A 114831-nucleotide genomic window follows, 5' to 3' on the forward strand; every position below is an offset into this window, starting at 1 on the left:
GCTGCAAGCACTGGTCGCCAAGAACGCACAACGTGGCCCCGGGATGGCCGTGGATGCCCTGAATCGCTACGTTAAGGGCGCAGGGAGTTTGGCTCCATCCTCTCCGGCCACCACCGACCGTAAACCGGTCCGCCCACCAGACACGTGACGCCCGCCCGCCGACCTTTCCGCGCGTCGCGCCGCTGCTCCATCGGGAGTAGCGGATGGGCCCTGCCTTGCGCGCTGCTCGCGGTTGGCAGCACGGCCAATCGGCTCAACGCGCAAGTCCGTGGGGATGCCCCCATGGCCCCCGCTGCCACCATCGGGCCCGTGACGGATGCCGCCACCTTCTCGGTGCTGGGCATTGCCTCACTCCCCAATGGCAGTGGCAACACCTTGGCGCGCTCGAACGACGTGTGGCTCGGCGCCACGCAGCCAGTGGGAAGCCTGGGACGTTTTCGCTTTGCCGCGTTGGGCAGCGGCAATGTGCAGTTCAAGGAAGGCGTCGCCGGCGGTGGGCAGGCGCAAGGGTTGCTCACTATGCGCGCACGGGCGCGTTTTGGGGAGCAGCGCGTCTGGAGTGCCGTGAGCTATGGCCGGTCATCCATCAACGGACAGATCGCGGGATCCGGGTTCGGCAATCCCATGCTCACCGGCTTCATTGCCCCCAGCATGCCCGCTGAACCATCTGTCGGCGACACGACCATCACGCGCCGGGTGGATGTGGGCCAGTTGGGTCGCGCCGAGGCGGGCATGGTCACGACGTACGCCGGTGTAGAGTTCGCGTTTGGCATGTCGTTTGAGCGGGCGACCCGCGTTACGACGCAGACACTCACGGTGGATGTGCCGCGTGTGGCGGTCAATGTCCCCAATAGCGCGGGACAACTCTCTGGCAGCAGCAGCACGCTGCGTACGATGCAACGACGCGATCTGGCCACCGGCATTGCGTCGGCGGGCTTCAACACCGGCCAGACGCAGTGGCTGCTGTCTGTTACCGCGCCGGTCGCCTCCTGGATCAACAGCGATGCGTTGGCGCCGCGGCCGCAAACGATTCCCACAGTCGCGACACTCGCCGTGGTCCAACCCGTCACGGGCTGGCTGTCGCTGGTTGGTGCGGCCGCCACGAATGCGGCCACCGTCGGTGGTGGATCGATGTTGAGCGATCAGCTGCGCGATCGTGCGCGGTCGGCCTTTTCTCCGGTGGTGGCGCTGGGTGTTCGTATTTCGCGATTGCCCTGGCGCGACAACGATGGCACCCCCGCCGGAATTCTGGCCTTCGAGACGCGCACATTGGGTGCAGTGGACCGTGTGTCCATTGAGCAGGGCAATGACGAGTCCGGCGATGCCTACGCGTCACGCGATACGCTGCGAGTGGTGCTCCTCATCGATGCGCCCAAGGCGGAGTCGGTGGAACTGATGGGCGACGCAACGCAGTGGAGCATCACGCAAATGCGTCGGTTGCCCAACGGACGCTGGCGCGCCGAACTGAAGCTGTCACCAGGCATGCACCGCGTCACCGTGCGCGCCGACGGCGGGCAATGGATTGCCCCCCCGGGGCTCCCCATCGGCAACGATGAATATGGGAGCCCAGTCGGCATGATCATCGTGCGCCGATAGTGTCAGATGGCAGACTTCTGACCACCGAGGCGTGAATCAGAGGTGCGAGTATTGAGAGTTGAGAAGTGCGATGGATATCGAAGGTGAGAGTGTCGAGATAACCACGACAATCAGAGGTGCGAGTAGTTGCCTCCGCGCGGATGTGCCCCGCACTGGCGTGGAATAACGGCGGGGACGACCGCTGTTCCAGCGGCGTCCGTGTCCGGCACTCCCCGCGCGGACGAAGTGCTCGGACCTCGCATCGTCGTGGTTATCTCGACACTCTCACCCTCGATATCCATCGCACAGCTCGACTCGCAACGCTCGCACCTCTGACTCCCAACTCGGCGATCTCAGATCTCAGATCTCCCCGCGCTCAGCGCGGCGGCCGGACTTTGATGCGTTGCGTGGTGGAATCGGTAATTCCCGCGCCGCTCACGAGCAGGGTGAGCTGGTACTCGCCCGCGGGCACATTGGGGAAATTGAGCGTCAGACTGCGCCCTGGTCCGCCATCGGGACGGCCGTTGTCGTTGTAGCGAATGGACACCGGTGTCAGCGCCTTGGAGAGGCCGATGGATGAGCCAAACTTCTGCATGAAGCTGGCGCCGAGTCTGGTGGCGCGCAGCGACACCTGCAGCGGGGCACCCGGGCTCGCGGCACGGTACATCTCCCAGTAGATGCCGATCTGCGTGCCGCCCTCAATCTCGAGCGAGCCGTACGCCTGTGGCGCGTTGCGCTCGAGGCTCGGCGTGGGCGACGGATCACCACGCTGCAACAGCAGGTAGTCGGAGAGCCGTGCGTCGGCCGCGAGGGGCTGCACGGTGCTGCGCACCCGCGCGGCGCGCTTTCCCGTGGGGGCCAGCACTTCAACACTGGCAACCATAGGTGCACGCATGGGGGCAAGCAGTGCGCCGTTGGCCCCGGCACTGTCCTTGGTGACCTGCACCGGTGCCGTACCATCCAACCGATCGAGAACGAGGCCAGCCGTGTACGGCGCACGCCCCATCTCCAGTTCGCGCATCAATCGATAGCCACCTGCCAGCAGCGTGGTGTCTCCGCGACGGAAGCGGGCGAATTGGTTGGGGAGTGCCCCAAAGCCGGCGGCATAGCGTGTGCTATACCGCATGCGCGCCTTCTTGCGACGCGGCTCCCAGTCGGTAGCCAGTGCCCCCACCGGCGTTTCAATGGCTTCGATGAGCGGCATGAAGTCATAGCTGGGGGTAGGCTCGTGACCAATGACCTGTGGCGGGCGAGGATCGGCCACCCCGCCATTTTGCACCGACCAGGCCGTGGGCCATCCGTAGCGCACCTGCGACTCGAGCAGGTCATCACCCCACTGCAGGTCGTAGGGAATACGTCCCAACGAGTGCACCCGTGACATGGTCCGCCGCGCGAACAGTTCGTTCTTCAGGTCGTTGCCCGGGAGCATCCACAGCGGCTGCGCCAGGCGAAAGATGCGCTCGTTGCGCGCCACACGATCGGCGCAGGACAACGCCTTGTAGCCCGCGTGCATGAGCGGATCGAGCCACATGGTGAGATCGGTCCAGGCACACCGCTGCGCCTCGGGCATGGTGGCCAAGGCCCGTTCAAAGGCCTGTGCACTGGCGACATGCTGATTGACGTTGTGCAGCGCCATGCCGCGCAGCGCATGACACCACCATTCCGTGCCCGCACAGTTCCGCGCAGCACTGAGGGCGATATCGGGAAACCCGCCTTCGATGGCGTAGCGTACCCGCATGCCATTGACCCAGTCGTCTTTGGGGTCGGCGGCCTGCGCCTTCTGCAGCAGTTCGAGCAACTGTTCGCGTTCGAGCTTGGCGTCTGCCCGTTCGGCCGGCGGCGGGACATCGCCGTTGTTGTTCCAATAGCAGATACGCCCCAGCGGCACTTCGCAGGTGGCATCGGCGCCACCGTTGTAGAAGCGCAGCCCCAGTCGATGGTTGCGCTCAAACGCATCCTGTTGGCCGCGGGCGGCGGAGCCCAGCGCACTCAGGCTGCTGACGGCGCCACGCAAAGGATCGCGCGATGGCGCGACCGCGGTACTGTCAACGGCGTTACCCCCGGTGACCGCCTGCGCGTACGCCGGGGACGTGAAGCCCGCGGCACCCGCCAGAAAGGCGAGAACCAGAGCACGTTTGCGAAAACCCATTACACGCTGATCCACGGAAATCCTTGTGTTGAAAGTGCCGCTGCAACCTACCGCCGCGGGCGCTTCGTGGCATCAGCGTTTTGCTACCCGCTAGAAGCGCAGCTTCACACCCGCCGTCAGCGCCCAGTTGTGCGCCAGATTCCCCTCGGCCCGGAAGCCTATTGCGTCTTCCGAATTGAAGCGGCTGATCCAGTCCTTGGCCTGCACCCGGAGCGCCAACCCTTCGGAGAATCCGATATCCACCCCTACCCCGGCAGAGTACGCAACGTTCGAGGCCCGGGTCTCAAAGACGCTGGCCTTGATGTCGTTGGTCATCCCGCCAATCCCCCCCTGCACGAACGGGGCAATACCAGTTGAACGTCCGACCAGGCCGCCAAGTTCGAGCCCAACGTCGTACATCCACGTTTTGGCCGACCCCACGTTGACACCACCCAGCAACGGCAACCCTATGCGCAGATCGCCGGACGCATAGGCGAGGTTCCCCACCAGCGCGATCCCCTTGGTGAGCGGAATGGCCCCTTGGGCGCCAACCATGGGCGCATTGGTCGTGGCAATACTGGTTCCCACGGGACCGTCGTACCAGTTGCCGGTAATGAGGTAGCCCGCGTACGGGGTGAGGTGGGCACCAACCCCGGTACTCTGCGCTTTGGCAGCCAGGGGGAGCGCCGTAATCAGGGAAGCCACGAGGGCGGTACGAACAAACGAGGACGTCATGAGCACTCCATTGAGGTGACGCCTGGAAGGAGTGCATGACGGGGACCATTTCGACACAATGTCGCAAACCATTCACATGCAGATGTTTCCATCATTAGGATAAAGTCCGATGTCCTGTATTGAGGACACCGGACTGACCTATTGGCACGACGACGTGACTCAGGCGCTTCCTTGTTTCTTGCGCACGCGAATGTTGAGCATTTCCACCACCACGGAAAACGCCATGGCGGCGTAGGTGTAGCCCTTCGGGATGTGCTGTCCCATGCCTTCGGCCACGAGATTGGTACCGATGAGCACGAGAAACGACAGCGCCAGCATCTTGATGGTGGGGTGACGATCCACAAAATCGCTGATCGACGACGCCGAGCCCAGCATGACGAGGAGCGCCACCACATTGGCCAGAATCATGATGGAGACGTCGTCCGCCATTCCAACGGCCGTGATGACGGAGTCCAGCGAAAACACGATATCGAGCACGGCGATCTGCGCCACGGTGGTCCAGAGTGACCGGCCGGCTTTGGCGGCCTGCTCCATTTCTTCGTCGGGACCTTCGAGCTTGTGATGAATCTCCATGGTGGCTTTGCCAATGAGAAACAGGCCGCCAATGAGGAGAATGAGATCACGCCCGGAGATGTCGTGCGAAAGCACCGCGAACAGCGGGCGCGTCAGCTGCATGACCCAGGTGATGGACAGCAGTAACAGGACGCGACTGATGAACGCGCCGGCGAGCCCAAAAGAGCGGGCCTTGGCCTGCTCCTCCGGCTTGAGCTTCCCCGACAAAATGGAAATGAAGATGATGTTGTCGATGCCGAGAACAATCTCGAGCACGGACAAGGTGAGCAGGGAAATCCACGCCTGCGGGTTGTTCAGCCAGTCAAACATCGCGTAAGGTCATCAGGAAGCCGTCCGGAAAGAAGGCGTGCGGGACGTAAGCCGTGCCGGTGGTTAGTTTTTGCCGGATATGACCGGTGAACCGAACACCTCCCCGGCCGGGTTTCCGGCCACGAGCAAGCCAGCCGTCGTGTTGTTGTCTGGCGGTCTGGATTCCACGACCGTGTTGGCGGTGGCCAAGCGGGATGGATACACACCGTTTGCCATGACCTTCCGGTATGGTCAGCGCCATTCGGTGGAAATCGATGCCGCCCGGCGTGTCGCCCAGGCAATGGGAGTGGCCAAGCACGTCGTGGTCGATATCGATTTGCGCCAATGGGGCGGCTCGGCGCTCACCGCCGACGTGGACGTGCCGAAAGACCGCGATGTGGACCACGCGGTGGACGAGATTCCGGTCACCTATGTCCCGGCGCGCAACACGATCTTCATGTCGTTTGCACTGGCGTGGGCGGAAGTGCTGGGGGCGGACGCCATTTTCATTGGGGTGAACGCCCTGGACTATTCGGGCTATCCCGATTGCCGTCCGGAATACGTGGCGGCCTTTGAGACGATGGCGAATCTGGCGACGGCCGCCGGGGTGCAAGGCACCCACCGGCTGCGTATTCACGCCCCACTCCAGCACCTCACGAAGGCGCAGATTGTCGCGCTGGGTCACGACCTGGGAGTGGACTACAGCATTACCACCAGCTGTTATGATCCGGCGCCAGACGGCACCGCCTGCGGGCACTGTGATGCCTGCCAGTTGCGGTTACGCGGCTTTGCCGAAGCCGGTGCGCGTGACCCCATTGCCTACGCGGACTGAGCTTGTGTCCTATACGGTGAAGGAGTGCTTCTACACCTTGCAGGGCGAAGGGGTGAACGCCGGACGCGCCGCGGTGTTCTGCCGCTTTTCCGGTTGCAACCTCTGGACCGGACGCGAGGTGGACCGCGCGTCGGCGGTGTGTACCTTCTGCGATACCGACTTTGTAGGCGTGGGCCCCGATGGTGGCAAATTTGCGACGGCCGAGGCGCTGGCGGCCTTTGTGAAAAGCCGCTGGCCGGCCGACGCGCCGGCCTCCGTGCGACCCTTTGTGGTGTGCACCGGCGGGGAGCCGTTGTTGCAACTCGACGAGGCGGCCATTGCCGCGCTGCACGCCGAGGGATTTGAGGTGGCCGTTGAGACCAATGGGACCCAGCCAGCCCCGGCCGGTTTGGACTGGATTTGTGTCAGCCCCAAGGCCAACGCCCCGGTGGTGCTTGCCGCCGGCGACGAGCTCAAGCTGGTGTATCCGCAGCCTCTGGCCATGCCGGAGCGGTTTGCCGGGCTGAATTTCGCCCATTTCCTGCTGCAGCCCATGGATGGTCCGGATCAGGCCGCCAATACCGCGGCGGCGCTAGCCTACTGCTTGGCACACCCCCAATGGCGGCTCTCCGTGCAGACCCACAAGACGCTGGGGATCCGGTAGGTGGGGGAAACTCACCACTCCAAACTCCAACCCGGAACCCGGACCCGGAACTGATCAGTTTCGGGTTCCGGGTTTGAGTTATGGGTTTTGGGCCAACGGATTCCCTTACTACTGAAACACCTACCGCAACATTCGTTTCCGCCGGTGTGACGGTTCACTCTGGTGCCGCGTCGCCCTCGTGAATACTTTCCCGAGTCTGCCTGCTCGGCCACTGCTCACCTTGCTCCCTGCCCCCGTGATCCGTCGCTCCCGCACCCTGCTTCCGGTCCTCGCCGCTGCGCTTGTCGCAGTGTCGTCGTCCGTGCAGGCGCAGGAGTCAGCGCGCGGCGTCACGCTGGAGTCGCGCAAGCCGTTTGCGGCGTTCAGTGCATCAGCCGAGCGTTTGCGCGACAGCATTGTCTCGAAGGCGCGCGGCAGTGTCGGCACGCGCTACAAGCTGGGTGGCACCAAGCCCGGTGTCGGCCTCGATTGCAGCGGCCTGGTGCGATACGCCATGAGCATGCTGGATGTGGTGCTGCCGCGTACGGCACAGGGGCAGTCCAAGGTAGGCACCGAAGTGCCAAAGGACGTCGCAGCGCTCAAGCCCGGCGATGTGCTGACCTTCGGACGCGGCAAGCGCATCTCGCACGTTGGCATCTATGTCGGCGACGGCAAGATGGTGCACGCCAGTACCTCGCGGCGGCAGGTTATCGAAACGTCGCTCACCAAGCGCAACCCGCTCATTCGTCAGTGGAAGGGTGTGCGGCGCTTCGTGGACACCAACTCCACGCAGCTGCGTGACAGTCTGCTGGCCTTCGCGGATTCGTTGTCCAAGTAAAGCCAATCGTCGGGAAGCATCGCGGCTCGTGTCTCTAGTGACACGGGCTTTTTTGTTGGTCGGCTGTTTTGGAAGGACTGATCGCAAAACCGGCAACACGACGTCAGGAAGTTGCCAACCTGCCGCACAGGCTGCAGCGTAGTCGCACCCCTGTTACTCGGAGCTCCGATATATGCCGACAGTTTTTTGCACCTGGCAACGCGCGCTGCTCGTTGCTGCGCTCGTGTCGCCCGCGGCCGCGCCCACGCTGACAGCGCAAGGCAGCACCCCGCCCAAGGATCGACTCACCATCGCGGACTACTTCAACTGGGAAGACGTCAGCAACCCTTCGCTGTCCCCCGATGGGCGGCAGGTGCTGTACACGCGCACGTGGATTGATCAACTCAACGATCGCCGCGAAAGTGCGGTGTGGCTGATGAATGCCGACGGGACGAAGAACCGCTTCCTCGTCAAAGGCTCGGACGCGCGCTGGAGTCCTGATGGCACGCGCATTTCGTTTGTCGCCCCCGGGGAGCCCGGTGGCGCACAGATCTGGGTGCGCTACATGGATGCCGAAGGGGCCACCACGCAGATCACGCGCTTGAGCGAGTCACCCAGTGACGTGGAATGGAGCCCCGACGGCAAGACCATTGCCTTTGGCATGCTGGTGCGGCAGAACGAAGACTGGCGCATTGCCATGCCTACACCACCGCGTGGCGCCAAGTGGACGGAACCGCCGCGCGTGGTGCAGAAGGTCCGCTATCGCGCCGATCGTCAGGGCTTCCTCGAGAACGGATTGCGACAGCTGTTCACCGTGCCCGCCGACGGAGGCACCCCGCGGCAGATCACCAGCGGTGACTGGCCCGCCAACGGGAATGCGTGGACCCCGGATGGCGCGTCGCTGCTCTTCACCTCCAACCGGGTGGCCGACGCCGAATACAGCTGGCGTCAGAGCGACATCTATGCCGTGAACGTGGCCAGCGGGGCCATCACGCAGCTCACCAAGCGCAATGGCCCCGACAACGGCCCCGTGCCCAGCCCTGACGGCCGCTACATCGCCTACACGGGCTACGACAGCACGGATGCCACGTGGAAGGACGCCGCGATGTACGTCATGGACGCCAATGGCGCCAACCCGCGAGCGCTCACGGAAAAGCTGGATCGCACCCCGAGTGGCATGATGTGGGCGCCCGACGGCAGTGGTGTGTACTTCAACGTGGAACAGGAAGGCGCGCGCAATCTGTACTTCGTGTCGCTCAAGGGCGACGTGAAACCCGTGACCAAGGGCGCGCAGGTGCTGACGGTCACCGACCTGGGGAAGTCGTTCCTGGCCGTTGGGACCATGAGCAACGCCAGCAAGCCCACCGATATCGTGGCATTCGATGTGCGCACCCCAACCGTCAAGCAGCTCACCGATGTGAATGGTGATGTGCTGGCCGGCAAGCGGCTCGCGACCACGGAGGAGGTGTGGTTCACGTCTGTTGACGGCTTCCGCATTCAAGGGTGGATCGTCAAACCCGCCGACTTTGATCCGAGCAAGAAGTATCCGCTCATGCTGGAGATTCACGGCGGCCCGCACAGCATGTACAACGTAGGGTTCAGCTTTGCGCGGCAGGATCATGCCGCGAACGGCTTCGTGCTGTTGTACACCAATCCGCGCGGCTCCACCGGCTACGGCAGCGCGTTCGGCAATGCCATCAAGAACGCCTATCCGGGCAAGGACTACGACGACCTCATGGCCGGTGTGGATACGGTCATCAACCGCGGCTTTGTTGACAAGAATCGGCTGTATGTCTTTGGCTGCTCCGGTGGCGGTGTGCTCACCAGCTGGATTGTGGGTCACACCAATCGCTTTGCGGCGGCCAGCGCCAATTGCCCCGTCACCAACTGGTTGAGCTTCGTCGGCACCACCGACGGTCCGGGGTGGTACAACAACTTTGCGAAGTATCCGTGGGATGATCCGACCGAACACCTCAAGCGGTCCCCGCTCATGTACGTGGGCAATGTGAATACCCCCACGATGCTCATGACCGGCGTGAACGACCTTCGGACCCCCATGGGGCAGACCGAGGAGTATTACGAAGCGCTCAAAATCCGGAAGGTGCCCACCGCCATGGTGCGCTTCAACAACGAGTGGCACGGCACCAGCTCCACTCCCTCCAACTTCCTGCGCACGCAGTTGTATCTTCGCAGCTGGTTTGAACGCTACAAGCAGCCCCCCACCACCAAGATCACGCAGGAATGAAAGCCACCATGTGGGTGAACGTGTGCGTCCCCACGAGCGGGTGTCCACGTGAGTGATATGCTGTTCCGGGGGCGCGGCGCCAACATCGGCATCCGCGCCCCCGCGTGGCTCGTACGTGGCAGTGGCGCCATACTGGGGCTCTGCCTCATGCAGTTGCTCGCCGCGTTGGGGATCTTTTCCGCCCTCGGCGTTTCCGTGACGCTGGCGCGCCTCGTATGCGTTGTGATTGGCGCGTTGCTGGCCCCCTCGGCCGTTGGGGCATGGCTCTGGGGGATGACGGCCCTCACCGCCGGCCTGCTGCTCGTGGTGTCCTACACCCCGACGGCAGCGCCACTTCTGGCGGGCTTTGTCCGCCGCGATGGCAACCGTTCGCCCGCGCCCGACGCGGTCGTGGTGTTCTCCGGGGCCGTGACCGCCGAGGGGCGGGTAATGGGGCCGGCGCTGGACCGCCTGCTGACCGGGATGGCGGAAGCCAAGCGCCGCCGTATTCCCCAACTCGCGCTGTCCACCGTGGCCGACGAGGACGATCCCACGGTCGCGACATCAGAGCGAGATCAGCGTGAACTGGCGCTCACGTTCGCACCGGAACTGCAGCTGCGTTTTGTGCACGACGTGCATAGCACCCGCGATGAGGCCCTGGCCTTTGCGGCCGTGGCACGGACCCATGGCTGGCAGCGTGTGCTGGTCGTCACGTCGCCCTCACACAGCCGACGGGCCTGTCGTGCGGTTGAGCGGGCCGGTCTCGCCGTGCAGTGCCTCCCAGCGGTCTCACGCAGCTATGCCCTCAGCAAGCTGGACCATCCCGAAAGCCGGCGACTGGCCTTTGGCGACGTGATCTACGAAACAGCCGCGACGCTGCTCTACGAGCTACGGGACTGGATGTAGAGCCCGCCACGGGGCCACACCGTGACTGGTGATTTACCGCACAGACGGTTGCGCGGTTTGTGACGTGGCGCACTTTCAAGTGATGGCCGCGTCCGGTACGTTCTCTCGGACTCACGCTGTTTTCCTCAACCCGTCTTCCATGCATCGCTTTCATACTCGCCGGCGTATCACCGCCGCTGCCGTATTCGTTGCCGCGCTGACCACCGGAGCTTGCACCGATACTGCCACCCGGGCACGCGCCGATTCACTGGCGGCAGCTTTGGCTTCGGCGAGCGCTGAGCGCGATTCACTGCAGGGCCTCATGCAGGGCACGTCCTCCGAAAAGGACCGGGCACTCGCACAGGTCGTGGAAGCCTCCAAGTTTGCGGATGCCGTCGACGCCGAATTGCGTCAGGTCCGAGGCCTCACCTCCAAGGTGGGCGTGAACAAGAGCGACGAATCGGGGAAGACCGAAGCGGCCGCGGCGCAAAAGGACATCCTCGACCGTCTCAAGCAGATGCGTCAGCGCCTGAATGCGCGCCAGTCTCAGGTGCGGGCGCTGCTGGATACCCTGCGCGCGCAGCGTGCCGATTCCACCGCCTCCGCCACGTTGCTGGCCGATCTCAATGCGCGGCTGGAGCAGCGTGACAAGGAAATCGCCGTCTTCCAGGAAGAGATCCGTTCGCTGCGCACGCAGAACGAGCAGCTCACGGCCGACAAGGCCGTTCTCAGCGATACGGTGAAGGCCATGGATGTGCGTGAAAACCGCGTGTACTACGTGGTGGGATCGCGTCGCCAGCTGATCAACGATGGCGTGGCCATTGAAGAAGGGGGCTCGCGCGGTCTGCTCATCGTGAAGCTCGGCAAGACCCTCGTGCCGGCGCGTACGCTTGACGAAAACCGATTCACGCGCGCCGATCGTCGTGAAGTGCTCACCATTCCGTTGCCGCGTAACGATCGGGCGTACAAGATCGTGTCGCGCCACGATGTGGGGCTCCTTGAAGTGGCCAAGAAGGAGAAGGACGGATCGTTCCGTGGCGAAAGCATTCGGATTACCGACCCGGCGAAGTTCTGGGCCCCGTCCCGCTATCTGATCATCACCGAGAAGTAATAGCGGGACTGGTGCGGCCGCCTGACGGCCAGCGCCACCAACAGAGCAACAGCAACGCGGCGCTTACGGCACTCCAGTAAGCGCCGCGTTGCAGTAGTATCCCCCAGAACACGCCGTCGCCCGCTGCCGTGGCCAAAGGCCCCGCGTCGGCAAAGCGGACCCACCAGGGTGTAGCGCCGCGGGTATTGATGACCACCGCCATGACCCAGCCGGTGATGAGCAGGAGATGGGCCGCCACTTTGTGATCGAGCAGCACGTGCACCGTCAGTGACAGCACGGTCAGCTGTGCAAAGGGCAACCAGAGCACAAACACGCTCCAGGCGCCCCACGCCATCAGCTGTGGCGCGTGCAGAGAGCCTGTGCGAAGGACAGCAACAAGCAGGGCGCCAAGTGCGACGGGCAGCACGATCTGCAATTGCCCGGTGAGCAGCCCCTGAACCCGTCCAACCACCAGATCACGGCGCGAAATCGGCAACGCGTCTACCAACTGGTCCACACGCACGTCACGTTCGCGCCACACCAGTTCACCGGCGTACACGGTGGCCAGCAGAATGAGAAACAGGCGTGCGTGCTCGCTCACCAGCATAAGCGCCGCAACGGTTGGCTCACCGATGTGCAACGGACGTAGCAGCGCATTTGCCAGGGCATTGAGTACCGCCAGTGAGGACACGATACGCCATCCGCCATCACGTTGCATCCATTGCGCCGTAAACCGACGCAGCGACATCAGGACAGAGGTATCTCGAAACGGCGTATCCGCCCGGTGCTGCTCACCGACCACCATGACCTGCTCCACTCGTGGCGCGAACAAGCGGGCAGTGGCGCCGTACAGCAGCAGCCCCACCGCCCCGAGTGCTATGCCAAGCCACGTCAGCCGGTTATACAGCAGCAAACCGGTGAAGGGGACCTGATTATTCGCGCGCTGTTCGACGGTCCACGCGGCCGTCGCGGCAAGGACCGGCGCGTTGCCAAACGGATCGAGCAGAGCGCCGGCCGTAGCGGTGGACGGATTGGCGACCAGCGCCAGGGCCACCTGCCACACCCCCACCAGCAGTAGCGCCGTCGCCAATACGCCAAGAACCCGCTGGGTGAGAGCGCCGGCGACCGCCAGCACGGCCGTGACCACGAACATCGTAGGCACGGTGATGAACAGGTATGCTCGCAGGCTCTCCAGCACCGCCTGTGCCACGGAACCACCCGCCAGTGCAGTGCCAAGGACGAGGCCAACGGGCATCGCGGCGTAGACCGTCGACATGATGCTGAGGGCTGCCAGCACCCTGCCAACAAACCAGATTCTGGGTGAGAGGCCGGTGGTGGCAATCATGGAGCGCGTCCGTTGGGCTTCGTCGCGCAGCATGGCGGTGGTGGCAATCATGGTGGTGATCACCTGCCCGAAGGCCGTGAGCCCGCCAAAGGCCAGCATGAGCGCCCAACTGGCGGTCCTCGGCACACTGCCCCTATTCGACACCAGTTCCACCGCATTCGACGACGCGTAGCCAAGCGCCAGCAAGCCAAACACCAGCGCGTACAGCGTGGTGAGCGGATCACGCAGCTGGGCATGTACTTCCATTCGGACCACGGCAAACAAACGCGCCCGCTGCACAGCAGCGGGCGCGGAGCTCGCGCGAGGACGCCCGGATTCAGACGTGGGGCAGTTCCCGGTCGCCAACGTCACCGCCTTCCTGATGCCACTGCAGTTCTTCCGGGGTGAGCGGACGAATGGTCAGATCCACTGCGAGCCATGTGGTTTTGGCGAACGGATAGCACCCGATGCACCCGGCCAGCATGAGGAAGCCCGTCACATAAGTGATCAAATCCCAGGGGGGATCGGGCCACGTGAGAAAAACGAAACCGCAGACGCAGAAGAACAGAATGAGTTCCACCGCGATCAGGTTGAACAGATAGGCGCCCACGAAGTAGTCAGCCTCGCCCCGTTCAAGCCGCAACCCGCAGCTGGGACAGTTGTGCTTCAGCTGAAAGAACGACGCAAAGATTTTGCGGCCACCACAGTGCGGGCAACGCAGGCGGAGCGCCCGCGTCATCAGCTGCATGATAGTGGCCCGCGGCAAATCGATGGCCCGCGTGCCCAGAAGAATAGCAGTGGTCATCGTTGCGGCAACGCGGCCAGAAACTCGGCGAGATAGTTGCCCCACACCCGCGGCAGGGAATGCGTACCGTGCCCACGGGTATCCGCCGTAATGGGCAGCAGGATGAAGCGCGTCTTTGGCATCTGCTTCGCATACCGCTCGGCCAACCCGAGTTCGGGCGGATTCACCTGATCATCAGCGGAGTTGATGAACAGCGCCGGCGCCGTGATTTCCTTGACCCGCGCCGAGGGATCGTAGTCGCGCGAGGCATCGAATTGGTACAGAAAGTCATTGGCGTCAGTGGTGCGCATGCGAGCGTCGAGATAGGCACGGATCACCGAGTCCGCACGGTCCCTTGTCGGCGCCTGCGTTTGCTGCACCAGCGGCGCACTCGACATGATGTACAGCATCATCTGCGCGGCCCGTAGCCCCGGGGGCTGCGTGGTGTACTCGCCACCGTTCCACACGGGATCGGCGCGGATGGCGTCCATCGCCATGGTCCGGATCATCCGATTGCGGCCGGCAATCTGGCTGGGTACGCAGGCGAATGGCGCGAGTCCGTCCATGAAGGTCGGGTACGTGTACCCCCAGACCCAGCCGTGCATGCACCCCATGGAGGTGCCCATGATCAGGCGCAGGTGATTCACCCCCAGATGCTCGGTAAGCAGGCGATGCTGCGCGGCCACCATGTCGGTATAGCCGTATTTGGGGAACCGGGCGTGCAGCCCATTGCTGGGCTTGCTTGAACCGCCATGCCCCACGCCGTCCGGGAGGATGATGTAGTACTTGGCGCTATCGAGCAGCTGGCCGGGACCGAATAATTCGCCCGCATATCCCGGCGACAGAAACCCTCGGCCGCTTCCCCCGGTGCCGTGCAGAATCATGACCGCATTGCGGACGACACCGCCGGCATCGCGTCGAGGGGTACCGAGCGTCGTGTAATGCAGGGTGAGCTCGGGCAGGGTTTCCCCCGAACTGAACGCAAAGTTTCGAACGACGAAATCGCCCTGCATGCCGACCTGCGCCCACGGATTCTGCGCAGGCAAGGTTGTGGCGAGCACAGCCATACCAGTGACGGCTGTGCAAAGGCGACGGATCAGGCGGGTGGTTTCCATAGCTGAAAGATACCGAAGTTCCCGGCGCGACAGAGGGCTCAGCCCCGTCGGCCCGCAAATCATGATATCTTCTCCATGTGATGGGTGCTTGCCTTCTCTCCCCCCCTCAGTAGCTTCGCTTCCTGTGAGTGCGACCAAGGTCTGCCCCCAGTGCGGGGACGAATACGACGACGCGATTGCGTTCTGTTCAAAAGACGGAACGCCTCTCGTGGCACAGTCTGAAGGAAACCTGATCGGCAAGATGTTTGGAGGCCGCTACAAGGTCATCCAGCAGCTTGGCGAGGGGGGCATGGGTCAGGTGTATCTGGCCGAGCACGTCCGCATGAAGCGCAAAAGCGCCATCAAGATCATGCGACCGGCGCTCGTGCACGAGCCGGAGGCCCTGCAGCGCTTTACGCGCGAGGCGGAGAACGCCTCCAAGATCTCGCACCCCAACGTGGCGAGCATCTTCGATTTTGGTGAGACCGACGAAGGGCTCGTCTATCTCGCCATGGAGTTCATCGAAGGGGAATCGCTCTCGGCGCTGCTGAAGCGTGAGATTGCGATGCACCCGGTGGTGGCGGCCGATATCATCGCGCAGGCGTCCGATGCATTGGCTGCAGCGCACGAGCTTGGCATCCTGCATCGCGATATCAAGCCGGACAATATCATGGTATCCAAGCGTCCCGACGGCACCTTCGTCGTGAAGCTGGTGGACTTTGGTATTGCCCGCACCATGGAGCGCGGCTCGCAGCAGGTCACGCGTACTGGCTTTGCGGTGGGCACCCCCGAGTACATGTCGCCTGAGCAGCTGTCGGGCGATGTGCTGGATGCACGCTCTGACCAGTACTCCCTGGCCTTGGTGGCGTTCATTGCACTCACGGGCCACGACGCCTTCCCGAATTCGTCGTCCAAGGAATCGCTCATCGCGCGCCTCACCAGCCGCCCGCGGCGGTTGGACGAAGTGCGCGACGACCTGGATTGGCCCAACAGCATTCAGAGCGTCTTCGATCAGTCACTCGCCCCCGATCCCAGCGATCGTTTTCCAAGCGTCGCGGAGTTTGGTGTGGCGTTGGCCAATGCGGTGGAAGAGATGACACCCACGCAGACGGCGGAGATGTATCGTCACGCGCTGGGGCAGCGCATGCTCAGTGTGGCCGCACGTACGCCGGGAGAAAACTCCAGCGTCCGTACGCCAGCCAAGGCGCAGGCGACGCAAAAAGCCAAGGCCCAGAAAGCGGAGGCCAAGCGCCGCCGTGATCCGGTTGCGGTACGTCGGCGTCAGTCCATTTTTCCGTACATTGTGATGGCTGCTGGCCTCACATATGGTGTGTACTTTTACGGCTCAAAGCAGCCGGCGGGGACCACCGCCAACGATGCCGCCGTGCAAATTGCGGCCATGGCGTCATCTGCCAAGGCGATCGTGAGCAACTTCACCGGCAAGAAGGCCGACAGCACCGTCACGGCCAAGCCGGAGCCTACCACGGCACCCGTTACCAAGCGTGTGCGCAAGAAAGCCGCAGCCGATACCACCGCCACTGCGGCCGTGAGTGCCGATTCAGCGGCCAAACCCATTGCAGGCGATAGCGGGGCGGCGTCCACGACACCACCACCGCCAGATAGCAGCAGTCTCCGCTGAGGCGGCGCTATCAGCGCAGAAAGGGCCCCGACTCCGATGAGTCGAGGCCCTTTCTGCGTCGTGTTGATGCTACCGGCCGGCGTCGAGATCGTTCCAGTTGAGAATGGCGTTGAAGCCCAGAAAGTACGTGCCCTGCGTCTGCCAGCGCCAGAACGGACGAATGGCGAACATCACGACGTGTCCTTTACCCAACGGCGCGTCAATCAGCTGCGCGCGATTCTGTAGCGCTTCCCCACCGGCGAGCGTGCCGGAGAGCAGCATGTCGGCCGCGTTCGCGGGGAACTGCATGATCACGCGCGGTCGCGTGCCGTCGATGCTCGCGGCCCCTCCGAATGCTCCGGCGCCACCAGTGCCGCCACGACCGGCTGGTGCTCCACCAGCTGCCGCGGGCCGGCCAGCGGCCACCGGCATGGGGGTGCCGGTGCTATCCGACATGTTCCAGCTCCAGGTGGAGAGGCGGAGCGGATTGGCGTTGGGTGTGGTGTTCTGCATCATCGCGGCGGCACCGCTGCCGCTGCCTACGCCGGCGAAGACACCCGCCGAACCACCCACGTTCATGACGGGGTCCTGATTGAAATACACCGGCAACTGAGCGTCGAATCCGTACGCGATGGGACTCTTCCGGTCGGCCACCACGCCGCGCAAAATCGTGCCGCGCGCGAAGAGCTGGCTGGGTGACTCGATGGTCACGCCGTTGGTGAGGTTGTACGCCGGGAAGATCGTGGACGTACTGCCTTCCACAATGAGCGTGCCACCGGCCTGCACGAACTTGTACAGCTCCGTGAGCCCTTCAATGCCCAACCCACCACGAATGTCCTCGGCCGAATCATTCGCGCCGAGGTTGGGCGTCTTGGGCGACTTCTTGTAGGGGAGCGGTGTGTCGCCGTTCTTGATGATACCGGCAATGTGCGACTGCGCACTGCCACCCACGTGCGGATAGATGATCACATCGTACTTGGCGCGCAGGTTCCCCTTTCGCAGTTCGATGTCGCCGAAATAGTTGTATGGCACGCCGTAGGTATCCAATGCCGCGCGCACCCACCCTTCATCCTGCGTGCGCTGCCAGGCGTGGGCGTATCCAATGCGCGGCAGGTCGAGCTCGTGCATCTTGACCGTGGGCACAGTGGCAACAGCCTGCGCCGTGATGCCCAACTCCTTAAGCGACGCCTCGATCTTTGCGCGATCGCCAGCGGGAATGATGAACGCGCCGGCGCGGAACGTGCGCCCCGCCGCCTCGAACGACGCTTCAGCCGCGTGCATCTTGGTGGTGGCAAAGGCCGTGCGGAACTTCATGAGGTTGTTGTCGGTGGTGTGATCCACCAGCAAGACCGCTCCGGTGCCATCAATACCACCAGCGGCGCGCACCTTGTCGATCACCGGGTTCATGGCCACGGTGAGGATGCTCTGTTCCATGACCGGCAGCACCGCCACGTTGCGCATGAACTGGAAAGTCCAGCCGGTGTCGTCGTACGGGCGCGGGTTCTGCGGCGTGTAGTTCTGAATGCTGAAGTACATGTCGGCCAACGTGCGGAACGGCTGATCGCCGCGCACCACCCAGTCGCCAGGCTGCACACTTACATTGCCCGCCTTGTACGCCGCCGCGGCCACATGAATTTCGAGCCCCTGCTTGCGCAGTTCGTTCACGGCGTCGGCCGCATCGGCCTTGCGACGCTGCGCTGCAGGAATGACCCACGCGTACGGGCCGGCGCCGGTCTTGCCCTTCTCCATGGCGCGCTTGTTCTTGATCCAGTAGTTCTCGAGGTAGTTGGCCTTGTTGTCCGCAAAGTGCTTGAGCGAAATGAGCACCGCCGACTGCTGGATGTTCGTATTGTTGCGCGGGCCCCACTTGATGTACGACAGCGGCGGATTTGGACGGAACCACTCGCGGCTGGTGGTCGTGGCCGGCGGACGCACTTCGTAGTTGTCCGGGCCGTAGCTCTGCACTTCGTAGAAGCGGCCAATGGCGTTCTTGGTGTGCGCCACGAAGAACATGTAGTTGGGCGTCCAGCCGTCGTAGAAGCCGTACGTCCACACGCCCGGCACGCCGCGCTTGGTCATTTCGCGCACGTCTTCCTGCGCGAAGGTCCACCACTCGGTCACCGTGATGGGGTCGATAGCATCGTTGTACGGGCCGGTACCGGTGCTGCTGTACAGGTACGTTACCGACTCATGCAGGTCGTGCATCACCTGCGGCTTCCAGGCCAGGTAGAAGTCGTTCACGTTTTTGGTGAGCGACAGGAACTGCCCCATGCCGTCGCGGTTGTTGTCGTGTGCGACGTACTTGCCCCAGTACATGAGGGGGAGCCGCGCCGCACCGGCGGGAAGCGTCTTGTTGTAGTAGTACGTATCCACATGCTTCTCACGGCCATCCACTTCAATGACGGGCGTGATGAAGGTGATGATGTTGTTGCGAATCGCCTGGATATACGGGCTCTCCTGCACAATGAGCCGGTAGGCCAGCTCCTGAAGCATTTCGGGGCCGCCGGTTTCGGGCGAATGGATGCCACTCGTGAGCCAGTACATGGGCTTGGTGGTCCCAATGAGGCGCTTCGCTTCGGCCTCGGTGGTTTTGCGCGGGTCGGTCAGCGCGGCAATGTCACCCTTGTACTTGTCGAGATTGGCAATGGTCGCGCTGTCAGCAATGGCGAGCACCACCATGTCGCGCCCTTCTTCGGTCTTGCCAATGGTCCAGTACTTGGCCCGCGGCGAAGCCTTGGCCAGCGCCTCAAAGTAGCGGTGGATGTCCTTGGCATAGGTGAGCTCGCCCGGCGTACCCACAATGCGCCCGTGGAACTTGAGCGGCGTGGGCACGGTGGCCGAGGCCGGCAGATGGTCCACCAGCTCGGTCGTGATGCGCGGGTCCTGCAGGTGTTCCTTGATTTTCGCCGTATACTCGGCGTCGATCGCCTGCTGCGCCTGGGCGGCAGCCGGCAGCGCGAGCATGGCGACAGCCAGGGCCGATTTGCGCCAGTAATGCATGTGAGCTCCGGGGGGTTCGGGGTATTGCTCATGCTACGCGCGGGACCCGCCGTTCGCTCGGCTCGCAGGGGCTCGACGGCGGGTATCCGTTCACTCCACAGTGGGATTGAACAGCTCGTCGGAGGGCACGGAGGAACGGAGTCACGGAGAACAGTCATATGGAACGGATCTCCTCCGTGCCCTCCGTCCCTCCGTGAACTCCCGCAAGCTGTTCAACGGTCCGGCCCAAGCACCATATTCACCGCATGCGCCTCACTACTATCGCCGTCATCCTCGGCCTGGCCATCGCGCCGGCCCTCCCCGCCCAGAGCAGCAACGCGGGCAACTTCTCCACTATGCCGCCCGCGCCGTGGCCGCCGGTGGCGACTTTCTCCATCCTCGGCTACGACCCGGCGACGGGCGAAGTGGGGGGCGCGGTGCAGAGCCGCGTGTTCTCGGTAGGCAACGGCGTGCTGTGGGCCGAGGCCGGGGTGGGTGCGGCGGCCACGCAGGCCATTGTGGATGTGTCGTACGGGCCGCAGGCCATTGCGCTGCTGCGCGGCGGCATGAAGCCGGCCGATGTGATCAAGAAAGTCTGGGAGAGCGACCCCGACCCGCGCCCCACCGATTGGACCAAGTTCGGCCGGCAGTTCGCCGTGATCGACATGCAGGGTAATGTGGCCGCGTATACGGGCCCCAAGGCCAGCGAGTGGGCGGGTGACAAGCAGGGCAAGTACTGCACGGCCCAGGGCAATATTCTCGCTGGGCCCGACGTGGTGAGCGGCATGGTGAAGGCGTTCGAGGAAACGCCCGGGCATCTGTCGCTACGCCTGCTCGCCGCGCTGGAAGCGGGGCAACTGGCCGGCGGTGACAAGCGTGGCATGCAGAGCGCCGCCATGCTCATCGTGAAAAAGGACGGCGGCGTGTGGCTGCACAACGACGTGGTGCTGCGTCTGCAGGTGGACGACAATCCCGAGCCCATCAAAGAACTCCGCCGCCTGGTGGAGAAGGCCGCCTCACAGCGCCGCCCCCGTCGATAATGCGTCCCGTCTGCTCCCTGCTCCCTGCCTCCTGCCTCCTGCTGCCTGCTTTTGCGCTGCTCCTGAGTAGCACGGCCGTCGCACAGTCCTCGACGCCACCAAAGGCGCCCCAGTCAGAGTACGTCGTTCTCGTTCTCACCGACGGCCTCCGCTGGCAGGAGGTCTTTCGCGGCGCCGACAACGCGCTGTTGCAGCGCAAGTACGTGAACGATACCACCGCGCTGCGTCGCGACTTCTGGCGCGACACCCCGGAAGCGCGTCGGGAAACGCTGCTCCCGTTCCTCTGGGGCACCGTGGCGAAACAGGGGCAGATTTTTGGCGACAGCGCTGCCCAGAGCGCGGCCCGGGTGATGAACCGCTTTCGCTTTTCGTATCCGGGGTACAGCGAAACGTTTACGGGATTCTTCGACCCCCAAATCAACAGCAACGGGTTCAAGCCCAATCCCAACACCACCGTCTTTGAGTGGCTCAACAAAGACCCGGCGTATCGCGGACAGGTGGCCGCCTATGCCACATGGAACGCGTTCCGTCGCATCATCAACACGGAGCGCAGCGGCGTTCCCGTGTATGACGGCTGGGATCGTGGTGCGGCACCATTTATGGACGACAAGAGCACGCTGTTGCAGGAGCTGTACCGCACCACCACGCAACTCTGGCCCGATGTGGCCTTCGACGCCCTGATGCATCAGTCGGTGATCGTGCAGATGAACACCGCCATGCCCAAGGTGCTGTTCCTTGGCTACGGCGAAACCGACGAATACGCCCACAGCGGGCGCTACGATCTGTATCTGCGCAGTGCGCAGCAGGTCGATCGCTATCTGTCGCAGCTCTGGTCGCGCTTCCAGACAGACCCACGTACCCGAAACAAGGTCACGTTGCTGATCAGCACCGATCACGGTCGCGGCTGGGGCGCCGAGTGGACCGATCACGGCGAAGAGGTGAACGGCGCCGAGTATATCTGGAGCGCGGTGATTGGCCCGGATATCCCCGCGCTGGGGGTGCGGCGGAATACACCCACGCAGCAAGCGCAGATGGCCGCGACTATTGCGGCGGTGCTGGGCAAGGACTGGCGAGCCGCCGCGCCGCGGGCGGCGGTGGCGTTGCCCATCTTCCGGGAACGCTGACGCGCGTACGGGAACTGATCGCACGAGGGCATCCAAGACATCAAAGGCATCCGAGAGATTTCTGTTCTCGGATGCCTTTGATGTCTTGGATGCCTTCGTGTAATCAGTTCAGCGATCTCGCGCTACATCAAGTCCCTTACGGGACCTTGATCCCCGCCGCCGCGAGCGCCGACGTGAGCGCCGGCAACGACGTAGCCTTCACGGTGGCCACCGCCGCCGACTGGGTGACGAGTTCCTTGCGGAGCTGTGCCAGCAGTGCCCGCTGCGTGGAGGAGACCGGGAAGCTCGAGCCCAGTACGCTGTTCAGGCCACCCGCGCGGCCGGAGAACGTCATGTCCGGTGCGCCCGAGGCGCCACGGTTTTCGTCTTCCATGTCACCCTGCGGGGGGGTGGGCGCGGCGCCACCGGCACCACGGGCCGCAAACTGCGCGGCGCGCGCGGCCGGCGTGGCCCCAATCTCCGTCGTGAAGGTCGAGAGCACCTTGTCCACGCTGGCCATCTGCGCCTTGAGTGCGGGCGTGAGCTTGGCGCTGTCGGCGGTGGCCGCCTTTTTCACGTCGGCGAACGTGCGCATGGTGCTGTCGGCGGCGCTCTGTGCGTCGGTCACGCTCTTCTGAAAGCGCACCACTTCCAGGCGGAACGCGTCAAGCGACTGCAGTTCCCCCTGCGACATCGTCTGCTCCGGGTCAGGGAGCAGCGTGAATTTGCGCGCCACAACCGTGGCTGCACCCGTGGCGGGCGTAATCGTGAGGTGCGCCGTGTAGCTACCCGGCACCGCCGGATACGACCGCGCCCCGCCCCCACCAAAACCACCGAAGCCACCGCCGCCGCCCTGTCCGCGGCCACCGGTCGGGGCCGCCGTGGCCACGCCCGTGAGCGGTGCGCCCACGCGCATATCCCACACGGGGCGATACATGCCCGCTTTGGCGTTGGCTGGCAACTCACGCACCACACGCCCACCTGCGTCGATGATCTCAAGCTTGGCCTTTGCGTCCGCCGGCGCGTTGTTCACGAGATACGCGAGCCGGACGCCATGCTCCGGGTTCTGCCCCGTAAAGCCCGTGGAACCCATGCCACTGTTGCGGCTGCCGTCGAGCTGGAACGCCAGCTCGTTGCGCGCCGGGAAGAGATACGCCACGCTGGCCCGCTTGGCCGCCGCGAGATGCTCCAGCGCCGACAGGTCGTCGAGGATATACACGCCACGTCCGTGCGTGCCCACGACCAGGTCGTTCCACCGTTCCTGAATGGCCAGATCCCACACCGGCACGCCGGGCATGCCGCCCTTGAGCGCCGTCCAGGTGGTCCCGCCATCAATGGTGAAGAACACGCCAAACTCGGTGCCCACGAACAACAGGTTCGGTTCACGGTGATGTTCGCGGATCACCTGCACCGGACCCAGCGCCGGCAGGTTGCCGGTGATGCTCGTCCACGTGGCGCCAAAGTCCGTGCTCTTGTAGACGTACGGCTTCATGTCGTTGCTGCGGTGGCCGTCAAACGTGGCGTACACCGTGCCGTCGGCGTGCGTGGACAGCTGCACGCCGCTCACGTACGTGGTGTCGGGCACGCCGGCAAAGGTCATGACGCGCGTCCACGTCTGGCCGTCGTTGCGCGTCACGGCTACGACGCCGTCGTCAGTCCCCACCGCCAACACCCCGGCGCGGCGCGGCGATTCGCTCACCGCACTGATGTTGCCAAATGCCGCGGTGCCTTCGTGCAACCCCAGCGCATCGCGCGGCGGCACACTGCCGCGCATGGGGAGCTGGTTGCGATTCAGGTTGCGCGTGAGATCGGGGCTGATGGTCTTCCAGGAGTCGCCTCGGTCACGGCTCTTGAAGAGATGATTGGCCGCGAAATACACCGTGCCACCCACATGGCGCGACGGCACGATGGGCGCACTCCAGTTGTAGCGGTGACGCTCGCCATTCGTGGCGGGCGGCTTGATGCCCTTGGTCTGTCCCGTCTTGGCGTTGTACCGCTGAATGCCGCCGTTCTGCGACTCCGCGTACACCACATTCGGGTCGAACTTGTCGGTCACGTTGAAGAAGCCGTCGCCGCCCGCCATGCGCACCCAGTCGGCGTTGGTCGGGCCGAAGCTGTTGCGTGTGCGATTGGGCCCTCCCCACGTCTGGTTGTCCTGCAGACCGCCGTACACATGGTAGAACGGCCACTGGTCGTCCACCGAAATGGCGTAGAACTGCGCGCCCACGATGTTCTCGTTGTTGTACCACGTGCGACCACGATCGTACGTGATGTCGAGCCCACCGTCATTCCCCATCACGTGGTGATCGGGATCTTCCGGGTTGATCCAGAGGGCGTGGTGATCGCTGTGCACGCCGCCACCGCCGGCGTAGCCGCGCCACGTCTTGCCGCCATCATACGACTCCGTGCTGCCCACATTGAGGCGCACCACATGTTCGGCATCGGAGGGGTCGCAGCGCACCTGGGAGTAGTACCACGCCGTGCCATTGCTGCGATCGGTCTGCCGCCACGTGGCGCCGGCATCGTCGCTGCGATAGAAGCCGTTGGCGGTGCCCTTGGCGCTCACGCTGGCGTACAGCGTGTTGGGGCGCGAGCGGCAGATGGCCAGACCAATGCGCCCCGCGTCGCCCGTGGGGAGGCCACTGGTCAGACGCGTCCACGTTTTGCCGGCGTCGGCGGTCTTCCAGATGCCGCTCTCCGGGCCGCTGGGCAAAAAGCCGTACGCCCGACGTTCACGCTGATACGACGCGGCGTACAGAATGTCCGGGTTGTTCGGATCCATCACGATGTCGGTGAAGCCGGTGTGCTCCGACAGGGCCTTGGTGTTCGTCCACGTCTTGCCACCATCGACCGTCTTGAACACGCCACGCTCACCGCCCGGCGCCCACAGCGGCCCCATGGCCGCCACGTACACGACATCCGGGTCACGAGGATCGATCACCATGCGCCCGATGTGCTGCGTCTTGGGGAGCATGGGCTTGGACCACGTCTTGCCGCCATCGGTGCTCTTGAACACGCCCACGCCCCACGAGGAGCTGCGCATGTTGTTGGATTCACCGGAGCCGGCCCACACCACATCGCCGTTGGACGGCGCCACCGCCACGGCCCCCATGGAGCCCACGCCGATGGCGTCGGACACGGGCGCCCAGGTGAGGCCGGCGTTGGTCGTTTTCCAGATGCCACCCGTGGCGACGGCTACGTACATGGTGGTGCCCAGGCGGCCCCCACGCACCGAGCGCGGGGCTTCCACCACCGCGATGTCGGTAATGCGGCCGCTCATCGAGGCGGGGCCGATATTGCGATAGGTCAGCGCGCCAACGAGCTGCGAATCGGGGAGCGCCCCCTGGGCGGCGAGCAGCGTCGGCAACAGCAGGCCGGCAGCCAGCGGAGCGAGCGCCCGGCGGTAGCCGGCGCGCAATACGAGTGGGGACATGGCGGGACGAGGCAGGGAGTGCCGGGACCACCGCGGTCCCGAGCCAATGGAAGTTTACGCTGCGGTTGGGGTTGCCGTTGCCGTCAGCGTGCTTTTGGGTGGGGCGAGGCCTCGATCAATCGTGGCCGTGATCAGCCATGGCCTCGCCGCGGGCCAGCATCAGGTGGTGCATCTGGTGATGGTCGCCGCTGGCCATGAGCCCAATGAACCCCAGCCCGCGGATGCGCGCCGCCCCTGCGTCGCGGTCTCCGTCGCGGGCCGTCACCACCAACGTGACGCCGTCGGGGCGCTCCGTGCGGACGATGCGCGGCCCGCCCATCATCGCCACCATGGCCACGTGCGCACCGGTCATGCGCTTGATAGCGGCAATGGTTTCGCCGGTCCCACGCACGACAAAGGTGGCACCGCCGGCCACCGGCGTGGCGGCAACGGTGCTGCGTAGCGTGACCAGATCCATGTCCCGCAGATGCTGCCGCAGTCGCTCGAGGTTCACCTTGGACCAATCGGTACTCGGATCGGCCTCGAGGAGTTTGACGATCTCGGCAATGGTGGCAAACGCTGCCTGCCCGCCCTCAGTAGGCATGGTGGTGTGGGCCCCGCCCTGCGTATGCGCCAACGCCTGCGCCGCCACGGCACGCAGAGGCACCGCACCCAGCAATCCGAGCAAGCAGGCAGACGTAGCACAGCGAAGCAGCCGAAGGGTGAGCATGGGTCGAGTCTGAAGGGTGTTGGTGAGATAGGGCTGGCGCCTTGCAGTGGCGCGTTCACATGACCACGACGGCCTCTCGACATCTCGGGGCGCGCCCCTAGCTTGTCGGTTGGCTCCGTACTTCTCGAGAAATAACGGGTCCCGGACCTCCTTCCATCCCCCCACCGCTCATGACGTCCCTTCGTTCGCTGTGCTCCACGGGTGTGCTGCTCGCCTCCATGGCCGGCCCGCTGCTCGCCCAGAATGAAGCGCCCCCCGGCCGCCGGCAGGTGGTGCCCATGGATTCGGCCCGTGCGGCGGCGCTGTACGTGAGCAACCGGCCGGAAGACCATCCCGTCGCCGACTACGAGCGCGCCATGCGCGGCAAGGCAGCCACCGACAGCATCTTCACCGCGCGCGCAAAAGGCGTGCTCAAATTTTCAAAGGTGAAGTACAAGAGTCAGGCCGGTGGGCTGGAAATTCCCGCCTACCTGTTCGAGCCGCTCAATCCCAAGGGCCCGCGCCAGCATGCGGCCATGGTGTGGGTGCATGGCGGCGTGCACGGCAACATGGACCAGAATTACTGGCCCTTCATTCGCGAAGCGGTGCAGCGTGGCTACGTCATCATTACGCCCGACTATCGCGGCAGCACCGGCTACGGTGCCGCCCATCATAACGCCATCGATTACGGTGGCATGGAAGTGGACGACGTGGAGTCGGCGGCCGACGTGCTCAAGGCCCTGCCCTATGTGAATCCGGACCGCCTGGGAGTCATGGGCTGGAGCCACGGGGGGTACATCACCACGTTGTTGCTCACCCGGGAGGCACAGGGGACACCGTTCAAGTCGGGCGCCGCCATCGTGCCGGTCACCAACCTGTTGTTCCGCCTGTCGTTCAAGGGGCCGTCGTACCAGCGCTCATTCTCCACGCAGGCGGCCGTCCGCGGGCTGCCGTTCGAAAAGCGTGATGAGTACGTACGGCGCTCGCCCTATTACTGGGTAGACAGCCTCAAATCTCCCCTCCTGGTCCACGTGGCCACCAACGACGAAGATGTGAACTTCGAAGAAGCGCGGCCGCTGGTCGATGCCCTGATTGCCCGGCAACCCAAGCTCGCCGAAACGAAGATCTACGTGAACCCGACGCCGGGGCCCACCAGCGTGGGACACACCTTCAGCCGACGCGTGAACCGCCAGACGCTCGAGCGGGATGAATCGCCCGAGCAGATCGACAGCTGGAACCGGGTGTGGGCGTTTTTTGAGCGGACGCTGGGGAAATAGGCGGAGTACCCACGCCGCTTCAAGTTCCCGAACCCGGGATCCGAGACTCCAATCTCGGGTCCCGGGTTTGCTTTTGGGGCACGACGTACAACTACCCTTGTATTTCACGATATACGTAATTAGTAATATATGCATATGCGAACCATCTACTATACCCTGGTCGCCGCCGCCGCACTCGCCCTCCCCGGGCTTGCGACGGCGCAGTCGCCCCTCCGCCTCGCTGATGCGCTGGCGGAGGCCGACCGCCGCGCCTTTGGCAATCGCCAGGCTGCGGCCAATGCCTCGAGTGACCGCGCCCGCGCGGCACTCCCTCTCAAGGGCATCCTTCCCTCGGCACGTGTTGAGGGTGGGTTTGTCCGGACCACTGACCCCATTGGCGCCTTCGGCACCACGCTGCGCCAACGGGCCGTAACCCCCGCCGCCTTCGATCCGGCCCGGCTCAATGATCCGGCGCCGGTGAACAACGTCACCGGCGGACTCGTGCTGGAAGTGCCGGTCTTCAACGCCGACGCACTGACCGGGTGGCGAGCCGCCCGGTCGGCCGCGAACGCCAGCGCCGCCATGGCCGACTGGACGACCATGACCACCCGCGCCATGGTGGTGAAGGCCTACTACGGCGCCGTACTGGCCCAGGAAAAGGTCGCTATGCTCACGCAGGCCCAGCGCGCCGCCACCGCGGCCGTGAAGCAGGTGGAGAGCATGGTGCGGCAGGGACTGGTCACCAAGGCCGATCAGCTGCAGGCCAGCGTCCGCGCTGGTGATGTGGCAGCGCAGCTCCTGTCGGCCAGCAACGACGCCACAACCGCCCGCCAGCAGTTTGCCATGCTGCTCGGGCGGAGCGAATCCGGACCGTTGGTGCTCCCCGCCGGTCTCCCGACCGACAGCGTGGTGCGGGCCTTTGCGGAGCAGGACACCGCGGCGGCGCACACCCCGGCCGCGGAAGGACAGAGCGCTGGACACCTGCGTGACGACGTGCGCGCGGCACAGCTTGGCGCACAAGCCGCCAGTGCCGACCGCAAACGGGCCGCCGCCACCATGCTTCCGCGCCTCAACGGCTTTGCGCGGTACGACTACAACTCTCCCACCACCCTCTACGCCGGCAAGCCGAACTGGACCGTTGGCGTGATGGGCTCCTGGTCGCTCTTTGGTGGCGGCAGCGAGCTGGCCGACGTGGCGGGGGCGGATGCCCGCGCCCGTGGAGCGCGCGCCGGCGAAGAAGCCGCCCGCGCCAACGCCCGGGTGGAAGCTGATGCCGCCGCCCGCCTGGTCACCTTGGCGCTGCGCCGATTGGAACTGGCGGCGCAGGCCTCGGCCCAGAGTACCGAAGCACACCGACTCGTAGCAAAGCGCTACGCCGGGGGGTTGGCCACGGTCGCCGAGCTGCTTGGCGCCGAAACGGCGGCCACGGGAGCCTCACTGGCGCATGCCGCCGCGCGCTTCGACGTGATTGACGCACTGGCGCAATACCGCAAGGCCATCGGCGCCGATCCCGGTGCCCTCGCCCGCTTCGATACACAGCCCACGACTTCATCCACGGACGCCGCTTCGGCTGGCGCCAACAACGAGGAACCGACTCGATGACGACGATCTCTTCGCGCCGCGCGTCGGCGCTCCTGCTGGCCGGCCTGGCCACCTCTTCACTGGTGCTCGGCGCCTGCGGCTCCAGCACCCCCGACCACGAAAAGACGGCGGCCAAGCCCGCCTTGGTGAGCGGTACCACCCTCACGCTGGCCGATACCACCATTGCCACGACCTACGAAGCCAGTGGTGTGGCCGAGCCGCTGCAACAGGCGATGGTGAGCACGAAGCTCATGGGAACCGTTACGGCGGTTACGGTGCAGGAAGGCGATGCCGTACGCACTGGACAGGTGCTCGTCCAGATCGACGCCCGCGATCTGACCGCCAAGGCGAACCAGGTTGCCGCGTCCATTGCCGATGCTGAGGCGATGCAGCGCGAAGCCACCGCGCACGCCGCGCGTTTTGCGGCGCTGTACAATGACAGTGCGGCAACGAAGGCACAGTACGATGCAGCACAAACCGGACTGGCCCGCGCCAACGCGGGATTGCAGGCGGCCCGGGCCGGCGCCTCGGAGCTTGATGCCGTGCGCAGCTACGCCTCGGTGCGTGCTCCGTTCGCCGGCATAGTGACCATGCGGCACGCGGATCCCGGCACCTTCGCGGCGCCCGGCGCCCCGCTGGTGACGGTGCAGGATGTGTCCAGTCTCCGGCTGACGGTCACCGCGCCCGCGAATGTCATCCGGGCGCTGACCCGCGGACAGCAGATTGCCGCCACCGTGGATGGGCGGAGCGTGCAGGCCAAAGTGGAGGGTATTGTCCCCGCTGGCGCCGGCAATCTGTACACGGTGAACGCCATCATTGCCAATCGCGATGGCGCCATGCGCGCCGGCAGTGCGGTGACGCTCTCCATGCCGCAAGGCACCACCACCGGCATTGTCGTGCCGCTGGCCGCGCTCGTGCGCGACGGAGATCTGGTGGGAGTGATCGTCCGCGCCAACGGCGCCGATGATCGGCGCTGGATTCGCCTGGGCACCATGACGGCAACGCATGCGGAAGTCACCGCTGGGCTCACGACTGGAGAAGTCATTGTAATTCCTGACGCGGCAACGGTGCCGGCGTCGAAGGCGGGCGTATGACCAGCATCCAGTCCTGGGGTATCTCGGGGCGCGTCGCCAAGGCCTTTCTCAACAGCAAGCTCACGCCGTTGATCACGGTGGCCTCGCTCGCCGTGGGGTTGCTGGGGATCATCGCAACGCCGCGCGAAGAAGAGCCGCAGATCTCCGTGCCGATGATCGATGTGATCTCGGCCATGCCTGGCGCATCGCCAGCCGAAGCGGAAAATCTGCTGGGGCGGCCGGTGGAGCAGCGTATGCTCGAGATTCCCGGCGTGGACCACGTGTACACGATGTCGGGCGACGGCTATGCCATGGTGACCGTGCGCTTCAAGGTGGGTGAGGATCAGGAGCGCAGCGTCACCAAGGTGCAGGCCAAACTGGCGGGGGCGATGGACAAGGCTCCCAGCGGTGCCCTGCCTCCCATCGTGAAGTCGCACAGCATCGACGATGTGCCGGTGCTGACGCTCACGCTGCACGGTGCCGGTACGGATGCCAATGCGCTGCGTCAGATTGCCGTGCATCTGGAGGACGAGATTCGCACGGTGCCGGAGGTCGCGGAAACGTTCGTGACTGGCGGAGCGCCAAAGCAGGTAAAAGTGGTGCTCGATGCCGCGCGTCTGGCGGCGAGCGGCGTAACCCCAGGTGAAGTGGCCATGGCGCTGAAGCAGGCCAACGCCCGCCTCGACGCCGGTGAGCTCACCCTGCGGGACAGTGTGGTGCAGATCGCCGTGGGCGCTCCGCTGCTGAACGCGCGCGAGGTGGGAAGTGTGGTCGTGTCCAACCGCCGAGGGACCCCGGTATATCTGCGCGCCGTGGCCGACGTGAAGGACGATTTCGGTGATGTGAACAGCTACGTGTCGCACCGCAGCGGCAGCGGCGCCTCCGAAGCGGCGGTCACCATTGCGGTGGCCAAGCGCAAGGGTGCCAACGCCACGAACGTGACGCACGCGGTGCTGGAGCGGGTGAACCAGGCCAAGGGGCGCCTGCTGCCGGCCAGTGTGGCGTTGGATGTCACTCGCGATTATGGCGAGACAGCAGGCGAGAAGGCGCAGGAACTCATTCTGCACCTCATCATTGCCACGCTTAGCGTCACCGCACTCATCTGGTTGTTTTTGGGGTGGCGGGAAGCGCTGGTGGTGCTCGTGGCCGTCCCGGTCACGCTCGCGCTCACGCTCTTCGTGTACTACGCGCTGGGCTATACGCTCAACCGCATCACGCTGTTCGCGCTCATCTTCTCCATTGGCATTCTGGTGGACGATGCCATTGTGGTGGTGGAGAACATCTACCGTCACCTGGCCATGGGGAACCGGCCGGCCGACATCGCGGCCATTGACGCGGTGGACGAGGTGGGGAATCCCACGATTCTGGCCACGTTTACCGTGATTGCGGCCATCGTGCCCATGGCGTTCGTCAGTGGCATGATGGGTCCCTACATGCGCCCCATTCCCGTGGGCGCGTCGGTGGCCATGCTGGCGTCGCTGGCGGTGGCGTTCATCGTTACACCGTACCTGGCCTACCGCCTGCTCAAGGGGCATGTGGTGGCGGGACACGGGTCCATTCAGCATCCGCCGGAGGAAGGTTCACGGACGGACAAGCTGTACCATCGCATCATGTCACCACTCATTGAGCGCAAGAAGACGCGCTACGTGTTCTATGGCGTGGTGGTGGCGCTGCTGTTGGGCAGTGTGGGGCTCGTCGGGCTCAAGGCCGTGCAAGTGAAGATGCTCCCCTTCGACAACAAGAGTGAGTTCCAGGTGGTGCTCGACTTGCCGGAGGGCACGTCGCTGGAAACATCCAACCGGGCGGCGTCGGAGATTGCGGCCTACCTGGGCACGGTCGAAGAAGTGGTGAGCACGCAGGTGTATGCGGGCACCGCGGCGCCGTTCAACTTCAACGGTCTCGTGCGGCACTATTTCATGCGCAGCGGCGCCAACGTGGCCGATGTGCAGGTGAACCTCAAGCCGAAGAGCGAGCGCGATCGGCAGAGCCATGCGATTGCCGTGGCGGTACGCCCTTCGGTGGATTCCATCGCCAAGCGGTATGGTGCCTCGGCCAAGGTGGCGGAAATTCCGCCGGGGCCGCCGGTGCTCTCCACGCTCGTGGCTGAAGTGTATGCCGCCGACGACGCGTCGCGTCTGGAGGCTGCCAAGGCGGTCAAGGCGGTGTTTGAGCAGACGCCCGGTGTGGTGGATGTGGACTGGACCGTTGAAGCCCCGCAGCAGAAGCGCACGTTCCGGGTGGACCGGGTGCGTGCGGCCGAAGTGGGGGCGAGCGTGGAGCAGATCACGCAGACGCTCTACCTTGCGCTTTCCGGTGCGCCGGCCGGCTTGACCAGCTCACCCACCGCCAAGGAGGCGGTGGCGATCGTGCCGCGCTTGCCGCTGTCGCAGCGCTCGTCGGTGGAGGCGTTGCTGGGCTTACCCATTGCCACCATGCAGGGCCCGCAGCCGCTGGGCCGTTTCGTGACGGTGATTGATGGGGTTCGGGAAGGCTCACGGGTCCGCAAGGATCTCCGCCCGGCCATTTATGTGACCGGAGACGTGGCCCGCGAGATTGAGAGTCCGGTGTACGCGATTCTCGATATGAACCGGCAGATCGAGGCCATTCGGGTGAATGGGGCGAGTGTCGGGATTTACAACGCCGTACAGCCCGAATCGCTGGACGAAACCGCCATCAAGTGGGACGGGGAGTGGCAGGTGACCATTGAGGTCTTCCGCGACCTCGGCCTGGCCTTCGCCATTGTGCTGCTGCTCATCTATGTGTTGGTGGTGGGGTGGTTCCAGAGCTTCACCATTCCGCTGGTGATCATGGCCCCCATTCCGCTTACGCTCATTGGCATTCTGCCGGGGCACGCCATTGGCGGCGCGTTCTTTACCGCCACGAGCATGATTGGCATGATCGCGCTGGCTGGCATCATCGTGCGCAACTCCATTCTGCTGGTGGACTTCATCCAGTTGGAGGAAGCACGCGGGCGCAATCTGGTGGATGCGGTGCTCGAAGCGGGCGCCGTGCGGTTCCGCCCCATTGCCCTCACCGCCGCGGCCGTTGTGGTGGGCGGGCTGGTCATGGTGCTCGATCCCATCTTCCAGGGACTTGCGGTGGCGCTCATGAGCGGCGCTGTGGTAGCTACGCTCCTCACAATGGTTGTGGTCCCCCTGCTCTACTGGGAGCTGCGAAAGAATGCGCCGCCCCTCGCCGATTCCCCCCTCCATACGGAGATCATCGACTGATGTGCAACGATAACGTCATTCGCCGCTTTGCCGGCGTCTTCATTCTGCTGTCCGTGGCGCTTGGCTTCCTGGTGTCGCCCAACTTCTTCTACTTCACGGCATTTGTGGGTTTCAACCTGCTGCAGTCGAGCTTCACGAACTTCTGCCCGCTGGAGAAAATTCTGGGCCGGTTCGGGCTCTTCGGCTGCCGTGCATCGGGAGCCTCAGCGCGATAAGCTTCAGCATACCTTTGGGGAGTCGACCATGAGCACAACGAATAGCCCCGCACGGCAGGCCATCATGCCGTGCGGGGCCTGCGGAAAACTGAATCGCATCAACATGGATCGCGTGGATGTGGCGGCCCACTGTGGTACCTGCAAGGCCACGCTCGCGATCGATGCGCCCATCGTGCTCACCGACGCCAACTTTGACACGGTGGTGGGCAAGAGCACCGTGCCGGTCATGGTCGACTTTTATGCCGACTGGTGTGGGCCGTGCAAGATGATGGCGCCGGTCTTTGCCGACTTTGCCCGGCGTCAGAAGGGGCGGGTGCTGGTCGCCAAAGTGAATACCGACGAAAACCCGGGCGTCTCCATGCGCTTCGGCATTCGCAGTATCCCTACGCTGACCGTGATGGCGGGCGGGAAAGAGGTGGCGCGGCAGGTGGGGGCGGTGCCCATGGCCGCACTGGAAAACATGGTGGCGGGCGTCAGGATCTCCTGACGCCCGGCGGGCTTACCGGCCGCCTAACACTTTCCGTCGCTCAGTGAGCTCGGTCTCCAGTCGGCCACACACCAATTCACAGAGTTTCAGCACGTCCTTGTCGGCCAACTCGTAGCGCACGTACACGCCATCGCGCTCCCGCGAGACCAGGCCGTTCGCGAACAGCTGCGCGAGGTGACGCGAGACGTTCGCCTGACCCATCCCGGTGGCTTCCACGAGGTCATTCACCGTGCGCGGCCCTGTGCGCAGCTCTTGCAACAGACTCAGACGCGCGCGGTCACTCAGCGCTTTGAAGCGCTCAGCGACCATCTCGAGCAGCTCCGGTCCCATCCGTTTTGGTGCCACAGCCTCGCTCCTGGACCTGAGAGAAAATGCAGACATACACAACAATGAATATATAGAAACACAGAAGAGCGCGCTACCCGTCGGGTGCGCGCTCTTTGCTGTCCGGTTCAGACTTCAGGCCAACGTCGCCGTGAGCGTAATCTCGGCATTGAGCACCTTGGACACTGGGCATCCGGCTTTCGCCGCTGCCGCCAGCTCCTGGAACTGCTCGGGAGAAATGCCCGGCACCTTGGCGTCCAACGTGAGGTGCACCTTGGTGATGGCAAAGCCCCCGTCCTTCTGTTCCAGCGTCAACGCCGCCGATGTGGCCAGTGATTCCGCGGTAAAGCCGTTCCGGGTGAGCTGACCAGAGAGGGCCATGGAGAAACAGCCGGCATGCGCGGCGGCAATGAGCTCTTCCGGGTTCGTGCCGTTGGTCCCCGACTCGTCTTCAAACCGCAACTTGAACGAATACGGCGTGTTGTTCAGGACGCCGCTGGGCGTGGAGACCGTACCGCTACCTTCCTTGATAGTGCCGTTCCAGACGGCTGAACCGTGACGAATCATGAAGCCCTCGAAGTGGTGACCAGTCGGAGGTCGGCGCCTCCTGGCGCCAGACGCTCCTCCAGACTGCCAGCGCGCACCGCCAATTGCAAGCGTGGCCAGCCGATCGCGGTCTGTCCCCTGCCCAATGTTGCATTGCCATGCGCCTTGCCTTGCCGTGGCGCGGTTGAGGCGGACATTTGCGGGAGGTATTCACGCCTCACCACGTGCCGTCCATGCGACTTCCTGCCCGTTTGCTCCCTCGCCTCTCCGCTCGCGGTCTTCTTGCCCTGCTGGGTACGGTTGCCCCCGTCGCATCGGTCGGTGCCCAGTCTGCCCCCTCCGCCGCGCCGGTGGTGCTGCGCGCCGCGCGACTCCTTGATGGCGCGGGGGGCGTTTTGCTGAACCAGGATGTGGTAGTGGATAACGGCCGTATTGTAGCCATCCGCCCCGCTCGTGGGCCGCTGCCGGCGGGCAGCGTAGACCTTGGCGCTCGCACGTTGCTCCCGGGGTTCATCGATACCCATGTGCATATGGGGTGGTACATCACCGGTCACGACCGCATGCACACCGACGGCGACGGTGATACGCCTGCGGTGAGTGCCATGGCACACGCCGGCAACGCCTGGGCCACACTGCACGCCGGTTTCACTACCGTGCAAAGCATTGGCGAGGCCGACAACGCCACGCTGCGCGACGCCATCCAGCGCGGATGGATTCCAGGGCCGCGCATTCTCACCTCTCTCGGATCACTGAACGAACGCACGCGCGGCGGGTCCCCTGATTCATTGCGGGCCGTTGTGCGGCGCTTCAAGCAACAGGGGGCCGACGTGATCAAGATCTTCGCGTCCAAGAGTATTCGCGACGGTGGCGAAGCAACAATGACGCCGGAGCAGCTGCAAGCCGCGTGTGGCGAGTCCACCGCACAAGGACTCCGCTCGGTAGTGCATGCCCACTCGGCCGATGCAGCGCAGCGCGCGGCGCGGGCCGGGTGTACCCAGGTAGAGCATGGCGTGTTTGCCGACGACGCTACCCGTTCCGCGTTCGTGCAACACGGCACCTTTTTTGACCCGCAGTGTGGCCTGGTCTTTCGCAATTATCTCGACCATAAACCGTGGTTTGAAGGGATTGGCAACTACAATGCGGCCGGTTTTGCGTCCATGGAGCAGGCACTCCCGCTCGCCGAGGCAGGGATTGGGCTGGCGTCGCGCACGAAGGGGCTCAAGTTGGTGTTCGGCACTGATGCGGTGGCGGGCGCACATGGCCGGAACGCCGAAGAACTGGTGTGCCGGGTGCGCCGAGGCGGGCAGAACGCAATGGATGCCATTGTGAGCGCCACGAGCCGCGCGGCGGAATCGCTGCGCCTGGAGCGGGAGATTGGCCGTGTGGCCGTTGGGCTGTCGGCCGATCTCATTGCCACCGATGGCGATCCGTCGCAGGAAATTGAGGCATCACAACGGGTCTCGTTTGTCATGCGCACGGGGACGATTTACCGCAACGATGGCGCCCGCTTCACTGCCGGACGTCGCAACAGAGGAGTGCGTTAATGGCAACGAGCGAACCGCGGGGCACGGCGCGCCGCGACTTTCTGAAGGCCGCTGGGGTGCTGGCGGTGGGCACTGCCACGGTGGGCTCGGCGGCAGCGTGTGATGTGAAAGAACCCACGCAGACCGCCGCGGACGATCAGGGCCTCGAGCGAGTACGGGGGTTTGACCGCACGATGTTGGATGCCGTGGCCGCAGCCGTGTTGCCGGAGTCGTTGGGGGCGCCGGCCATTCGCGCCGTCACCGATCGTTTTGTGGCCTGGGCCGACGGCTATGACCCGGTGGCGGAGGAGATGCACGGCTACGGATACGCGGATATCCGCTACCTCCCGGCCGATCCGGCTCCGGCGTGGCGGGCACAATTGCAGGCGCTGGATGTGTTGGCGCAGAAAACCACACGCCAATCGTTTGCGCGCCTTCCGTTGGACGCACAGCGTGCGGTCCTCTCGGCCACATTGAGAACGGAGCGTGGGGATCGTCTGCCGTCGCCTCTGGGCGCTCGTCATGTGGCATTGGCGGTACTCGCGTTCTGGGGCAGTTCCCCCGAGGCTTGGAACCTGGCCCTTGGTGCACAGGTGAGCCCCGCTACCTGTCGCACGCTGGGGGATGCCGTGAAGCGTCCGCTGCCCTTGGCGGGAGAGCGCGCGTGATCATTCAAAATTCCGAGACCACGGTGCACGAAGCGGACATCTGCATCGTTGGCAGTGGCATTACCGCCGCCATGATGGCGGCGCATCTCGCGGAGCACACCACACAATCCGTACTGGTGGTGGAAGCGGGGAAACCCACCACGGCGTTCCGCGACCGCACCCGCGCCCGCGAGCGCTTTCTGGCGTACGGCGAGAGCCCATGGAAGGCCGATCACCTCGACGATCAGAACGCCTTTGGAACAACGTGGGGCTTTTCGCCGAGTATGCACGTAGGCGGGCTGGCCATGCATTGGGGTGGCGTGTCTCCGCGCTATTCACCCGAAGATTTCCAGCTTCGCTCGCTGTATGGGGTAGGGAGCGACTGGCCCTTCAGCTACACCGACCTCGATCCGTTCTATCAGGAAGCCGAGGAACGCATGGGTGTGGCTGGTGAGCAGGGGCCGCCAGCGCTTGATCCTCGCGGCAAACCGTATCCGTTACCACCGCTGCCAATCAACTACAACCTGGCGCAGTTGCAGCAGTGGGCCGGCAAGGCGGATATCGCCACCTGGAGTACCCCCAGCGCCAAGAATTCTGTGGAGCGCGATGGGCGGGCGCAGTGTCAGCGGTGCGACACCTGCTATCCGGTATGCCCAACCGGCGCGAAATATTCGCCGGATTTCACGTGGGACGCGCTGATGGCCGCCAAGAAGATTACGCTGCTCACACAAACGCTCATTCGCCGACTGGAAGCCGACGCGAAGACTGGGCGGATCACCGCCGCGACGGGTAACCGCACCGACGCAACCGGGGCGCCGGTGACGGTGCGGGCCAAAACGTTTGTACTGGCGGCGGGTTTTGTGTGGTCTCCGCATCTGCTGCTGCTGTCGCGCAGTGAGGCGTTTCCCAATGGCTTGGCCAACCGGAGTGGGCTGGTGGGCAAGTACCTGGCCGGGCATCGCAATGTGAACGCGTATCTACAGTTGCCCATGGAACTGCTGCCGGGGATCAACGCGCAGCATTCGTTGGTCAGCAAGCAGTTCATGCGCCCGGGCAAGCAGTCACGCTATCTGCGTCACGACCTGCGGATCTGGGAGTCAAGTGTCGGGCGCGAGCCGCGACTGCGCGACGACAACGAGACGCTGCTGTTTGGTGATGCCCTGCTGAAGGACTGGCAGCAGCGCGCCAAGGGGGCCACGGCGCGGGTGCGCGGCTACTACGACGTGTTGCCGGACAAGGAAAGCAAGTTGTGGCTCGATAACACGCACACGAACCGCTTTGGCGATCCCATGCCCACCATGGCCTTCAAGGACGCGCCGGAGAGCGCGGCGTTGCGTGAGTTTCAGGAAGAGTCGCTGCGTGACCTGTTCCGGCGCATGGCGAAAGCCGGCGGCGGGGAAATCCTGCGCATGGAGAACAGCGCTAACGATTTGGGGCAGGAGCATCCCACCGGTGGCTGCCGCATGGGCACGGACCCGATGGACAGCGTAGTCAACGGCGATGGGCGGGCGCACGACCACGAGAATCTCTGGGTGGCCGGTGCCCCGGCGCAGCCGACCGCGAGCTGCTGCAATGGCACGCTCACGTTTGTGGCCGTGGGGCTCAAGACGGCGGCGGCGATTGCGAAGGGCTGATTCGGTGTGCTTGCGGCGGGGGAAATCAACCGCTGGGCATGACAACAGCATGAATTACAGCATGACAAACTGCGGAGGTGGGGAACGCGGGTCTGAGAGTGCTCTCCCACACAGCCCCCCACGCTTTTGTCACGCTGTTGTCATGCAGGAGGTCATGCTGTTGTCATGCCCAGCGGTTGTCATGCCCAGCGGTTGCCCTTCCCGGCCGTTACGCTCCCCGCACCGCCGCCATGATGCGGTCGCCAAGCGCGGTATTCGCCGGTCGAGCCACGACGGCACTGCGCAGGGCCCCCAGCGTGAGCGCAATGTGTCCCCCAAACCGTGAGCAGTTGTCGCAGCTCCCCACATGGGCCTGCAGCTGCGCCACACGGTTATCGCTCAGCGCACCGTCCAAAAAGTCAGACAGGTCCGCCAATACCTCGCGGCAGGGCACCCCGGCCACCACAGTATCGAGTGAAGGATCAGTCATGCGACGCCTCCGAATGCGTAGGCAATCCGGTCAGGGCACGCACGGTGGCGGCCAGGTGAATTCGGGCTCGGTGCAATCGGCTTTTCATTGCAGCGACCGAGATGTGCAGGACTTCCGCCGTTTCGTCTCCGGAGAAGCCATCCAGCTCCCGCAACGTCAGCACTTCCCGTTCGTCGGCGGGGAGGCGCTGCAAGGCGAGCGTCAGCAGTTCACCGTCCCAGGGCGGGTCATCCCCGCCGCTGGCCGGTAGGGCACCCCACCCAGCCTGCTCGGCCAACTGCTCCACCGACAGCAGATCGTCCGGCTCATCCACACGACGGCGCACCAAGTGGTGCACGCTGTGCCGAGCGATGGTGAACAGCCAGGCGCGTGCCGACGCGGCGCCACGGTACCCGCCGGCCCCCCGCCACGCCGCGATGAAGGTCTCCTGGACCGCATCATCAACGTCGCGGGAGCCGGTGTAGGTCTGCAGATACCGGGAGACCGATGGCTGGTACTGCCGCATGAAGGCCTCGAACGCCGCGGCATCGCCGGCAGCTGACGCCGCCAGCAACCCCCCGTCATCCATCACGACCGCTGTGGCACTTTGCAGGTGGTGAAGCCGAACAGGGTGTACAACGGGCAGCTGCTCAGGGTGGCGGTAAGCAACGGGATGAAGCCGAGATAACCCCACGCCGTCTTGGGGCCGGTAAAGGCCAGGGCCAGGAGTCCGATGCCGAGGGCAAAGCGGAAAATGCGATCGACCGTACCGACGTTCTTGGCAAAGAGAGCAGACATGGGGAGGCTCCGATAAGGGTGGTCGCCCGGACCGCGATGACGATCGGGCTCACATGGGAGAGACATAAAATGCAGCAAAGGATTCAGCGGCGTCGGATGCAATCTGGGTCTGGTGCCAGCGTGCACCACCGGGGCATGTTGCAGGGGTCGTTTCCCTCCAGCCCATTCCTGCCGATGCGTCGCTCCGCCTTTCTGATTGCCATCGCCACCGTCGCGCCTGTTGGAGCGCTTGCTGCCCAGCAGCGGGTGCTGACCGCCGCCGATTACGCGCGCGCCGAAAAGTTCCTCGGCTTCAACACGCAGCCTCTGGTCTCCAATACAGGCGTCCAGCCTACGTGGCTTCCTGACGGCCGGTTTACCTACCGGGTGCGCCAGCCCGATGGCGCTCAACCCACGTTTGTGGTGAGCGCCAAAGGCGTAAAGACCAACTGCACCGCGACGGGCGCGTCCTGCCCGGCGGCCGAGGCCCCACGCCCGGCGCCGCGCAACCGCACACGGGCACCCGAAGTGCTGTCTCCCGACGGCAGCAAGGCGGCGTTCATCCGCGAATGGAACCTCTGGGTGCGCGATGTGGCCAGCAATCAGGAAACGCAGGTCACCGCCGACGGCGTGAAGGATTTCGGGTACGCCACCGACAACGCCGGCTGGGTGCACAGTGATCGGGCCGTGCTGCTCTGGTCGCCTGACTCGCGGAAGATCGCCACATTCCAGCAGGATCAGCGCAACGTGGGCGACATGTATCTCGTGCGGACCAAGGTGGGGCACCCCGAGTTGCTGGCGTGGAAGTATCCGCTGCCTGGTGACAGCGTGGTATCCATGATCCACCGCGTGGTGGTGGATCTGTCGGGCACCGCGCCGCGCGTGGTGCGCTTCAAGATGCCCGCCGACCAGCATCGCAGTTCGGTATGCGACCACATTGCCTGCGGCGGCAAGCTGGCTGATGTCGAGTGGTTCCCAGACGGGAGCCAGGTGGCATTTCTCTCCAACTCGCGCGACCACAAGGTAGCCACGCTGCGGGTGGCTGATGCCGCCACGGGCGACGTGCGTGATGTGCTGCGCGAAGAAGTGAAGACGCAGTTCGAAAGCGGCGACGGCGATCAGAACTGGCGGGTGTTGCCTGCCAGCAATGAAGTCATCTGGTTTTCTGAGCGCGACGATTGGGGACAACTCTACCTGTACGATCTCTCCACTGGTGCGCTCAAGAATCAGATCACGACCGGCGAAGGGACAGTGCTGTCAGTGGAGCGAATTGACGCCAAGACTCGCATGGTGTGGTTTGTGGCCGCCGGCAAGGAAGCGGGGCGCGATCCATACTTCCGTCATCTCTACCGCGTTGGACTCAACGGCAAGGGGCTTACACTGCTTACGCCTGAAGACGGAGATCACAACACCTCGCTCTCCCCCGATGGCGCGCGCTTCGTGGACAGCTGGTCGCGCCCCGACCTGCCCCAGACGGCCGTGCTGCGCGACGCGCGCACCGGAGCACTCGTAACGACCCTCGAGAAGGGCGATATCTCCAAACTGGTCGCGACGGGCTGGAAGCCGCCCACGCGCATTACGGTGAAAGACCGCGACGGCAAATGGGACCTGTACGGCCTCATGTGGACGCCCACGCAATTGGATTCCACCAGGAAGTACCCGATTATCAACTACATCTACCCGGGTCCGCAGGGTGGTTCGGTGGGCAGTCGCCAGTTCACGCCGTCCACGCGCGACAATCAGGCGCTGGCTGAGCTGGGGTTCATCGTGGTGGCGATTGACGGCACGGGCAATCCCACGCGTTCCAAGTCATTTCATGATGCGTACTACGCGCGCATGGGGGACAACACCCTTCCCGACCAGATTGCCGGCATGAAGCAGTTGGCCGCGCGCCATGCCTTTATCGATCTCGATCGGGTTGGGATCTGGGGGCACTCGGGGGGCGGGTTCGCCACCGCCGGGGCAATGTTCCGCTATCCGGACTTCTTCAAGGTGGGTATCTCCGAGTCGGGCAACCACGACAACCGGAACTATGAAGATGACTGGGGCGAGCGTTATCATGGTCTGCTCGTAAAGACCGGCGCCACGGACAGCTACGACGCCGAAGCCAATCAGGTCTTCGCCAAGAACCTCAAGGGCAAGCTGTTGCTGGCGCATGGCACCCTCGATGACAATGTGCCGCCAGACAACACCTATCTGGTGGTGGATGCGCTCATCAAGGCGGGCAAGGATTTTGACCTGCTCATGATCCCCAATGCCGCGCATGGGTATGGACCAGCGTCCAATTACATGATGCGTCGTCGGTGGGATTATTTCGTACAGCATCTTCTCGGAGCGACGCCGCCACGAGAGTACCAGATCGGCCCGAAGTAGTCCGGCTATTCCCTGAACACGTTTTTGTGTCTGCCACGTTCGTACTGCCCCTGCTGGAACAGGCGTTGTCGCGCCTCAACGATGTTGTGCTCATCACCGAAGCCGAGCCCACAGAGCGACCGGGCCCGCGCATCGTGTTTGTGAATGCCGCCTTCGAGCGCATGACCGGCTACACGGCCCAGGAGGTGATCGGGTTAACCCCGCGCATCCTCCAGGGGCCACGCACGGACCCGCAAGTGCTGCGGCAGTTGCGGGAGGCGCTGCATGCCTGGCAGTCGCTGCGGGTATCGCTGACGAACTATCACAAGAACGGCACGCCCTTCGATGTGGAGTTCGAAGTCATTCCCATTCCTGATGCAGAGGGCTGGTTCACGCATTGGGTATCCATACAGCGCGACATTACACACCGCCGTCTCGCCGAGCAGGTCATCCGGAACGCAAGTACGCTGGATGAGCTGGGCGCGGGGATCTGCTACGAACTGTGCGAGTATACTGCGGCACATGTGGTGCTCTGGCGGATGCGCCCGCGTGGCCAGCGGCACTGGCACGTGTTGCAGGCTGGGGTGGAGCGTCTCGTGGACGCCCAGCTCCTTGAGGCCGACGAAACCTGTCGAGTGGTGCCCCTCCCCACCTCGGGGGAGCTCGAGGTTCAGCTCGTGCTGTGGCATCGCACCACACCGTTTGGTGAGGCGCAGTGTGCATTGGCCGAGGCGGTGGCCGAACGTGCGGCCCCGGCCGCGGACAGACTGTACGCGGTTCTCAGACAACAGCGCCTTGCCAATGCGTTGCGCCAGTCGGAGAAGCTGGAAGCGATTGGGCGCCTCTCCGGTGGGATTGCGCACGATTTCAACAATCTGCTTACCGTGGTGCTGGGCAACGTCGAGTATCTGCAATCGATCGTTCCCGCGTCGGATGAAGTCACCGGCATCTGCAATGACATCACCCAGGCGTCCATGCGCGCACGCACGCTGGTGCAGCGACTGCTCGACTTTGGTCGGCAGCGAGTGCCGTCCGTGCAACCGTTTGCCGTGGATTCCGTCATTGCCTCGGCGACGGCGCTCCTGGAGCGCACCCTGGCGTCGCCGATACACTTGACGACGGCAGTGGAGGCACCGGCGCCGATCGTGCTCGGCGACCCGGCCTTACTCGAACAGGTGCTGGTGAACCTGGTCTTGAATGCCCGCGATGCCATGGTCAGCATGGTGCGCCCGGAACCCGGAGAAATTCGCGTGGTGGCGGTCCGGGAGGTCATCACGCAAATCGGGCAGGATGGATACATGGCCGCGCTGCCCCCAGGGCGCTATGTGGCGATCGACGTGATGGATGAAGGGCCGGGGATGACCGATGAGGTCCGGGAGCGCGCGTTCGACCCCTTCTTTACCACCAAGCCGATTGGGGCGCTTGGGGTAGGCGCCGGCCTGGGGCTATCATCGGCCTTTGGTGCCGTGGCCATGATGGGCGGCACCATCCGCCTTGAGAACATCGAGCCACACGGGCTTCGGGTGCGGGTGCTGGTCCCCAGCGCGTAGCATCGACCGCGAGTGGGTGCCGCAACGTTTGCGGCATACCACCCCGTGGGCAATCCGGTACATTTCGCGTATGGAACGACTCTTTCTGACGATCGGCGCCCTTTCCGCGGCCATCAGTGTGGCCGCCGGCGCATTTGGTGCCCACGCCCTGCGTGAGCGGGTTGAACCACGCCTCCTGGAAGTGTTCGAGACTGGTGCTCGCTACCAGATGTACCACGCACTGGCGCTCCTCGCCGTGGCGTGGGTGGCAGGTCGCTGGCCCGGGACGCTGAGCACCGCCAGTGGCTGGCTCTTTGTGGCCGGCACGTTGCTGTTTTCCGGGTCGCTGTATGCCATGACCCTCACCGGCGTGCGCGCCTTGGGTGCCATCACGCCGATAGGAGGCGTGTGTTTCATAGCCGGATGGGTGTGCCTCGCGCTCGCCATCCGCGCGCAGTGAACGCCCCCACGGCGACCCAACTCATCGCCATTGCCGCTGTCTCCGCCATCAGTGGCGCCGTGAACTCCATCGCCGGCGGGGGAACGCTGCTCACCTTTCCTGCGCTGCTGGGGCTGGGCGTGACGCCGGTGGCGGCAAACGCCACGAGCACGGTGGCGCTGTGGCCAGGCTCATTCGCCAGCATGATGGGATATCGGCGGGAACTCGAAGGCGCCGAGCGCTGGGCCGTGAAGCTGGCGATTCCCAGCTTGCTGGGCGGGCTCACCGGTGCCGGGCTGCTCATGGCAACCAGCGATGAACAGTTCCGCGCCATTGTGCCGTGGCTGGTGTTTGGCGCCACCTTGTTGTTCGCGTTTCAGGCGCGGTTCATGAAGTGGCTCCGGCACTATGTTACCGAAGTCCCGCATGGACCGGCACCCATTGAGCCCACGCGCGGCATGATCATCGCGCAGTACTTCGTGGCCATTTACGGCGGCTACTTCGGGGCCGGCGCCGGTATTGTCATGCTCGCGACGTTCGGACTCATGGGGATGACCAACATCCATCGCATGAATGGCCTCAAGAACTTCAATGGCATCTGCTTCAACGGGATAGCCGCCATCACCTTTGCCCTCAAGGGACTGGTGAACTGGCCGATTGCTCTGGTCATGGCAATCGGGTCAAGCGTGGGCGGCTACATGATGTCCGGGCTGGCGCAGAAGGTTCCGCAGGCGTGGGTGCGGGGAGCCGTGTCGCTCATTGGCATTGGCAGCGCGGTCTGGCTCTTTCTTTCGCGGTAGCCCGCCACGGCTCACGCCGCGCCATCGTCATGCCGCGCGCGCGGCTTTGCGACGCGACTTGGTGTGGTATTGCACCGCATCTGCCTCCTTGAGCAGCTCTTCGAGCGAGGTGTGCCCGCCAGTGAAGTACGCCGCACCAAAGCTCGCGGCCAGCGCCCACGCCGTGGCAGCATCATTGGAACGGGCAGCGTTCACCTCGTGAAGCGCCGTCTCCAGCCGCGCGAGAATGCGTTCGACCTCGCTGGCCCCAACGCCGCTCACAAACACGGTGAACTCGTCGCCCCCGAGGCGCGCCGTGAGGTCGGCACTGCGAAACACCTGCGACATCACGGCGGCCATTTCGCGCAGCGCCTCGTCACCAGCGGCGTGCCCGAAGGTGTCGTTGATGCTCTTGAAGCGATCCAGATCACCATAGAGCAATGCGCACCGCTCACCGCTCGCCCGTGCTGCCGCCAGACGATGCCTGGCCGACTCCATGAAGCCTCGACGGTTCAACAGCCCGGTCAACTCATCGCGCTCGGTGAGGAAACGCAATTGCTGTTCGGCTGCCCGCTGGGCCGTGACATCGGTAAACGTGGTCACGCCGCCTGGGCGGTCGTCGAAGTCGTCTGCGTACATGGGGCGCGCATTCATGGACAGATCGCGCACCCCGCCGTCTGTGCGGTGAACGCGCAGCAGCTCTCCGTCCACCCGTTCTCCCTGCCGAGCACGGGCCACGGGCAGGCTATCCGGGGCGATGTCCTCGTCGGTTTCGCCTGACAGGCGCCACCCTTCGTGACGCGGAGTGTGCCCCAACAACTCATCGTCGGTCAACCCGAGGATACGGAGTGCACTCTCATTCCACGCCACCACCCGCCCCTCGCGATCCTCCACCAGAACGCCTTCGGCGAGGGAGTCAATAACCGCACGGTGCAACGATTCACGCGCCGCCAGCGAATCACGGAGCTGCCGCTCGCGCGTCACATCACGCCCCACGGCGACAAACACTTCCGGATACTGGTAGTGGTCCCGCTGCACCACGATGGTCAGATGCAGTGGCATCGGGACATCGTCGGCATTGCGCCAATCCACTTCCTGTTGCCACACCCCGCTATCGAGCACTGCAGGGATTCCCTCACCGCGAACCAGCGCCGCGCTTTCCGGTGTGAGGTAGCGCAGTATCCCAAAACCACGACACGTCTGTACCCGAGGGGCGCGGGCGAGCGCAGCCGCATTGGCGTACGTCACCTCGCCATCCAGGGCGATCATGACCACCGGATCAGGGAGGGCGTCGATGACCGTGGCAAATCGTTTCAGGAGGTCCACGTCCAGGGACTTCTCCGCCAGTTCTCCCTGCACATCCTGTAACCGCCGAGAGAGCTGGGCCTGCACCGTAAACCCGGTCTCCCGGGCTCGGCGGACCTCGTCACGGTGCTCCCGCAAGTCCTTCTCGAGCGCTGCGCATTGAAGATCGCGCGCCTCGACAGCCTCCTTGAGGGCGATGGTCGAGCGATGTTTCGCTCGAAAGGCCCACCAGGCGAGACCTACGCCAACGGCGGCGGCGATGTAAGGAACGAAAGGGGGCATAAATGGAGAGGTAGGAAACCTGCCCGTGGAAGTGTCGGCGCCTCCCTTTCGTCCCTGAACTCCGACGCGGTCGCTACTTGACCGAGATCTGCTTGATCATGCCGTGCGCAAGGTGCGGTTTCCCATCTTTGGCATCCGGGTCAAAGCAGATGAAGGCATACTCACCGGCGGGAATGTCCACCGTGAGATACACCGTATCTCCCGGCAGAATATCGGTAATGCCGCCCATGGGCATACCCGGCGGCGGGCCGACCGGCTTCTCCGCAAACATGGCCATATCCATGGGTTTTTTGCCGGGCAGCAACTTCGCAAAGAAGAACTCGTGCGGCTGCGGGCCGGCGTTGGTCACCGCGATGATGTGCTTTCCGGGCGTGAGCGGCTTGGAGAAGGCAAAGTCGTAGTCGCTGAGGGTGAGCGTGATATCGGCCTTGGGCGCCGGCGCCGTGTTCTTGGACGGCGTCACCTTCAGGTCCTTGATCATGCCCTTCATGATGTGCGGTGCCCCATCCGGGCTGGGGATGACACAGAACGCCACGTAATCACCGGCCGCGAGTACGCTGGTGAATTCCGTCACGCCGGCGGAGGCATTGGGGCCGCCCACCGGCCGCATCCACTTTGGCGGCGGGCCGCCAGCCTTGAGCCAGCCAAGAACATCTTTGCCACTCTTCCCGGACTCAACCTTCACCAGATACACATGGTGCAACTCTTTGCCCTTGTTGCTCAAGCGCATGGTGGTGAGGCCGGCCGGGATGGTGGTCGGCATATCGAACGCGTAGTCGGTGGTAACGATATTCACGACGTTGGCACCGGCAATGCGCGACGCCGCCGCCGCCGATGTGCCCGTGTGACGCGTTGTGCTGTTCGCGACCGCGCGCTGCGCATGGGCGGCCGTCGCGCTGCACAACAAGAGAACGGCCGCCGCCATCGCGCGGGAATGCGCGCCGGTTGTGTTGGAGATTGACAGCCCGCGCAGGCAAATCGATGACATACAGTCCCCGTGGAGTGAACGTAGTGATGAGGAAGGCGAACGGTGCCGCGCGAAACGGCGGCGTACTGTTGCTGGGCGCATCCCTGCCACGAGGTCTACGCAGACGTCAAGCTGCAGGATTCAGCGGGCGTTTCCCAATGAAGGATCGTTCAGACAGCGGAAGCGTACACAGCCTTACCCTGCGTACGCGTTCACCATCACGGGGGTGGGTTCGTCCAGCGACGTGGTGATCAGAAAGAGCCGGGACGCACGCAAGGGCGCGATACGCCGAAGCTGCCGATAGCCGATCGTCGTACCGGAGGCAACGACAGGCCCGTCCGCACGATCCTCGTGCAGCTGCCACGCCGTAATGTGCTGCCCCTGCTCGATGCGCTCGCCGAGCTCAAGCACCGTGATGGGGGTACGCGACGATACACGCAGCGCGTGCACCCGACGGTGTGCGTCGAGTGCCGTTCCGGTGCCCTCCGCGCTGAGGAGGCGTTGCGTACGCAAGGCCTTGAGCGCAGCCGCCATGCCGTGCAGGCGTTCCACGTCCGTGGTGTGAAATAGCCCCTCACGTGTTGGCGGCACGTTCAGCAGCAACTTGGAATTGCGCCCCACGCTGGTGAAATACAACGAGACCAGATTCTCCACCGACCGAACCTGCGCATCTTCGGCCGCATGATAAAACCAGCCGGGCCTGATGGAGACGTCCGTCTCGCCGGGACGCCACACGTCACCGTCGGCGTGTCCTTGCTGTAGCGCCGCGATGACATCATCGCCGCTGGCGCCGATATACGGGACCGCCGATGACCGAATCGTACTCCAGCACGTTTCCCCGGCCACTCCACGCTCGTTGCCAATCCAGCGCACGTCTGGCCCCGCATCGGAAAAGATCACGGCCCGGGGTTGGCGCTCCCGCACCAGCCCCCAGATGCGTGGCCAGTCATACGTCTGACGCTTGCCATTGGGGCCCTCGCCGTTGGCACCGTCAAACCACACCTCCTGCAACTCTCCATAATTGGTGAGCAATTCGGTGAGTTGTGCGATGTAGACGTCGTTATACCGTGGCGTATCGCCATAGGTGGGGTGATTCTGATCCCACGGGGAACAGTAAAGCCCCGGCTTGAGGCCTTCGGCGCGACAGGCGTCCACGAACTCGCGCACCACATCGCCTTTCCCGTTCTTCCATGGGCTCGACACGACCGAGTGGGTCGTCGTGGCCGTTGGCCACAAACAAAACCCGTCGTGGTGCTTGGCCGTGAGGATCATGGCCTTGGCACCGGCGGCCCGGGCCGCGCGGGCCCATTGCCGGGCATCAAGCCGAGTCGGGTTGAACAGCGCCGGGGATTCCGTACCGTCTCCCCATTCCCGATCAGTGAAAGTATTGACGCCGAAATGGACAAACATCGCCACTTCGTCTCGCTGCCACACCAACTGCTCGGCCGTCGGGCGCGGACGGAGGGCCACGGGGGTCGCCTGCAGCGCCGAGGGGATCACCAGGCTCCCCACCGCGCCGGCGCCAACCACCGTGAGAAAGTCGCGGCGGCTGCAGTGGAAACCCGCGGCGTGTGAGGAGCCGGGCGCACCCGGCTGCAGACGAACGGTAGGAAACAGCGGTGAGATCATGTCCCTAATCTGTCGCACGAATGCATGGGCGCTACCTCACCAAACAACCTGCCGGACGGGACGTGTGGTGGCCTACGCCGCCAGACTGGGCAGTTGCACGATGTACTGGGTGCCAACATTCCCGCGTCGCTCTACGTCCACACGGCCACCAGCATCGCCAATGGCGTGGTGTACCAGCGCCAGGCCGAGATCCATCACCTCGGCTTCCCCCGACGAGCGTGTCGTTGCGAACGGATCCTGTTCACGCGAAAGGACCACCCTTCCCACCTCGATAATCGTCCGGGTACGACGACCGTCACCTCGGGTCACGTCTCCCAGACCGTCATACGCGCACAGGGTGACGGTTCCGCCAACGGGCATGCTGTCGCGCACCAACAGCGCCAGATGAATCAGCACTTGCTCAAGTCGCGCGGACTGCACGAGGGGGCGTCCACTCGACGTATTCAAGACGTCCAGGGAGACCTGCGCCCCCAGCAACGTGGGAAGCGTCTCATCGAGGTGGGTCAGGACTTCGTGGACGTTGGCTGGCGTTGATGACGTGCCCTAGCTGGCTTCGAGTGAGCCGAGTAAGCGAAGCCGTTGCGACGTGCGCGTGCTGACCGTGCGCATGTGGGTGAGCACCTGCCGGCCGTGGATGTCGGTGATTTGCGGCGCGAGCAAATCGGCGCCATCACCCAGGGCGTGCACCACATCGGCGACCTCGGCCGCCAACGCCGTTGACAGCTGTGCCACCAGCTGCTGGCGCTGCATCCGCTGGGATTCCTGTTGAGCCTCCAGCAATTGCCGGGCATGCTCGACGAGTTCCTGTTGTCCCTTGCGGTAATTCCGTAACGTCGCCCAGAGGAGGTATGTACACAGACCGAGGCCGAAGACGGTCAGCAGTGTGGATCCGACATCGAAAAGAACGGAGGGCTCCCGTGTTTCGTCGGCAAGTGAAATGACACCAACACGCCGCAACCAGTGCCCCACGACGGCCGCCGTCAAATGAGCCGTCACGACCAGACCGAAGCCGCGACGTGTGTGCAAGAACAGCGCGGAAAGGGACAGTGCCAACGCCAGCCCCCCCCACCGCAGCGCTTCTTCGCGCGCCACCATCTCGGGCACTGGGAGTTCAACAGGCATCCGTGAGAGTGTCGTACTTTTCATCCGTCTCCCGTAGTGCTCCCGCATGGGATCTTGGTCCAACTGTCGGCCCGGCGGGTCACAAACCTGTTGGTCTCACACCAGCAGGTGGTGCGGGCACTATCTTCACACTATTCAAGTGATTCCCCTGTCTCCGTTCACTGCGCCCCGGAGTTCCCCCATGTCCGATCAGAATACCGCGACCGCCGAACACCGCTCCTGGCAGTGGGACCTTGTGCTGCAGTATGAAGATGGCTCGCTCCCCGCGTCCGCCTGGCACGAAGCCACGTTGACGGTCGTCACGCAGTGGTACGTCAAGAATCTCCCGGAAGCGCAGGCGCGTGCGCGGTATGCGCAGTACTACCACCGCAATCGTCGCCGACTCACCAACCGACTCAGCGGTGCCAGTGTGGATATCGCGGCGCTGGAAGCTATTGACCAGATCTGGGAATCGTTGCTGGTCCGGGCTCTGAACGCGAAGTCGGCGTAACCAGAGAGCACAACGGAGCCCGTCCCGTGGTCATGGGCAGGGCTCCGCAGTGGTCGGGCTGCCGGTGCGTGACCGACCGGCAGATTGAATGAGCGGGAGACTATTCGTCGGATGTTGCAACAAATCCAACGGAGGTCATACCACCCGGCCATTCACTCAATTGCGTGGCCTTGATGGCACGGCCCACGATGGGCAGCTCTTGAAGGTCGGCGGCCACACTGGTCCCGGCGCCTGTAATGAAGGAAGCTGCGGCCTCCACCGTGACCGGCACCAGTCCGACGACCGAGCCGGCTTTTTCCGCCGCGGCCACCATTTGCACACCTTGTCCGCCACGGCCCTGCAGGGGGATGGCCTCCACCGCCACGCGCTTCACGTAGCCGGCGCTGGTCCCCACGCACACCTCCTGCTGTGGCCCCACGACCGCCATGGCCACGACCCGGTCAAAGTCCTTGAGCGTAATGCCGCGGACCCCACCGGCATCCCGACCCATGTCCCGCACGTCCGACTCGTGGAAGCGAATCACTTGCCCAAGCGCCGTCGCCAGCACGAGATCGTCCTGCCCGGAGGTGATTCCGGCGCCAATGATCCGATCGCCCTTGTCGAGCCGAATGGCCTTGATGCCCGCCAGTCGCGCGTTCTTGAATTCCTTGATGACCGTACGCTTCACCTGGCCGGTGGCCGTCACCATGGTGACAAACAGCGGATGTGAGAAGTCGCGAACAATGGCCCCGAGCACCGGCGCTCCTTGACGCGGCCACTCCACCACGTCCTTGAGTGGCGTACCGCGACCGCTGCGGGCGGCGGGGGGCAGTTCGCCACCCAGGATGCTGTAGGCCTGCCCATCCTGCGACAAGACGAGCATCGATTCCGTTTGACGCAACCGCCCCCTGACCATGGGCAGTTCGTCAAGCGGCAGGTCACGTTCGGCGGCGTCAGTCTTGCGCGCTCGTCCCGACGGCAGCGGGGCCTGCAACACCCGACCACCGTACGTCACCACTCCCACGACCTCGGCGTCGGCCACGGTTTCGGCAACCTCGGCCGCGGCTTCGGCAGTGACAATCTCCGTGCGCCGCGCATCACCAAAGCGATCCACAATTTGCGCCACCTCTTCCGCCAGCGCGGCCATGCGCATGGCCGGGTTGGCCAACAGGGTCATCAGCTCCTTGATGCGCGCCTTGAGTTCCTTGGCCTCGGTCTTGAGCGCCGTGACTTCCAGCCCGGTGAGCTTGGCCAGGCGCAGCGCGAGAATGGCGTTGGCCTGGATTTCCGAAAGCGCGTATTCCTTGCGCAGACGGGCCTGCGCCTGCTCCACATCCTTGGCGGTTTTGATGAGTTGCACGATCCGGTCAATATCGTTGACCGCAATGAGCAACCCTTCCACGATGTGCAGCCGGGCTTCGGCCTTGCTCTTCTCGAACTCCGAGCGCTTCACCAGCACATCGTGCCGGTGCGCAATGAAATGATCGATCAGTGCACGCAGTCCCAGCTCGCGCGGCACCAGCCGACCATGCTCAGGCACCAGCGTGAGGTTGATGACGCCAAAGGTGGTTTCCAGCCCGGTGAGCTTGAAGAGGCGCTCCAGCAGCTTCTTGGGCTCTGCGTCGCGCTTGAGTTCAATCACCATGCGCAATCCTTCGCGATCGGATTCGTCGCGCAGGGCGCTGATCCCCACCAGCTTCTCTTCCTTGACCAAGTCGGCAATCTGCTCAATGATGCGGGCTTTGTTGGCCTGATACGGCAGCTCCGTGACCACCAACTGGGCGCGCGAAGACCCCGGCTTGGCCTCAAGTACGACACGCGCGCGGTTGATCAGGCGCCCGCGCCCCGTCTCCATGTACTGCTTGATGGCCTCTTTCCCTACGATCAGTCCGGCCGTGGGAAAATCGGGGCCCTTTACAATCTTGCGCAGCTCGCTGAGATCAACGGAAGGCTCTTCAATGACCCGGATGATCGCCTTGCCAATCTCGCGCAGGTTATGTGGCGGCATGTTGGTCGCCATTCCCACGGCAATACCACTCACGCCATTCACCAACAGGTTGGGAATGGCGGCCGGAAGTACCGACGGCTCCTGCAGGCGATCGTCGTAGTTGGGGACAAAGTCCACCGTGTTCTGATCGATCCCTTCCAGCAGCGCCACACCAGGGGCCGCCATGCGCGCCTCGGTGTAGCGATACGCGGCGGCCGGGTCGCCATCAATGCTGCCGAAGTTCCCCTGCCCTTCAATGAGCGGATAGCGCAGGGAAAAGTCCTGCACCATGCGCACGAGGGCGTCGTAGACACTGCTGTCGCCGTGCGGGTGATATTTGCCCAGCACGTCGCCCACGACGGTGGCAGCCTTCTTGAACGGACGCCCCGGCGCCAACCCCAGTTCGTTCATCGCGTACAGAATGCGCCGGTTCACCGGTTTGAGTCCATCGCGTACATCGGGGAGCGCACGCGAGGTGATCACGCTCATCGAATAATTGATGAACGAATCACGCATCTCGTCGGTGACCTCACGCGGCATGACGCGTTCGCGTCGGGGCGTGGGCATGGGGGCAGCTTTGGTACGCGGGGGCATTAACAGAACCGAAAGGGGTGGGGTTGCACGGCAAGACATCGCGGCAACCGCGTGGAACAATCAATAACTACAGTGACCGACAAACGACACAGCGCAGGCGAACCCATGGTGACTTTCACGGCGCCGCGGTCTCCTGCGATGGATTCCAGCGCTTGCCTTGACCGATCATATCCGCCTATGCAGTTTTGATACGTGCGTACAAATATGACTCCTCCTTCTACACTCGAGCGGTCGTCCGCCAGCGTGGATGCGCTCGACGGCCTCTTCAAGGGTTTTGCCGACCCGACCCGCCTGCGCATCCTCAACGTGCTCGCCGCCGGCGAACTGTGCGTCTGCGACATCGTGGATCTGCTGGAGCTGCCGCAGCCCACCATTTCGCGGCATCTGGCCTACCTGCGCCGCGCGGGGCTGGTCACGATGACGCGGGAATGGAAGTTCGCGCACTACCGACTGGCCGAGCCGGGCCATGCAGTACACGAAACGCTGGTGTCCTGCATCCGTTCCTGTTTCGCGGGAATTCCCTCGCTGGACGCCGAACGCGCCGCTGCCGTACAGCGAGTGGCCTTGGGCGGCACCGGCGGCTGTACATGACCGTTCGGCGTCACACCTGGCCGGCTCTCTAAACCCTACCGCCATGCGCTACGCGCTCATTTCGGACATTCACGCCAATCAGCCGGCACTCGACGCCGTGCTCGCCCACATTGACGCGCGCGGCGACGTGCAGGCGATCTACCACCTGGGCGACCTCGTGGGCTATTCACCCTTCCCCAACGAGGTGGTGAACACCCTGCGCACGCGCGGCGTTGCCGGCATTGCCGGCAACTACGACTCCACCGTGGCCACCGACTACAAGCATTGCGGTTGCAAGTCGGAGAGCGTTCGCCAGGAGGAGTTGGCGCACATCAGCTACGAATACACGCGTGGTGAAGTGACGGCGGGCACCAAACAGTATCTGGGAGCACTGCCGTTTTCTCTGGACATCCGGCCGTTCGGTGGCCACGCCAGCGGGCCGCGACTCGTCCTTGTGCACGGAACGCCTACGCTCAATACGGTCTACTTCACCGAAGACCGCCCCGACGATTTTTGCCGCAAGATGGCCGCGGTAGCGGGGCTCAAGGCCGGTGATGTGCTGGCCTTTGGACACACGCACAAGCCGTGGCACCGCATTGTAGATGGTGTGCACTTCGTGAACACCGGCAGCGTGGGGCGCCCCAAGGACGGCGACTGGCGCGCAGGCTACGTGGTGCTCGATCTCGGCGAGGGCGAGGCACAGGTCACGCACGTACGAGTGCCGTATGACGTGGAGGCGGCCGCGACGGCCGTGATTGCGGCCGGACTACCGGAGGAGTTTGCAGAGTTTCTGCGCACCGGTGGCAAGGTGGCGCCGGCGCACTAGCGGCGCCGGCGATTGCTCGTGTGGGGGCAACTACGGTACGCGTGCCTCCGCTCAAAAGATGTCGAGCGCAGCCTCCACCGGGCGTGCCATCCCCCGGTTTGTCTTCGGAGTCCCCGCCGATCCGGCCGGCATCCCGATGGATGCCCACTCGTCAACGAGCGGATCCGGTGCACGCCGTTCGCGAATCGCCCGTGAGACCTCCTGCAGCGGATTCCGCCGCGCCAGCACGCGCGGCTGCTCCGCCCCATCACGCACCATGAAGGACTGCACCAGCCCCTTCATGGTGGACGCCTGCGCGCTCAGCTCTTCAGACGCGCTCGCACTTTCCTCCGCGCTCGCGGCCGATTCCTGCGTGCGCTGGCCGACTTGCTGCAAGGCATTCCGGATTTCTCCGGTCTGATCGCGCTGGAATGTGCAGTCGGCGGCGATTTCGGTCGCAACGGTGGCGACGCGATCCACTTCGTGCTGCACCGCCGTCAGATGGTCCCCGACGCGTTGGCTGATCGCGGCACTCGCCGTTGTGGATTCCACTGTCTGATCAATGAGGGTCGATGTCTCCTTCGCCGCCTCGGCGGCACGGATAGACAGCTGCCGTACTTCGTCGGCTACGACCGCAAAGCCTCGACCAGCGTCACCCGCACGTGCCGCCTCAACAGCAGCATTGAGCGCCAGCAGATTCGTCTGAAAGGCAATCTCATCGATGCGCTTCACGATCTGGGCCGTCTTCTTTGCCGACTCGGTCATGCGCGTCATTGCCTCATCCAGCTCGCGCATGGACTCCGCGCCGAGGCGCACACGGCTGCGCGCCTGGGCCGTGAGCTCACTGGCTTCCTGAGCAAGTCCCGCCGTGCGGGTCGTTACCGTGGACTGCTCCTGGACCGCCGACGAAATCTCTTCCACCGACGCCGCCTGGGCGGACACGACCTCGGCGAGTGACTGGCTCCCGACCTCGACCTGTGAGGAGGCCCCGGCAATCTGCTCGGCGGCCACCTCAACTTCGTGCAGTGCACTGGAGAGATTGCCGATGGCGAGGTTGGTCGCATCGGCGAGTCGCGCGTGATCTCCGACAAACGTGCTGTTCACGCGGCGGGTGAGATCGCGCTGTGCTGCGCGCTCCAATACAGCGAGTGTTTCGTTGATCGGCTTGACCACCGCATCAAGCGTTTCGTTTACGCCCTGCACGAGATCGCGATAGGTGCCGGAGAAAGCCTTCGTGCTTCCCCGTGTCGCGAGCTGTCCAACCTTGGCCGCGGCCACGAGTCCCGTCACCTCCTGCACGAGCGCCTCCAATGTCTTGCGGAGGTTCACGAACGCATGACCGAGCACATCGTTCTCACTGCGAGGCTTTACTGCCGTCGAAACATCACCCGCGGCGATGGCAGCCGCACTCGTCGCCATGTCCTGTTGCCCAGCCACCATCTCACGGAATGACCGCGCCAGATCACCGAGTTCGTCGCGCGATTCCATTGGCAGACTGACCTCCTGCTCACCACGCGAGATGGCCTTGGCGGCGATTGCCAGCTGGTTGACCGGACGGCTGATTCTGCCGGCGAGCGCAAAGGCGATCGCCAGCCCGAGCAAGATTGTGCTCAGCGTGCCACCAACGAGTACCAGCAGAAGCCGTTTCGCGTTGCTCGCACTCGTCGCGCTGCGAGACGTCAGGAGCGTGCGCTCGGCACCAATCCCGTCGGCAAACACCGCGCGCATGCCATCAAAGTGAGCCTTGCCCTTGCCGCTGGTCTCGAACGCCACGATGTCCTGCTGGGTCGCGATTCCGCTCGCAACGCCACGTCGCAGTTCGATTCCCGGCTTGGTAATCTCCTCCTGCCAGGCCTCGGCGCGTGCCATCAGGTCATTCCAGCGCGCAACCTGTGCCGGATTGTCCGCTGTCAGCTTCATCAGCTGCTCAAGGGCAGCCGACGAGCGCTGCTGCCCTGACGTGTACGGCTCAAGAAACTGCTCCTGCCCGGTGACCAGGAAGCCCCGATAGCCGGTCTCCATATCTACGAGCGCCGCCAGGGCATCGCTGGCCACCCCGATAACTTCATAGGTGTGGTCCGTCCACCGTGTCGCCTCCGCATTGGCGGTCGTCGCGCGGTAGGCGACCGTGGACTGCACGGTGAAGATCGAGAGCACGAGGCCAAAGGCGACGAGCAGCTTTTTCCGGAGTTTCCAATTGTTCATGAAAGTCATGATGACCGTTTGGAGCGAAATGAAGGAGCAGGGCGAGGAGATACCGACGGCGTTGCGCGAGTGCGCCTCACAATCGGTGTTTCACACCAAGCCCGAATGACCGGCGGGGAGCGGGCGTACCGAACTGCGTGCTGGCATTCAGATCGAGATGGAAACTGTTGGTCACCAGCACCGTCAGCCCTCCGCGCACGTGGCGGGTGGCCGGGCCGCTTCGCGCCTCGCGGTCAAAGGCGAAGACTTCGGCGAACGATCCGACAGGCCCTTTCACATTTCGACCGAACCAGAGACTGCCGAACGCCTGCGTAAAGCGGGCGCCTTGCGAGCCGGGCACGGCAAGCCCGAGGTTCGAGGCCAGCGAGACACCGGCGGGGAGCTGCCATGCCAGTGCGGCCTTGACCGTGGGTCTCCACGCGTTCCCCTGTCCAGGCAGACTGCCACTCGGCATGTCCACGCGCGTCAGCAGCGCGGTGGCAGGACGCCAGCCGACGTTGTCACGAACACGGAGTGCGGTGCCGATACCCATGTCCTCACGTCCCGCAACCGTTGCCTGGGGCGTCCTGACCCAGGTGTACGAGTTGAAGTGGAGGCGCATGCCGAAGCGGCGGGTCATCGGCACGTGGGCGGTGACTTCCCCGGCGGTGAAGCCCCAGGTCCCCGCCGCGTTGGTTGCGGAGCTGCCGTAGTCGAGATCCACCCGACTGCGCGGCGGAATGCCGTTGCCTTCGGTGAATCCGCTTCGAAAGCCTACGACACCCTGAGCAGATACGTCTCCAACCGTGGCAAACACGGCGAGCAGGGCGATAGCTGAATGCGTCAGGGAATGCAGCGCGCGGGCGCGAGGCGGCGTCTGTCCGAAGTATGGTGCACTGGTGTCACTCTTTCTCATTATCCGATGCGTGCTCAGGTGTGGATCAATCTCAATCCCACCTCACCACATCGCGAGGCAAACGATTCGCGCAGGCATTGCAGGAGCTCACCACGCCGAGCGCTTTTCCTGTTTCTGCTGCTGTTCCTGTTTCCGGTATCGGGCGGATGATGGAAGATCTTTAACGCGCACTGCGTCCTGTTTACCGCGCAGTAGGTAGCGAGTAAATACGTTTGCAATTCGCATCTCAACCTGACGAATCTGCGTATCGCCCGGGATCAATCTTTACCTGTACCCACAACGTCCGACGCCAATATCTTCACCCGGATTGGCGGCGAACGTGGCGCGGTGGTCGTACAGGTACGCGGCGGCGCAGTGAGTGAGCCCAGCCTGCTGTTCCACCTGTCCACCCCGCCGCGGCAATGGTGGGACAACGTGATTCATGCGTGCGCGAGCTTTCAGCCCTTCCGCACGGAGGCGGACGTCGATCGGTGGTGCGCGCGACATGCCTTGCCGAAGGGCGCCGTGGTACCGCTGCCGGAGCTCTGGGACTTCGCGCGTGACTGGTACGGTGCGTACCTCCGGGAGCCATGGCACAAGCGAAATGCTGAAGAGGCGAAAGAACTCTTCCAACGACACGGCTTCACGTCGCCCTTCTGGTCCCTCGCGTAGCAGACTGCCTGTTGCGGGTATGCGTCGCGTGGCGCTGTAGGGAGCTATCATAAAGCGCTGCCCTCCTACCCCCATCTCCTGTCCTCATGCGCGCTCCGTCTCGCCTGCTCCTCCCCGCTCTCGCGTTGTTGGTCAGCGTGGGCCCACTCGTTGCCGCCCGGGCAACGCCGCATCTCATCTGGATTGGCACTGCCATCGGTCGCGACGGCGCCACGCTACGCGGTGACCTCGAGATGTTCGCCGGCAAGGCGGACAACACCACGTTTGTGGAGCTCGCCATACGAAAAGACGTCCCGGGCGCGGCTCGGTCCTGGCGCGTCATGCGCGGCAGCTGCGCAACTCCTCGCGGCGCATTCGCTGACGCCGGGAGCTTTCCGCTCATTCGCATCGGGAAGGAGGCCAAGGGAGTAAACTCGGTGACCCTTCCTGTCGCGCTTCCCGATACGGGCGATTTTCATGTCACTGTGGCTGCATCGCCAACCGCTACGCGGGTGCTGGCCTGTGGCGATCTCGTACTCGACGACTGACCCGGTCAGCTTTCTACGGAATCACCGGCCGCCGCCACTGAGTCCGCTCGCGCGTCCTCGATGGCTTCCTTCGCAAGCTCCTGCTTGAGACGACCCATCTGGGTCAACCCGAGACGGCGGCCGATCCCGGTGGGGTCGATCCCATATTCCGCAGGCAACACCGTCGTCACGGCGAGCACGGCGGCAATAATGAGCGCCACCAGCGAGGCACGACGCAGCGACGCGGGGCTTGGCCCCTCGGAGATTGGCGACGGCGTCGTCATCACATCTTCTTGAGCGCGGAGAACTGCCCGCTCGCCTTTACCGTGATGGTTACCGGCTGCTCGCCCGTGTTGCGCCAGGACCAGCCGTGCACACCGTCGAACACCGCCTCAACACGCCCCTTCTCGGCGCGCGATGACCCACGCTTGTAGATGTGGGCCTTTACAGTTGGGTCGGTGGGCACCTCACCGTGCAGGTTGTAACCCACTTCAGCCCCGTTTGTAGCCCACTCGAAATCGGCCTTCTGCCCCTTCTTCATCACGAGCTTCACCTCAATCCGCTTGGCCGGCTCGATGGTGACGGTCATGGAGTCGCGTCTCACCTGAACCGCTGTGGTGCGAACGATCCCGTCCATCGGAACCGTCGACGGTACCGTTAAGGGTGCGGTGACGAGTGACGCGGAGACCATGAACAACTGGGAGAGAAATGCGAACATGGCGAATCCCTAGGTTTGGGCGGTAAAGAAGCCCGTGAGCTGATACCCCACGAGCAGGAGGCCGGCCACCAGCAACAGCATGTTGGCCGTGAAACCACTGCGAAGAAACGACGCCGAGCGACGCCAATAGCTCATGGCAATCAGCACCACCATGAGAGCGAGCATCTGCCCCACTTCGACGCCCACGTTGAAGGCCAGCAGGTTCTGAACAAGGCCATCAGGATCCATCTCGAAATCGAGCAGTTTCGTCGCGAGCCCGAATCCGTGGAACAGGCCGAACACCAGGGTGGCCACGCGCGGATTGGGCTGAACGCCAAACCACTTCTGAAAAGCGCCTACATTGTCCAACGCCTTGTAGGCGACCGAAAAGCCAATGATGGCATCGATCAGGAATGGGCTCACGCTGATCTTCGTGAGGACCCCGAGTATGAGTGTACTCGAATGCCCCACCGCGAAGAGGGTGACATAGGTCGCGATGTCCCGCAGGCGGTAGAGATAGAAGATGACGCCACAGAGAAACAGAATGTGATCGTAGCCTGTGACCATGTGCTTGGCGCCGAGGTAGAGAAACGGCACCAGCCGTACACCGAACGTCTCCTGGATGTAGCCCTTATCGCCAACCGAGACGCCGTGAGCCAGCAAGACACTCGGCAGCACGATCATCAGTGCGCCGGTCAACAGCAGCGCCCATCGCGCCGACCATGATTTCATCATGACACCGCCTCTGCCGCCCGGACTTGCCGTGATCCGTACAACCAGTACAACGCGGGGAGCACGATCATGTTGAGCACCGTTGCGGAGATCAGTCCGCCAAGAATCACGATGGCCATGGGGGTCTGCAGTTCGTTGCCGGGCTCGCCCCCACCGAATGCCAGCGGGATAAGTGCGAGCCCTGCCGTCAGCGCCGTCATGAGAATCGGCGAGAGCCGCTCGAGTGAGCCACGGCGAACCGCTTCGGCGAACGGCACACCTTCGGCGAGCAAGTGCTGGTAGTGCGCCACCAGCAGGATGCCATTGCGCGTGGCGATGCCGAAGAGCGTCACGAAGCCCACAAGTGAAGCAATGCTGACCACGCGCCCGGTGAGTAGGACTGCGACCACACCGCCAATGAGAGCAAGCGGCAGGTTGGCCATGACCAACCCGGCGGTGCGCGCCGAGCCAAACTCGGCGAAGAGGAGCAGGAAAATGGCGGTAACGGAGAGCAGTGACAAGACCGCCAGCGTGCGCGTGGCCTCGGCCTGCGCCTCGAACTGCCCCCCGTACTCCACGAAGTACCCGCGCGGAAGGGATACACCCGCGTTTACGGCACGCTCGATATCGGCAACGGTGCTGCCGAGATCACGACCCGCCACGTTCGCCTGCACCACAATCTTGCGTTGCACGTTCTCGCGCGAGATGGTGTTCGGCCCGCGATCCACGGTCACCGTCGCGAGCTGCGACAGGGGAACGTGCTGCCCGGTTGGCGTATCGAAGGACACTGCGGCGATTGCCTCGGCATTCAATCGGTACGCCTCAGGGTAACGAACGACGAGGTCCACACTGCGCCCTTCCTCCAGCACCTGCGAGACCGTTTCCCCATTGAGCGCCACATCGATGGCCTCAGCAAGTTGCCCCACGCTCATGCCGTAGCGCGCGAGTGCCGCCCGGTCGGCCTTGATGCGAAGCTGTGGGACGTCCGACTGCTGCTCAAGCTGGAGATCGGCCACACCGGGAACATTGGCCATTACATCACGGATCTGCGTGCCGATCTGTCGGAGCTGATAGAGATCGGGCCCGAACAGCTTGACGGCGATGTTTGCCCGCGTGCCGGACAGCATGTGGTCGATGCGGTGACCGATGGGTTGACCGATCGTGACGTTGGTGCCCGGGATGGCCGTGAACTCGTCACGGAGTTCCTCAAACAGCTGTTCCTTGTCGGCGCCGTCACGCAACGTCACGTCAATTTCGGCGGCGTTCACACCCTGAGCATGTTCGTCAAGCTCGGCGCGCCCCTGGCGGCGGTCGGTGTTGATGACCGCCGGCTTTGCTTTGAGCATCTGCTCCACACGCTGTCCGATGGCGCTTGACTCCTCGAGCGAGGTCCCGGGGACCGTCACGACCGACACAGTCAGCGCGCCCTCGTTGAACTCCGGCAGAAAGGCCGATCCCAACAGCGGAACCGCCGCGAGGCTCAACGCAAACGTCCCGAGGGCTCCACCGAGAACGCGCCTGGGGTGCGCGAGCACGGCCACCAATACGCGGGCGTACCGCGCCTTGAGCCAGATGACCACCCCACTCTCCTCCTCGCGCTGCACCGCTCTCGAGTTCGGCAGCAGGTAGGCGCACAGCACCGGCGTCACGGTCACGGCGACGAGCAACGAGGCAAGAATGGAGACGACATAGGCAAAGCCAAGGGGACGCAGCAATCGTCCTTCGACCCCGCCAAGGAAGAAGAGCGGGAGGAACACCACGATGATGATGAGCGTGGCGTTCACGATGCTCGCGCGAATCTCCTTCGACGCGTCGTACACAACGCGCAGTGCTGGGCGCTGCTCCGTGGGAGGCCGGTGATGATTCTCCTTGAGGCGGCGGAAGACGTTTTCCACGTCAATGATGGCATCGTCCACCAGCGCGCCGATGGCGATAGCCATGCCGCCGAGTGTCATGGTGTTGATGCTGATGCCGAGCAGCTTCATGGCGAAGATGGCTACCACGAGCGACAGTGGGATAGCGACCACGGAGATCGCCGTGGCCCGTGCGTTCCAGAGAAAAAGGAAGAGCACGATCACTACAAGCACCGCCCCGTCGCGAAGGGCCTTCACCACATTGTCCACCGCCACCCGGATGAAGCCGGCCTGGCGGAACAGCTCCGTATGCACCTTCATGCCGGCGGGCAGCGTGGTCTGCAGGGCGGCAAGCTCGCGCTCAATGCGTGCGGTGAGCTCCAGCGTGTTTGCCCCCGGCTGCTTCTGTACGGCCAGCACCACGCCCGGCTGCGCGTTCACGCTGCCGTCGCCAAACTTGGGGGCGACACCAACGGTCACATCGGCCACCTGCCCCAGCGTAACCGGCGTGCCCCCGCGCACCGCCACCACGGTACTGGCAATATCCGCGACCGATTGCACGCGCCCAATTCCGCGAATCACGTATTCCTGTCCGCGATCCATGTACACGCCACCCGATGCGTTGGCATTTGAGCCACGCGCCGCGCGTACCACCTGCTCGAGCGACACACCGGCCCGCATCATGCGCGCCGGATCAGCCAACACCTGATACTGTTTCACCGCGCCGCCAATGGGAATGACCTGCGCCACCCCCGGCACTGCCAGCAGGCGACGGCGTATGGTCCAATCGGCTACCGTACGCAGCTCCGTTGGCGACTGGCTGCCGGTAAGGCCAATCATGAGGATTTCCCCCATCACGCTGGACACCGGCGCCAGCACCGGCGCGGAAATGCCCGCAGGTAGGGCCGCCGCGACGGTCTGCAGCTTCTCGGCCACGATCTGACGGGCGCGGAAGATGTCCGTGCCCCAATCGAACTCCACCCACACCACCGAAATGCCTTGCGCGGTGGACGACCTCACGCGTCGCACACCGGTCGCTCCATTTACCGAGGTCTCGATGGGGAAGGACACGAGCGCCTCCACCTCCTCCGGTGCCATCCCATGGGCTTCGGTGAGCACCGTAACGGTGGGCGCCGTGAGGTCGGGAAAGACGTCCACGGGCATCTGCCATGCCGTCCATGCACCAGCAACGAGCATCACGCCCGAGACGGCCAACACGATGACGCGGTTGGCCAGCGCCCAGGCAATCAGGCGATTCAACATGCGAGGCGCCTCAATGTTCGTGACCGTGCGCTGGCACGGCCGTAGACAGCGACGCCAGTCGCACCTGATACGCCGCTCCCGTCACCACGCGCTCTCCGGCGAGAATACCGCTGCGCACCGACACGCGCTCTCCTTGACGCGCACCAAGGTCGAGCACCCGTCTCTCGAAGCTTTCTCCTTCGGTCTGCACATACGCGATGGATCGGCCGTCTTCGTCGAGTACCGCCGAGGCAGGTATGACGACACCGGCCTCTCGTTGTCCCGTCTGCACAAACACGCGCGCAGCAGCGCCAATCTTGAGGGAGGCATCTGCATTGGCCACTTCCAGCAGCAGCGGCACGGAGCGAGAGACGGAATCGATGACACTGCCGAGTGATACCATTCGGCGGGCCTGGTAGATACGGTCCGACCCCTCCACACGGAACTCCATACCCGATGTACGCGATACGTTTGCTGCCTGCGCCGCCGGAACGTTCACACGCAGCCACACCACCGACGGATCGATCACGGTAAACAACAATGCTCCTGCGTCGACGCGACTACCGGGCATGATGCGACGGTCAGCGATAACGCCGGTCAACGGCGAACGCACCGCGACCCGACCGCCCTCTGTGAGTGCTCCCCCACTGTATCCCGCCAGCGCCTCGCGCGCCGCAGCCAGACGAATCTCGGCTTCGTGTACCCGTCGCTGCGGTACGGCTTCCACCGCGAGCAGACGAGTGGCGCGCGCATACTCGTCTTCCGCCTCACGCAACCGGGCGCGGGCCTCTGCGTAGGCCGCGCTCCCCGCATCGCCGATCGAGGGGGACAACAGCGCAAGCGTTTGTCCACGCGACACGCGGCTGCCTGGCGCCGGCGCGTTGACGACACCGGCTGCATCGATCAGCCCGGCAATGGGCGCACTCACCTGCGCAAAGCGACCGGCGGCCGCCTCGATCATACCGGGCGCCTCGAAGCTCCCTGCCAGTTCTCCCGCAGTGGCAAATGCCGAACGAAAGCCCGGCGTTTTCCACGCCTGTTCTTTCAGGAACGCGATCCCGCTCTCCGCACCGCCCGAATCTCGCGGCGCCGCAGCGGCGTTCGCGTACACCGTGAGCCCGGGAACGAACAGGCTGTCGCGTGCCTGCGGGCTCTCCACGCGAATGACGAGATCGTAGACCCCTGCCTGCGTGAACGTGGGGCTCGGGCCATAGATGCCGGGGGCACGTGGAGCCTCCTGCACCACCACCAGCGGCGCGCCACCGCCGCGCGGCGTGAAGGTCAGCGTGATGCGTCCCGAACGAAGCGGTGTGAAATCCGTGAGATCGGTGAGATGCACCGCAAACTTGTCGGGCGCGCCCACGATCAGCGCCGGATGCTCCATGAACAGTTCGGTGCTGTCGGTCCACTGGGTAATGGCGCCACCGGCCGGTTCATCTGCCGCGCCCTCGGTAGCCTCTGGTGTCGATGTTCCACAGGCAGTAGTGCCGAAGAGCGCCAGGAAATAGAGAAAAGAGCGGCCGGTCATCGGATTGACTCGAGAGTGGAGAAGAGAGGCACGCCTGCCGCGCGAGCGAGTGCCACGCGTCGCTGCGCGATATTTGTCGTGAGGGTCAGCAGAGTAAGCTCGGTTTCCTGCCAGGCACGCACGGCCTCAAGCCATTCGGCTAGCGTGATTTCGCCTTCCGCATACGCCGCCTGCACCGCCCGGAGCGCGAGGCGCGACTCGGCACCTGCAAAGGGCTGCAACAGTGCGTACTCTGCTTGTGCGCCACGCAGGGCAGTGAACGCCTCCGTCACCTCACGCGTCACGCGACGTCGTACAAGATCGGCCTCAGCGCCAGTCTGGCGCGCCGTTGCATCGGCCGCAGCAACAGCGCCCACGCGTCGGTCGAACAGCGGCAGCGGCAGCGAAAATCCCGCGACAAAGCCGTACAGCGAAACGCCGCTGCTCGCTCCACTTTGTACACGCTCACCCTTGTAACCCGCGGACAGCGCTGGCATGGGCACACGTTCGCGCGCAGCGAGCCGTGCATCAGCCAGCGCCGCTTGGACCTCGCGCCCTGCACCAATAACGTCGGCTCTCGCCGCGAGGGCCCGCCCCACCAGCGAGTCGCTCGTTTCGGCCAACGTCGAGGACGGCAACGCCAGGTTGTTGAGCATAGTAGCGAGCAAGGAGGTAAAGGCTGTGCTCGCAGTGTCACCTGGTGCAACCGTGGGGACGGCAATACGGTCGGCCGATACCCCGGTGAGCAACGCCAGCTGCTCACGAGCAGCACGTGCCTGCATGGCGGCCTCTGCACGGCGGGCGGCATACCGCCCCACCTCCAGTCGCAGACGTCGATCCACGTAGGCTGCCACATCACCTGCGCGCACCCGCTCATTCCCCACGCGCTGGGCCTCGCGGGCCGTTCGTAAGGCGGCATCGGCAAGGTGTATCCGATGTTCCGCACTCATTGCCTCGATGTAGACGCGAACCAACTCCGCGTCGATCGCTTGCGTACTGCCGGCAAGGCGGGCTTCCGCTACCTCCACGCGCAGTCGCGCAGCTACGATACGCGCCGAACGCTGCCCGGCGACGTCCAACGGCCACTCGATCTGGGCAATGTCCTGTGCATTGGACTGACCAACACGTGACGTTTGTTCACGCCCATACGCCAGGCTGGGATTGGGAAACGCCGCCGACTGTCGTTCGCGGGCGGCGGCCACGACCACCGCTTCCTTCGCCGAGCGAACTGCGGGATCGAGACGAAGCGCCGCCGTGCGCGCGTCGCGCAATGACAGCAGTTCCGCGCGCTCTGTGACGGCGGTACGATCCTGCGCCGGCAGTTGCCGCGCGCTGAGACTCAAGAGGAGAAGCGCCGCGGCGCAAACCGGTTGGCTCCAGAGAAACGAGACCACGAGTACCATGGGCTGACGTTCCCGTGGGCCCTACGACGCCGGCCATATGCGCGTGTCGCATCCCTCGGGGACAGTCGCGCGCGGGCGCGACCGTGTACGGGTCACGCATCGGTGCACAATGGGCGCACGACGCGTGACGGGGACGTCAGCAGGTGGGTGGAGCTCGAAGAGCGGGCGGAGGACCGGTGTTTGGCGCGGGGCGTGCAAGCGACACGATGTCCCATCGCGACAGCGCGGGACGTTCATGCGTGGCGATCGCTTTATCGACAGCGGCTGCGCCAACCAAGACCGGCGCCTCGAGCGCACTCCGGATATCTGGCTTGCCGGTGGCAATGGACACGACGCGGGCGTGCCCGTGCGCATGTCCGTGATCCTGCTCGCTCAGCGTTGCGCCGTCGTAGTCGTTGTCGGCGTTGCTGGAATGGTCACCATGATGCTCATGGTGATGCTCGGCGCGATGCCCGTGATGTTCCGCGCCGTGCGCGTGCGCTACGCCGTGCGCCACGGCGAGGCCGGGCGACGCGAAGCCAGCCACAAAGGCAAGCACGATAAGGGTCCAGCGGGACCAGGCGGAGCGGGCCATGGAGGAAAATGTACACCGCAACGCGTTTATAGGTATACCGAGCCAAGGAACGGGCATTGCCACATCGAGCACGATGCCCGCACTGGTCCTTTACGGAGAGACCTCGTGTTTACGGCAAACGGACGTGCGTCACGCGCGCTTCCCCTACGCTTTCGCGCACCCGTCGCTCTACCCAGCGCGCGAGCGCCGGGTGCGGCGCCAATGGCTCGCCCGCATAAATGCTCGGTGTCCCGCGGATGTCATTGGGCACCTTGTCCCGACTCACACTTCCCTTCGACACCAGCACCGGCACCACGATGACATTGCGCCCGGTCGCGAGGTGCTGCAGCTCAATGAGTTCCCGTACTCGTCTTACTGCCTCGGCGCGAACCGGCGCCGGCGCATCATCGCGCACCATGTCGACACGCACGTCGCGGAAGCCAGTCCATGCTTTCACTGAATCGGCCACCGGTCGGAGATTGTCCATCCACGCGGCGTAGTCCTCTGCCGAGTTGGGGCCGTGCCCCACGATGAACAGCGCATCCGTGTTGGGCGTTTTTGAAAGCAGGAGCGCGCGATCAGTCAGGATGCGCGCCACCTCTGGCGATGCATCCAACGCCTTGGCCATGTGCAGGGGCACTTTGCTGGTAGGACGCTCGATACCGCTCATGTGCAAGTGGTGCGTCATCTGATCGTCGAGCTGAACGGAGTCGCCCGCCAGGTAGCGGATCTGGTCGTAGTGCCCGCTATGGCTGGAGACCAGCAGTGGCACGACCACAATGCGCGTGACTCCCTGCGCCTCCAAGCGCGCCACAGCGTCCTGGAAGCGGGCACGCGGTGCTTCCGGACCCATCAGGAAGCTGATTTCGACCGGACCGCCCGTTTGTGCACCGGCGACACTGTGGCGCACGGTGGCATTCCACAACGAGTCGCCACCGTGGGCAACGACAATGGTTCCAATGCTCTGCGCGGCCGCTGGCAGGGGCAGCAGCAGAGCGACAATGGCACAGGCGCGACGGACACTGCGCAGAGGAATCCGTGAAATCAGAGAAGTCATGATGGGGAACTCATGGATTGACCGTTTCTTGTTGAGAATGTCTCTCAACAGGCGAAAGTTGAGTATTATCATCAATCCCGACAAAGTCAATCGGATTAATCTGGAGCACGATCACGCCGTTCCACTTTGCTGCCGTGGTAAGGGGGAACCGTTGGGCGCACCATCCTTTTATCTTCAGTAAAGCGTTCGACACCAGGCCGTCCCCCTCATGCCTTCCGTGCACCTTTTTCGACCTTCCTGCCGTCGCCTGCGTCGGCCCCTGCCCCGTGCGGTACTCGCGGCAGCGCTGGCTCCGGTCTTCGGCGCTTGCGCCCATGGCTCGCTACAGCGCGATGTTTCCGCCGTTGACGACCTGCTGCGCGAGCGCGCCGGTGTTGTGGTTCCCAGTCGTTCCGAGTTCGGAGCCGCCATTGGCGCGGACACCGTGGCGAAGCTGCTGGCCGCGCCCCTCACCCCCGAAACGGCGGTGCGCATCGCCCTGATCTCCCACCCCGCCCTGCGGGCGACGTACGCCGAGCTTGGTCTCGCGCGCGCCGACGTGGTGCAGGCGGCGCTCGTTGCCAACCCGGTGGTAACACTGGAGCGATTTACCGCGGGGCGGTTTCAGGAGTTCGGCATCGCCCAATCGTTTATCGATCTGCTGTCACTGCCGATGCGACGTCGTGTCGCCGAGGCGCAGTTGACCGGTGCCAGATTACGTGTGGCCGATCAAGTATTCCAGCAGGTGGTCGAGGTGAGACACAGTTTGGTGGAGGCGGTTGCGGCAGCGCAGATCCGCGAGATCCGTGATCGGGCGCAGGCGGCGGCAGCAGCGTCGGCGACCGCCGCCACAGCCATCCACGCCGCCGGCAACCTCAAGGATCTCGATCTCGTCAACGAACGCGCGGCCGCGTCGGAGTTCCAGGCCGGCGCCATCGAGGCCCGCGGCGAAAGTCAGTCGAGCCGGGAGCGCCTCGTGCGCGCGCTCGGCGTTTCAACAACCGGGGCGGCCCTCGTACTGCCGGAGCGGCTCCCTGACCTTCCAGCGAACGATCCCACCGAAGATACGCTCGTGGCGCTGGCGGCTCGCAGCCGACTGGATCTCGCGGCGGCGCTTCAGGATGTGAATGCGGCCGGCAAGGCGTTGGGGCTCACGAATCGCTTCCGGTTGCTCCCCGATGGTACACTCTCCTTCGCCGGAGAGGGAGAAGACGGCGGTCCATTCGAGAGTGGCCCGGGCTTCTCAATTCCGCTGCCGTTCTTCGACCGTGGGCAGGCCCGAATGCTGCGCGCACAGAGCGCACTGCGCGCCGCCACCGCCAGGCACGAGGCGCTGACCTTGTCGATGCGTGCCGATGTGCGTGCGGCGCACGCGCTGCTGACGGCGGCGCGCGAGCGATTCGATGAGTATCGGTCACGCGTGGTACCGTTGCGGCGACGTGTCACCGAAGAGGCGCAATTGCAGTACAACGCCATGGCCGTGAGCGTTTTTGGTCTGCTGCAGGCCAGACAGGGGGAACTGAACGCCGGACAAGGGTATATCGAGGCGCTCAGTGACTATTGGAAGGCACGTATCCAGTTGGAGCGTGCCGTGGGGACCAGCCTGCCATGAGTGACATGTCAAAGATGGACCGTCGCCGATTGCTGACATCGAGCCTCGGGGCAGTCGCGGGTGGTGCCCTGTTCGGGCTACCCGCCACGGCCTCTGCGGCCACCCGCACGACCGTCTCCCATGATGACGGGACGATCTTCGCGCCCGGACGCCCAGGACGCGACTACACGCCGGTCATCACCCCCAACGGGTCTACCTTGCCGTTCAAGATCGTGGACGGCGTGAAGGTCTTTCACCTGATCGCGGCGCCGGTCGAGCACGAGTTCGCTCCCGGGCTCCAGGCGCAGTGCTGGGGCTTCAACGGCAGTACCCCCGGTCCCACCATCGAGGCCGTCGAGGGGGACCGCGTGCGCATCTACGTGACCAACGCGCTCCCGGCCGCGACCAGTGTACACTGGCACGGCATCATCCTGCCGTCTGGTATGGACGGTGTGTCAGGGCTCAGCCAGGCACCAATTCCGCCGCAGAGCACGTTCCGATACGAGTTCACGTTGCGCCAGCACGGTACGTACATGTATCACTCGCACCGTGACGAGATGACGCAGCAGGCACTCGGCATGATGGGGATGTTCATCATCCACCCTCGAGTCGCTCCCACGCGCCGCCCGGACCGGGATTTTGTGCTCCTGTCGGGCGAGTGGAAGGTCCTCCCGGGCGCCCGTCGTCCCGACCCGAACGAGATGCTCGAGTTCAACGTGCTGACGTTCAACGGCAAGGCGTATCCCGGAACGGCGCCGCTGATGGTTGAGCGCAATGAGTTCGTACGCATCCGTCTGGGCAATTTGAGCGCCATGAGCCACCACTCCATCCACATTCACGGTCACACGTGGACACTGGTGGCGACTGACGGAGGAGATATTCCGCAGTCCGCCCGCTGGCCGGAGGTAACCCAGCTGGTGCCGGTCGGCAGCACGCGCACCATGGAGTTCGTGGCTGACAATCCCGGTGACTGGTCGCTGCATTGCCACATGTCGCATCACACCATGACGCAGATGGGACACAACGGCATCAGCATGCTCGGCGCCGACGCGGAGATGATCGACAAGGCCGTGCAGCCGGTTATCCCGTCGTACATGACCATGGGACACGACGGCATGGGGGATATGGCCGAGATGGGGATGCCGGTGCCGAAGAACAGCACGCCCATGATGGGCGCCCCCGGTCCCCATGGCTATATCGATATGGGTGGCATGTTCACGGTGATGAAGGTGCGCGAACGTGTGCGTCCGGGCGACGAGACATCGTGGTGGCAGGCGCCGGAAGGGACGCAGGCGCGCGAAGCCACGCCGCAGGAACTGCAGCGCGACCGCATAACGCTGCCGGAGTTCAAGGCAAAGCCGGCGGGACACGCGCATCATCATCCACCCGGAGACGAGTCGTGAGCGCGCGCAAAGCTCCGCTCCCGAAGATGGGTGATGCGGTGCGACTTTCCGCTGAGGGAGTGGCGAAGGTGCTCGGTGATCTCGAGGCCAGGCTGCTCACCGTTGTCTGGCAGCTGGATATGCCGGCGACGGCGCGCACCGTGCACGAGATGATCATCGACGAGCACGAGGTCGCGCTGCTCACGGTGGTCACTGTGTTGAACAAGCTCGTGGAGAAGCGCATCCTCACGCGCCGGAAAATTGGCGGGTTGCTGCACTATGCCGCCGCCATTTCGGCCGCCGATTTCCATGATGTCGCATCCCGGCGAATGGTGGAAGGCGTCATCGACTTTGCACCCGAGCGACTCGCCGCGTGCTTTGTGGACGTGCTGGCGGAGCGCGACCCAGCGCAACTGGATCATCTCGCGGCCCTTGTCGAAGAGGCGCGCCGCCGTCGTGGTTGATCAACGACGGCCGTGGCTTCGGGCAGGTACCGTGGTGGGGGAGCGTCGGTATCAACGGCTCCTGATCATCGGTCTGGCGAGCATCCTCGTGCTGTCGCTCGTGCCGGTCATCGGCACGCACCTGCTCGGCGCGGCGGAACGACCGCTGTCGGGGAGCGATCACATCGGCGCCCTCTGTCTCATTGCGCTGCATGAGCTCCTGTCGCCGGCGCACCATCTGCTGCATGTGCTGGTGGCGGCAGGTTTCGTGTGGGCGATTGGGGAGACCGCGAAGAAGGCACTCCACACGCGGCGTGTCCTCGCGGGACTCCCGGTACGCCGCCTTGCGCACGCAGAAATCGCGCTCGCCACGCGGAGTGGGCTCGATGCGCATGAGGTGCTGGTGATCGCCGGACTCCCCATTCCGGCATTCACGGCTGGGCCGTGGCTGCGCCCCCGCGTCTATGTGGCCGAAGCGCTCATGGTGGGCGAGGATTCGCTGTCCACCGAAGAGGTGGTTGCCGTTCTCGCGCACGAAGCCGCGCACGTTCGCCGACGCGATCCGATGCGTTTCCTTGCGCTCCGCCTGATGGCTCGTGCGCTTTTCTGGGTCCCTGCCCTTCGCGCTATCGCGGAGGACATCGCCGATGAAGCGGAGATCATCGCGGACGACGCGGCGAGCGCGGTGACGGGCCCACTCACGGTGGCGAGCGCCCTAGTGAAACTCGGGGGGTGGAAGGTGCCGGAGTCGTCCCTCACGGTCGTCGCATTCCTCCGCCGTGACCTGCTCGACCGGCGTGTGCGGCGGCTCGTGGGCGAGGAATACCGCCCTCAGGGACGGCTGAGCGGGGCATCGGTGGTCGTGGCGGCCCTGGCGCTCACCGTGAGTACATTGTCCGGCGTGGTCGATGTGCACGATCTGCCCAACGCGCCGGGACATCCATCATCGCATCAGCATTGCGAGCACGATGGCATGTTCGCCGCGGGGCATTTGTTCTGTCGGTGGGGAGTGGCGGGGCCACTTGTCCCCGACGGTGTTGCCGATTGTCCACACGCACGCAGCTGACGCTTTACTGGGCATAAAACTAGGGATAGGTTCAGGGAGTCGTCGTCACTTCCTTCCTGCCAATTTCCACGCCATGTCCCTCCGTCGCGCATTCACGCGGTCACTGTTGCTTGTCGCCGCCCTCCCTGTCCTGGCGACAGCAACCGTCCTTCCGCACGCGAAATTGAAAAGTTCACTGCCCGCTGCTGGCAGCACGGTGAGCGCCCCCAAAGAACTTCGTCTCACGTTCTCGGAAAAGGTCGAGCTCAAAATTGCCAAGGTGACGTTGCTCCGCGGCACAGAAGAGATGGCCGCCTTGGGTGACGTGTCGGCCGACGCGCAGACCCCAGAGACGGTGCTGGTCCCGGTAACCAAGCCGTTAGTCGCGGGATCGTACACGGTGAAGTACCGTGTGGCCGGTCCAGACGGTCACCCGATGGGCGGCTCGTTTGTGTTCAGCGTGAAATAAGATGACGATGCGCCTTGCAACGCTCATGTTGGGAGCTGTGGCCTTCGGTTCGATGACGGTGTCATCCAGCGCTTCTGCACAATCGGCCAATCGTTCCATTCAGCAGGCCACCGCTGTTATTCGTGCGGTGTTTGCAGCGGCCGAACGCGCCGACCTGGCCGCGCTCGATACGTTGTACGCCGGTGACAGCCTCACGGTGTTTGAGAGTGCCGGTATCAATCGGGGGTGGAAGGACTACCGCGACCATCATCTCGGGCCTGAACTGAAAGAGATGACCGGTTTCAAGTACCGTCCCATCGACATCACCACGCGAGTGGAGGGAAACCTCGCCTGGGCCACGGTGAGTTATGCGCTGCAGGCCAAAGAAGGCACCCGGACCATCGATAACTTTGGACGCGGAACCTACGTGCTGGAACGAGCGGGCAGCGGCGACAAGGCGCGGTGGGTTGTGCGGCATTCGCACACGGCCTCTCGTGCCCGGCGGCCCAATGACCCGCCCATGCCGCAGTAGCGTAGGGGGCGAGGTTGGCGGAATGCATACCCTCCGTCGCGTACTACAGCCGCACGCGACGGAGCAGTTGCGCGTTGAGCGCCACAATAATGGTGCTGAACGACATGAGCACCGCACCAATCGCTGGTGTGAGCACGATGCCCCATGGCGCGAGGACGCCGGCGGCTAGCGGAATGGCCACGATATTGTAGCCGGCCGCCCACCAGAGGTTCTGCACCATTTTCCGATAGGTCGCGCGCGACAGGCTGACGATGCGCGGCACATCGCGGGGATCGCTGCGCACGAGCACTACGTCACCCGCCTCAACGGCGACATCGGTCCCTGCGCCAATGGCGATGCCCACGTCGGCCGAAACGAGCGCCGGTGCATCATTCACTCCGTCTCCCACCATCGCCACGCGCTTCCCCTGCTTCTGCAGCCGTTCGATGTTTGCTGCTTTCTGCTCGGGAAGGACCTGAGCCAGCACCGTGTCAATGCCGAGCTCACGCGCAACCGCGTCGGCAACGGTCTGTGCATCGCCGGTCATCATGACGACCTCGATACCGGCCGCGTGCAATTGCTTCACCGCCTCGGCAGATTCCGGTCGCACCGCATCGGCCACGGCGAACGCCGCGATAGTGCGTCCCGACTCCACTAGATAGATGACGCCTTGTCCGGCGGCCATCACGGTCTCCGTATACGTCTGCAACTCTGCAGTCGGCGAAATCCCGAGGCTGGCCAGTAGATTGGGCCCGCCCCCCTCGAGCTGTCGGCCGTTGACCACCGCGCGCACGCCGCGACCTGGTATGGACTCAAAATTCGTGGCCGCGGGCACTTCGAGTTTGCGCTCAGCGGCGCTCGTGACAATGGCACGTGCCACCGGGTGTTCGGCATCGCGTTCCACGGCCGCAGCAAGGCGCAGCGCCTCGTCCTCGCCAAGGCCCACCGCCGTTTTCATTGAGACCACGCGATGCTGACCGAGTGTCAACGTACCGGTCTTGTCGAACACCACGGTCGTGAGGTTCCGCGCCTCCTCCAATCCACGACGATCTCGTACCAGTAGCCCGCTCTGCGCGCCAAGCGTGGTCGAGATGGCGAGGACCAGCGGCACCGCCAGTCCAAGCGCGTGCGGGCAGCTGATCACCAGCACGGTTACCAGTCGCTCGACCGCTGTAGCCATCGTTGCACCGCTCGCCAACCATGCCACGAACGTCACGGCGCCTGCGCCAATGGCAATCCACGTCAGCCAGAACGCCGCGCGGTCGGCAAGCATCTGCGCGCCCGAACGCGACGCTTGTGCTTGGGCAACCAGCCGCATGATCCCCGCAAGTGCGGTGTGGTCACCCGTCCCTGTGACCTCCACCCGCAGCGATCCCGCCCCATTTATCGCACCAGCAATGACCGTGGCGCCCTCCGCCTTCTCGACCGGCGCAGACTCTCCGGTGATTAGCGCTTCGTTCACCGCGCTCCTGCCAGCCCTCACAACTCCATCTGCCGGCACATTGGCGCCCGGGCGCACCAGCACGATGTCGCCATCGTGAAGCGCGGCCACCGGCACCTCCTCCAGCCGCTCATCGGTGCCCGCTCCGTGCACGCGCGTCGCTGAAGATGGAAGCAGTTTTGCCAGTTCGCCGAGTGCGCCCTGCGCCTGCGAGACCGAGCGCATTTCGAGCCAGTGTCCCAGCAGCATGATGGTCACCAGACTCGCCAGCTCTTCCCACAGCGGCATGGCGGGGAAGCCGAGCACGACGGCCGCGCTGAACGCGAAGGCCACGCTGATAGCGAGCGCGATCAGCGTCATCATCGCTGGGACGCGGTCCGCGATCTCTTGCCGTGCTCCTCGCAAGAAGGGCCAGCCGCCGTACGCGAAGACGGCCGTGCCAAATATCGCCGGGATCCATCTGGCGCCGGGAAAAACCGGCGCGGTATAACCCAGCGCGTTCTGGAGCATGTGCCCCCAGACCAGTGTCGGCAGCGTCAGCGCCAGCGAGAGCCAGAACTTGTTCTTGAACATGTCGACCGAGTGGCCGGCATGCTTGTCATGCGCGCCGTGGTCGGTGCCAGCCATACCGCCTGCGGCATGCGACGAGTGCGACACCGTCTGCGTGTCTGCCGACTGATGGTGATGAGCCGTGTGAGCATCCGTCATTCTGTGCTTCAACCCGTTATGAGGGACACATTGTGTGCGGCCGTTCTCTTTCAAGCTAGTGGCTTTACGCTGAGTAAAGCCGGGCCCGCCAGCCCGTACGGGCACCTGCTCCCACTCCGCGCTGCCGATAGCCCAGTTGCCATGCCGCTTTACGGACCGTAAAGTCCACGGCGTGACGCGTCTCTCATATTCTTCTGCCCGCCAACCATGCCCTTCCGCCTGACTCGCCCATCCTGCCTGATTGCACTGGCGCTCTGCTTCGGCGGACTCGCGCCGCGCGTTCGCGCTCAGGCCACGCCAGCTTCGCCGAGTGACTCCGCGGCCGCGGCCGCGACGGTCGAACGATTTCACCAGGCGCTGTCGGCACACGACTCCGTGACCGCCGTGTCGTTGCTGGCATACGACGCGCTCATTTTGGAGAGCGGCGTGATTGAATCGCGGGCGGATTATGTGGGCCACCATCTGGCCGCCGATATGAAAGCCGGTCAGGGGGCGAAGCGCACCAAGACGGTGCTGCGCGTTACCGTGATTGGCGAGGTCGCCTACGTGGTCACGAAAACGGCGACGCCGGCCACCAATGCGGACGGCTCGAATGGCTCAGACATGGCCGAACTCATGCTGCTGTCGAAGTCGGGAACAGGGTGGACCATCCGCGCCGTGCACTGGTCCTCGCGGCGGCGCCGAGCATGAGATATCAGCAGGCTGTTGGAGACCGACGCAGCTGTCTGTAACGCGTGCGACGCTGCGTGGTTGCCGGAGCCTCGTTGCTGGCATCTTTGGCCGGGCGCGCAGCACGGCTCACAACGCCAGGGGTTCAGGCAGGTCCACCGAAACAGAGGTAGCCATGACGAGGGGGTACCAGACCGGTGCGCCCGGTGATTGGTCCACGCGAAATCCAAGCGCAGGCAGCGGCTGTACGAACTCGTCATAAGCGTTTCTGCTGCGGTACTCACCGACGACGTCTACGTCGTCGATGGGACGCAGACGATGTAGTCCACGGTCGGTGATGAAGAACGGCACCATCAGTCCGCCGACAAAGACGAACTCATTCACGGCACCGTCTCGCAAGGCGGCCGTACGTCGAACCTGCTGCGCGTTGTGCGCCTACCAGTGCGAAGAGCTCGTACTGTGGCGGATTCGTCGTCGCGGTGTGCACGGCTCTCGCATATAGTGGCTCGAGCGTTTCATCGCGAGCGCGCCCCTCTGCTGACGGCCAGACATAGGCGCCGGCCCCAGTGAAATTGACGGCCAGCGATGGCGCGGCGGCATGTGCCGATGGAACACCACGCACCTCGGCCCGTGGCGTCGGCGCAAACACGTACGGGACACCACAGCGGGCGTGAACGGCAGAATAGGCTCCGCGTCCAGTGTTCTTGAACTATGGACATGGACAGTGTCGTAGAAGCCGTCAGGTATTCCAGCGTGGTGGCATGTCAAACAGAGCGTCCATCCGACCCGGAAGAAGCATCGCAGCCGAACCAGGAGTCGCCTTACCCCACTCCACAACGCACCAGCGCCGCCATCACTCGTAAGTGACGGCGGCGCTTGTAATTGCCCCTCCTGGGGTCGAACCAGGAACCTTCTGATCCAGAGTCGCTCATGTGTCGCGGCGTCAGCGACGCGTTGCGGATTTCGCGTTCGGAACGGCGTAGTGACGCACGCGAAGTGTGGAAGACCACAAACAACCGACGTTTTCGACGATGGATAAACCAAGGGACTACGCTCGCCGTCCGAGTTCGCAGGGGCAGATCGGCTCGTGATGTTTCCGAGCGATTTCACACCCACATGCCAACTGCTGACCACCAGATTTTCAGTGCCAACGGAGTGGCGGTGTCGGCCTCCATATCGCGACAGTCACCCATCACCGTCCGCGCTGGCGCCGAGCCCTTCCCGTGGGAGGGGAAACAAACGCCAGCGCCGAGTGCGTTGCGAGGATCGCGGAAACCTGCTGCAGATCAGCACCGAGCGCCGTGACGCGTTCGGCGCCGAGGGCGTCTGCAATCATTGCCTCGATGCGCGCGAGGACGGCGCGTCCGTGTGCGACGGCTTCATATCCGGCCGACGTCAAGCTGACGAGAGTGGCGCGCCCGTCCGACGGGTCGGGTGAGTATGCGACCCAACCGCGAGCCTCGCATCCGCTCAAGGCTTGCCCAACTGCCTGCTTGGAGACATCGGCTTGGCGCGCGAGGTCGGTAACCCGTGCCGGCCCAGCTTCGAGCCATGGCAAGAGGCGCATGAGGGCCGGGCGAGCGATGGCCTCCCCCAGCTCGAGATTCACAACCGCTTGGGCGAGCTCGTCCCACTGGCGAGCAGCGGTAAGTAGCGCGAGGGCGAAGTTGGGCTGCTTCAGAGGTGTTTGCGGCATTCCTGAAGGGTACTGCTTCCGAGACATTAGACAACCCCATTGTCTTTTTAGTAAATGCCATTTACCAATTGACCATGATGACAACTCCCGATTGGCTCGACCGCGAGCAGTGGCCATACCACCCGCGCGAGTACACCGACCCCGATGGTCGAATGCACTACGTCGACGAGGGGGATGGTCCCCTGATCATCCTTGTTCACGGCACACCCACCTGGAGCCTGGAATGGCGCCACGTCATTCACGCGCTCCGACCCCAGTTCCGTCTGCTGGCGGTCGACCATCTTGGATTTGGTTTGTCAGAGCGTCCCAAAGGCGTGGCCTACACCCCCGAGGCGCACGCCGAACGTTTTCGCCGGTGGCACGAGACGGTGGTCGGCACGTTGCCTTACGCCATGATCGTACACGATTTTGGCGGACCCATCACGCTGCCGTCCGTGCTCGCCGATCCGCAGTCCTGCCGCCGACTCATCGTGACCAACAGTTGGGGCTGGGACATGGCGCGCGATCCGGCCTTGCGTAGGCAAATCAACTTGGTTCAGGGGATGCTGGGCCGCTGGCTCTATCGGTACGCGAATGCGTCACAGCGCCTGCTGATGCCAAAGGCCTACGGCAACCGCGCGGCCCTCACCCCGTCAATCCATGCGCAGTACCTCGCACCATTCCGAGATCCGGAGGCACGAGAACGGGTGCTGTACGCTTTGGCGCGATCCCTGAAGTTAAGCGCCGCGTTCTTCGACGATCTCTACGCCAAGCGACAGCGCCTAGCCACCGTACCGACGCACGTCGTGTGGGGAATGAAGGACGGAACGTTACCGCCGTCCATTCTGGACGGCTGGCGAGTCGCGCTGCCACATGCCGTAGTGCACCCGTTCGAGGAATCCGGCCACTGGCCGCAAGAAGAGAAACCTGAACGGTTCACCGCGTTGGTTCGCTCGATATTGACAATGTGACCCGCGTTTCCCTCGGATTTGCCCATTAACCGCCGTAACCACAAACGCCGCCATCACTCGTAAGTGACGGCGGCGCTTGCAATTGCCCCTCCTGGGGTCGAACCAGGAAGCTTCTCCTTTAGAGTCGATCTGCGAAGCGTCGAGCAGGCGCGAACTTGCCTTTTTGCCAAGCGATTTAACTGTTCGACCAAGCTCGAGTGCGTATCTGCCAACTCGTGCGCTCTTCGGCATCAGTAGTCTGGCTTGAGTTGTCCGCGTTCCGAGTACCGATCAGCGTAAGAAAACCTGGGGTCAAGCTACGGTGGTGATGTACTCCGTAGCGGAAGCGGTGTCCCTCCACGTAGGGGGCGAGCTGAAGGAGAGCAACTGGATGCCGCGCGCGATCATAATCGAGACCTGCCGCTAATCGGCGTTAGCCTGTGCGCAGAACGAAGGCCGCTGCCAGCGCGACGGCCAACATGCCTCTGCCTACTCGGTCTACGGCCCACTTCCGGGCCACCGTGGCGACGACCGCCATCGACTCCCGCCCCGCATAGAGTGAGTCCGGCTGGACCAGGACCCGGGGGGCAGACCACATAGAGACAATCAATCTGAGAGAGTACACTATTCTCACTGAGCGACCAGTCCGAACTTACGCTGTGCCTTCCAGCTAATAAGCACCGTCTACGCATCATAGGCTGAAAGCCGGGAACCGTATCCAGTGGGTACCATCCAGACGCAAAAGAGGCACCTTGGCTGCTTCGTATTCTTTGGGCCGAATGACATTGAGCCGGAACAGTTGCTGCCCAACATGCTGTCCGCTGTGGCGCCTTGCGAGCCCGTTTCATTGCTCGTGGGTCGTCCTACACAGAGCCTCAACCGCAAGTATCTCGGATACGGTTCCGTGCAGAAGGCATGGCACGGCCCTCCACCAGCTGAACTAGTCTCACTCACTAACGTGGCGGCCAATGTGTACGACCGCGAGAACTACGACTATATCGAGATGGGGTTCTTGCGCGGTCGGACAGGCCAGGATAGCAGCAATTTGCCCTACCTCGGAGAAATGGGTCTTCTCCGCACCAACCCGTTTGCACCGATCAATGTTTGGGTATTCGTCCGCGAGATGCTGGACATGTTTGGTCGGTGGCCGTCTGCGCAATACGGCTACATCCACTGTGCAAGTGAGCGGTTGTATCTGACTATTGAGGCGAGCGTCACTCCTGGGAACCCGATGATCCCCGAAACGCTCGAACATACCATTGATCGCTTTCGTCTGACGTATCCGCTTCGCAACACGCTAGGTGAGCGCATTGTCGGCGCTCACTGGGGCATCATGCTGGGAAGTCACTTGGCCAAAGAGCTTGGCGGACTCCAGCGCATCACCGCGGAAGCGCCGGTGTTCCGTGTGTCGCCGCTTCCAAACGACGGCGTATTCCTCCAATTGACTGAAACGCCTCTGCCGCTCGACACGCCAGAGATGATGCGCGCCCTACCGGCTTTCGAGGCGTACCTGGAGCCCATCAGCCTCCCGATTGGGCCATACTTTCGCCGAAAGATTTCATGATCACGAACGGTCCGTAGACTGCGAAGCCGCCGTGAAGCCCCGCATCACCCGTCGTCCGCGTGGCCACCGCACGTAGGAGGAGTGGGCGATGCCGGGCGGAAACCAGGAATGCTCTGACAAACAGGAACCAGGAATGGACGCATTGGCCCGCAAAACACAAACGCCGCCATCACCTAAGTGACGGCGGCGCTTGCGATTGCCCCTCCTGGGGTCGAACCAGGAACCTTCTGATCCAGAGTCGAGCTGCCGAGCATTGTAGCGACGCCGATTTGCGGTTTTTGCCAAGTGGCTTGGCTTTTCGGCCAAGTTGAAAGGCGATAGACGCAACTCTCGCGGGTACAGTCGTCACGGTAATGGCGGTCAACGCCAGCGCCTCCAAGTTGCCTGACTGCACCCTTTGGGCAGGAAGGCTCTGAGGTCTGCGGCAGCCCCACCGCGTTGACCCTCTGCAACCGTCCCGTAGCCATAACGCTGCTGGTATATTCTGGGCATGTCGCCAACCGTCCTGCGCGAAGGCCCCTTCCGCCTGTTCTTCTTCTCGCGTGAGGAACCCCGAATGCATGTACACGTGTCTCATCCGGACGGGGAGGCCAAGTTCTGGCTGGTACCGCACGTGGCACTCGCGGACGCGGTCGGTCTCACCGCTCGGCAGCTCACTGAGGCACAAGACATTGTCGAACGTCACACAAGGGAGATCCGCGATGCCTGGCTCCGCCACTTCGGCCCCTGAGGTCACAAACGTCTCCCGGCACGGCTTCTGGCTGTTGCTGGGCGAAGAGGAACTGCTTGTACGGTTCGACGATTTCCCGTGGTTCCGACAGGCGACCATTGAGGCGCTCACGCGCGTCGAATGGCCGAGTCCGGATCACCTGTACTGGCCGCTGCTGGACGTGGACCTCTCCGTCCGCTCAATCCAACGGCCGGCAGATTTTCCTCTGGTATCGAGAGCGACCCCTGCCCCAGCGACGGGTACGTAACTCGGGAGTCTCCGAGAGGCTGGAACGGGGAATCCCCTCCAGTCTCCCGCAGAACACAAACGCCGCCATCACTCGTAAGTGACGACGGCGCTTGCAATTGCCCCTCCTGGGGTCGAACCAGGAACCTTCTGATCCAGAGTCAGACGCTCTGCCAGTTGAGCTAAGGGGCAGCTGGCTTCAACAGGGCAACACCCCGCTGAGCGGTCAAATATAGGGAAACCGGCCCGCTACGGTAGGGGGTCAGCCAACAGATTCGGCAGGCCCCAGCACCGCTCGCATGAATATCGGCACCTCGAGCGAAAAGGCGGACCCGGCGCCCGCCGGCTGCCACACCACCGTCCCGGCACACACTTCCGGACGATCGGCCTCCGGCGTCCACCGCTCGATCAGCTCCGACTCGAGGTCCACCAGCCAGCACTCGATCCCGGCCCGCTGATATCGCGGGCGCTTGCGCAGCCGATCCGACCGAACGGTCGACGGGGACAGCACCTCAATCGCCAAAAACGGCGCCGGGGGTGGCACCTCTCCGCGCACCACGTCCATTCCCACGGGATGGATGACCAGGACATCGGGCTGCATCAACGTGAATGGGTCCAGCACCACGTCGTAGGGCGAAAACATGACCTCGCCAATCGGCTGTGCCTCGACATATCCAATGAGCGCGCCACCGATCCTCGTGACCGCCCGCTGGTGCACAAACCACGGCATGGGGCTCACCAGCAGCTCCCCGTCCACGGTCTCGTACCGACGCGCAGGATCCTCCGGCAACGCCCACACGTCCTCCACCGACCAGCGGCGCTCCTGCACGTTTGGCATATCGCCTACCCCTTCTTCACTTCCTTCGCCCAGCTGTCCCGCAGCCCCACAATGCGGTTGAACACCAGCTTCTCCGGCGTGCTGCTCTCGGGCTCGCTCATGAAGTACCCGGTGCGCTCGAACTGATAACGCGACCCAATGGGATCGTTCGCCACACTCGGCTCGATCCTGGCGTCCGGAATGACTACCAGCGACGCCGGGTTGAGCGCGCTCAAGAAGTCCTGCCCCTCGGGCACATCATCCGGATTGGGCTGCGAAAACAAACGGTCATACAGCCGCACTTCACACGACAGCGCCTGCGCCGCGCTCACCCAGTGAATGGTGCCCTGCACCTTGCGACCGTCCGGCGCGTTGCCGCTGCGCGTGTCCGGGTCGTACGTGCAGCGCAGCTCAATCACCTCGCCGGCGTCGTTCTTGATGACTTCGTTGCAGGTAATGAGATACCCGAACCGCAACCGCACCTCACGACCCGGCGACAACCGATAGAACTTCTTCGGCGCGTCTTCCATGAAGTCGTCGCGGTCCACATACAGCTCACGCGAGAAGGGCATGCTGCGCGACCCCGTCTTGGGCACATCGTGCGGATAGCTCGGCGCATCGAGCATCTCCACCTGCCCTTCCGGATAATTCGTGAGCACCACCTTGAGCGGATTGAGCACGCACAACACGCGCGGCACTTCCATGTTCAGGTCGTTGCGCACCGCATGCTCAAACGTGGCGATCTCCACCCGCGCATCCTTGCGCGCCACACCAATGACTTCGGCAAACGCGCGAATGGCCTCCGGACGCACACCACGACGACGCAGCCCGGCAATGGTGGGCATGCGCGGATCATCCCAGCCGCTCACGTGTCCGTCGTTCACCAGCCGCAACAGCTTGCGCTTGCTGAGAATCGTGTAATCCAGCTCGAGGCGCGCAAACTCGATTTGCGTGGGCGGGTTGGTAAACCCGGCCTCGGCGACGAGCCAGTCGTAAATCTCGCGCGCGTCCTTGAACTCCAGTGTGCACAACGAGCGCGTGATGCCTTCAATGGCATCGCTCAGGCCGTGCGCAAAATCGTAGAGCGGGTAAATGCACCAGTCATTGCCGCGACGATAGTGATGCGCATGGCGAATACGCAGCAACAGCGGATCACGCATGATCATGTTGGGGTGCGCCATGTCGATCTTGGCGCGCAACACCTTCGCGCCGTCGGGGAACTCGCCGGCCTTCATGCGACGCAGCAGATCGAGATTCTCATCGGCACTGCGATCGCGCCACGGGCTGGGCGTCCCCGCCGAGGTAACCGTGCCGCGGTTGGTGCGGATCTGCTCTTCGTTCTGGTCGTCCACGTACGCCTTGCCCTTGAGCACCAGCGACTCGGCAATGTCGTACAGCTGCTCGAAGTAGTCGGAGGCGTAGTACAGTCCGTCCCACTGGAAGCCCAGCCACTGCACGTCGCGCTGAATGGACTCCACGTACCGCACGTCTTCCGTGGCGGGGTTGGTGTCGTCGAAGCGCAGATTGCAGGTGCCCCCAAACTCCTGGGCGATCCCGAAGTTCAGGCAAATGGACTTCGCGTGCCCCATATGCAAAAAGCCATTTGGCTCGGGAGGGAACCGCGTGGCCGGCCCACGGCCAAAGCGGCCGGTCGCCACATCTTCGGCGACCATCTCACGGATGAAGTCGCGACGCGGGGCCGCACTATTTTCAGACATCGGGGAATCGGACACGTGTGTACGGGTAAGGATGACCGTTCAATCTAATCCCCGCTGGTATACATCGGAGAACAGTGGGGTAGCCCGTGAGGGTTTCGCTCCTTCTCACGTTCCGGGTTCTCGCCTTAATCTGCCTGCATGTCACGCCGCGCCCGTTCCGTGTTCCTGGCCGTCTGCCTCGCGGTTCCCCTGCTCAGCGGGTGCCGAGGCGGAGCGTTTGCCTATGGGCCAGAGCTCAAGGCGGCCCAGGCCAACTTTGACGGGATCATTGCCGGATTCGAGGCGCGCTTCACCAACGTGTCGCGCCAGCAGAAGGTGCAGTACGGGCGCATGCGCATTGGCCGCTACGCCTTTGCCCCGTCCAAACTGGTGGAGGACACCGCCATCTGGACGGCCATGCGTACGTCACGTACCGGCGCCGAACGCGACGCCGAATGGCAGGCCGCGCTGGTAAACAACCAGTACCAGTTCGTACCGCGCACCGGGACGCCCACGCCCGGTAAACTGGGCGACCAGCGCCACCTCATTGGCTTGTCACGGCGTGGCCCCGACGACTGGTTCTGGCACACCGTGGTGGAGCACCACGTGGGCACGATCCCCCCGTCGCGGCTCAACGAGGTGGCCAAAGGGATCTTCCTGAGCGCCGAACGCCCCGGCAGTGCCATGCGGACCGATTACCGCAGTGCGTTTCCACGCACCACGACGGCCATGGGGCGGCTGCTCACCATGGACAGCATCAACGCCGTCTCCCAGTTGGACGGATCGACACTGGTATCCATGCAGGTCCGCATCGACTCCCGTCGCATTGCGAGCAACTTCCCCCAGTACGCCAAGTTCCTGCAGAAGTACGTGGAGCCGGCCAAGTACCGGTACCGTCTGTCCGACCGCTACGGGAACGACTGGTTTGATGCACAGGCAGCCAACCGGGTGCTCACCATGCGCTTCCGCACCAAAGGGGGCATGCTGCAGCCGATTACCGGGGCGGCGCGCCCCATGCCGGACACGCTCATCCTGAACGTGGACGCCATGGCCAAACTGGGGCTCTTTTCGGTGGGCGTCTCCAACATGGTGGGAGAGTTCGTGCACCTCTCCACCCCCCGCGAGCGGGGCTGGCAGATCCGGTTTACCCGCGAGCCCAAGTGGCACCTGCCGCTAATCGCGGAACGTCTGCTCAGCTCGGCCATCCGCCACCCCTTCGAGGGGACGGGCGTGTACTTCAGGATCGGGTTGCGAACCGGCCCCAATGGTCAAACCATCAGCGAGCGCGTAGTGGATGTGGCGGTGAAGGAGAGCGCCATCATGCGCTGGCTGGGGAACCTGGGGTTCACGGCCATGAGCGACTTTGCCGGGCAGGTGGAGGAGGAGGAGAACCGGTTCCTCGTGGAGCTGTTCCGAGCCATGCGCACCGATATGGAGGGGCTGGTAGCGACCGGCGGCGCGGGCGCGGAGCCTTGAGAAACAAGGAAGCCCCGATAAGTCAGGGACTTACCAGGGCTTCACAAACTGCCACGCGCACCGTCATTGGAACTCTCCGTCCTACCGATCGGCGGCGGGCTTACGTTGTTGTACACTGGACGATGCACGGGGTTCCTGCGTCACACCAGCGCCGGATGTGTCACAACCCGGTACCCGCTGGGACACCAAAACGTCACCGAACGGGAAGTACAGTGGAGCTGAGGGGGCTCGAACCCCTGACCTCTGCAATGCGAATGCAGCGCTCTCCCAGCTGAGCTACAGCCCCAGTGACCCGGATAAGAAAAGCCCCGCTCCTGTGGCGCGGGGCCCATCGGGTTACGGAGGGGAAGCTAGCCAGTGGATGGGCGGTGTCAAGGTGGTGACACATTCGCGGGCACCCTCGGCGCCTGTCATGCGTTTCCTCCGAGCCATGACCATTTCGATTTCCGCCACGACTGCACCGCACCCGCTCGACGCCGACTACGTGCGCGACCAACTGGTCCCGCGCACGGTGGACGTGAACGGCAAGACGTACAATCCCGATGGGGAGTACGTGCTGTATTGGATGCAGGCCACTCATCGGCTGGATGAGAACTGGGGGCTCCGGGCAGCCATCCGTACGGCCAACCGCGTGAACCTCCCGCTGGTGATCCATCAGGGACTCGACCCCACGTATCCGCACGCCAGCGACCGCCACCACACGTTCATTCTGCAGGGCGCACGGGATACGGCGCGCCATGCCGAGTCCCTTGGCCTGCACTATCAGTTCGTGCTGCGACGCACACGCGAAGACGACAGACGCGTGGTGGATCGCGTGGCCGCGCGCGCGTATGTGGTGATCACCGATCTGTTTCCCACGGCGGGCATTCGCGAGCGAGTGGCGCGCTTTGCCGAACGGGTGAACTGTCGCGTGTTGGCGGTGGACAGTGTGTGTTCCGTGCCGAGCGGCGCGTTTACCAAGGCGGAGTTTGCGGCGCGCACCATTCGCCCCAAACTGGGCAAGCTGCTGGACCACGCTATTGAGCCGGTAGCGGAAGGCATGCCACGAGTGGCAGTGAGTGAGCCACTGCGCCTCTCGCTGCGTGCGACCATCGCCGAAGGGGGCGGGCTGGTGCCATTGGCACTGGCCACCATGAGTGATGACGACATTGCACGGGAAGTCGCGCAGTGCGAGATCGACCACACCGTTCCGGCGGTGGCGCTGGCGGGAGGCAGTGTGGCGGCGACGGCGCGCTTTGCGGCGTTTCTTTTCTCGGCGCTGCCCAACTACGCGGAGCAGCGCAACGAAGCGGGCGATGCCGACGGCACATCACGGTTGTCGCCGTATCTGCATTACGGACAGATCCCATCGGCGCGATTGATTCGCGAGGCGCGCACGACCGGAGTGGCGGCCGCCGACCTGGATGCGTTTGTGCAGCAGGTCACCACCTGGCGTGAGCTGGCGTACAACTGGTGTGTACGGACCCCCAACTTCGACCAGCTTTCGGCACTGCCCGATTGGGTGCAACGCACCATGGCCGAGCATGTGAACGACCCCCGGCCGGCGTTGTACGATCTGGAGGAGCTTGAGACGGGACACACCGGTGATCGCTTGTGGAATGCGTCGCAACACGAACTGGTGACACAGGGCATTATCCACAACTATCCCCGCATGCTGTGGGGCAAGACGATCCTGCTCTGGACACCGGATTACGAGCAGGCACGCACCATCATGTTTCACCTGAACGACAAGTACGCGCTCGACGGGCGTGACCCGAACAGCGTGGGTGGCATTATGTGGTGCCTCGGGTTGTGGGACCGCCCCTGGGGGAACAAGCCTGTCTGGGGCGGTATCCGCCCCATGGTGACGCACCGGGCGAAGATGAAATTCGATGTGGAGGGGTACATCGCGCGGGTACGCGGGAGCCGGCTGCTGTGAGGGCGATGTAGCACCGATGTCGTCGCGATGTAGCTGCGATGTAGCCGTGATGTAGTTCTGCACGGCGGCGCGTGTTACAATCCGCGCATGTCCTCCTTCAATCCAGCCATTGTTCCCGCAGTCAGTGCGGTGCGGACCGCCGCCGAACGGCTGCGCACGTTCTTGCCACCCAGTCGCGTGGCGCGCCATGACGCGTTGAGTGATGCCCTCGGGGTAGACGTCTGGTTCAAGTATGAACTGGAGAACCCCACCGGGTCGTTCAAGGTGCGCGGTGCGTACAACGTGTTGGCCGGCCTCTCGCCGGAGGATCGGGAGAAAGGGGTGGTGGCGTCGAGTGCCGGCAATCATGGCCTCGGTGTGGCCTACGCCGCGCGGGCGTTCGAGACCCCCGCCATGTTGTACGTCCCCAGCACGGCCCCCCAGGTGAAGAAGGATGGCATCCGGTCGCTGGGCACTGTCGTCAACGATGAGGCGCCGGACTACGATGCGGCCATGGTCCTGGCCAAGGCGCACGCGGCGCGCGAGGGCATTCGTTTCATCAATCCGTGCCTGGGGCTCGATTTGCTGGCCGGTCAGGGGACGGTGGCGCTGGAGCTTCTGGAGCAACTCCCCGACCTGCGGACCGTGGTGATTTGCACCGGCGGCGGTGGCTTGCTTGGCGGAATGGGGGCCGTCTTCCGCCCGCTCGCCCCTCAGGTGCGTGTCGTTGGTGTGCAGACCGTGGAAACGGCGGCGATGACGAAGAGTGTCCGCGCGGGAATGGTGATCGACTCGCCGGTCACGCCGACGCTCGCCGACGGCCTGGCGGGGCAGATTGATGACGACGCCTTGCATATCGGGCAGACCTGCGCCGACGAGCTGCTGCTGGTCAGCGAGGAGGAGCTGGGCGAAACGATCGCCTGGCTGCATCGCACGACCGGCATGGCGGTGGAAGGCGCCGGCGCCGTTACCGTGGCGGCGCTCCGGCATGGAAAACTGGATGCGCCCACGGGTCCGCTGGTGGCCCTGGTGAGCGGCCGAAATATCGACCCGTCACGGCTCCAGCATCTGCTCGCCCAGTTTCCGGGCTGAGTAAAGGGCCATCACGCACAACGCCGGCGTCATGGGAATGACGCCGGCGTTGTTTACGGGCGGAAATCGATTGGGCACGGCGCACATCGGCCGTGTACTACCGCAGTCTCAGCGCGCCGACGACTCGTCGATCCGGGGCACGTCGCTCCGGGTACGGTCGGCAGGCACCGAAAGCGGCTGCCCCATATCACGTGACACCTGCATTGGAACTTCCCGTTCCGATCCACGGGAAATCCGCGCCTGCCGCGCCGCTGCGCTGCGGGATTCCCCTCCTTCACGGCCAATGGCAGCCATGTGGGCCCGATCCCGGCTCACGGTTACGCCGCCCTTGCGCCCAGCTTCCCGGGCCTCATTGGACGACCACTCGTGCGCCGTACCCTTCTCATGAGCGGCTCGGCCGCCCTTGCTCGCGATCTCACGCTGACGCGCAGGATCCATTGACGCGAAGCCGCGTCGGCTCTTTCCGGTCATACGCCCCCCGGCTGTCCGGATGAACTATCGAGTGCGGTTTGTGGGCCGTGATGGACCGTCCGTCACAGATCCAGCATTCCGCGGCGATTACAACCAACCTGTACTGCAAACCCCGGGCCGCTCTTCTGGCCGCGGGTCTTCACAGTGGGGTATTGCAAACATGGGACCGCAAATGGGCTGTTACACCCCCGGCATCAGCCCCAGCGCCGGGGGACACTCGCCTATATTCGTGCGATGCCGCTGCTCGTTCGTTTCCTTGGTACCGCCGCCTCCCGCCCCACGGTTGAGCGCGGAGTCGCTTCTCTCGCTCTAATACGAGAGGGCCAGACTCTTCTTTTCGACTGCGGGGAAGGGACCCAGCGTCAGATGATGCGGTTCGGGGTCTCGTTTGCTTTCGAAGATCTCTTCTTCACGCACACGCATTCCGACCACATTCTGGGTATTACCGGACTCATCCGTACTATGGCGCTGCAAGGGCGGACCGAGCGCCTACGATTGTGGGCTCCCCGTGGCGCCGGCAAAACGTTGCGTCAATGCATCAGTTTGGGTGGCGAGCGCACCACGTTTCCTGTAGACATCACTGAGCTCGAAGCCGGCGCCACACTTTCACGTGGCGACTACCGAATTGAGACATTTGCCGTGAGCCATGGCCCGTCCGCCTCGCTCGGCTACGCCCTCGTTGAAGAAGAACGGAAGGGGCGGTTCAACCCGGAGCTCGCCCGCGAGCTCGGCATCCCCGAAGGGCCGCTCTGGGGGCGCATTCACCGAGGGGAGTCCATTACCCTCGAGGACGGGCGGATCATTGAGGCCAGGGTGCTGGTTGGCGAACGCCGCCGAGGACGCCGGGTCGTGATTACCGGCGATACCCGCCCGTGTGCCGCCACTATTGAGGCCGCACGCGATGCCGACCTGCTGATCCACGAGGCGACCTTTGCCGACGAGGAAGCCCAGCGCGCGCTGGAGACGGGGCATAGCACGGCGCGCGAGGCCGCAGAAGTGGCGCACGCCGCTGGTGCGCGGAGATTGGCCCTGACCCACATCTCGGCCCGCTATTCACTCAACGCCAAGGAGCTGGAGCGCGAGGCCAGACAGGTGTTCCGGGAAACGGTGGTGGTGAAAGACGGTACCGAGATCGTGCTGGGACTCACCGAGGAGTTGGCCACGCAGCTGCCGTCCCCGGATGCCGACTAGGTCTTGAGCTGTTTGAGCCGGCGCAGGCTCGGCACGCGCCAGGCAATGGTCCCCACCACGGCCAGCGTCGCAACGCCACCGACCACGACCGCCGTTACCGCCCCCCACCAGCGGGCCGTGAGCCCGCTTTCGAAGGCGCCAATTTCGTTTGAGCTGCCAATGAAGATCTGATTCACGCTGGAGACGCGCCCCAGCAGCGCCTCCGGGGTGCGCATCTGAAGCATGAGACTGCGAATCACCACGCTGATCATGTCACTGGCCCCGCCCAGCGCCAGGAACGCCATGGAAAGCGGCAGGCTGCGGCTGAGGCCAAACCCAATAGTGCACAGCCCAAAGCCGGTCACGGCGAGCAACAGATTGCGACCGGAATGCGCAAAGGGGGGAAAGCGCGTGAGCAGCACACTCGACACCACGGCGCCGGCGGCGGGAGCCGCACGCAGCAGCCCGAGGCCCGTGGGACCGGCCTGCAGAATTTCGCCGGCGAAGAGCGGGAGCAGCGCCACGGCCCCACCAAACAGCACCGAGAACAAGTCGAGCGTGAGGGCGCTGAGAAGCAGCGAGTCAGCAAACACGAAACGCAGGCCGCCAAGAATGGCCACGCGCATGGGTTCCCCGCTGGCGTCCCGTACCGGCGAGGTATGTCGCACGAGCAGAAGCACCACCACGGCGAATGCCATCAGCAGCGCATCCACCGCATAACTGAGGGTGATGCCGCCCATCGCGTAGAGCAGGCCGCCCAACGCAGGCCCCAGCACGGCCGCCAACTGCCAGCTGCCACTGCGCCAGGTAATGGCATTGCTGTACAACGGGCGTGGCACCAGCTCCGCGCTGAGCGCCTGGCGGGCCGGCTGCAAAAAGGCGCGGGCAATTCCGCTCACGACAATCACGGCATAGATGGCCCGTACCCGCTCGGGCGCCGTTAGTGGCGTGTCACCAATGGGGGCCGGATGCCCCAGCCACCACAACGCGAGAGAACAGCCCACCAGGACACTGAGCGCCATTACGGCCACGCGCCGACGGTCGTGCGTATCGGCCACGTGTCCCGCAAAGAGGGACATGCTGATGGCGGGCAGTGCCTCCGCCAGCCCCACCAGTCCCAACGCCAGCGGATCACGGGTGAGATCGTAAATCTGCCAGCCAACTACCGTGCCCTGGATCTGCACCCCGAGCGTGAGGGTGAACAGCGCCAGGATATAGCGACGAAAATTGGGAATGCGGAGCGCCGCAAAGGTATCGGGCGCGCCGCCGGTGGCGTCAGCGGTCATGCGCATAACCTAGCGAAGAAGACTCGCCATACCGTAACGCAAAACGACGTCCCGCAGGACGTCGTTTTGCACCACCCCACACGGGGTACAACTCAGCGCCGCACGACCAATCCGACGCCGGCGAAGTAGTCCCGCTTGGCCATCGTGGTGGGGCCAACCCCACCGCGCACATCGAGCTGAACGTCGGGGCTGAACAGAAACGTGAAGCCGCTGTTCACGTACTTGCTGACCACCTTGGACCCATCCTGCGGGGCGAAGGCGTAGGCTTCAGCATACAGACCCACGCGACCCGTTGCGGCAATTCCGAATGAGCCGCTGCCGGCGTATTCCGTGAAGCTGCGGACGCCGTCATAGGGGCGCGCCACATTGAAGTTGCTGGAGAAACTCACCCGATCGGAGAGGGTCCAGGCGCCAAGGACTTTCACCTCGGGCTGGGCACGCTGCGTCCGATACACGCGCGATCCGCTCGGCACCGTGGTGTGCGTGATGACGGAGAGCGCCGGCTTCCACGACGGCGATTCCGGTCCTTCGGCGAGCTTGAACTTGAAGCCCACGGAAGCGTCCTGCATCCCGCTGGTAAGCGCATCACCAGCGCGCTCGCGCACGAAGGAGTTGCCCGCGACGCGGAGTTCCACCTTGCTGGCCAGTCCCGCCCGCATGAGGACTTCGCCGAACGCCGTTGAGCGCGTGTCCCCCTCGCGGGAGAAGGTGCTGCCAGACTCGACCTGCACATGCCCTTTATCCACCAGCACGGTGGCTTCCGTAAAGTCCGGTCGGTCCGAGACCAGCGCGTCACGCGTACCCATAGTGGCACAGGCGGACAGGGACGTACCCGCCACGACGGCGGTCAGCAAATGACGAAATGACATATCGGGAGGTCGAAATGAGGATTCCACAGATACCAGCCACATCGCCGGTGTTCCCCTCATTTCGGCTTATCCCAATCCAAGCTTTAGCAGACTGTCACACTTTCCACACGCATCGTCACATTGAACGAACTGGGGCCGAGCCTCCCGTTTCGTTGGTGGTGCGTGCCTCATCCTGCCGTTCCTCGAGGCGGCGGCGGCGGCGAGCCTGCGCGGCGTCGTAGCGACGCTGCTGTTCGTCCGTTTCCGGATCCACCTTCGCAATGGGCACCGGGCGCCCGTTGCGATCAATCGCCACGAACGTGAGATAGCAGGTATTGGTGTGTCGCCGCGTGCCGTTGATCAGATCTTCCGCTTCCACGCGGACACCGATTTCCATGGACGTCGTGCCCACGAAGTTGACCGATGCCTTGCAGGTGACCAGGTCGCCCACGTGAATGGGCTCGCGGAAATCCACGCGATCAATGGACGCGGTGACGCAGGCCGTCCGGGCATGCCGGAATGCCGACACGGCGGCGGCTTTGTCTACCATGGCCATGATGGCCCCCCCGAACGCGTGCCCCAGGATATTGGCATCGTGCGGCATAATGAGCTCGCTCGTCTCGTGTTGCGAGGCGGCCACGGGGCGTGACGGTCGATCGGTCATTGATTCGGGGAATTGGAGATTTGGCGCATCAGTGCAGTGGCCGGTTGACGAACGCGGGCGGGCGGCGTGACGCGCCACGAGGCCCGTTGCACCATGCCGTCGAGCGCGGTGGAGACATCGAACGCGCGTGCCAGCGCGGCGCGTCCGGCGCTATCGAGTGGCGGAGTTTCGAGGGCAATGAGCTGGTAGGCCGGTGCTCCCACCGTGGCCACGGGCCACTCACGCCGCGACGACGCCAAGCGCCGCGAGCGCAGCACGAGTGCCAGCGTTTCGCCATCGGCCGACGGCATGGCCACTACCTCATAGGCGGCGCGGTCCCAGCTGACCCGAGTAGAGTCAGACGCCCATTCCGGCAACGTCTCTCGCACGCCCTGCCACCAGGCGGGCGCCTTGACGGCCATTGGGGGGAGATACAAGGCAAGAGCCTCACCATCAGGGGCCTGTCCGGGCACCATGAACGCAATGGCCGGGTCACGCGCCAGATCCGTGATGCCGAAGCTCGTGCTATCGAAGGCAAAGCTGGACAGTGTTTCCACGGCCGCCTGTGCCCGGTCATCGCCGGCGTCACCCGCCTTCCTGATGCTGTCGGTCAACTGCACGAGTGCGGCGCGCGCATCGCGCATGACGCGGGTGGCTTCTTCGTTCCCAAGGACATCCGCCAGCGTCGCGAGGTGTCCGCTGCGGACATCCACCACGAAGCGGCGCCCCCGATGCTGGTGGGGAGGGCCACCATCGATATCGGCGTTGAGCAGGTGCTCAAAGGTCAGGAAGGGGCCGTGCACATCCAGAATTTCGATCTCGTCGTGCACCACCGTGCGTGGATCGTCCGGCGCGTCGTCGTCGCTCGGATCGATCTCTTCATCACGGGGATGTAGCCGGCGCCAATTCCCGAGCTCACGCAGCACCGTGCTGTCCGCAAACAGCAATGTGCTGTCGGTGGACTGCAACGCGCGCGACCAGAGCCGCACCGTGGCGAACGAGGCGTCCGGGTATTCGGCGCCGTCATCCGACAGGAAGATTTCAAAGAGGCGACCATCTACCTCCGTGAGCAGAATGGGTGCGCTCCGGACACGCATCCCTTCTCCGCTGCTGCGCACCCAGTACGTGGAGTCACCGGCCGCAAACAAAAACTCCGCCGCAGGCAAGGCCTCGGACGACCGGGCCGTCTCTGAACAGGCTGCGCCGACGGCAACCGCCATCATCAGCGCCGTCCACTGCACGACCGTACGAACAGCTCGAGAGCGACGCAGCATTCAGTGCCCCTGCACCAGTACGCGAACGCCATCCACCAGCCGCGCAATCTCATCGGCGGTGCTGTAGCAGCTGCAACCGGCGCGTACGAACCCTTCTTCCGCATAGCCCAATCGGCGGGCCACCGTGGTGGCGTAGAAGTCCCCGTGCGACAGATACACGCCACGCGGTGCCATGAAACGGGCCACCGCTTCCGACGAATAGCCGTTCACGCGGAACGACACGGTCGGCGTGCGCGGAGTGCCCGGTGGCGGGCCATAGAGCGTGACCTGCTCCAGGTCGGAAAGCCCCTGCCACAGTTGCGCGAACAGCTGCTCGCCACGTGCGTGCAACCCGCTCATGGCCACCGCCAGTCGGTCCCGTCGCGGCGCCAACACATCGCCGGCGATGCTGGCCAGAAACTCCACGGCGGCCGCTGCCCCGACAATGCCTTCGTGATTCTGCGTGCCGGTTTCCAGACACTCCGGCACCCAGTCGGGTGACGGTTCAAGACGCGGCAGGTCGAGCGCGGCCGTGGCCTCCGCGCGCCCGTACACGACGCCCACATGCGGCCCGTAGAACTTGTACGCGCTGCACAACAGGAAGTCCGCCCCCAGGGCCTTCACGTCCACCAGGTTATGCGGTGCATAGTGCACGGCATCCACCACCGTGATGGCCCCGGCGGCCTTCGCGAGTCGCACCAGACGCGACACATCGCTGACGGTACCAAGGATGTTCGAAGCGGCCCCGATGGCGACCACTCGGGTACGATCGGAGAGCAGTCGTTCAAACGCACCGGCTTCGTGCCGATACGTGTCGAGATCGAGGGGCAGCCACTTGAGCACCACGCCCCGCTCCTTCGCCAACGCCTGCCACGGCGCCACATTGGCGTGGTGATCCAGCTCGGTGATGATGATCTCATCGCCCGCCTTGAGCCCGCGGCCAATGGCCCGCGCGATGTGAAAGAGCAGCGTGGTCATGTTGGCGCCAAAGGCAATTTCTCCGGCCGTCGCGCCAAGGAAATCGGCCAGCGTTTCGCGCGCCTGCATGAGCAGCGCGTCGGTCTCCGCGCTGGTGGGATACGCCCAGTGGGTGTTGGCGTTGTGATGCAGCAGGTAATACGTCATGGCTTCGGCGACGCCCCTGGGCACCTGGGTGCCCCCTGGACCGTCGAAGTACGCCACCGGCACATCCCCTTCGCGTCGAGCCAGCGCCGGGAACTGGGCGCGAATGGCCTCCACACTGGCAATCGTTTCGGCACTACCCGTCTGCACGAGAGTGGTGGACATGGTCAGCCCTCCGTGGGACGGCCGCCAACCATCGCTCCGCCCAGTCGTTCCACCACCTGCACCGCTTCCACGTGATCGGCCTCTTCTCCGAGTTCGGAGTGCGCCAGGCGGAACAGTTCCGACGTGAGTTGCAGCAGCGGGGCGACGATCTTCTGCTCCCGCGCGAGCTCGGCGGCAATACCCACATCCTTGTCGAGCAGCGCCAACCGGAACGTGCGCGGAAAGGCGCGCGTCACCACCCGGTCGGGGAACAGGTTCATGCTTGCGTTGGAGCGACCGCTCGAGGTGTTGATGACATCGAGGGCCACCTCGGCTTTCACCCCGGCCTTCTCGAGCGCAACCAATCCTTCGGCCGTCCCCCAGATATGCATGGCCAGCAAGGCATTGTTCACCGCCTTGAGAGCGTCTCCGGCGCCCACGCCACCGCAGTGTACGATCTTCTTGCCAAAGCTCTCGAGGACCGGACGGACACGTTCGAGCGTGGCTTCGTCACCGCCAATCATAACGGTCAGTGCCCCCTGCTCCGCTCCCACGACACCACCGGACACCGGTGCGTCCAAAAACCCGATCCCGCGCTCGGCCAGGCGTGCGGCCATGCGGCGTGATGTGGCGGCGTCACCGGACGTGCAATCCACCAGGACCGACCCCGCCGGCATGGTGGCCAGCAACCCGTCCGGGCCATCGAGCAGGGCCTCCACGTCGCGTGACACCGGCAGACAGGTCACGACCACGTCACGATCGCGTGCGGCCTCCGCCGGAGTGGCGGCCTGGCGCGCGCCCGTTGCCGCCGCAAATGCCTCGGCCTTGGACGGGGTACGGTTCCACACCGCCAGATCGAACGCCGGGCGGGCGAGATGCTTGGCCATCGGAGTTCCGATGGCGCCTAGACCGAGAAAAGCGACGCGTGGCATGCTCATGGGGGTAAACGTCTTCTCACGGTGCCGGTTGAGGACGAACGGGGCGCCGTCGAGATTGGAAAGATGCCACGTCTCCGCATCCACGTGCAGATCGAAGGGCTGCTTTCGGTCCACGCCGTTCGCGCCGTCTGGACCGCCCTCGGCGCCGTGCCGGGGGTGCTGACGGCTGAGGTCTCCATGAAAGGGGCCATTCTCGAGGCCGACGGGCCGGTGGACCGCCAGCAGCTCGAGGAGGCGCTGGCCGCGGCCGGAGTGACCGTGACAGGGCTGACGGTGGAGAAGGGGTCGTTGCCCGTGCTGTAGCCCTCCGGGCGAGGGGCGGAGCGCCCGGGATTCGCGATCCCTCCGGGGCGTCGCTTTGCGCCTTCGGGGTGCCGCACTAACTTGCGCCCAAGACCGCCGCCCTCTCTGCCGATGACGCCTCGCTCCGACAAAATCCGGCCGCTTGCCGCGCTGATCGTGCCGGACCTGCTCGAGCTGCTCGAGGAGCATCCGGAAAGCATCGGCCCGCAAACGGAAGAAATGCATCCGGCCGACCTCGCCGACGTGGCCGAGGCGTTGCCGGAGGAGTTGGTGCGGGCCTTTTTGGCGGCGCTGCCACGTGAGCGCGCAGCCGAGGTATTGGAGTACCTCGATGAGGAACTCCGCACGCAGGTGCTGGAGGAGCTGCCGGCCGGGGAAGCCGCCGAAATCGTGGCGGAAATGGACCCCGACGAGCGCGCCGACGCGCTCGAAGAGCTCGACGAAGAAACCGCCGACGAGATTCTTCAGGAGCTCGAGCCTGAAGAAAAGGCCGAGACGGAACGGCTGCTGCAGTACGATCCGTACACCGCCGGTGGTCTGATGACCACCGAGTTCGTGTCGGTGCTGGAAACGCTCACGGTTGAGGAGTCGCTGCGCGGCGTGCGCGCGATGGCGCGCGGCGGCCGTCGCGAGGCGATGTACACCATCTACACGGTGGACGACACCGGCCGGCTGCGCGGCGTACTATCGCTGCGTGAGCTGTTGGCGGCGCCGGAAGGCACGCGAATCAGTGAGTTGGCGTGGAGCGAAGTGGTGAGCGTGTCGCCAGACATGCTGCAGGAAGAAGTCTCGCAGATCACGTCCAACTACGACCTCGTGGCGTTGCCCGTGGTGGACGTGGACAAGCGGCTGCTGGGCGTGGTCACGGTGGACGACGTCATTGACGTGATCCAGGAAGAAGGCACCGAAGACGCGCAGAAGTTTGGTGGAATGGAGGCGCTCGAAGAGCCCTACATGCAGATCTCGCTCTGGCAGAACGTGCGCAAACGTGGTGGCTGGCTGGCCGTGCTGGCGGTGAGTGAGATGTTGACCGCCTCCGTGATGGCGCGCTACGAGGATGAACTGGGGCGTGTCATTCTGCTCGCACAATTCATTCCGCTCATCATGAGCTCGGGCGGCAACTCCGGATCGCAGGCCACGTCGCTCATCATCCGCGCCATGGCACTGGGTGAAGTGCGGTTGTCCGACTGGTGGCAGGTGGTGCAGCGCGAACTGCCGGCAGGTCTCATTCTCGGGCTCATGCTGGGTACGCTGGCCGCGGCGCGCATTTCGGCCTGGGCCCTGTTGGGCTTGTACGACTACGGGCCCCATCATTTCCGGCTGGCACTGACGGTGGGCATCACGCTGGTGAGCATTGTGACCATTGGATCGCTCACCGGCTCGATGTTGCCGTTCCTCTTGCGTCGCCTTGGTTTTGACCCCGCCAGTGCGTCGGCACCGTTCGTGGCCACGCTGGTGGATGTATCGGCGATCAGCATCTACTTCAGTGTGGCCTACATGATGCTGCGCGGGACGCTGCTCTGAGTACTCCGCACGCCACGCGGGCCGCGCTCTGGCGCGGAACGCTCGCGGTGGTGTTGAGTGCCTGCTGCTTCGGGTCCATTTCACCGCTCACGGTCATTGCCACCGATCGTGGCATGGCACTCGAGAGCATTCAGACGTGGCGCTACTTCACGAGCGCGCTCGTCCTCGTGGGTATTGGCCTCTGGCAACGACCGCCACGTGCGGCCGCGTCGCTGGGCCCGTGGTATCGCCCGCGAACGCTGCTGCTGGCCGGCAGCGGTCAGGCGCTGGTGGCCACGCTGGCGCTGCTGGCCCTGCGCTGGCTCCCGGCGGCCACGGCCAGCTTTCTCTTTTACACGTATCCCGCCTGGGTCACCATCATTACGGCGGTTCGCGGGCTGGAGCCCCTCGATCGGACGCGTCTGGTGGCGCTGACGCTGTCGCTGGGGGGGATCGCGGCCATGGTGGGGGCGCCTGATGCGGCGAGTCTTGCCCCAGTTGGACTGGCCGTCATTCTTACCGCGGCGCTCGTCTATGCCCTGTACATCCCACTATTGAGTTCGCTGCAGCGAGGACGTCACCCCCTCGACGTTTCGCGAGCCATCGCGGTGGGCGGCACCGCACTCTTTGCCGTTTGGTCGCTGAGCACGGGCACCCTCTTCACCATTCCCGATCGGGTCGCCTTTGGGGCCAGCCTGTTGCAGGGCATCCTGTCGGCGGGATCCTTTCTGGGCTTCCTGGCCGGGCTCAAGGTGCTGGGGAATGTGCGCACCGCCATCACCAGCACCGTAGAACCCTTCTGGACAACCCTGCTGGGAGTGCTCCTGCTCAATCAGGGGATCGGCTCCGGCACCATTTTGGGCGGCGCGGCCATCATGGGCGCCGTATTGTTACTGCAGCGTCCGGTGGCCTCCCCGCCGGCTCAATCGTCAAACGTTGTCACATAGTTGTGGCGGCGTTGTTGTTGCGTGTACACGGAACGCAGCAAAACTGCAGAGGGAATGCTCCACCGTCGTCGGCCGCTGGCCGGCTCTTTCACCGAGATCGCACGCGATGGCAAAGATTCTGGTTACCGGCGCCGCCGGCTTCATTGGGTATCACACGAGCGAGCGTCTGCTGGCGCGCGGTGACGAAGTGGTGGGGTTGGACAATCTCAACGACTACTACGATCCCACGCTCAAGGAGGCGCGCCTGGCGCGCCTGACCAGCCAGCCAGGCTTCCGCTTTGTGCGCCTGGACCTGGGTGATCGCGCCGGGATGGAGCAGCTCTTTGCCACGGAGCGCTTTGACAAGGTGATCAATCTGGCCGCCCAGGCCGGCGTGCGATATTCACTGACGAACCCCCACACCTACATCGACAGCAATCTTGTGGGATTTCTGCACATCCTCGAAGGATGCCGCCATCATGGCGTGAAGCATCTCACGTACGCCAGCTCGTCGAGTGTGTACGGCGCCAACACCGCGATGCCATTCTCGGTGCACCAGAATGTGGATCACCCGTTGTCACTGTACGCGGCCACCAAGAAGGCCAACGAGCTCATGGCACACACGTACAGCCACCTGTACGGATTGCCCACCACCGGCCTGCGTTTCTTCACGGTGTACGGCCCGTGGGGACGCCCGGATATGGCGCTCTTTCTGTTTACGAAAGCCATTCTCGAAGGGAAGCCCATTGACGTGTTCAACCACGGCAAGATGCAGCGGGACTTCACCTACATCGACGATATTGTGGAAGGGGTGATTCGTACCAACGATCACGTGGCCCCCGTCAATGCGGACTGGGATTCCGACTCCCCCGACCCGGCCACCAGCAAGGCCCCGTACCGCATCTACAATATCGGCAACAACAATCCGGTGGAGTTGATGCACCTCATCAGCACTCTCGAGCAGGCCTTGGGCCGGACGGCGGAGAAGCGCCTGCTGCCCTTGCAGATGGGCGATGTGCCGGCCACCTATGCCGATGTGGAAGCGCTGGTGCAGGACGTGGGCTTTGCACCCAAGACGCCAATCGAAACGGGCGTGCAGCGGTTCGTTGCGTGGTATGTGGACTACTTCTCCGCACGCCAGTGAGCTGACCTCTCTGAGGGGGACTCCCGCTGGCAGGGCCCCCCGCCACAGCAATTGCACACAGCGCTCGGCCATGACAGCCGGGCGCTTTTCTTTGGCATAGTCCATGCTTTTTCACGTAGCGTCAGCGAATGCGCGACCCTGCGACCGGCCTGCTTGCCGGCATCGGCCGGGGCGCGTAAGTGGTTGATCAGCAAGTGACTTACCGTATTGCCGCGAACTCCAGCATCACCCGAAGCGTGGCCGACGTCGGACACGATGAACGGAAAGAACTGCCCATAGACGGCAGATTCTACCGGCGAATGTGCACTCGAAGTACCGGGCGACCTAGCCAACATGTGCGGTATTGCCGGTTTCTGGACCAGCCCATTCAAAGAGGGGACGGCACGTCCCATCCTTGAGCGGATGACGTCTTCGCTGCAGCACCGTGGGCCAGATGCACAGGGTGCCTGGTTCGACGGGCGCACCGGTATTGCCCTGGGTCATCGCCGTCTGGCCATTGTGGATCTGAGCGAGATGGGTCACCAGCCGATGGCATCGGCCGATGACCGTTATCAGCTGGTGTTCAATGGAGAGATCTACAATTTCCGGGTGTTGCGTGCGGAGTTGGAAGCGGACGGTGTGCAGTTCCGCGGAGGATCCGACACGGAAGTTCTGCTCGCGTTGATTTCCCGCGTCGGGTTGGAACAGGCCTTGACGAAATGCGTCGGCATGTTCGCCATTGCCCTGTGGGACCGCCAGCAGTGTACGCTGCAGTTGGCACGTGACCGGTTTGGGGAGAAGCCTCTCTACGTCGCCCGCGTTCCGGACGGGATTGTCTTTGCCTCAACGCTCGTGCCCATCGAGCAGCATCCGGATTTTGACAGCACCATCGATTTTCAGTCGGTGGCGTCAGTGCTTTGCCATGGGTACGTGTCCACTTCCCGTTCCATCTTTGCCAATGCAAGCAAAGTGTTGCCGGGAACGATCCAGACCTGGACGACGGCTCCTGTCCTCGCCCCCTCGATCACAACCTACTGGTCGGCCGAGAGCGCGGCGGCAAACGGGATCACCACGCCTTTTGCCGGGACTGACCGTGATGCGTCTGAGATGCTGGACCAGGCGCTTCGTCGTGCCGTCAGCGAGCAAATGCTGGCGGATGTCCCGTTGGGTGCATTCCTCAGTGGCGGGGTTGATTCCTCGCTCATCGTGGCCCTGATGCAGGACCTCGGGTCCCGGTCTGCACGTACGTTCACGGTTGGCTTTGAAGATCCGGCGTTTGACGAAGCGCGGCATGCCGAGGCGGTTGCGACACATCTGGGAACGGATCACACCACGTTGATTCTTACGGCTCAGAACGCGCTGGACATCATTCCGCGTCTCGCCGACATGTACGATGAGCCGTTCGCCGACCAGTCGCAGATTCCCACGGCGGCCGTCGCGGCGCTCGCGCGCCGTCATGTCACGGTCGCGCTGTCCGGAGATGGTGGCGACGAACTTTTTGGCGGCTATCGCCGATACCGCTTCGTGGAGAAGGCCTGGAAGCGCCTTGGCTACGTCCCACGGCCAGCCCGCCATCTCGCCAGTCAGGCCTTGTCCTCCGTGTCCCGCAGTTCGTGGGATTCCATGTTCAGTCTCGGCGAGGCATTCCCGCGACAAGTGTCCGGTGACCGCGTCCACAAGTTTGCATCGCTGCTTGCCTCCGAAACACCGGAGCAATTCTACCGCGGTGTGCTTTGCGCGTGGATGGATCCCGCGGAGGTCATTCCCCAGCTGACGCGCAGCGTTGGCACCCGGACACCGAAAGGCAGCACCCTCCCCGGGAGTCTCCTCGGTCGGATGATGCTGGATGATCAGACATCCTATTTGCCCGACGATGTCCTGGTAAAGGTGGATCGCGCGACGATGGCCAGCAGCCTCGAATCGCGATCGCCGATCCTTGATCACCGGGTTGCGGAACTCGCGTGGAGCTTCAACCGGAATCAGTGGCAGCGCCAGAAGCGTGGGAAGCATGTACTTCGCTCGGTGCTTGAACGCTATGTTCCGTCGAGCGTGGTTGACCGCCCGAAACAGGGCTTCGGCGTCCCGATTGCTGCGTGGCTGCGTGGCCCTCTGCGCCCGTGGGCCGACGCCATGCTGGCGCCCGAGGAATTGCAGCGAGACCACCTGCTGAACCCCGCACCGATACGTCGGCGCTGGCAGCAGCATCTCTCCGGTCAGTGCGACTGGTCCACATCACTGTGGCATGTGCTGATGTTCCAGTCGTGGCGAATGTCCAGCCACCGGCGGGCACGATAATGCGCGAACTCCTGTCACCGGCACACGCCGTGTCGCAGCACGTGCACCGTCGGCTTGGGCCGTTGTGGAGCGCGGCCGCCGTGATCGGCATACTCACACTCGGCGGGAAAGCCATTGGCCTCGTCAAAGAGATGCTGGTGGCGGCACGATTTGGAACAGCTCCCGAACTGGATGCGCTGTTGATGGCTCTCGCCATTCCAACGTTCGCCATCAACGTCGTGGTTGGCGTCCTTCCCATGGCGCTGACCCCGGCCTTTGTGGCGGCCCGAACACGGGGCGGATTGACGGAAGCTCGTCAACTTGCCGGTACGGCCTTCCGCCAGACGTACCGGGTGATGCTCGTGCTGGCGTTTGCGCTCGCTGCCCTGACGGTACTGCTCGCCGAACTCCCGGGATCGGGACTCTCAGACATTGCGCGTCAGCGCATCCCGCTGATGGCGGCCATTCTCATCCCCTTCACGTTCCTGCAGGGGGCGAGTGCGGCGTGGACCGGCATTCTCGCGGCCGATGGTGCGTTCGCGGTTGGCGCACTGGCAACGGCGTCATTGCCGACCATGATGCTGCTGTCGGTGCTCGCCTTCAGCGACTCACTCGGCGTTACGGCAATCGCGGTAGGCCTTGTCGCGGGCTGCGTCACGCAAGCCTTGTTGCTTGGCCTTACGCTCCGACATCGTGGCCTTTCGCTCTGGGAGCGGAACGCTTCACTACAGGCTGTCAATCGTCAGTATATCCCGGCGATCGCCGGCGCGATCTTTACGAGCAGCTGTGGTCTGATAGATCAGATCATGGCGAGTGCGCTTCCCTCGGGGGCCGTCTCAACGCTGTCATACGCCGGCAAGTTGGTCGCGGTTGGGCTCGGCATAGCGATTGTCGCCATTGGAACGCCACTGCTTCCGCATGTCTCGCGGCTGGTGGAACAAGGCGAGTGGTTGGCGCTCCGAACGTTTCAGCGTCGGGCATCGCTGGTCGTTCTGGCGGTTACCGTCCCGTCGTCCATTCTGCTCGCGTTCGTGTCCGAGCCTATCGTGCGCATCGCCTTTGAACGTGGCGCATTCAGTGCGAATGACACGGCGCAGGTGGCCCTGGTTCAGTCGTACTACATGCTGCAGATACCCGGGCAGTTTCTGGCCGTTATCTACGCGCGCTCCCTCGCCGCCATGCGCATGACCAGCCGGATCGGCTCGGTCGCCTTGGTCAGCCTGTTCGTGAATGTGATCGGCAACCTGTACTTCATGCGAAGGATGGGGGCGCCCGGCATCGCGCTGTCCACGGCGACCGTACAGACCGTGTCCGCCTTGCTCCTCTTTGTGCTCTGTGAGCGGCTACTGCGTGAGCGACTGCGCGACGGAGATCCCCAGTTCCCCTCTCTCGCTCCTGTCGTTGCTCCTCCAACATCCTGACTCGTGAATCGATCTGCAGCTTCCGACAAGGCGAACCCCGACGTGCTGGCGTTCTGGTCCTTCGTATCAGCACTCCGGCCCTACGCCACGCGCTTGCTGATGGCAGCCGCTTTGGGGGCCACGCTGGGCGCGTCCTGGCGCTTGCTCCGTGCTCCGGAGTGGCGGGCGGAGGCCTCCTTCATTCCCGTGATCAGCGGGAATGCAAACGGTCTCGCGGGAGTAGCCGCGCAGCTGGGCTTCAATATGCCTACCGCCGACCCCATGCAATCGCCCGCCGTGTACGTAGAAACACTGCGTTCGCGCGCCTTCCTTCAGCGGCTGATTGCCAAGGCGGGGGGCGAATCCGCCCTGGCGACCTCGTTTCACATTACCGAAGACGACGAGGGAAGACGGTTGGAGTCCCTCCTCGTAGCGCTACGTGATGCCTTGGACATTTCCGCGGATCCGAAGACGAATGTGATCATGCTCGCCGTGTACACGAAAGATGCGGCGCTGTCGCTACGCCTTGCTCAACACGCGCTGGAGTTGGCCCAGACGATGAATGTGGAACGGCGCCAACTGCGCTATGCCGCTGAGCGCAGTTTTGCAACGTCACGTCGATTGGCAGCGGACACCGTGCTGGCAGCGGCCGATGTGGCTTTGCGGAACTTCAGACTCGCCAATCGCACGTTCACCAATGCCCCTCGCTTGGAGTCTGAGCAGAGGCGACTGGAACGGGAGATCTCTCAGGCTCAGCAGGTGGTTCAGGCACTGAGACAGTTCGAGGAGCAATCGCGCTTAGATGAAGCGCGCGACACTCCGATGTTCACGCTGGTGCAACCTCCCTTTGGCGCACGCATTCCAGAGGGCCGAAAGACCGTACTCTTCGGTCTGTTGACCGCGGTGTTGGCAGCGGGTGCCGTTGGGGCCTTCCTGCTGTTCCGTGACCTGGCTCGCGTCCAGTTGTCGCTCCGGCCCTCACCAAATACAACGTCTGATTCGCGTCCGACTCCGTTGGAAGATCGCGAGGTACACCGTGCCGCGTGAATCGCTCGGCGCATCCTCTGTCGGACTGCTGATGCTGACGTGCGCTATCAGCGCCGCGGCGGCCATGCTTGCTGCGATGGGACACCTTGCCGGAGCCTTTGGCTTTGCAGCGGCGGCGGCGCTCCTGCTGCTGTGGGCGGCGCGCAGCGTCACCGGCCACTGGAGCGCGCTGGCGGTCCTGTTTGTTGGGTTCTTCGCACTTTACGGGCTTTCAGGTCCGCTGAATGTGATCGCCGGTGCGCCTCTTGCCGACATCTTTGCATTTCCGTACCGCACCACTGACTATCTGCAGCAGCAATCGTTAGCCACCCTTGGCCTCGCGCTGGGATTCTCTGCGTTTTCCCTCCGTTCCGCCGTCCGTGCGCCTCAACACACGGACGCCACTGCCGGCTGTGCCTCGCCCGCGAACGCGCCCGATGCGCTGGGGATTCCCTTCAGTACGGCTCTTCTTTGCCTGGGTCTCGCATCGGCCTTTGAAATCGTCACCTTCCTTCGCGTGGGTGGACTTCCGGCACTGGCACTGGGCAAAGCGGTCTATCAAAGCCGTGCCTCTGATCTGTCCATGAGTCTGCCCTCCATTGAACTGGCCTCCTTTGGCTTCGGCCTGGCGGCCATGTGGTTCGCCGAAAACAGTTCCCGTCAGGACCGCATCGATCGCCTACGTCGTGCCGGTCTGATTTTGCTGTTTGCGCTACCCGTGTTGGGTGTGGCCCTTGCACTCGGCCGCCGAGGGCCGCTGTTCGGTTGGGCCTTGGTATGGATCGTTGGACGGAGCATCTACAAACCCTTTCGAACCATTCCGCCTCGCCTGGTCCTGGCCGCCGTCGCCTTGGTCACCGCAAGCGGGGTGCTCTTCGCTGGTCGGGCAACGCTCGCCTTCGGCGTGGCCACCGGAGACTGGGCGCCCTTCCTCAATACGGTGACCGACGCGCCGCGAGTGATCGAGGCCATCAACCCTGCAGGAAGCGAGTTTGGCGCCACCTTTGGCAACTTCTCGGAGTATGCCATGCGCGCCAACGAGTCGCCGCGTTTGGGCGACACGTATGTCGCCGGCCTCAGCACCCTGATTCCCCAGGTGTTGTACCCGGGACAAAAGCCCCGCACCATCACGTACGAATTCCGCGACACGTTCTTTCCTACCGAGGCCGCGCGCGGAGCAATCGCGAGCACCGGATTCTCATCGATCATGGAAGCGTACATGAACTTCCGTGACGCGGGTGTCGTGCTCGTCTATGTGGTGGTAGGCGTGGTCCTGCTCCTGACTGAGCAGTTGCGGGTGGCCGGTCCGTATAGCGCCCTGTTCTACCTGCAGCTGATCCCCATCACGCAAGTATTTCATCGGAGCGAGCTATCGCTGCCGTTGGGGGTTGCCTGCCTGTCGCTGTTCCTCGTGCTCGTGGTACGGGGTGCCGCTCTTGTCCTCGCCTTGCTCACCGCTGGCACATCACTGTCTCCCCGTGGAGGTCTCCATGCCTGACTCGCAACCGTTCCTGCCATTCGCACTCCCTGACCTCACCGAGACGGAGATTGATGCCGTAGTGCGGGTCCTCCGGTCCGGTTGGATTACGACGGGTCCCGAAACGCGCGCCTTCGAGCAGGAGTTCGCAGAGCGGCTTGGCGTACGCCATGCCATTGCCGTCAGTTCATGTACGGCGGCCCTTCACCTCGCCCTCGAGGCGGTCGGCGTTCGGGCGGGTGATGAGGTGCTGACCACGACCATCACGTTTACGGCAACGGCAGAGGTGGTCGAATATCTGGGAGCACGCACACGCTTTGTGGACGTGGAAGACGATACGCTCAACATGTCGCCATTCGCGACCCGCGCCATGATCGAGCGGGAATACCAGCAGTCTCCGGATGGCAGCTACCGGCACCGCGTTACAGGTGGACGGCTGGCCGCCATTGTACCCGTGCACTATGCGGGTCATCTGGTGGACATGCCGGCCTTCCTCGACCTCGGCAGGGAATACGCCATTCCGGTCGTCGACGACGCAGCGCACGCATTACCGGCGTCATTGCATGGTCAATCCGTCGGGACGTTTGGCAATCCCACTGCGTTCAGTTTCTATGCCACCAAGACACTGGCCGTTGGCGACGGTGGTATGCTGACCACCGATGACGATGCCATTGCCGCGCGTGCGCGCATCATGAGCCTGCACGGAATCAGCCGGGATGCCTGGAAGCGATATCGCCAGGATGGCACGTGGTACTACGAGGTGCTCGAGCCTGGATTCAAGTACAACATGACCGACATCGCTGCCGCGCTGGGTCGGGTGCAACTCTCCCGGCTTGATGACATGACGGCGCGGCGCGCCGCTCTGGCGGCGCGCTATGACGCGGCCTTCGCCAATGGGGACACCATTCGCGTTCCGGTCGTTCGCCCGGGGGTGCAGACGGCCTGGCATCTCTATCCGATCCGTCTCAACGCGTCAGCTGGAGTATCCCGCGACGAACTGATTGAGGCTCTGAAGGCCCGAGGTATCGGCACGAGCGTTCACTTCATTCCCCTGCACCGTCAGCCCTTTTACGCCAACAAGTATGGCTATTCACCCGCCGATTTCCCCATCGCCGAGGCGGCCTACGCACAGTATCTCTCCCTGCCTTTGTACTCAGGAATGAGCGACGCGGACGTCGAGCGCGTCATCGAGGCCATAGGGGAAGTCATTCCGGTCATGGCGGAGAGCCGCTGATCATGCGTGCCATGGCCGTGCCCTCGCGTCGAAAGCGCCATGACCAATGGCAGCGCAGCGTGGACGTTCTGATCGCGGCCGGCGCGCTGCTCACCCTGCTGCCACTCCTGGGCGTGATCGCGCTTCTTGTCGTGCTGACAGATGGACATCCCGTCTTCTTTCGGCAAACGCGCATTGGGCGATTCGGACAGCCCTTTACCCTGTTGAAGTTCCGTTCGATGCGGACGGGGAGCGGCTCGTTGGTCACCGTCGCCGGCGACTCGCGCATTACACCAATCGGTTCGCTCCTGCGACGCACCAAACTGGATGAGCTCCCGCAACTCTGGAACGTCCTGGTGGGCGAGATGAGCATTGTGGGTCCGCGGCCGGAAGTCCCACAGTTCGTGGCGACATGGCCCGTACTGTTCCATTCCATCAGCAATCTGCGTCCCGGCCTCACCGACTTGGCGTCCTTGGCCCTTGCTGATGAGGAGCAGTTGCTGGGCCGCCACCGCGGAGAACCCGACTTCTATCAGCAGCGCTTGCTGCCCCGCAAGCTGGCCATGGCCCGCCTGTATCGCCGGCACCGCTCACTGTGGCTCGATGGTGTGCTCATGGCTGGCACGGCCGTACGTATTTTGGGCGCGCGGTCGTTGGCGGCCAATATGATTGGGATGTCGCTCATTGAACGGGTACGCTATGAAGTGCCCCCACGCCGGCACGGGTGGCAGGCAGGACTGGTCGCATGACAACGCCACACGATCGGGGCGTCTTGCTGAATGTCACAACGGGCCTGGCCATGGGCGGTGCCGAGGTGCAATTGGTTGCGCTGGCTACGCGCCTGCAGGCGCGTGGATGGCGTGTGCACGTCGCCACGATGCTGGAGCCGACAGCATTTTTGCCGGAATTGGAAGCCGCGGGCATTGTGGTGCACCGTCTCGGCATGCGACGTGGAGTCGCGGACCCGCGAGCGCTCCTGCGGTTGGCTTCCGTGGTACGACAGGTTCGCCCGGACGTCGTACACAGTCATATGGTACACGCGAACCTGCTTGCGCGCATGACACGGCTTTTTGCCAGCACCCCGAACCTGGTGTGCACGGCACACAATGTCGATGAGGGAGGGCGTGCGCGTGAGATCGCGTACCGGGCCACCGATGCCTTGGCAACGGTCACGACCAGCATGTGCGTACGTGGGGTCGAGCGGTATGTGAAGGTGGGCGCTGTACCTGCCCATCGCATTCGATATGTCCCGAACGGTGTTGACGTGCATCGATTCAGCCTGGATCCCGCGCTGCGTCAGCACGTCCGGAGCGCTCTCGGAATCGATGATGCGTTTGTGTGGTTGTGCACGGGTCGCCTGGAGCCGGTGAAACAGCACACCCTGCTCGTTGACGCCATTGCGCAATGTGCACCGGACCGTCGGCTCGTGTTGCTGCACGCCGGTCAGGGCCCCTTGGAGGGCGAGGTGCGCGCCCGTGTTGCCGCGCTCGGACTGGAAGATCGCATACGCCTGCTGGGACTGCGCACGGATATTCCGGCGCTCCTTGCTGCGGCGGATGGGTTTGTCCTGTCGTCGAGCATGGAAGGACTCCCCTTGGTCCTGCTGGAGGCGGCGGCCTCGCATGTGCCGTGTGTGGTTCCTGATGTTGGCGGATGTGCTGAGATCGTGCGTCATGGGACGACCGGTATTGTCGTTGCACCGAACTCGGCACCAGCACTCGCACAGGGAATGACACAATTGATGTCGCTGAGTCGAGAGGAGCGGATGCACATGGGAACCGCGGCACGCCGACACGTCGAGCAGGGCTATGACATCGAAGGCGTGGTCGATCGTTGGGAGCAGCTCTACGCTGACGTTCGGAGGAGAGCCGCATGACGCGCGCGGCGCCAAGCGATCAGCCGGTTCGCATCCTGCACATCGTGGGCGGGTCCGCCTTTGGCGGCGGCTCCATGGTAATCCTGGATCTTGTGCAATCGGCGGTGTCGCACGGTCACGCGGTATCCGTACTGACCACGGAGCCACTCCTGTCGGCTCGCACGCGTGCGCTCGGGGGCAACGTGATCGATGTGAACGCCATTGAACGACGGTTGCATCCCTGGTACGATGTCCGCGGCCTCATTCGGCTCGTGCAAGTACTGCGCAGACATTCGTTCGATGTCGTACACACCCATACTTCGAAAGCCGGCGTGCTCGGTCGGATTGCGGCATTCGTGACCAGGGTCCCGGTCGTCGTGCATACCATGCACGGCATGGCCGTGCATGATCGTTCACCCCGCTGGGCAATCCTGGCGACGGCGGCGGTTGAGAAGCTCATGGCTTTGTGTGCCCACCGCGTGGTAACCGTCAGCCAGTGGCATCGAAGCTGGGCCCTGTCCCTCGGCATTTCACACGAGGGCAAGCTGCTCGCCATACCAAACGGAGTGAGGCAGGATCGTACGCCGGCACGGAGCGTTGAGTCCATTCGAGAGGAACTGCGCGTGGCATCGCACGAAAGCCTGGTGCTGTGCGTCAGCCGTATTGCGGCCGGAAAGGGGCTGGAAGATCTGGTGCACGCCATGTCGTTGATGCGCACCTTGGCACCGGCGCGCGCAGCGGCGCTTCGGATCGCGGGAACAGGTTCGACGTTGGATGTGCTTCGCACGGTAGTGGCGGAGGCCGGCTTTGATGCCAACGACGTGCTCATTGGACATCGCGATGACGTCGATGACCTGCTGGCGGCGGCCGACGTGGTGGTTCATCCCTCACATCGTGAAGGGCTCTCGCTCGCATTGCTGGAGTCCATGATGGCTGGATGCACACTGGTGGCGAGTGCGATTCCAACCGCTCAGGAGGCGACGGCAAGCGGAGAGGCGGCATGGTTATACGAACCGGGGAACGTGCCAGCGCTGGCCAGTGCTTTGCGTCGTGCTATTCACGATCCGCGTGAGTCTGCGCGCCGGCGACAGTTCGCGCGGCGTCGTGCCCGCGAGGAATACAGCGTGTCCTCGATGCAGGATCGGTATGGCGAGGTGTACAACCGTTTGCTGCTGGAACGCACTGGCCGACTGGCAGAGCCGAAGGGGGACGTACACGTAGGCGCTGTGGACGAACGCGATATCCCGACGTTGGTGGCGCTGCATCGTTCGGCGTTCCCCGGCTTCTTCCTGACACGCCTCGGCGATGGCGTGCTGGCGCAGTACTATCGATGCGCACTGGATGCCCCGGGAGGTATCCTGCGGCTCGCGACAGTTGGCGGCGTGCCGGTGGGCTTCGCCTGCGGCACCAGCCAACCCGCCGCCTTGATGAGGACACTAGTGAAGCGGGCGCCGCGCATTGGCCTCGCGCTGCTTGGCGAATGTCTTCGTCGGCCAGCCCTGTTGCTCCAACTGATTGGGCGTATTGCCGGTCGTACACGCGATGTCGTGTTGGCGGCCGCCGTCCCGGCGGCGCGGGCGAACGACGGTCTGGCTCACACCGGGGCAGAGCTGACCTCGATAGCCGTCCATCCTCGTGCTGCAGGACGTGGGATTGGTCAACTCCTGGTGATCGCGTTTGGCAAAGTCGCAGCTGCCAAGGGATCGACCGTGGTGCATCTGACGACCGATTCGGCGGACAATTCGCGTGTTCAGTCTTTCTACGAACGACTGGGCTTCAAAAGAACGGGCACCCTACAGCGAGGGCCCACTCGTTCGATGTGTGCCTATCAGATTGGGGTGAACGATTTGTGCCCCCCGGGACCACAGCCTGGAGTACGGCATGATGATGCGGCACGATCGGCAGCCTGAGGTCGTACCACCCGCAGGCCGGCCGGTGGCCTTGTTTCTCCCGTCGCTCACCGGTGGCGGCGCCGAACGCGCCATTATTGACGCGGCCAGAACACTGCATGGCGACGGCCTGATCGTGGATCTGGTGGTTGCCTCAGCGAAGGGCGCCTATCGCAACGAAGTCCCGGAGGGCGTGCGCCTGGTTGATCTGCAGTGTCGGCGCACGGCCTCGGCGTTGCTGCCCCTCTCGCAATACCTCAATCGCACCAATCCGCAGGCACTGTTGTCAGCGCTGACTCACGCCAATGTCGTTGCCGTAATGGCGAGGCGCTTGGCGGGGTGGAAGGGGCGTTTGATTGTGAGTGAGAGGAATACCCTTTCCTCAGCGTGGGGTCGATGGTCGCCAGCACGACGCCGTCTGCAAGCGGCCGTACTCGCCCAGGTGTATCGACAGGCGGATGGGATAGCTACGGTATCGAAGGGCGTTGCCGATGATCTTGTGGAGCTGCTCTCACTGAATCCCGCCACCGTGCGAGTGTTGTACAATGCGACGGCCGCGCCGCACCTGCTCGAGCGTGCCGCCCAACCCCTGGACGATCCGTGGCTCGCCCCCGGCGCACCGCCACTGATTCTTGGTGTCGGCCGACTCGATCCACAGAAGGATTTCGGCACGCTGCTTCGTGCGCTCCAGTTGGCCCGCGCATCGCTTGCGGAAACACCAGCGGCTCAACCGCGCCTGATGATCCTCGGCGAGGGCCCAGAGCGTCCCAGCCTCGAAGCCGAATGCCATTCTCTTGGGCTCACGGATCACGTGCGATTTCCCGGCTTCGCGGACAATCCATTTGCATGGATGGCGCGCGCCCATCTGTTCGTGCTGTCGTCCCGTTTTGAGGGGTTGCCGAACGTGCTTATTCAGGCACTGGCGGTCGGGTGCCCTGCCATCAGCACGCGATGCCCGAGTGGTCCAGAAGAGATTCTCGCTGATGGACGGTATGGTGTGCTGGTGCCGGTAGGCGACCCCGGTGCGCTGGGGAGGGCGATTGCGGCCGCCTGTCTCAAGCCCCGCGGCACCGTCGACGACGCTGCTGTTTCGCCCTTCCGACCCGCAGCCGTTCGGAGCGTGCTCCGAGATATGCTGCAGCTGGATGTGACCTACCAGTAAAGTCCGATGAGCGACGTCTTGTTGCCGGTGTAGACGAGGGCGGGTCCGGGAAGGCGCAGATTGTGGAGCGCCTTCTTGACCCGCATCCACGCCGGGTGATTGCCCGGTAACCGTTCGGCATCCAGATCGAGCCCGAGCACATATTCGCTGGGCGTGCCGCCCCCAAAAGCGCGACGTCCCACGGACAGCCGGACCGGCGAGGGCCACACCTTGGCCGCCGAACGCGGCAACAGGTCGTGCACGTTGGTGGAGAGCCATGCCGTCTGCTGGCTGTAGTCCATCAGCGCCCCACGTGGACCACGACGACGAAACACTGCACGGGGCGCCACGGAGAAGGAGGGCGTCACCTTCTCGAGCACCGGTACATAGGCCTGTGCGACCGCATAACCCGCGCCGAGCGCATCTACGGCAAGGTCGGTAGGGCTGAACCCGTTGTAATATCCATCGGCAACTTCCTTGGCGAGACCAACGGTCATCGCCACCGAAGCGCTCCGCCAAGCGGCGCGCCGACGCGCCCCCTGGTCGCCACACGTCGGCGTCACAGCCGCGCGGGCGATATGATAGGTGCCCAAGGCATGAAGGTGCGAACTGGGATCGGCAAGGATGACGGCCCGGTTCGGCTCATGGGCCATGCGCCAGCCGGCGGACCGCGTCGTCCCTTCATATTCCAGTGCCGTAGCCAGCCCTGACATGACGGTCTGCGTGGCAATGGTTACCCGGTTCACCTGCACCTCGCAGAAAGGATCCTGTGCTCGTACGGATGCCGGCATGCCCCAAAGTCCTATGAGAGCGATTGCCCGTACCGTCCAGTTGCTCCGTCCGTGCACCACTGCCCGCATCATGTCCTCCGAGAGTGAACGCCGGCGTTCGTGCCGACACCTCCGACGGAGCAACCCACGGGCCACATATGGACGAGCTCGCCTGTTTCACCACGGGCAAAACTGTTCCGCTCGTGGGTAGACAGCGCGTTTCACAGGCATTTAGGGACATTACTATCCGGAATGAGAACTGTTGCACACTCGCAACAGCATGTGTTGATCATTTACAGCAGAGCTCGCCATCCGCCAATGTCAAGAGCGGCTCCGACTGCGGGTGAATAGCACAAACCCCACGACAAAGACGGCAGCAAATCCGAACCACTGGAGCGCATAAGAAAGGTGAGGCCCATCGGTCACCGGCGGCGGCGGAACACGAACCGGGCGTGTGATGTCCTGCATGATGGTGTCACCCAGCGCCAGCAGGACAAAAGGTGCGACCGGTCGGCCAATGAGCGTGGCCATGGTATCGCGATCGAGCAGCCGCATTGCGCGCGGTGAGGAGCGCATGACGGCCTGGCCTGGCTTGGGTGGCGGGAATGATGTGAGCAACGCGTCAAGCTCCAACGTGTCCGCTTCCTGCGCTTTGTCGAAGTCCACCGTGCGGCCGTCCGCGGCGTAGACGTACCCGCGCAGCACGATGATGGTGGTATCGCCCCAACTGCCGTCCAGTGGGCGCACCGGCGTGAGCATGTACACACCGGGTGACCCGTTCTGCGAGCGCGTTGCGTGGACGAGTTCTTTCGAATAGTCCGCGACACCACGTACCGTGACACGGCGCCAGTGCGTGGCACTCGTGTCCTGCCCCTGCAACGCGGCCAACGACAGCGGTGGCTGTGCGCCGCGCGACGTGACAATGACATTTTGCGCACGCCGCTGCGACAACCGATCCAGCTGCCAGAGTCCCAATCGCACGCACACCGCCGCCGTGGCGGCGGTGAGCAGACCAAACACTATAGTGCGCCCACGCGTACTCATGCCTCGTTGGTTTCCGGTCGCGGCGCGTCAGCAGACTTTCGGCGCGTGGCGCGCGGGCGCGCGGGCGCCGGTGCGGACGGGGCGTCAGCACGATCCAGCGGCGCGGCAGCACCTGCCTGGCCGGAGGCTTCCCCCTGCGTTTGGCTCGCCCGGCGCTTTACGGCTGGTCGCGTGGCTGGAGCCGCCTTGGCAGACACTTTTGGGGGCGCCGAGGCCATGGGCTTCGCAGGAGATGCCATCGGGACCTTCGCCGGCTTGTCTTCAACGGAAATGGCCTTCGGCGCGCGCGCCTTCGTCACCTTTTCCTTGGCGGGAGTCACCTTGGGCACCTTGTCCTTCACCGGCTTTTCCTTCTTCGGCTTGGGGGCCTTCTCGGGCTTGGCTGGCTTTGGGGCCTTTTCGGGCTTCGCCGGCTTGGGAGCCTTGGCGGTCTTGGGCGTCTTGCCTTTTCCACCCCGCTTCCGTGTCTGGTCCGGGATCACCGGGACCGAGAGCGCCGCGGTCTCGCGTACGGGCAGTTCGGGGAGGGATTCCGGAATCAGCACCAGCATGCTCAACGGGGGCAACGACACCGTGAACGACTGCTCGAACCCGTGGTACGGCACTGCTTCAGCGTCCGTGTGTGCCTCCACCGGGAAACCACTGCCGCCAAACTCCGCCACATCCGAATTCAACACTACGCGATACCGTGTCGACTCCGGGGCACCCAATCGGTAATGCGGACGTGGCACCGGCGTGAGGTTGAGCACCACGACGGCATGATCCCGGCCATCAAACCGGGCGTATGAAAATACCGACTGCTCACGGTCGGCCACATCAATCCAGCGGTAGCCGCTTGGGTCATGGTCACCACGCCACAAGCAGGGCTGTTCGCGATAGAGCGCCCCCACAGCCGCCACATACTCCATGAGGCCGCGCCGACGCGGATCGGACAGCAAATGCCACTCCAGGCTCACGTCATGGTTCCACTCATGATGCGTGCCCAGTTCG

At 64.1% G+C, this 114831-nt stretch carries 102 protein-coding genes and 2 tRNA genes (2 of these 104 cut by a window edge); 57 read left to right on the forward strand and 47 right to left on the reverse strand.

Going from position 1 to position 114831, the window contains the following annotated elements; genetic code table 11:
* A protein-coding gene (locus GEMMAAP_RS13650) for a hypothetical protein (protein ID WP_026848748.1) crosses the window boundary here: on the forward strand, window positions 1-148 show its 3' portion. It extends 566 nt beyond the left edge of the window; 148 of the gene's 714 nt are visible here — the last part of the coding sequence; the start codon falls outside the window, past its left edge; it ends in the stop codon at window positions 146-148.
* 134 nt (window positions 149-282) lie between these two features.
* Window positions 283-1596, forward strand: a complete 1314-nt coding sequence (locus tag GEMMAAP_RS13655) for a glycogen-binding domain-containing protein (RefSeq protein ID WP_026848747.1) — start codon at window positions 283-285, stop codon at window positions 1594-1596.
* Between the two features lie 355 nt (window positions 1597-1951).
* On the opposite strand, the gene GEMMAAP_RS13660 is transcribed toward GEMMAAP_RS13655, so the two are convergent.
* The 3 genes from GEMMAAP_RS13660 to GEMMAAP_RS13670 all read right to left on the reverse strand — a co-directional run bounded on the left by GEMMAAP_RS13660 (window position 1952) and on the right by GEMMAAP_RS13670 (window position 5320).
* The gene (locus GEMMAAP_RS13660) at window positions 1952-3724 is read right to left on the reverse strand and encodes a hypothetical protein (RefSeq protein ID WP_026848746.1); all 1773 of its coding nucleotides are present in this window, start codon (window positions 3722-3724) and stop codon (window positions 1952-1954) included.
* Between the two features lie 90 nt (window positions 3725-3814).
* Entirely contained in the window at window positions 3815-4438 is a 624-nt protein-coding gene (locus GEMMAAP_RS13665) for an outer membrane beta-barrel protein (RefSeq protein ID WP_026848745.1), read from the reverse strand.
* 159 nt (window positions 4439-4597) lie between these two features.
* Window positions 4598-5320 carry a TerC family protein gene (locus GEMMAAP_RS13670; RefSeq protein ID WP_026848744.1) on the reverse strand — a complete coding sequence of 241 codons (723 nt, stop codon included), beginning with the start codon at window positions 5318-5320 and terminating at the stop codon, window positions 4598-4600.
* A gap of 79 nt (window positions 5321-5399) precedes the next feature.
* On the opposite strand from GEMMAAP_RS13670, the gene queC reads away from it, so the two are divergent.
* The 6 genes from queC to GEMMAAP_RS13700 all read left to right on the forward strand — a co-directional run bounded on the left by queC (window position 5400) and on the right by GEMMAAP_RS13700 (window position 11790).
* Window positions 5400-6131: a 7-cyano-7-deazaguanine synthase QueC gene (gene queC / locus GEMMAAP_RS13675; RefSeq protein ID WP_053333750.1), complete on the forward strand. Its 732-nt coding sequence runs from the start codon at window positions 5400-5402 to the stop codon at window positions 6129-6131.
* Window positions 6132-6135: 4 nt separating this feature from the next.
* Window positions 6136-6774, forward strand: coding sequence for a 7-carboxy-7-deazaguanine synthase (gene queE, locus GEMMAAP_RS13680; RefSeq protein WP_026848742.1), 639 nt, complete (start codon window positions 6136-6138; stop codon window positions 6772-6774).
* Between the two features lie 235 nt (window positions 6775-7009).
* The gene (locus GEMMAAP_RS13685; RefSeq protein WP_053333749.1) at window positions 7010-7591 is read left to right on the forward strand and encodes a C40 family peptidase; all 582 of its coding nucleotides are present in this window, start codon (window positions 7010-7012) and stop codon (window positions 7589-7591) included.
* Between the two features lie 172 nt (window positions 7592-7763).
* Window positions 7764-9815, forward strand: a complete 2052-nt coding sequence (locus tag GEMMAAP_RS13690; RefSeq protein ID WP_026848741.1) for a S9 family peptidase — start codon at window positions 7764-7766, stop codon at window positions 9813-9815.
* A 57-nt stretch (window positions 9816-9872) separates the two neighbouring features.
* On the forward strand, window positions 9873-10700 hold the full coding sequence (locus GEMMAAP_RS13695; RefSeq protein ID WP_026848740.1) for a YdcF family protein: 828 nt from the start codon (window positions 9873-9875) through the stop codon (window positions 10698-10700).
* Between the two features lie 139 nt (window positions 10701-10839).
* Window positions 10840-11790 (forward strand): Cbp1 family collagen-binding glycoprotein adhesin, encoded by a 951-nt coding sequence (locus GEMMAAP_RS13700; RefSeq protein ID WP_026848739.1) that lies wholly within the window; start codon window positions 10840-10842, stop codon window positions 11788-11790.
* On the opposite strand, the gene GEMMAAP_RS13705 is transcribed toward GEMMAAP_RS13700, so the two are convergent.
* From GEMMAAP_RS13705 to GEMMAAP_RS13715, 3 genes are all read right to left on the reverse strand, one after another.
* Entirely contained in the window at window positions 11777-13360 is a 1584-nt protein-coding gene (locus GEMMAAP_RS13705) for a hypothetical protein (RefSeq protein ID WP_026848738.1), read from the reverse strand. The genes GEMMAAP_RS13700 and GEMMAAP_RS13705 overlap by 14 nt on opposite strands.
* Before the next feature lie 70 nt (window positions 13361-13430).
* A complete protein-coding gene (locus GEMMAAP_RS13710; RefSeq protein ID WP_043579482.1) occupies window positions 13431-13898 on the reverse strand; it encodes a DUF983 domain-containing protein in 468 nt (155 codons plus the stop codon).
* Window positions 13895-14992, reverse strand: coding sequence for an alpha/beta fold hydrolase (locus GEMMAAP_RS13715; RefSeq protein ID WP_145979143.1), 1098 nt, complete (start codon window positions 14990-14992; stop codon window positions 13895-13897). The genes GEMMAAP_RS13710 and GEMMAAP_RS13715 overlap by 4 nt, the downstream gene beginning before the upstream one ends.
* A gap of 124 nt (window positions 14993-15116) precedes the next feature.
* On the opposite strand from GEMMAAP_RS13715, the gene GEMMAAP_RS13720 reads away from it, so the two are divergent.
* The gene (locus GEMMAAP_RS13720; RefSeq protein WP_053333748.1) at window positions 15117-16610 is read left to right on the forward strand and encodes a serine/threonine-protein kinase; all 1494 of its coding nucleotides are present in this window, start codon (window positions 15117-15119) and stop codon (window positions 16608-16610) included.
* A gap of 69 nt (window positions 16611-16679) precedes the next feature.
* On the opposite strand, the gene GEMMAAP_RS13725 is transcribed toward GEMMAAP_RS13720, so the two are convergent.
* A complete protein-coding gene (locus tag GEMMAAP_RS13725; RefSeq protein ID WP_202969138.1) occupies window positions 16680-19589 on the reverse strand; it encodes a M14 family zinc carboxypeptidase in 2910 nt (969 codons plus the stop codon).
* Window positions 19590-19834: 245 nt separating this feature from the next.
* Between GEMMAAP_RS13725 and GEMMAAP_RS13730 the strand changes: the two genes are divergently transcribed.
* A complete protein-coding gene (locus GEMMAAP_RS13730; RefSeq protein WP_053333747.1) occupies window positions 19835-20608 on the forward strand; it encodes a DUF1028 domain-containing protein in 774 nt (257 codons plus the stop codon).
* On the forward strand, window positions 20608-21732 hold the full coding sequence (locus tag GEMMAAP_RS13735) for an alkaline phosphatase family protein (RefSeq protein WP_026848735.1): 1125 nt from the start codon (window positions 20608-20610) through the stop codon (window positions 21730-21732). The genes GEMMAAP_RS13730 and GEMMAAP_RS13735 overlap by 1 nt, the downstream gene beginning before the upstream one ends.
* A gap of 136 nt (window positions 21733-21868) precedes the next feature.
* On the opposite strand, the gene GEMMAAP_RS13740 is transcribed toward GEMMAAP_RS13735, so the two are convergent.
* Window positions 21869-25144, reverse strand: coding sequence for a WD40/YVTN/BNR-like repeat-containing protein (locus GEMMAAP_RS13740; RefSeq protein WP_053333746.1), 3276 nt, complete (start codon window positions 25142-25144; stop codon window positions 21869-21871).
* Between the two features lie 115 nt (window positions 25145-25259).
* The gene (locus GEMMAAP_RS13745; RefSeq protein ID WP_053333745.1) at window positions 25260-25853 is read right to left on the reverse strand and encodes a hypothetical protein; all 594 of its coding nucleotides are present in this window, start codon (window positions 25851-25853) and stop codon (window positions 25260-25262) included.
* A gap of 170 nt (window positions 25854-26023) precedes the next feature.
* Here GEMMAAP_RS13745 and GEMMAAP_RS13750 point away from each other — a divergent pair, with 170 nt between their 5' ends.
* From GEMMAAP_RS13750 to trxC, 6 genes are all read left to right on the forward strand, one after another.
* Window positions 26024-27109: an alpha/beta hydrolase family protein gene (locus tag GEMMAAP_RS13750; protein WP_053333744.1), complete on the forward strand. Its 1086-nt coding sequence runs from the start codon at window positions 26024-26026 to the stop codon at window positions 27107-27109.
* A 135-nt stretch (window positions 27110-27244) separates the two neighbouring features.
* Entirely contained in the window at window positions 27245-28690 is a 1446-nt protein-coding gene (locus GEMMAAP_RS13755) for a TolC family protein (protein ID WP_026848733.1), read from the forward strand.
* Window positions 28687-29763 carry an efflux RND transporter periplasmic adaptor subunit gene (locus GEMMAAP_RS13760; protein WP_026848732.1) on the forward strand — a complete coding sequence of 359 codons (1077 nt, stop codon included), beginning with the start codon at window positions 28687-28689 and terminating at the stop codon, window positions 29761-29763. Before GEMMAAP_RS13755 ends, GEMMAAP_RS13760 begins: the two co-directional genes overlap by 4 nt.
* A complete protein-coding gene (locus GEMMAAP_RS13765; protein WP_053333743.1) occupies window positions 29760-32972 on the forward strand; it encodes an efflux RND transporter permease subunit in 3213 nt (1070 codons plus the stop codon). Before GEMMAAP_RS13760 ends, GEMMAAP_RS13765 begins: the two co-directional genes overlap by 4 nt.
* A complete protein-coding gene (locus GEMMAAP_RS13770) occupies window positions 32972-33187 on the forward strand; it encodes a YgaP family membrane protein (protein ID WP_026848730.1) in 216 nt (71 codons plus the stop codon). Before GEMMAAP_RS13765 ends, GEMMAAP_RS13770 begins: the two co-directional genes overlap by 1 nt.
* Before the next feature lie 28 nt (window positions 33188-33215).
* Window positions 33216-33674, forward strand: coding sequence for a thioredoxin TrxC (gene trxC, locus GEMMAAP_RS13775; RefSeq protein ID WP_053333742.1), 459 nt, complete (start codon window positions 33216-33218; stop codon window positions 33672-33674).
* 12 nt (window positions 33675-33686) lie between these two features.
* Here the strand turns inward: trxC and GEMMAAP_RS13780 are convergent, their stop codons facing one another.
* Both GEMMAAP_RS13780 and GEMMAAP_RS13785 read right to left on the reverse strand, forming a co-directional pair.
* Complete coding sequence (locus tag GEMMAAP_RS13780) at window positions 33687-33983, reverse strand: ArsR/SmtB family transcription factor (RefSeq protein WP_238588138.1); 297 nt, start codon at window positions 33981-33983, stop codon at window positions 33687-33689.
* Window positions 33984-34133: 150 nt separating this feature from the next.
* Window positions 34134-34565: an OsmC family protein gene (locus GEMMAAP_RS13785; RefSeq protein ID WP_026848727.1), complete on the reverse strand. Its 432-nt coding sequence runs from the start codon at window positions 34563-34565 to the stop codon at window positions 34134-34136.
* A 212-nt stretch (window positions 34566-34777) separates the two neighbouring features.
* Here GEMMAAP_RS13785 and GEMMAAP_RS13790 point away from each other — a divergent pair, with 212 nt between their 5' ends.
* From GEMMAAP_RS13790 to GEMMAAP_RS13800, 3 genes are read left to right on the forward strand one after another with little or no spacing between them, the layout of a single operon-like run.
* Window positions 34778-36088, forward strand: coding sequence for an amidohydrolase family protein (locus GEMMAAP_RS13790; protein ID WP_075071528.1), 1311 nt, complete (start codon window positions 34778-34780; stop codon window positions 36086-36088).
* The gene (locus tag GEMMAAP_RS13795; protein ID WP_026848724.1) at window positions 36088-36735 is read left to right on the forward strand and encodes a gluconate 2-dehydrogenase subunit 3 family protein; all 648 of its coding nucleotides are present in this window, start codon (window positions 36088-36090) and stop codon (window positions 36733-36735) included. Before GEMMAAP_RS13790 ends, GEMMAAP_RS13795 begins: the two co-directional genes overlap by 1 nt.
* Window positions 36732-38348 (forward strand): GMC oxidoreductase, encoded by a 1617-nt coding sequence (locus GEMMAAP_RS13800; RefSeq protein ID WP_026848723.1) that lies wholly within the window; start codon window positions 36732-36734, stop codon window positions 38346-38348. Before GEMMAAP_RS13795 ends, GEMMAAP_RS13800 begins: the two co-directional genes overlap by 4 nt.
* A 208-nt stretch (window positions 38349-38556) precedes the next feature.
* On the opposite strand, the gene GEMMAAP_RS13805 is transcribed toward GEMMAAP_RS13800, so the two are convergent.
* The 3 genes from GEMMAAP_RS13805 to GEMMAAP_RS13815 are packed head-to-tail and all read right to left on the reverse strand — an operon-like array spanning window position 38557 to window position 39594.
* Window positions 38557-38817 carry a zf-HC2 domain-containing protein gene (locus GEMMAAP_RS13805; protein ID WP_026848722.1) on the reverse strand — a complete coding sequence of 87 codons (261 nt, stop codon included), beginning with the start codon at window positions 38815-38817 and terminating at the stop codon, window positions 38557-38559.
* Window positions 38810-39385 carry an RNA polymerase sigma factor gene (locus GEMMAAP_RS13810; protein ID WP_026848721.1) on the reverse strand — a complete coding sequence of 192 codons (576 nt, stop codon included), beginning with the start codon at window positions 39383-39385 and terminating at the stop codon, window positions 38810-38812. The genes GEMMAAP_RS13805 and GEMMAAP_RS13810 overlap by 8 nt, the downstream gene beginning before the upstream one ends.
* Window positions 39385-39594 carry a YgaP family membrane protein gene (locus tag GEMMAAP_RS13815; protein ID WP_026848720.1) on the reverse strand — a complete coding sequence of 70 codons (210 nt, stop codon included), beginning with the start codon at window positions 39592-39594 and terminating at the stop codon, window positions 39385-39387. Before GEMMAAP_RS13815 ends, GEMMAAP_RS13810 begins: the two co-directional genes overlap by 1 nt.
* Window positions 39595-39768: 174 nt before the next feature.
* Here GEMMAAP_RS13815 and GEMMAAP_RS13820 point away from each other — a divergent pair, with 174 nt between their 5' ends.
* From GEMMAAP_RS13820 to GEMMAAP_RS13835, 4 genes are all read left to right on the forward strand, one after another.
* Window positions 39769-41946 carry a S9 family peptidase gene (locus GEMMAAP_RS13820; RefSeq protein ID WP_043579480.1) on the forward strand — a complete coding sequence of 726 codons (2178 nt, stop codon included), beginning with the start codon at window positions 39769-39771 and terminating at the stop codon, window positions 41944-41946.
* A gap of 26 nt (window positions 41947-41972) precedes the next feature.
* Window positions 41973-43475, forward strand: coding sequence for a PAS domain-containing sensor histidine kinase (locus GEMMAAP_RS13825; protein ID WP_026848718.1), 1503 nt, complete (start codon window positions 41973-41975; stop codon window positions 43473-43475).
* 70 nt (window positions 43476-43545) lie between these two features.
* On the forward strand, window positions 43546-43914 hold the full coding sequence (locus GEMMAAP_RS13830; protein WP_026848717.1) for a DUF423 domain-containing protein: 369 nt from the start codon (window positions 43546-43548) through the stop codon (window positions 43912-43914).
* Entirely contained in the window at window positions 43884-44693 is an 810-nt protein-coding gene (locus tag GEMMAAP_RS13835; RefSeq protein WP_158514864.1) for a sulfite exporter TauE/SafE family protein, read from the forward strand. Before GEMMAAP_RS13830 ends, GEMMAAP_RS13835 begins: the two co-directional genes overlap by 31 nt.
* Before the next feature lie 27 nt (window positions 44694-44720).
* On the opposite strand, the gene GEMMAAP_RS13840 is transcribed toward GEMMAAP_RS13835, so the two are convergent.
* The 5 genes from GEMMAAP_RS13840 to GEMMAAP_RS13860 all read right to left on the reverse strand — a co-directional run bounded on the left by GEMMAAP_RS13840 (window position 44721) and on the right by GEMMAAP_RS13860 (window position 49977).
* A complete protein-coding gene (locus GEMMAAP_RS13840) occupies window positions 44721-46259 on the reverse strand; it encodes a sensor domain-containing diguanylate cyclase (protein ID WP_026848715.1) in 1539 nt (512 codons plus the stop codon).
* Window positions 46260-46332: 73 nt separating this feature from the next.
* Window positions 46333-47184, reverse strand: coding sequence for a hypothetical protein (locus tag GEMMAAP_RS13845; RefSeq protein WP_026848714.1), 852 nt, complete (start codon window positions 47182-47184; stop codon window positions 46333-46335).
* Window positions 47185-47421: 237 nt separating this feature from the next.
* A complete protein-coding gene (locus tag GEMMAAP_RS13850) occupies window positions 47422-48855 on the reverse strand; it encodes an alpha-L-fucosidase (RefSeq protein ID WP_082821328.1) in 1434 nt (477 codons plus the stop codon).
* A 72-nt stretch (window positions 48856-48927) separates the two neighbouring features.
* Window positions 48928-49251, reverse strand: coding sequence for a nitrogen regulation protein NR(II) (locus tag GEMMAAP_RS13855; RefSeq protein WP_158514865.1), 324 nt, complete (start codon window positions 49249-49251; stop codon window positions 48928-48930).
* 147 nt (window positions 49252-49398) lie between these two features.
* The gene (locus GEMMAAP_RS13860; protein WP_145979147.1) at window positions 49399-49977 is read right to left on the reverse strand and encodes a hypothetical protein; all 579 of its coding nucleotides are present in this window, start codon (window positions 49975-49977) and stop codon (window positions 49399-49401) included.
* A 181-nt stretch (window positions 49978-50158) separates the two neighbouring features.
* On the opposite strand from GEMMAAP_RS13860, the gene GEMMAAP_RS13865 reads away from it, so the two are divergent.
* Window positions 50159-50467 (forward strand): hypothetical protein, encoded by a 309-nt coding sequence (locus GEMMAAP_RS13865; protein ID WP_026848711.1) that lies wholly within the window; start codon window positions 50159-50161, stop codon window positions 50465-50467.
* 100 nt (window positions 50468-50567) lie between these two features.
* Here the strand turns inward: GEMMAAP_RS13865 and gyrA are convergent, their stop codons facing one another.
* Window positions 50568-53000: a DNA topoisomerase (ATP-hydrolyzing) subunit A gene (gene gyrA, locus GEMMAAP_RS13870; protein ID WP_075071674.1), complete on the reverse strand. Its 2433-nt coding sequence runs from the start codon at window positions 52998-53000 to the stop codon at window positions 50568-50570.
* 231 nt (window positions 53001-53231) lie between these two features.
* On the opposite strand from gyrA, the gene GEMMAAP_RS13875 reads away from it, so the two are divergent.
* Window positions 53232-53618, forward strand: a complete 387-nt coding sequence (locus tag GEMMAAP_RS13875) for an ArsR/SmtB family transcription factor (protein ID WP_075071529.1) — start codon at window positions 53232-53234, stop codon at window positions 53616-53618.
* Between the two features lie 43 nt (window positions 53619-53661).
* On the forward strand, window positions 53662-54423 hold the full coding sequence (locus GEMMAAP_RS13880) for a metallophosphoesterase family protein (RefSeq protein WP_026848710.1): 762 nt from the start codon (window positions 53662-53664) through the stop codon (window positions 54421-54423).
* Between the two features lie 51 nt (window positions 54424-54474).
* Here GEMMAAP_RS13880 and GEMMAAP_RS13885 read toward each other — a convergent pair whose 3' ends face one another.
* Entirely contained in the window at window positions 54475-56607 is a 2133-nt protein-coding gene (locus GEMMAAP_RS13885) for a CHASE3 domain-containing protein (protein WP_026848709.1), read from the reverse strand.
* A 76-nt stretch (window positions 56608-56683) separates the two neighbouring features.
* Window positions 56684-57502, reverse strand: a complete 819-nt coding sequence (locus tag GEMMAAP_RS13890; RefSeq protein WP_082821331.1) for a transporter — start codon at window positions 57500-57502, stop codon at window positions 56684-56686.
* A gap of 246 nt (window positions 57503-57748) precedes the next feature.
* Here GEMMAAP_RS13890 and merB point away from each other — a divergent pair, with 246 nt between their 5' ends.
* Together merB and GEMMAAP_RS13900 are read left to right on the forward strand one after the other, a co-directional pair.
* Window positions 57749-58153, forward strand: a complete 405-nt coding sequence (gene merB / locus GEMMAAP_RS21245; RefSeq protein WP_425482933.1) for an organomercurial lyase — start codon at window positions 57749-57751, stop codon at window positions 58151-58153.
* Window positions 58154-58239: 86 nt separating this feature from the next.
* Window positions 58240-58680, forward strand: a complete 441-nt coding sequence (locus GEMMAAP_RS13900; protein WP_026848707.1) for a hypothetical protein — start codon at window positions 58240-58242, stop codon at window positions 58678-58680.
* A 5-nt stretch (window positions 58681-58685) separates the two neighbouring features.
* On the opposite strand, the gene GEMMAAP_RS13905 is transcribed toward GEMMAAP_RS13900, so the two are convergent.
* The 8 genes from GEMMAAP_RS13905 to GEMMAAP_RS13940 all read right to left on the reverse strand — a co-directional run bounded on the left by GEMMAAP_RS13905 (window position 58686) and on the right by GEMMAAP_RS13940 (window position 67682).
* On the reverse strand, window positions 58686-58943 hold the full coding sequence (locus GEMMAAP_RS13905; protein ID WP_026848706.1) for a hypothetical protein: 258 nt from the start codon (window positions 58941-58943) through the stop codon (window positions 58686-58688).
* Window positions 58943-59248: a hypothetical protein gene (locus GEMMAAP_RS13910; RefSeq protein ID WP_145979148.1), complete on the reverse strand. Its 306-nt coding sequence runs from the start codon at window positions 59246-59248 to the stop codon at window positions 58943-58945. Before GEMMAAP_RS13910 ends, GEMMAAP_RS13905 begins: the two co-directional genes overlap by 1 nt.
* Window positions 59249-59386: 138 nt before the next feature.
* Window positions 59387-60091, reverse strand: a complete 705-nt coding sequence (locus GEMMAAP_RS13915; RefSeq protein ID WP_145979149.1) for a HupE/UreJ family protein — start codon at window positions 60089-60091, stop codon at window positions 59387-59389.
* A complete protein-coding gene (locus GEMMAAP_RS13920; protein WP_026848704.1) occupies window positions 60088-63183 on the reverse strand; it encodes an efflux RND transporter permease subunit in 3096 nt (1031 codons plus the stop codon). Before GEMMAAP_RS13920 ends, GEMMAAP_RS13915 begins: the two co-directional genes overlap by 4 nt.
* 10 nt (window positions 63184-63193) lie before the next feature.
* Entirely contained in the window at window positions 63194-64690 is a 1497-nt protein-coding gene (locus tag GEMMAAP_RS13925) for an efflux RND transporter periplasmic adaptor subunit (RefSeq protein ID WP_026848703.1), read from the reverse strand.
* Window positions 64687-66012 carry a TolC family protein gene (locus GEMMAAP_RS13930; protein ID WP_158514866.1) on the reverse strand — a complete coding sequence of 442 codons (1326 nt, stop codon included), beginning with the start codon at window positions 66010-66012 and terminating at the stop codon, window positions 64687-64689. Before GEMMAAP_RS13930 ends, GEMMAAP_RS13925 begins: the two co-directional genes overlap by 4 nt.
* A 196-nt stretch (window positions 66013-66208) precedes the next feature.
* Window positions 66209-66646 (reverse strand): hypothetical protein, encoded by a 438-nt coding sequence (locus GEMMAAP_RS13935; RefSeq protein ID WP_026848701.1) that lies wholly within the window; start codon window positions 66644-66646, stop codon window positions 66209-66211.
* 109 nt (window positions 66647-66755) lie between these two features.
* Window positions 66756-67682: a sirohydrochlorin chelatase gene (locus GEMMAAP_RS13940; RefSeq protein ID WP_026848700.1), complete on the reverse strand. Its 927-nt coding sequence runs from the start codon at window positions 67680-67682 to the stop codon at window positions 66756-66758.
* A 217-nt stretch (window positions 67683-67899) separates the two neighbouring features.
* On the opposite strand from GEMMAAP_RS13940, the gene GEMMAAP_RS13945 reads away from it, so the two are divergent.
* The 6 genes from GEMMAAP_RS13945 to GEMMAAP_RS13970 all read left to right on the forward strand — a co-directional run bounded on the left by GEMMAAP_RS13945 (window position 67900) and on the right by GEMMAAP_RS13970 (window position 73102).
* Window positions 67900-69273 carry a TolC family protein gene (locus GEMMAAP_RS13945; RefSeq protein ID WP_158514867.1) on the forward strand — a complete coding sequence of 458 codons (1374 nt, stop codon included), beginning with the start codon at window positions 67900-67902 and terminating at the stop codon, window positions 69271-69273.
* A 14-nt stretch (window positions 69274-69287) separates the two neighbouring features.
* Window positions 69288-70655, forward strand: coding sequence for a copper oxidase (locus GEMMAAP_RS13950; RefSeq protein WP_026848698.1), 1368 nt, complete (start codon window positions 69288-69290; stop codon window positions 70653-70655).
* On the forward strand, window positions 70652-71098 hold the full coding sequence (locus GEMMAAP_RS13955) for a BlaI/MecI/CopY family transcriptional regulator (protein WP_053333736.1): 447 nt from the start codon (window positions 70652-70654) through the stop codon (window positions 71096-71098). The genes GEMMAAP_RS13950 and GEMMAAP_RS13955 overlap by 4 nt, the downstream gene beginning before the upstream one ends.
* Window positions 71091-72143, forward strand: a complete 1053-nt coding sequence (locus GEMMAAP_RS13960; protein ID WP_026848697.1) for a M56 family metallopeptidase — start codon at window positions 71091-71093, stop codon at window positions 72141-72143. Before GEMMAAP_RS13955 ends, GEMMAAP_RS13960 begins: the two co-directional genes overlap by 8 nt.
* Before the next feature lie 73 nt (window positions 72144-72216).
* Window positions 72217-72591, forward strand: coding sequence for a copper homeostasis periplasmic binding protein CopC (copC, locus tag GEMMAAP_RS20605; protein ID WP_026848696.1), 375 nt, complete (start codon window positions 72217-72219; stop codon window positions 72589-72591).
* A gap of 1 nt (window position 72592) precedes the next feature.
* On the forward strand, window positions 72593-73102 hold the full coding sequence (locus GEMMAAP_RS13970; RefSeq protein WP_026848695.1) for a nuclear transport factor 2 family protein: 510 nt from the start codon (window positions 72593-72595) through the stop codon (window positions 73100-73102).
* 43 nt (window positions 73103-73145) lie between these two features.
* Here GEMMAAP_RS13970 and GEMMAAP_RS13975 read toward each other — a convergent pair whose 3' ends face one another.
* Window positions 73146-75230 carry a heavy metal translocating P-type ATPase gene (locus tag GEMMAAP_RS13975; protein ID WP_082821336.1) on the reverse strand — a complete coding sequence of 695 codons (2085 nt, stop codon included), beginning with the start codon at window positions 75228-75230 and terminating at the stop codon, window positions 73146-73148.
* 207 nt (window positions 75231-75437) lie between these two features.
* Between GEMMAAP_RS13975 and GEMMAAP_RS13980 the strand changes: the two genes are divergently transcribed.
* Window positions 75438-75920: a DUF4440 domain-containing protein gene (locus GEMMAAP_RS13980; RefSeq protein WP_053333735.1), complete on the forward strand. Its 483-nt coding sequence runs from the start codon at window positions 75438-75440 to the stop codon at window positions 75918-75920.
* Window positions 75921-76028: 108 nt separating this feature from the next.
* Here GEMMAAP_RS13980 and GEMMAAP_RS13985 read toward each other — a convergent pair whose 3' ends face one another.
* Entirely contained in the window at window positions 76029-76283 is a 255-nt protein-coding gene (locus tag GEMMAAP_RS13985) for a hypothetical protein (protein WP_026848694.1), read from the reverse strand.
* Window positions 76284-77091: 808 nt separating this feature from the next.
* On the reverse strand, window positions 77092-77595 hold the full coding sequence (locus tag GEMMAAP_RS13990) for a MarR family winged helix-turn-helix transcriptional regulator (RefSeq protein WP_053333734.1): 504 nt from the start codon (window positions 77593-77595) through the stop codon (window positions 77092-77094).
* A gap of 74 nt (window positions 77596-77669) precedes the next feature.
* On the opposite strand from GEMMAAP_RS13990, the gene GEMMAAP_RS13995 reads away from it, so the two are divergent.
* From GEMMAAP_RS13995 to GEMMAAP_RS21170, 4 genes are all read left to right on the forward strand, one after another.
* Window positions 77670-78545 (forward strand): alpha/beta fold hydrolase, encoded by an 876-nt coding sequence (locus GEMMAAP_RS13995; protein WP_053333733.1) that lies wholly within the window; start codon window positions 77670-77672, stop codon window positions 78543-78545.
* Window positions 78546-79245: 700 nt separating this feature from the next.
* A complete protein-coding gene (locus GEMMAAP_RS14000) occupies window positions 79246-80088 on the forward strand; it encodes a hypothetical protein (RefSeq protein WP_075071530.1) in 843 nt (280 codons plus the stop codon).
* A gap of 490 nt (window positions 80089-80578) precedes the next feature.
* Window positions 80579-80818, forward strand: a complete 240-nt coding sequence (locus GEMMAAP_RS14005) for a DUF4160 domain-containing protein (RefSeq protein ID WP_026848692.1) — start codon at window positions 80579-80581, stop codon at window positions 80816-80818.
* Window positions 80790-81065: a DUF2442 domain-containing protein gene (locus GEMMAAP_RS21170; RefSeq protein WP_026848691.1), complete on the forward strand. Its 276-nt coding sequence runs from the start codon at window positions 80790-80792 to the stop codon at window positions 81063-81065. Before GEMMAAP_RS14005 ends, GEMMAAP_RS21170 begins: the two co-directional genes overlap by 29 nt.
* A 97-nt stretch (window positions 81066-81162) precedes the next feature.
* On the opposite strand, the gene GEMMAAP_RS14015 is transcribed toward GEMMAAP_RS21170, so the two are convergent.
* The 3 genes from GEMMAAP_RS14015 to GEMMAAP_RS14025 all read right to left on the reverse strand — a co-directional run bounded on the left by GEMMAAP_RS14015 (window position 81163) and on the right by GEMMAAP_RS14025 (window position 83578).
* A tRNA-Gln gene (locus GEMMAAP_RS14015) sits at window positions 81163-81235 on the reverse strand.
* Window positions 81236-81305: 70 nt separating this feature from the next.
* The gene (locus GEMMAAP_RS14020) at window positions 81306-81881 is read right to left on the reverse strand and encodes a Uma2 family endonuclease (RefSeq protein ID WP_053333732.1); all 576 of its coding nucleotides are present in this window, start codon (window positions 81879-81881) and stop codon (window positions 81306-81308) included.
* Between the two features lie 5 nt (window positions 81882-81886).
* Window positions 81887-83578, reverse strand: a complete 1692-nt coding sequence (locus GEMMAAP_RS14025) for a glutamine--tRNA ligase/YqeY domain fusion protein (RefSeq protein WP_026848690.1) — start codon at window positions 83576-83578, stop codon at window positions 81887-81889.
* A 138-nt stretch (window positions 83579-83716) separates the two neighbouring features.
* Between GEMMAAP_RS14025 and GEMMAAP_RS14030 the strand changes: the two genes are divergently transcribed.
* Complete coding sequence (locus GEMMAAP_RS14030; RefSeq protein ID WP_026848689.1) at window positions 83717-85033, forward strand: hypothetical protein; 1317 nt, start codon at window positions 83717-83719, stop codon at window positions 85031-85033.
* Window positions 85034-85246: 213 nt separating this feature from the next.
* On the opposite strand, the gene GEMMAAP_RS14035 is transcribed toward GEMMAAP_RS14030, so the two are convergent.
* Window positions 85247-85319: transfer RNA gene (locus tag GEMMAAP_RS14035), tRNA-Ala, on the reverse strand.
* Between the two features lie 144 nt (window positions 85320-85463).
* On the opposite strand from GEMMAAP_RS14035, the gene GEMMAAP_RS14040 reads away from it, so the two are divergent.
* Together GEMMAAP_RS14040 and GEMMAAP_RS14045 are read left to right on the forward strand one after the other, a co-directional pair.
* Window positions 85464-86951, forward strand: coding sequence for a deoxyribodipyrimidine photo-lyase (locus GEMMAAP_RS14040; protein WP_075071531.1), 1488 nt, complete (start codon window positions 85464-85466; stop codon window positions 86949-86951).
* Window positions 86952-87038: 87 nt separating this feature from the next.
* A complete protein-coding gene (locus tag GEMMAAP_RS14045; RefSeq protein ID WP_053333730.1) occupies window positions 87039-88022 on the forward strand; it encodes a threonine ammonia-lyase in 984 nt (327 codons plus the stop codon).
* Window positions 88023-88130: 108 nt separating this feature from the next.
* Here the strand turns inward: GEMMAAP_RS14045 and GEMMAAP_RS20075 are convergent, their stop codons facing one another.
* Window positions 88131-88493, reverse strand: a complete 363-nt coding sequence (locus tag GEMMAAP_RS20075) for a KGG domain-containing protein (RefSeq protein WP_082821338.1) — start codon at window positions 88491-88493, stop codon at window positions 88131-88133.
* A gap of 234 nt (window positions 88494-88727) precedes the next feature.
* Between GEMMAAP_RS20075 and rnz the strand changes: the two genes are divergently transcribed.
* Window positions 88728-89684, forward strand: coding sequence for a ribonuclease Z (gene rnz / locus GEMMAAP_RS14055; protein WP_026848688.1), 957 nt, complete (start codon window positions 88728-88730; stop codon window positions 89682-89684).
* Here the strand turns inward: rnz and GEMMAAP_RS14060 are convergent.
* The 6 genes from GEMMAAP_RS14060 to GEMMAAP_RS14085 all read right to left on the reverse strand — a co-directional run bounded on the left by GEMMAAP_RS14060 (window position 89681) and on the right by GEMMAAP_RS14085 (window position 96011).
* Window positions 89681-90949: an MFS transporter gene (locus tag GEMMAAP_RS14060; RefSeq protein WP_026848687.1), complete on the reverse strand. Its 1269-nt coding sequence runs from the start codon at window positions 90947-90949 to the stop codon at window positions 89681-89683. The two genes, rnz and GEMMAAP_RS14060, sit on opposite strands and share 4 nt — an antisense overlap.
* A 92-nt stretch (window positions 90950-91041) precedes the next feature.
* Window positions 91042-91818 (reverse strand): transporter, encoded by a 777-nt coding sequence (locus GEMMAAP_RS14065; protein WP_026848686.1) that lies wholly within the window; start codon window positions 91816-91818, stop codon window positions 91042-91044.
* A 115-nt stretch (window positions 91819-91933) separates the two neighbouring features.
* Window positions 91934-92461 carry an acyl-CoA thioesterase gene (locus GEMMAAP_RS14070; RefSeq protein WP_026848685.1) on the reverse strand — a complete coding sequence of 176 codons (528 nt, stop codon included), beginning with the start codon at window positions 92459-92461 and terminating at the stop codon, window positions 91934-91936.
* Window positions 92458-93714, reverse strand: a complete 1257-nt coding sequence (locus GEMMAAP_RS14075; RefSeq protein ID WP_026848684.1) for a hypothetical protein — start codon at window positions 93712-93714, stop codon at window positions 92458-92460. Before GEMMAAP_RS14075 ends, GEMMAAP_RS14070 begins: the two co-directional genes overlap by 4 nt.
* Window positions 93715-94980, reverse strand: coding sequence for a cysteine desulfurase-like protein (locus GEMMAAP_RS14080; protein WP_053333729.1), 1266 nt, complete (start codon window positions 94978-94980; stop codon window positions 93715-93717).
* Between the two features lie 2 nt (window positions 94981-94982).
* Window positions 94983-96011, reverse strand: a complete 1029-nt coding sequence (locus GEMMAAP_RS14085; protein ID WP_425482914.1) for an NAD(P)-dependent oxidoreductase — start codon at window positions 96009-96011, stop codon at window positions 94983-94985.
* Between GEMMAAP_RS14085 and GEMMAAP_RS14090 the strand changes: the two genes are divergently transcribed.
* The 13 genes from GEMMAAP_RS14090 to GEMMAAP_RS14150 all read left to right on the forward strand — a co-directional run bounded on the left by GEMMAAP_RS14090 (window position 95961) and on the right by GEMMAAP_RS14150 (window position 112048).
* On the forward strand, window positions 95961-96200 hold the full coding sequence (locus GEMMAAP_RS14090; RefSeq protein WP_145979150.1) for a heavy-metal-associated domain-containing protein: 240 nt from the start codon (window positions 95961-95963) through the stop codon (window positions 96198-96200). The two genes, GEMMAAP_RS14085 and GEMMAAP_RS14090, sit on opposite strands and share 51 nt — an antisense overlap.
* Before the next feature lie 111 nt (window positions 96201-96311).
* Window positions 96312-97724, forward strand: a complete 1413-nt coding sequence (gene mgtE / locus GEMMAAP_RS14095) for a magnesium transporter (protein WP_026848681.1) — start codon at window positions 96312-96314, stop codon at window positions 97722-97724.
* Window positions 97721-98650 (forward strand): DMT family transporter, encoded by a 930-nt coding sequence (locus GEMMAAP_RS14100; RefSeq protein ID WP_274519059.1) that lies wholly within the window; start codon window positions 97721-97723, stop codon window positions 98648-98650. The genes mgtE and GEMMAAP_RS14100 overlap by 4 nt, the downstream gene beginning before the upstream one ends.
* 106 nt (window positions 98651-98756) lie before the next feature.
* The gene (locus GEMMAAP_RS14105; protein WP_026848679.1) at window positions 98757-99773 is read left to right on the forward strand and encodes an NAD-dependent epimerase; all 1017 of its coding nucleotides are present in this window, start codon (window positions 98757-98759) and stop codon (window positions 99771-99773) included.
* Window positions 99774-100106: 333 nt separating this feature from the next.
* Window positions 100107-102047 (forward strand): asparagine synthase (glutamine-hydrolyzing), encoded by a 1941-nt coding sequence (asnB, locus tag GEMMAAP_RS14110; RefSeq protein ID WP_026848678.1) that lies wholly within the window; start codon window positions 100107-100109, stop codon window positions 102045-102047.
* Complete coding sequence (gene murJ, locus GEMMAAP_RS14115; RefSeq protein WP_026848677.1) at window positions 102047-103447, forward strand: murein biosynthesis integral membrane protein MurJ; 1401 nt, start codon at window positions 102047-102049, stop codon at window positions 103445-103447. The genes asnB and murJ overlap by 1 nt, the downstream gene beginning before the upstream one ends.
* 3 nt (window positions 103448-103450) lie before the next feature.
* Window positions 103451-104473 (forward strand): GumC domain-containing protein, encoded by a 1023-nt coding sequence (locus tag GEMMAAP_RS14120; protein WP_026848676.1) that lies wholly within the window; start codon window positions 103451-103453, stop codon window positions 104471-104473.
* A 31-nt stretch (window positions 104474-104504) separates the two neighbouring features.
* Complete coding sequence (locus GEMMAAP_RS14125; protein WP_145979151.1) at window positions 104505-105950, forward strand: hypothetical protein; 1446 nt, start codon at window positions 104505-104507, stop codon at window positions 105948-105950.
* Window positions 105943-107163 (forward strand): DegT/DnrJ/EryC1/StrS family aminotransferase, encoded by a 1221-nt coding sequence (locus GEMMAAP_RS14130; RefSeq protein ID WP_026848674.1) that lies wholly within the window; start codon window positions 105943-105945, stop codon window positions 107161-107163. The genes GEMMAAP_RS14125 and GEMMAAP_RS14130 overlap by 8 nt, the downstream gene beginning before the upstream one ends.
* Before the next feature lie 11 nt (window positions 107164-107174).
* Window positions 107175-107891, forward strand: a complete 717-nt coding sequence (locus GEMMAAP_RS14135) for a sugar transferase (protein WP_082821578.1) — start codon at window positions 107175-107177, stop codon at window positions 107889-107891.
* Window positions 107888-109018: a glycosyltransferase gene (locus GEMMAAP_RS14140; protein ID WP_043579470.1), complete on the forward strand. Its 1131-nt coding sequence runs from the start codon at window positions 107888-107890 to the stop codon at window positions 109016-109018. Before GEMMAAP_RS14135 ends, GEMMAAP_RS14140 begins: the two co-directional genes overlap by 4 nt.
* The gene (locus GEMMAAP_RS14145; RefSeq protein WP_026848672.1) at window positions 109015-110907 is read left to right on the forward strand and encodes a GNAT family N-acetyltransferase; all 1893 of its coding nucleotides are present in this window, start codon (window positions 109015-109017) and stop codon (window positions 110905-110907) included. Before GEMMAAP_RS14140 ends, GEMMAAP_RS14145 begins: the two co-directional genes overlap by 4 nt.
* Entirely contained in the window at window positions 110879-112048 is a 1170-nt protein-coding gene (locus GEMMAAP_RS14150) for a glycosyltransferase (RefSeq protein ID WP_082821340.1), read from the forward strand. The genes GEMMAAP_RS14145 and GEMMAAP_RS14150 overlap by 29 nt, the downstream gene beginning before the upstream one ends.
* Here the strand turns inward: GEMMAAP_RS14150 and GEMMAAP_RS14155 are convergent.
* The 3 genes from GEMMAAP_RS14155 to glgB all read right to left on the reverse strand — a co-directional run.
* The gene (locus tag GEMMAAP_RS14155) at window positions 112039-112818 is read right to left on the reverse strand and encodes a hypothetical protein (RefSeq protein ID WP_145979152.1); all 780 of its coding nucleotides are present in this window, start codon (window positions 112816-112818) and stop codon (window positions 112039-112041) included. The two genes, GEMMAAP_RS14150 and GEMMAAP_RS14155, sit on opposite strands and share 10 nt — an antisense overlap.
* 300 nt (window positions 112819-113118) lie before the next feature.
* Window positions 113119-113841, reverse strand: a complete 723-nt coding sequence (locus tag GEMMAAP_RS14160) for an SURF1 family protein (protein WP_026848669.1) — start codon at window positions 113839-113841, stop codon at window positions 113119-113121.
* Window positions 113838-114831 carry the end of a 1,4-alpha-glucan branching protein GlgB gene (gene glgB, locus GEMMAAP_RS14165; RefSeq protein WP_145979153.1) on the reverse strand. Its footprint extends 1733 nt past the window's final position, so 994 of the gene's 2727 nt are visible here — the last part of the coding sequence; its start codon lies off the right edge, out of view — the gene reads right to left on this strand; its stop codon occupies window positions 113838-113840. The genes GEMMAAP_RS14160 and glgB overlap by 4 nt, the downstream gene beginning before the upstream one ends.

Origin of the sequence: Gemmatimonas phototrophica (assembly GCF_000695095.2) — a bacterium.
GTDB classification, from domain to species: Bacteria; Gemmatimonadota; Gemmatimonadetes; order Gemmatimonadales; family Gemmatimonadaceae; genus Gemmatimonas; species Gemmatimonas phototrophica.

Bases quoted from the DNA above. Each gene is read 5' to 3' on its own strand.
- GEMMAAP_RS14060 (WP_026848687.1), bottom strand. From the start codon at position 90,949: ATGACCGCTGACGCCACCGGCGGCGCGCCCGATACCTTTGCGGCGCTC.
- GEMMAAP_RS13920 (WP_026848704.1), bottom strand. From the start codon at position 63,183: ATGTTGAATCGCCTGATTGCCTGGGCGCTGGCCAACCGCGTCATCGTG.
- GEMMAAP_RS13840 (WP_026848715.1), bottom strand. From the start codon at position 46,259: ATGCCCCCTTTCGTTCCTTACATCGCCGCCGCCGTTGGCGTAGGTCTC.
- copC (WP_026848696.1), top strand. From the start codon at position 72,217: ATGTCCCTCCGTCGCGCATTCACGCGGTCACTGTTGCTTGTCGCCGCC.
- GEMMAAP_RS13925 (WP_026848703.1), bottom strand. From the start codon at position 64,690: ATGACCGGCCGCTCTTTTCTCTATTTCCTGGCGCTCTTCGGCACTACT.
- GEMMAAP_RS13670 (WP_026848744.1), bottom strand. From the start codon at position 5,320: ATGTTTGACTGGCTGAACAACCCGCAGGCGTGGATTTCCCTGCTCACC.
- GEMMAAP_RS20075 (WP_082821338.1), bottom strand. From the start codon at position 88,493: ATGACCGGAAAGAGCCGACGCGGCTTCGCGTCAATGGATCCTGCGCGT.
- murJ (WP_026848677.1), top strand. From the start codon at position 102,047: ATGCGCGAACTCCTGTCACCGGCACACGCCGTGTCGCAGCACGTGCAC.
- GEMMAAP_RS13915 (WP_145979149.1), bottom strand. From the start codon at position 60,091: ATGATGAAATCATGGTCGGCGCGATGGGCGCTGCTGTTGACCGGCGCA.
- GEMMAAP_RS14030 (WP_026848689.1), top strand. From the start codon at position 83,717: ATGTCACGCCGCGCCCGTTCCGTGTTCCTGGCCGTCTGCCTCGCGGTT.
- GEMMAAP_RS13725 (WP_202969138.1), bottom strand. From the start codon at position 19,589: ATGCATTACTGGCGCAAATCGGCCCTGGCTGTCGCCATGCTCGCGCTG.
- GEMMAAP_RS13860 (WP_145979147.1), bottom strand. From the start codon at position 49,977: ATGCCTGTTGAACTCCCAGTGCCCGAGATGGTGGCGCGCGAAGAAGCG.
- GEMMAAP_RS13830 (WP_026848717.1), top strand. From the start codon at position 43,546: ATGGAACGACTCTTTCTGACGATCGGCGCCCTTTCCGCGGCCATCAGT.
- asnB (WP_026848678.1), top strand. From the start codon at position 100,107: ATGTGCGGTATTGCCGGTTTCTGGACCAGCCCATTCAAAGAGGGGACG.
- GEMMAAP_RS13880 (WP_026848710.1), top strand. From the start codon at position 53,662: ATGCGCTACGCGCTCATTTCGGACATTCACGCCAATCAGCCGGCACTC.
- GEMMAAP_RS14150 (WP_082821340.1), top strand. From the start codon at position 110,879: ATGATGATGCGGCACGATCGGCAGCCTGAGGTCGTACCACCCGCAGGC.
- GEMMAAP_RS14075 (WP_026848684.1), bottom strand. From the start codon at position 93,714: ATGCTGCGTCGCTCTCGAGCTGTTCGTACGGTCGTGCAGTGGACGGCG.
- GEMMAAP_RS13940 (WP_026848700.1), bottom strand. From the start codon at position 67,682: ATGACTTCTCTGATTTCACGGATTCCTCTGCGCAGTGTCCGTCGCGCC.
- GEMMAAP_RS13705 (WP_026848738.1), bottom strand. From the start codon at position 13,360: ATGGAAGTACATGCCCAGCTGCGTGATCCGCTCACCACGCTGTACGCG.
- GEMMAAP_RS13905 (WP_026848706.1), bottom strand. From the start codon at position 58,943: ATGACGACGCCGTCGCCAATCTCCGAGGGGCCAAGCCCCGCGTCGCTG.
- GEMMAAP_RS21170 (WP_026848691.1), top strand. From the start codon at position 80,790: ATGCCTGGCTCCGCCACTTCGGCCCCTGAGGTCACAAACGTCTCCCGG.
- GEMMAAP_RS14005 (WP_026848692.1), top strand. From the start codon at position 80,579: ATGTCGCCAACCGTCCTGCGCGAAGGCCCCTTCCGCCTGTTCTTCTTC.
- trxC (WP_053333742.1), top strand. From the start codon at position 33,216: ATGAGCACAACGAATAGCCCCGCACGGCAGGCCATCATGCCGTGCGGG.
- GEMMAAP_RS13765 (WP_053333743.1), top strand. From the start codon at position 29,760: ATGACCAGCATCCAGTCCTGGGGTATCTCGGGGCGCGTCGCCAAGGCC.
- GEMMAAP_RS13735 (WP_026848735.1), top strand. From the start codon at position 20,608: ATGCGTCCCGTCTGCTCCCTGCTCCCTGCCTCCTGCCTCCTGCTGCCT.
- GEMMAAP_RS14070 (WP_026848685.1), bottom strand. From the start codon at position 92,461: ATGACCGATCGACCGTCACGCCCCGTGGCCGCCTCGCAACACGAGACG.
- GEMMAAP_RS13990 (WP_053333734.1), bottom strand. From the start codon at position 77,595: ATGCCGCAAACACCTCTGAAGCAGCCCAACTTCGCCCTCGCGCTACTT.
- GEMMAAP_RS14040 (WP_075071531.1), top strand. From the start codon at position 85,464: ATGACCATTTCGATTTCCGCCACGACTGCACCGCACCCGCTCGACGCC.
- GEMMAAP_RS14155 (WP_145979152.1), bottom strand. From the start codon at position 112,818: ATGCCGGCATCCGTACGAGCACAGGATCCTTTCTGCGAGGTGCAGGTG.
- GEMMAAP_RS13730 (WP_053333747.1), top strand. From the start codon at position 19,835: ATGCGCCTCACTACTATCGCCGTCATCCTCGGCCTGGCCATCGCGCCG.
- GEMMAAP_RS13655 (WP_026848747.1), top strand. From the start codon at position 283: ATGGCCCCCGCTGCCACCATCGGGCCCGTGACGGATGCCGCCACCTTC.
- GEMMAAP_RS13865 (WP_026848711.1), top strand. From the start codon at position 50,159: ATGTCCGATCAGAATACCGCGACCGCCGAACACCGCTCCTGGCAGTGG.
- GEMMAAP_RS14045 (WP_053333730.1), top strand. From the start codon at position 87,039: ATGTCCTCCTTCAATCCAGCCATTGTTCCCGCAGTCAGTGCGGTGCGG.
- GEMMAAP_RS13665 (WP_026848745.1), bottom strand. From the start codon at position 4,438: ATGACGTCCTCGTTTGTTCGTACCGCCCTCGTGGCTTCCCTGATTACG.
- GEMMAAP_RS13710 (WP_043579482.1), bottom strand. From the start codon at position 13,898: ATGACCACTGCTATTCTTCTGGGCACGCGGGCCATCGATTTGCCGCGG.
- GEMMAAP_RS13700 (WP_026848739.1), top strand. From the start codon at position 10,840: ATGCATCGCTTTCATACTCGCCGGCGTATCACCGCCGCTGCCGTATTC.
- GEMMAAP_RS13850 (WP_082821328.1), bottom strand. From the start codon at position 48,855: ATGATCTCACCGCTGTTTCCTACCGTTCGTCTGCAGCCGGGTGCGCCC.
- GEMMAAP_RS14160 (WP_026848669.1), bottom strand. From the start codon at position 113,841: ATGAGTACGCGTGGGCGCACTATAGTGTTTGGTCTGCTCACCGCCGCC.
- GEMMAAP_RS13805 (WP_026848722.1), bottom strand. From the start codon at position 38,817: ATGACTGATCCTTCACTCGATACTGTGGTGGCCGGGGTGCCCTGCCGC.
- GEMMAAP_RS14065 (WP_026848686.1), bottom strand. From the start codon at position 91,818: ATGTCATTTCGTCATTTGCTGACCGCCGTCGTGGCGGGTACGTCCCTG.
- GEMMAAP_RS13760 (WP_026848732.1), top strand. From the start codon at position 28,687: ATGACGACGATCTCTTCGCGCCGCGCGTCGGCGCTCCTGCTGGCCGGC.
- GEMMAAP_RS14140 (WP_043579470.1), top strand. From the start codon at position 107,888: ATGACAACGCCACACGATCGGGGCGTCTTGCTGAATGTCACAACGGGC.
- GEMMAAP_RS13980 (WP_053333735.1), top strand. From the start codon at position 75,438: ATGCCCTTCCGCCTGACTCGCCCATCCTGCCTGATTGCACTGGCGCTC.
- queC (WP_053333750.1), top strand. From the start codon at position 5,400: ATGACCGGTGAACCGAACACCTCCCCGGCCGGGTTTCCGGCCACGAGC.
- GEMMAAP_RS14090 (WP_145979150.1), top strand. From the start codon at position 95,961: ATGCCACGTCTCCGCATCCACGTGCAGATCGAAGGGCTGCTTTCGGTC.
- GEMMAAP_RS13950 (WP_026848698.1), top strand. From the start codon at position 69,288: ATGGACCGTCGCCGATTGCTGACATCGAGCCTCGGGGCAGTCGCGGGT.
- GEMMAAP_RS14145 (WP_026848672.1), top strand. From the start codon at position 109,015: ATGACGCGCGCGGCGCCAAGCGATCAGCCGGTTCGCATCCTGCACATC.
- GEMMAAP_RS13790 (WP_075071528.1), top strand. From the start codon at position 34,778: ATGCGACTTCCTGCCCGTTTGCTCCCTCGCCTCTCCGCTCGCGGTCTT.
- GEMMAAP_RS13815 (WP_026848720.1), bottom strand. From the start codon at position 39,594: ATGTCTGCTCTCTTTGCCAAGAACGTCGGTACGGTCGATCGCATTTTC.
- rnz (WP_026848688.1), top strand. From the start codon at position 88,728: ATGCCGCTGCTCGTTCGTTTCCTTGGTACCGCCGCCTCCCGCCCCACG.
- GEMMAAP_RS14130 (WP_026848674.1), top strand. From the start codon at position 105,943: ATGCCTGACTCGCAACCGTTCCTGCCATTCGCACTCCCTGACCTCACC.
- GEMMAAP_RS13745 (WP_053333745.1), bottom strand. From the start codon at position 25,853: ATGCTCACCCTTCGGCTGCTTCGCTGTGCTACGTCTGCCTGCTTGCTC.
- GEMMAAP_RS13820 (WP_043579480.1), top strand. From the start codon at position 39,769: ATGCGTCGCTCCGCCTTTCTGATTGCCATCGCCACCGTCGCGCCTGTT.
- GEMMAAP_RS13770 (WP_026848730.1), top strand. From the start codon at position 32,972: ATGTGCAACGATAACGTCATTCGCCGCTTTGCCGGCGTCTTCATTCTG.
- GEMMAAP_RS13845 (WP_026848714.1), bottom strand. From the start codon at position 47,184: ATGGCGGCGGCCGTTCTCTTGTTGTGCAGCGCGACGGCCGCCCATGCG.
- GEMMAAP_RS13885 (WP_026848709.1), bottom strand. From the start codon at position 56,607: ATGAACAATTGGAAACTCCGGAAAAAGCTGCTCGTCGCCTTTGGCCTC.
- GEMMAAP_RS13890 (WP_082821331.1), bottom strand. From the start codon at position 57,502: ATGAGAAAGAGTGACACCAGTGCACCATACTTCGGACAGACGCCGCCT.
- GEMMAAP_RS13900 (WP_026848707.1), top strand. From the start codon at position 58,240: ATGCGCGCTCCGTCTCGCCTGCTCCTCCCCGCTCTCGCGTTGTTGGTC.
- GEMMAAP_RS13875 (WP_075071529.1), top strand. From the start codon at position 53,232: ATGACTCCTCCTTCTACACTCGAGCGGTCGTCCGCCAGCGTGGATGCG.
- GEMMAAP_RS13690 (WP_026848741.1), top strand. From the start codon at position 7,764: ATGCCGACAGTTTTTTGCACCTGGCAACGCGCGCTGCTCGTTGCTGCG.
- GEMMAAP_RS13970 (WP_026848695.1), top strand. From the start codon at position 72,593: ATGACGATGCGCCTTGCAACGCTCATGTTGGGAGCTGTGGCCTTCGGT.
- GEMMAAP_RS13695 (WP_026848740.1), top strand. From the start codon at position 9,873: ATGCTGTTCCGGGGGCGCGGCGCCAACATCGGCATCCGCGCCCCCGCG.
- GEMMAAP_RS13780 (WP_238588138.1), bottom strand. From the start codon at position 33,983: ATGGTCGCTGAGCGCTTCAAAGCGCTGAGTGACCGCGCGCGTCTGAGT.
- GEMMAAP_RS13755 (WP_026848733.1), top strand. From the start codon at position 27,245: ATGCGAACCATCTACTATACCCTGGTCGCCGCCGCCGCACTCGCCCTC.
- GEMMAAP_RS13910 (WP_145979148.1), bottom strand. From the start codon at position 59,248: ATGACCGTCACCATCGAGCCGGCCAAGCGGATTGAGGTGAAGCTCGTG.
- GEMMAAP_RS13810 (WP_026848721.1), bottom strand. From the start codon at position 39,385: ATGGATGACGGGGGGTTGCTGGCGGCGTCAGCTGCCGGCGATGCCGCG.
- GEMMAAP_RS14135 (WP_082821578.1), top strand. From the start codon at position 107,175: ATGGCCGTGCCCTCGCGTCGAAAGCGCCATGACCAATGGCAGCGCAGC.
- GEMMAAP_RS13975 (WP_082821336.1), bottom strand. From the start codon at position 75,230: ATGACGGATGCTCACACGGCTCATCACCATCAGTCGGCAGACACGCAG.
- GEMMAAP_RS14125 (WP_145979151.1), top strand. From the start codon at position 104,505: ATGCTGACGTGCGCTATCAGCGCCGCGGCGGCCATGCTTGCTGCGATG.
- GEMMAAP_RS13935 (WP_026848701.1), bottom strand. From the start codon at position 66,646: ATGGCCCGCTCCGCCTGGTCCCGCTGGACCCTTATCGTGCTTGCCTTT.
- GEMMAAP_RS13740 (WP_053333746.1), bottom strand. From the start codon at position 25,144: ATGTCCCCACTCGTATTGCGCGCCGGCTACCGCCGGGCGCTCGCTCCG.
- GEMMAAP_RS13715 (WP_145979143.1), bottom strand. From the start codon at position 14,992: ATGGAAACCACCCGCCTGATCCGTCGCCTTTGCACAGCCGTCACTGGT.
- GEMMAAP_RS13660 (WP_026848746.1), bottom strand. From the start codon at position 3,724: ATGGGTTTTCGCAAACGTGCTCTGGTTCTCGCCTTTCTGGCGGGTGCC.
- GEMMAAP_RS13785 (WP_026848727.1), bottom strand. From the start codon at position 34,565: ATGATTCGTCACGGTTCAGCCGTCTGGAACGGCACTATCAAGGAAGGT.
- gyrA (WP_075071674.1), bottom strand. From the start codon at position 53,000: ATGCCCACGCCCCGACGCGAACGCGTCATGCCGCGTGAGGTCACCGAC.
- GEMMAAP_RS13795 (WP_026848724.1), top strand. From the start codon at position 36,088: ATGGCAACGAGCGAACCGCGGGGCACGGCGCGCCGCGACTTTCTGAAG.
- GEMMAAP_RS14080 (WP_053333729.1), bottom strand. From the start codon at position 94,980: ATGTCCACCACTCTCGTGCAGACGGGTAGTGCCGAAACGATTGCCAGT.
- GEMMAAP_RS14025 (WP_026848690.1), bottom strand. From the start codon at position 83,578: ATGTCTGAAAATAGTGCGGCCCCGCGTCGCGACTTCATCCGTGAGATG.
- GEMMAAP_RS13995 (WP_053333733.1), top strand. From the start codon at position 77,670: ATGATGACAACTCCCGATTGGCTCGACCGCGAGCAGTGGCCATACCAC.
- GEMMAAP_RS14020 (WP_053333732.1), bottom strand. From the start codon at position 81,881: ATGCCAAACGTGCAGGAGCGCCGCTGGTCGGTGGAGGACGTGTGGGCG.
- GEMMAAP_RS13750 (WP_053333744.1), top strand. From the start codon at position 26,024: ATGACGTCCCTTCGTTCGCTGTGCTCCACGGGTGTGCTGCTCGCCTCC.
- mgtE (WP_026848681.1), top strand. From the start codon at position 96,312: ATGACGCCTCGCTCCGACAAAATCCGGCCGCTTGCCGCGCTGATCGTG.
- GEMMAAP_RS14105 (WP_026848679.1), top strand. From the start codon at position 98,757: ATGGCAAAGATTCTGGTTACCGGCGCCGCCGGCTTCATTGGGTATCAC.